Raw genomic sequence first — 104572 nt, 5'->3', positions numbered from 1 at the left:
CCACAGGATTGGCTCCAACCAGCAATATTGCGGTTGAACATGGCCTCTGTGGGAGCTGGCGCCAGCCTGCGATGAGGCCACCACAAGCTTGCACAGAACCCCGCCCCCCCCGCTCTAGCTCAACCCCGCTGAAGCCGGGGCTTGGGCAGGCCTAATCAAATGTCATCAAAACCACCGGTCATTGCGCTTGCGCCCGCGGCTCAGCGCCGGCAGGATCAAGCCCGCCAACAAGCCGGCCCCGGCAATGCTGCCGCCATAGACCATATAGCGCATCATCACCTGCTTGTTCTCATCCCCCAGCCGCGCCTGGGTGTCGCGCAGGTTCGACTGCACCTGTTCCAGCTGCTCATTCAAGCCCTTGTTACGCGTCTCAAGCTCGTCGATCAGCGCTTTGCGCGAATCCAGCGTCTCTTGCATGCCCTGCACGCGGGTCTTCCAGCCATCGTCGATGGTCTTGAGCTGCGCAGACAGGTCGGCCACCTTCTGGTCCAGCATCGGCAGCCGCTCGTTCTGCCCAGGCACAGCCTGCAAGTCGCTGTTGAGGATCCACACGAGATCACCGCTCTGCCCGCGCACCTGGCTGTAGTTACCCTGGGTCGTCACCAGGCTGACCCTTTGCCCGGATTTCAGTGTGCCGACAATCCGATGGCCATCTGTAGGACCACTTCGTACATAGGTGCTCAAGCTGTCGCTGACCCAGCGCGCGTCGGTGGGGGCGTCCTCGGCATAGGCAGGGGCGGTAACGGCGATCAGGGCGGCAATCAGGGAGCCGCGCAGGGCGGGGAGGGGGGAGAAGGCAGGCTGCTTGTCTGGCATGGTGATCTTCGCTGAAACGGGGCAAGTGAAGGCCCGATGCATGGGCCGGCGAACCGGTCGGGTGGATTGACCGTCAGCCAAAGACCGCATTTTTGTAGGCTGGTTCACTGCTTGGCGTAGGAAATACCCCCAGAGTGTTGCTGGATGTACGCATAAACGAAAACGGGGCAGGCCATTGCTGGCCTGCCCCGTTGTTCGACTATCAGCTGCTTCAGGCGACCTTGACGATCCAGCCGGCAGGCGCTTCGACGTCACCGCTCTGGATGCCGGTCAGCTCGTTGTAGAGCTTCTGGGTCACCGGGCCGACCTTTTCCAGGTCATGGAAAACGTGCAGCTTGCCGTTGTACTCGATGCCGCCAATCGGGGTGATTACCGCAGCAGTGCCGCAGGCGCCAGCCTCGATGAAACGGTCGAGCTTGCTGATTTCCACGTCGCCTTCGATCACGCTCAAGCCCAGGCGCGATTGCGCCAGTTCCATCAGCGACAGGCGAGTGATCCCCGGCAGCACCGATGCCGATTTCGGGGTGACGAACTCGTTGTTGGCGGTGATGCCGAAGAAGTTGGCCGAACCGACTTCTTCGATCTTGCTGTGGGTCAGCGGGTCCAGGTAGATGGCATCGGCGAAGTTGGCTTTTTTAGCCTCCGCGCCTGGCTGCAGGCTGGCTGCATAGTTGCCACCCACTTTGGCTGCGCCGGTACCCTGTGGGGCTGCGCGGTCAAAGCTGGAAATCTGGAAGTTGTGCGGTTTCATGCCACCTTTGAAGTACGAACCTACCGGGATGGCGAACACCGAGAAGATGAATTCCGGGGCCGTGCGCACGCCGATGTTGTCACCGGTGCCGATCACGAACGGGCGCAGGTACAGGGCGCCTTTGCCATGCGGCGGGATGAAGCGTTCGTTGGCCTTGACCACTTGCTTGCAGGCCTCGATGAACACCTCGGTCGGCACATGTGGCATCAGCAGGCGAGCGCAGCTGCGTTGCATGCGCGCGGCGTTCTGGTCAGGGCGGAACAGGTTGATCGAGCCGTCTTTGCAACGATAGGCCTTGAGGCCTTCGAAGCACTGCTGGCCATAGTGCAGGGCAGTGGAGCCCTCACTGATGTGCAGCACATTGTCGTCGGTCAGGGTGCCTTTGTCCCACTCGCCATTGCGCCATACGGACAGGTAGCGCTTGTCGGTCTTGATGTAGTCGAAACCCAGCTTGTCCCAATTAATGCTTTCGTTGCTCATGACACCCTCATTGCTCAACGCCCGAACACGGCGGGCTGCTTTTATATGCGCACCCCGACACCTTAATACATCCCGTGCGGATCGGAAACGTCCAGTCACAGAAACTGCCGCAAGCACCGGCTGGTCGGCCCTCTGGCGCGCCGGGCGTGCGCCGCATGGCCTAGCGCAGGCGCCGATTCCAGTCGCCGCCATGGTCGCGCCAGCAGGCCTCTTCGCTGTCGAAGCGCACATGCCAGGCAGCATGGGCCAGGTTGATGCCGGCATCGCGCAGCGCCTGGCCGGTCAACGCCAGCATGCGCTCGCGGGCTTCGCCGGCCAGCGCCTGGGCTTTGGCCGTGTCGTCGCTGAACACCCAGGTGATGCGCAGGCTGGCGGGGAAGTCGTCGAGGTCGACCTGATGGGTGAGCCAGGCAAAGCCGACGATCTCGGCCTGGGCGGTGGCACAGGCATCGGTCAGGCAAGCCACCATTTCACGCTCAAGGCGCGCCAACGCCCGCTTGTTGCCGGCCATCAGCGGGCGCCTGCATGTGTAGGTATGGGTGGCTGCATGGGATGCCTCGACGCTGCGTTATAGGGGGGCGCCAGTGTAGCGCTGACGGCCCCGCCTTGGGGCGCAATTCAGCGTCGTGCACCTTTGTAGGAATAATCCTTCAGGAAAATCCGACAACTTGGCCTGCAATCTGCAACGTCCTGTTCATGAATTTTGATCGAACGGTCAGGCAGATGCCTTGGCTCGGTGCCCATCGCACCACGCCATGGTGCACCGGCCAGGGTTTACAGGGGTAAGCGATGTCATTGCCAGAGCAGATCGGGGCACAGGGCCAGCAGGCGGGCTGGAGCGCGCACCTGCACCTGCAGTTTGTGCTGCGCGATGGCGTGACCCGACTTGGTGCGCGGCGCCACTACGGACCCCTTTTGGTGCAGCGACCCTTCTACCCCGAGGGTTCGCCGTGCCATGTGTACATTCTGCACCCACCCGGTGGCATCGTTGCCGGCGACCGACTTGAGCTGGATATCCACCTTGAAGCCGGCAGCCATACGCTGCTGACCATGCCCGGTGCCAGCAAGTTCTACCGCAGCATTGGCCCCACCGCGCAACTGACCCAGCATTTTCATCTGGCAGCAGGCAGCACCCTTGAATGGTTGCCGCAGGACAGCATTTTCTTCAACGGCGCCCGTGCCAGCCTCGACAGTTGCTTCACCCTGGCTCCCGGGGCCCGTTTGCTGGCCTGGGAAACCCTGTGCCTGGGCCGCCCGGTGATGAACGAGCGTTTCGAGCGGGGCGCGCTGGACAGCCGCCTGCGCATCGAACTGCCCGGCGACCCCGGCCTGCACGAGCGCCTGCGCATCGAAGGCGGGCAGTTGGCCAAAGTTGGCGGCCATCCGTTGTTGGCGACGTTCTGCGCCGCGCCCGCCGACCAACAGGTACTGGAGCAGGTGCGCGAGCTGCTGGAGCCGCTGCCGACCCCCGCTGGCGCCACGCTGCTCGGTTCATTGCTGGTCATTCGCCTGCTCGACCACGACAACCAACATCTGCAACACAACCTGCAGCGCCTCTGGCACCTGCTGCGCCCGGCCGTTCTTGGCCTGGCGCCGTGCCCGCCGCGCATCTGGGCCACTTGAGAGAGCCATCATGGAGTTGACCCCGAGAGAGAAAGACAAACTGCTGCTGTTTACCGCCGCACTGCTGGCCGAACGGCGCTTGGCCCGTGGCCTGAAGCTCAACTACCCGGAAGCGGTGGCGTTGATCAGCGCCGCCGTAATGGAAGGTGCCCGTGACGGCCGAACCGTAGCCGAGCTGATGAGCCTGGGCCGCGAAGTACTGGTGCGCGGCCAGGTGATGGACGGCGTACCGGAGATGCTCCACGACGTCCAGGTCGAAGCCACATTCCCCGACGGCACCAAGCTTGTGACCGTGCATGACCCAATTGTCTGAGGTGCTGCCCATGATCCCCGGAGAAATCCAGGTCGCCGCTGGCGACATCGAACTCAACGTCGGCCGCGCCACGGTCAGCGTCAGCGTGGCCAACCATGGCGACCGCCCGGTGCAGGTCGGTTCGCACTATCACTTCTTTGAAGTCAACGACGCGCTGGTCTTCGAGCGCGCCCCAACCTTGGGCTTTCGTCTGGACATCCCAGCCGGTACGGCGGTGCGTTTCGAGCCGGGCCAGGCGCGCACGGTGCAGCTTGTGGCCTACGCCGGCAAGCGGGAAGTGTACGGCTTTCAGGGCAAGGTGATGGGTGCACTGGAGGGCCTGGCATGAGCCGTATTTCACGCCGCGCCTATGCCGATATGTTCGGCCCCACCGTCGGTGACCGTGTGCGCCTGGCCGACACCGCGCTGTGGGTGGAGGTCGAGAAGGACTTCACCACCTACGGCGAAGAGGTCAAGTTCGGCGGCGGCAAGGTGATCCGCGATGGCATGGGCCAGGGCCAGATGCTCGCTGCCCAAGCCATGGATCTGGTGCTGACCAACGCGCTGATTATCGACCACTGGGGCATCGTCAAGGCCGACATCGGCATCAAGCACGGGCGCATCAGGGCTATCGGCAAAGCCGGCAACCCCGATGTGCAGCCGGGGGTGACGGTGCCGGTAGGGCCGGGTACCGAGGTGATCGCTGCCGAGGGCAAGATCGTCACCGCAGGTGGCATCGACTCGCACATCCACTTCATTTGCCCGCAACAGGTCGAAGAAGCGCTGACCAGCGGCGTTACCACCTTCATCGGCGGCGGCACCGGGCCTGCCACCGGCACCAATGCCACCACTTGCACGCCCGGCCCGTGGTACCTGGCGCGCATGCTCCAGGCCGCCGACAGCCTGCCGATCAATATCGGCCTGCTGGGCAAGGGCAACGCTTCGCGGCCCGAGGCGCTGCGCGAGCAGATCGCCGCAGGCGCGGTGGGCCTGAAGCTGCACGAAGACTGGGGCTCGACGCCAGCCGCCATCGATTGCTGCCTGGGCGTTGCCGAAGAAATGGACATCCAGGTAGCGATTCATACCGACACGCTGAACGAGTCGGGCTGCATCGAGGACACCTTGGCGGCCATTGGTGACCGCACCATCCACACCTTCCACACCGAAGGCGCAGGCGGCGGGCATGCCCCGGACATCATTCGCGCAGCAGGGCAGGCCAACGTGCTGCCATCATCGACCAACCCGACGCTGCCCTACACGGTCAACACCGTCGATGAGCACCTGGACATGCTGATGGTGTGCCACCACCTGGACCCCAGCATTGCCGAGGATGTGGCCTTCGCCGAGTCGCGTATCCGCCGCGAGACCATCGCCGCTGAAGACATCCTGCACGACATGGGCGCTTTCGCCATGACCTCGTCCGACTCCCAGGCCATGGGCCGGGTCGGTGAGGTGGTGCTGCGCACCTGGCAGGTAGCCCACCAGATGAAGGTGCGCCGCGGCCCGCTGGCGCCAGACACCGACTACAGCGACAACTCGCGCGTCAAGCGCTACATCGCCAAGTACACCATCAACCCGGCGCTGACCCATGGCATTGCCCATGAAGTCGGTTCGGTGGCGGTCGGCAAGCTGGCGGACCTGGTGCTGTGGGCGCCAGCGTTCTTTGCGGTCAAGCCTGCCTTGGTGATCAAAGGCGGGATGATCGTCACCGCGCCCATGGGCGACATCAACGGCTCTATCCCGACGCCCCAACCCGTGCACTACCGGCCAATGTTCGGCGCCCTGGGTGCCGCGCGCCACGCCACGCGCATGACCTTCCTGCCGCAGGCAGCGCTGGACCGTGGCCTGCCGGCAGAACTCAACCTGCAGAGCCTGATCGGCGTGGCCCATGGCTGTCGCAGCGTGCGCAAGGCGGACATGGTCCACAACACCTTGCAACCGGTGATCGAGGTCGACTCGCAAACCTACCAGGTGCGCGCCGACGGTGAGTTGCTGGTGTGCGAACCGGCCACCGAGCTGCCACTGGCACAGCGGTATTTCCTGTTTTGAATGCCTGTATTGGCCTCATCGCAGGCTGGCGCCAGCTCCCACAGGGACCGCGTCAGCTTCGATAGCCGTTTCTGGAACAGCACCTGTGGGAGCTGGCGCCAGCCTGCGATGAGGCCGGAACAGGTTTGCACTCAACCATGGGATCTCCCACGGGGGCAGTCACCGATTTGTTTGAAAGGAGTGAACCATGATCGTACTCAACCGCAGGCTCAGCGAGGCCGCAGCCGTGACCGGCAGCGTCACGCTGACAGTCGACAGCCGCATCAAAAGCCGCCTGCGCGTCACCTTGGACGATGGCCGTGAAGCCGGGCTGATGCTTGAGCGCGGCCATCTGCTACGCGGCGGCGAACTGCTGGGCGACGCCGAGGGCCAGCAGGTGATCCGCGTGCTGGCAGCAGCGGAGGCGGTGTCTACGGTGCGCTGCGCCGACCCGCACTTGTTGGCCCGCGCCGCCTATCACCTGGGCAACCGCCACGTGCCGCTGCAGATCGCCCCCGGCCTGTTGCGCTATCAGCACGACCATGTGCTCGACGACATGCTGCGCGGCCTGGGCCTTGACGTCGATGCCGAGCAGGCGCCGTTCGAGCCTGAAGCCGGCGCCTACCAGAGCGCGCCCCACAGCCATGGCCACGAGCATCCGTTCGTGCGCCTGCAAAGCCATTTTTGATCTGCCTGGAGACAACCATGAGAAAAGCCTTTGCCCTGTTGTTATTGCTGGTCGCTGTGCCAGCCTTCGCTCACCCTGGCCACGACAGTAACCCCTTGCAGGATGGCCTGCTGCACCCGTTGACCGGCCTTGATCACTTGCTGATGCTGCTGGGCACGGGTGTGCTGGCGGCCCTGACCGGTCGCACCTTGGCCTTGCCGCTGGCAACCCTGGCGGCGATGTTTGGCGGTGCCGTGTGCGGCCATTTGTTCGGCGATGTCATCGGCATGGAGCAGATGATCATCGGCTCGCTGCTGGTAGCCGGTGCCGCGGTGCTGCTGCCCAGCCGCCAACTGTTGCTGGCGCTGATCATGCCGGTGTTTGCCCTGTTCCACGGCTGGGCCCATGGCGTAGAAGCGACGCCAAGCGCGTTCTGGCAGTTCAGTGCAGGCTTCGTTGTGGTCAGTGGTTTGCTGCTGGCAGCGGGCTTTGCCGTAGGTTGCGGCCTGCGCCGCCACGCTGGGCTTCAAAAAGCCTTCGGTGGCGGCCTGCTGGCAGCGGCCGCGCTGGTAATGGCCGGCTGATGAACAGCGACCTGGCGTTGCTAAGGTTGCTGCAACTGGCCAGCCCCGGCTTGCCAGTGGGCGGCTTCACCTACTCGCAGGGCCTGGAGTGGGCGGTGGAGGCGGGCTGGGTGAGCACGGCCGCCGAATTCGCCGCCTGGCAGCGCGAACAGTTGCACGACACCCTTGGCTGTCTCGACTGGCCGCTGCTGGCCCGCCTGTATCAAGCCAGCCTCGACGAGGATGCCGAGGCGTTTAGCCGTTGGTCGCGGTTCTTGCTGGCCAACCGCGAAACCGCCGAGCTTCGCCTTGAAGAGCAACAGCGCGGCAGCGCCTTTGCGCGCCTGCTCGATGGCTGGCAACTGGGCCAGGCCGCGGCCTGGCGTGCAAGCCTTGAAATGAGCCAACTCGGCGGCATGGCCTGGCTTGGCGCGCAATGGGCCATCCCGCTGCGCAAGCTTGCCCTCGGCCATGGCTTTGCCTGGCTGGAGGGCGCGGTGATGGCCGGGGTCAAGCTGGTGCCGTTTGGCCAGCAAGCGGCGCAAACATTGCTGCGCGACCTCAGCCAGGAGTTGCCCGCGGTGCTCGATAACGCGTTGGCGCTGGATGATGACCAACTGGGTGGCGGCCTGCCACTGCTGGCCATCGCGTCATCGCGCCACGAAACCCAATACACCCGTTTGTTCCGCTCTTGAGGACTGCCTAGATGGAAAACTACCAGCAACCCCTGCGTGTCGGTGTCGGCGGCCCAGTCGGGTCCGGCAAGACTGCGCTGCTCGAATGCCTGTGCAAGGCCATGCGTGACCACTACCAGATCGCGGTAGTGACTAATGACATCTATACCAAGGAAGACCAGCGCATCCTCACCGAGGCCGGCGCCCTTGAGCCCGAGCGCATTGTCGGGGTCGAAACCGGCGGCTGCCCGCATACCGCCATCCGTGAAGATGCCTCGATGAACCTCGCCGCCGTCGAAGCGCTGGCGCGCAAGTTTGGCAACCTGGAGGTGATCTTCGTTGAAAGCGGCGGCGATAACCTCAGCGCGACTTTCAGCCCGGAGTTGGCTGACCTGACCATCTACGTGATCGACGTCGCCGAAGGCGAAAAAATCCCCCGCAAGGGTGGGCCCGGCATTACCAAGTCGGATTTTCTGGTCATCAACAAAACCGACCTGGCGCCTTACGTCGGCGCCTCGTTGGCGGTGATGGAGAGCGACACCAACCGCATGCGCCCCCAGCGCCCTTGGACCTTCAGCAACCTGAAGAAGGGCGACGGCCTGCAGGCGGTCATCGACTTTATTGTCGAGCGCGGCATGCTCGGGGTGCGCGGCGCCTGACGCTGCCGAGCACCCCGTAGGCGGCACCCGGGTTTGCGCACAAGCGCAATCCCAGGGCTACTCAGTAGCGTGATCGGCGCCTTCCGGTGTGTCGATCATCTCAAGCGTTTTCAAGTCGATCAACGCGAAGGGCAGTACGACATACGCGTAATTAAAGAAGTTCGTGTCCTTTTCGATGGCGACAATGATTGCGTAACGCTCGTCAATATCCCCAAGCGTGTAAACCCCGTCTTTCAGTTCGCCAGTGCCTTTAACCAAGTACCAGTCCATTATGTCAGGTTGCAGCGCAATGGGCCCGTTGAACGTTTGAGTCCACGTCGTCAGACTGATGGTTTGGCCCGTGCGTTTCGTCTCGAACCAGGAGGCAGGATTGCTCCACGGAATAAGGATGTCGATGAGGGTAGGCGTACCCGATGCCCCCGTGACTGTGACCTGGTCCCGTTGCACCGCTGCACGCCAGTCGTCTGGACGAGCGGTGGGAACTGGGGGGCTCACGTATATCTGGACATCTTGGTGATCAGGGATGTCCATGTCCTCGCGGTCTTGACCCGTCACGCCGCGTACCGAGCCAAGGCTGGTCGGCGTGACGCCCCATTTAAGTGGCGTGCCGTCACCGCTACCGCCTACCAGCAAATAGCGTATGTGGCTATGTTGGGCGACTTGCAGGGAGGGGTAGACCGAGACGTCGCTTTGAACGAGGTAGATGAGCGCATGAGCCACGAAATTGTCTTTGCGGGCGACTACTTTGACGCGACGGCCTTGAGGGGGCACGGTGCTGGGGCTCGGCGCGCGGTACAGGCCAGTTGAGCTGATGCTTCCCTTTTCTCCGTTCTCGCCGGGCAGCAGCTCGAGAGACCACGTCGCACCGGTTTGCGCGGATTGGAGTGTGAATTGCAATGTGGAGTTTGCACTGATCACTGATTTTACGGGGAGGATGGCGAGAGACAGATTAGCCAGCGATAGATCTCCCAGTAGACTCATATCGCCCGGCGCCTTCGCCACACTGGGCATGGCCACATATTTATTTTTGAACAATAGGTTGTTTAAAAATAGCGCATCAATTTTCGCTGATTCAACAGTCAAGTCATGGCATAAGATGTTGAACATTCTGTAAATGACGTCTTTTGTGAACCAATCGCGGTATACGCTGTGTGCTTTATTGAAACCCCCGTACCAATTATCCTCCATTTCAAAACTCCGTGTAATGCTGATCTCCTGGTAACGTACCCTCCCGATATCCGGGCCGGACTCGGTTGTATTCAGTTCATAGACGGCCTCAAGCTCCCAGCTGCAGTTCAAGTTGGTGACCTCAATGGTGCGTTTGTTGGTCTTGGCCCACTCGACATCCATGAGAAGCCGCAAAACATGTTCGCCGACCCAGCTTATAATCGCCTTGCCATCGCTGAACCGGATTTTCAGTCCGCTAAAGTCCAGTGAATTGCGATCGCGATAAATCTGGTATACCCAAAATATGACGCCAACCAGCCCTCCGACTGTTGAGCCGAAGTGAGCCTCGCGCGGGTTATATTGGGTCCATTTATCAAAAACATCTGTGTGCGCAGAATGGAGGTCAATGCCGTCTAGGAATCCTTTGCTGTTCTTGTGTAAGGTGTATTCGATCCTGTCGTGGTCAAAGGTTCGCCGGGCGGCCATCGTGATCACAAAGAACCAAATGTGGTTGGCCACTAAGATATTCATGCCAAACGGCCTTGCGTAGTCATCAGGCAGTAAGTAAGGTAAGTCGGTGTCCCGTACCGGGAAGCCACCGTTGGGTTCGTTATTCATTGCAACCCCGACGATAACCGCGCCCTCGTCTTTATCGTCTTCCTCTGTCGACCTCACCACTCCAGAGTTGGCCAGGGAATGTGTGCGTATTGCGAAGGAGGTGGGTTTCAGGTCGCCATCCCCCCTGACGATACGGTTGATCACGAAGCGCTTGCTTTCGTCGTCCCAGCTGTCGAAGTGCTTCTTGATTGCAATGCCCAGTACCCGATTGCTGTGTTCGGAGCTGGACAAGCTGAAGTTGTGATTTTCTCCGTCGGACAAGTCCAACGCTACTTGACCTTCGTCGTCGATGATATTGCCTTTATCGGTAGCGAACAGGTCGATGTCCATATGCAACGACGGCGCATTGAGAGCATTGATGGTCGCGATGCTGACAATCGAATGGTCCGTGCCCCCAAGCGGCTTATTGAGGGTGATGTACTCGCCATGAATGATTTTCATGGCCAATCGTGCACGAGAGTGCGAAATATTCGAGTTGATGAATGACAGCACCGGGGCGTCGAACTTGAAGTTGTTCATCACGACCTTGGTGGACCCGCCCGTTTCTTCAGTGCTGCTGAACGGCGGGAAATAATCGGAGCCGTTCAGGTGCTCGATATACTCTTGGGCCAGCAACTGGTTTGTCTTGGCGCGGTCATAAATCAACAAAGCGCCCCAGCCCATCATCCGTGGGCCACCCTTGAGATACTGCAGATACTGTTGCATGCTGGGTCTTGCCATGGCGGTGTTCCTCAATATATTCGGACTTTAAGCACCCGGCATCCAGGTCTTCGACGACCTTGCTGAGTGCAGGTTGGGATAAGGCCCGCTCATGGAGCCAAACAATGCCTGATCAAATCCTCCAGTAGCCCCACAACATTGACAACTAGCAGAATTATCAGGTGCGGTGCTGTCGAGTGCTGTGCACACTGCTCTTGCGCTGCTGCCGCCCCGGACCTTTTAGCGCACCAGATATACCCTCGCTGCTTGTTTAGCGCCGCTGGTCCGACCACTGAGCAATAAATCGAATCCGCGGCTCGGGAGGGCCTCCCAACTCATGTACGGCATGCAGCCGTGCACATCCTTAGCCACTCGAGGTTGAAGACCATGGCCAACAAAGAGAACAGCGGCACGGGCAACCAGGGCACTTCGAAAAACCCTGGTAACTTCGCCAACGACCGCGAAAAAGCGTCCGAAGCCGGCCGCAAAGGCGGGCAAAGCTCCGGCGGCAACCAGCGTCCATCCACCGAGTCCGGCCGCAAGGGCGGCCGCTCGTAAGTGAGGCCATGCAGTGCCGGGTTCGCCCGGCATTGCACAGGAGATACTGCTATGCGCATTACCCCCGTACTTTGCCTGTTGGCCAGCATCACCCTGCTTGGTGGCTGTTTCGACCGCGACACCGACCACCCGGCCGAGGACGCTGACCAGAGCAAACCGTCGCTGCAGATGCAAAAGCCCGACACCCCCACCACTCAGCCCACACCGGAAACAAAACCGCAGAATCCATGAGCAAGGGGCCAGGTATGACCTTGATTTCCCATAAGAGCCAAGCCCATGCCGGTAGTAGCCTGCAGTTGCGCTATCAAGCGCTGCTTGAGGGGCGCAGCGTGGATTCTCGCGCTTGGCTGGCTGAACAACTACGCCACGCAGAGCAGTTGAGCGACGATCTGCCTGATGATCCTTCGCAATTGCCGCGTTGGGCTGCCCAGCACGCCGACGCCGTGGCTGACGCTTACGCGGTGTACCTGGAGCAGCGCCGCCAGGGCTCGCCACGCCGCTATTTCGCCACCCGCGCCCAAGCATTGTGGTTCGTGCAGCAAGTGGCACCGACCAAAGCGGTCGATGGCGCCTGGCTGCACGGCACGTTGCGCCACTGGCACGACCCGCGCTACCACGGCCTGATCCGCACCTATCTTGAAGAACTTGGCGACGGCGACCCCCGCTGCAACCATGTACTGATCTACCAGCGCCTGCTTAGCCGCCTGGGGTGCCTGCAACCTGTGCCGCTTTGCGATGAACGCTACCTGCAAGGCGCGGTACAGCTGGCGCTCGGACAGGCGGGTGATGATTTGCTGCCGGAGGTAATCGGCTACAACCTGGGCTACGAGCAGCCGCCGTTGCACCTGTTGATCACCACCTATGAACTCGCCGAGCTTGGTATCGATGCCCATTACTTCCAGCTGCATGTGACCATCGACAACGCCGCCAGCGGCCATGCAAGGCGTTCGCTGGAAGCCTTTGTTCAGTTGCGCGATGGTGAGGATTTCTACCGGCGGGTACGTAATGGCTACCGGCTTAACGATCTTGGTGTCGACACCCCGTCGCTGATTGCAGACTTTGATCTTGAATCGGAGTTGCTGGCCAGCCTGGAAGCCAAGCGCGTGTTTGGCCGCTTCATGCATGCCGACCGCTGCCGTCTGCAAGGCCGCACCATCAACCAATGGCTGGCAGAACCCGGTGGCATGGGTGAGTTTGTCCAGGCGTTGCAAGCGCAGGGTTGGATACAGCGCAATACCGACCCTCAGCAAAGCCGCTTCTGGGCACTGATCGAAGGCCCGGCTGCAGCGATGTACGGGGTGTTCAGCGCCTACGAGAAACAGCTTTGGCACGATTGGATTGCAGGCGATTGGCAGGGCGCGCGAATCCGCCGTGTGCAGCCAGGGCAATGGGAAAACCAGCTGGCCTTCGAGCCCCAGTCCGATGCACAAGCGCAGCCGCTGCTTGATGTCGGGCGCCTTATATCCGCCATGGCCGGTAACCGACATGCCGAACCCGATGGCCTGCGCGCCACCCGTGCATACGTACGCGCCACAGGCCTTGCCCAAGGAGGGCCTCGCTGATGCAGCTCGAAAACCAACAGGCCCGCGCCGACGAAGCATTGCTGCAGCTTGGCCGCCGCCTGCGCGCCGACGGCTACCGCTTTACTTGCGTCACCCCAGCCACCCATAGCCACGTTAACGCCCGGCCCGAGGCACAGCGCGCGCGCAACCTGCGCGATGTGTTTGGCTGGAGCCGCCCGTTTGCGCCCTCGCTACTGAGCCCCGATGAGCTGCAACAGCTGGAAGCTGCCGAGGTGTTGGTCAGCCAAGGCGAACGCCTGCGCAGCAACGTAAGGTGGTCCAGTCTGGACGACCTGTTGCTGGTGCATTCCGCGTGGCCCACGGACAGCAGCGACGCGGTATTTTTCGGCCCCGACAGCTATCGCTTTGCCCGGGTAATCCAGGACTACCTGCAACACAGCCCCAAGCGGGTTCAGCACGCAGTGGACATCGGTTGCGGCAGTGGAATCGGCGCCCTGATCATCGCCCGCGCCGCACCGCACGCGCAGGTCAGCGCGGTGGACATCAACCCGCAAGCGCTACGCTACACAGCCATCAACGCCGCTTTGGCTGGCGTTACCAACCTGTCGATCGAGCCAAGCGACTTGCTGGACGGCTTGAGCGGCCGCTTTGACCTGATCGTCGCCAACCCGCCCTACATGCTTGATGCCGGTGAGCGTGTATATCGCCATGGCGGCGGCAGCCTGGGTGCCGAGCTGTCGCTGCGTATTGTCGAGCAGGCCCGTGAACGCCTGGCGCCAGGCGGTACCTTGCTGTTGTACACCGGGGTTGCGATTGTCGAGGGGCGTGATGCCTTGCTCGAAGCGGTCCGTCTGCGCCTAGCGGGGCCTGAACTGAGCTGGAGCTACAAGGAAATTGACCCGGATGTATTCGGCGAACAGTTGCTTGAAGTGGGTTACCAGAACGTCGAGCGTATTGCGGTGGTTGAGCTGAGAGTCACACGCAACGGCTGATGCCTGCGGTTTTGCCATCCAGAGGAATGCGTGGCCTTTAGCGCTGTGGTCGAGTGGGGTTTGCTGGCACCACCTGATATAAGCGGCAGTTGTTCGATTTCAGTTTGAGGGTGATGCTTTTCCAAAATCTTGGGAGCGACTGTCATGGACGAGAGGTTTTTCTACCAACAGGCGCAGTTAAGTGCTGTCATCACTGATCGGCCCCGCAGGCTGGTGCGTCATCAGTTGATAACGCTGGCGCAATGCGATGGGGCGCAGGCGATGTTGTTGGCTTGCGACGAAGCCCAAAGTGCATTGTTCGCGTATTCGGCACTCACCCACGCTGTATTTCGATACGGCCCCTATGGGCAAGAGCGCAAACAACCTGGCTACCTCTCCTGTACGAGGTTTAAAGGCGAGCGGTGGGATGCTCAGCTGAGTGGGTATTGCTTGGGGCAGGGGTATCGTGTCTACAGCCCGCGGCTAATGCGTTTTCTCTCGCGTGACACGCTGAGCCCGTTCATGGAAGGAGGAGTGAATTGCTATGGCTTCTGCGCCGGCGATCCAGTGAACTACAGCGACTCCACGGGCCACGTGGTCAGAGCTTTCCGGCCCACTTACGGGCCGCTCCGTTTAAGCCCCACAGTTGGTCGCGCCTCAGCTATTCCCTCCTTGAAACAACGTGTGGCCAGCAACCGACCAGATGCCATGCTTCCTGCGTTTGACCTGGATAATAATCGCCTCACAGTCGAAACGCTTGACGCTTTAATCGCTGGAAAACTGTTCCCTGGCATCCGTGGGTCGAGGCGGCCACGACACAATCTCAAAAGCGTGGGCGCAAGCCGTCATTCCGGCGAGTCAGTGCCAAACTCTGCTAATTCGATAGAGGGTCAAGCCCAAGTGGAGGCTTATAAACGCGACGCGTTCTGGAAGACATTCACAGATTATCAGCTTGCCTCTTATGGGAAATTACCTTCTGAAAGACGGGCGTCCGCAGATGTCGTTATTGATATCTACACCAAGTTATCGCAAATAGAGGCGTTGCGCGTGCGTAAGGGTTCATGAACGTCCGCTACCTTTCATCGGCTTGATCACGACCCAACCAAACCATTCCCTCAGCTCCTCATTCGAAACCTGTATGCGCCATCCTAGGCCAGTCAGCCATTTCGACCGAGGAGCATCCCATGCCGAGTAAACCTCAAGACCAATTCACCCTGCAAAACCCGCTGACCCAATATCCGCACCCGCCATTTCCAGCCCAAGGCCAGGCGGCACCGGGTTTGGACGCGCTCATGGAGCCGAAACCCGACCACGGTGAAGACACCTACAAAGGCTTCGGCCGCCTGGCCGGGCGCCGGGCGCTGATTACCGGCGCCGACTCCGGTATCGGCCGCGCTGCGGCCATCGCTTTCGCCCGTGAAGGCGCCGATATCGCCCTCAACTACCTGCCCACCGAAGAAAAAGACGCCCGCGAAGTGGTGGCGTTGATCGAGGCCGAGGGCCGCAAGGCGGTGGCTATCCCCGGTGACCTGAAAGACCCGCGTTTCTGCAGCCAGCTGGTCGATCAGGCCCACGAGCAGCTCGGTGGTCTGGATATCCTGGTCAACGTCGCTGGCAAGCAGGAGGCGCGCAAGGACATCAGCCAGATCACCCACGCGCAGTTCGACGACACCATGAAGACCAACGTGTATGCGCTGTTCTGGCTGTGCCAGGCCGCGGTGCCGTTGATGCCGGCGGGTGCGACCATCATCAATACCGCGTCTATCCAGTCGTATCAGCCCTCGGCGACCTTGCTCGATTACGCCACCACCAAGGCTGCCATCGTCGCTTTCACCAAGGCCTTGGCCAAACAGGTGATCGAGCGCGGTATCCGGGTCAATGCGGTGGCGCCGGGGCCGATCTGGACTGTATTGCAGCCAAGTGGCGGCCAGCCGCCGGAGAAAATCCCGGAGTTCGGTTCGCAAACGCCGATGAAACGCCCTGGCCAACCGGCAGAATGCGCACCGTTGTACGTGCTGCTGGCCAGCCAGGAGTCGAGCTACATCACCGGTGAGGTGTTCGGCGTAACCGGCGGCAACCCGTTGCCGTAACGCATCTAGAGCAAACCTTTCGTGCCCGGCGCAGTCGACTGTAACAAGCGAGCTTTCGGCTGCGCAGCGTAACGGATAACCAAACCTTGGAGGAGCCGGCCATGGCCCGGGCTATCTGGAAAGGTGCGATCAGCTTTGGCCTGGTGCACATCCCCGTGTCGCTCAACACTGCGGTGAGTAGCGAACGCATCGATTTCGACTGGCTCGACAAGCGCAGTATGGAACCGGTGGGCTACAAGCGCATAAACAAAGTCACCGGCAAGGACATCGACAAGGACAACATCGTCAAAGGTGTGGAGTTCGAGAAGGGCCGTTATGTGGTGATCAGCGAGGATGAGATCCGCAAGGCGCGGCCGGAGGCCACGCAAACCATCGATATCTTCTCGTTCATCAAGGCGAACGAGATACCGCTGCAGCACTTCGATACCCCGTATTACCTAAGCCCCGACAAGCGCGGCGGCAAGGTCTATGCGCTGCTGCGTGAAACCCTGGAGAAAACCGGCAAAGTGGCCCTCGCCACAGTGGTGCTGCACACCCGCCAGCACCTTGCCCTGGTGCGCTCTTTGGATGACGCACTGGTATTGATTACCCTGCGCTGGCCTGACGAGGTGCGCGACGTGGAAAGCCTTGAGCTGGACAAAAGCGTGCGTGAGGCCAAGGTCGACAAGCGTGAACTGGACATGGCCAAGCGCCTGGTCGAGGACATGAGCGGGCCGTGGGCGCCGGACGACTACCACGATGCGTTCCGCCAGACGATCATGGACCTAGTGGAAGAAAAAGCCAGCAAAGGCAAGATCGCCACGGTGGAGCAGGGCAAGGCTGCAGAGGGCGGCAAGAGTGCGGATATTCTCGACCTTACCGAACTGCTCAAGCGCAGCCTGGGCGGCGGCAAAACGCCCAAAGACAAAAAAACCGCCAAGCGCCCGCGCAAAGCGTCGTGAGGCCCCGAGTGGCGCAGAAAACGCCCACCCTCATACTCTGTGTGGGGTCACCCAGCCCTTCCTGGCTGAGCTGTCGCGCAGAGAACTGGGCAGCGTGGGAGATTCTATAGTTTTGTACAAGCCTGTTCCCACCAGACATATCTCCTTGTGGCGAGCTCCCTTGTGGCGAGCGGGCTTGTCCCGCGTTGGGCTGCGCAGCAGCCCCTTGGGTTTTCAGGGCTGCTGCGCAGCCCAACGCGGGACAAGCCCGCTCGCCACGGCTCTCTATCATTTTTCACAGGATTGGGTCCAACCAGCAATGTTGCGGTTGAGCACGGCCCGCGTGGCGGGCTTGCCCCGCGATGGCCAGCGCGCCGAGTGGCGTTGTCTGATCTGCCGCTATCGCGGTGGTTCGGCATTCCGATCAAGCCCAACGGTGTATCGATATTCCCCAAAGCGCTTAAGAGCCTGCCCTAACGTTGCTCAATCCTCCAGCAACTCCGGGCTGTTGAAGTTGGCCAACCGCATATCTTCCGGCGTACATTCCAACGCCTGCACCGGCGCTACCCGCAGAGCCTTCTGCAAACTCCGCTCGCCCGCCACCCAGGCCTGCTCCAGCGCAGGCAGCATGCGCCGTGGCAGCACGCTGAACATCGGCTGCCAGTAGCCGCACTGGCGTACCATCGCAGCACTGCCATGTTCACAAGCCACGTGCCGGAGCGCCTGCACCAGCGCCTGATCAACCAGCGGCGCATCGCATGCCAGCAGCACCACCCATTCATGCCGGGCAGCCTTGAGGCCTGCAATTACCCCCGCGAGCGGGCCCGGAAACCCGGCCTCGGCATCGCCCACCAATTGGTCAGCGTACACGGCGTAGTCGGCCTGGTTACGGTTGCAGGAAATCACCACGTCATCGGACAACTCGCGGACCGCGCGCTGCACATGAGCCACTAGCGGCTCGTCATGCCAGGCCAGCAAGCCCTTGTCGCGCCCGCCCATGCGCTGGCCACGGCCACCGGCGAGGATCAGGATAGAGCAGGGGGGCAGGGGGGCAGGCATCAAAAAGGGCTCCGGGCAGGGTGTGCCGGGAACCCTCTCATTCAATGCCTTGGCTGTCCAGTCAGGCGTCGTCGCGCACCTGCTGTGGCTGCCCAGCTTGCCGGCGCCCGGCGAGCTTCATCACCACCACGAAGAATACCGGAACGAACACCACCGCAAACGTGGCGCTGAGCATGCCGCCGATCACGCCGGTGCCAATGGCCTGCTGGCTGGCGGAGCTGGCGCCACTGGCAATGGCCAGCGGGACGACACCGAGAATGAACGCAAGCGAGGTCATCACAATGGGCCGCAGGCGCAGCCGTGCAGCCTGGATGGCCGCTTCTGTGGCATCCATGCCTTGGTCGACCAGGCCCTTGGCGAATTCGATGATCAAGATGGCGTTCTTCGCCGACAGGCCGATCAGGGTGATCAAACCGACCTTGAAGAATACATCGTTGGGCAGGCCGCGCAGCGTCACCGCCAGCACCGCACCCAATACCCCAAGCGGCACCACCAGCAGTACCGCGGTCGGGATCGACCAGCTTTCGTACAGCGCCGCCAGGCACAGGAACACCACCAGCAGCGACAGCGCCATCAGCAGCGGGGCTTGGCTGCCCGACAGGCGCTCCTGCAGTGACAGGCCCGTCCATTCAAGGCCGGTACCTGCCGGCAACTCGGCGACCAGTCGTTCGATTTCAGCCATGGCTTGCCCTGAACTGTACCCCGGCGCCGGTTCGCCAGAAATCGACACCGCCGGGTAGCCGTTGTAGCGGGTCAACTGCACCGGCCCCGATTGCCAGCGGGCGCTGACGAATGCACCCAGTGGCACCATCTTGCCGCTGGCGTTGCGCACGTGGATTTTCAGCAAGTCTTCGACCTGGCTGCGGTTGTCGCCGTCGGCCTGCACCACCACCCGCTGCATGCGCCCCTGGTTGGGGAAGTCGTTGACGTAGTTGGAGCCTACTGCGGTGTCGAGCACCGCGCCGATATCGGCGAACGACACGCCCAAGGCATTGGCTTGCCGCCGGTCAACCTCAAGCACTACTTGCGGGCTCTCGGCCAGAGAGGCCTCGCGCACGTTGACCAGCACTTTGCTGCTGGCCGCCTGGGCCAACAGTTGGTCACGGGCCTGCATCAACTCGCTGTAGCCCATGCCGCCGCGGTCCTGCAGACGGAACTCGAAGCCTGTCGACTCACCCAGGCCGTCAACCGGCGGGGGCAACACTGCGAAGGCAATGGCGTCCTTGAGCCCGGAAAACGCCATGTTGGCCCGGTCGGCAATGGACTGCGCGCTGTTATCGGCGTTGCGCTCGGCCCAGTCCTTCAGCGTGGTGAAGGCCAGCGCGGCGTTCTGCCCGCTGCCCGAGAAGCTGAAGCCAAGGATCAACGTGGTATTGGCGACCCCCGGCTCCCCGGTGTTGTGTGCCTCGATCTGGCGCGCCACCTCGATGGTGCGTGCCTGGCTGGCGCCGGGCGGCAGTTGGATGTCGGTGATGGTGTAGCCCTGGTCCTCGGTGGGCAGGAACGCCGTTGGCAGTTGGCTGAACCCATAGCCCAGCACGCCCAGCAGTGCGGCGTACACCAACAGGTAGCGGCCGCTGCGGGCCAGCGCATGGCTGACCCAGCGCTGGTAACCATCGCTCATGTGCTCGAAGCGCCGGTTGAACCAGCCGAAGAAGCCTTTACGCTGATGGTGCTCGCCCTTGGCCAGCGGTTTGAGCAGGGTGGCGCACAGCGCCGGGGTTAGGCTCAGGGCCAGGAAGGCCGAGAACAGGATAGACACGGCCATCGACACCGAGAACTGCTTGTAGATGACCCCCACCGAGCCTTTCATGAACGCCATCGGCAAGAACACCGCCACCAGCACCAGGGTGATGCCGATGATCGCGCCACTGATCTGGCCCATGGCCTTGCGCGTAGCGGCTTTTGGCTCCAGGCCTTCCTCGGCCATGATCCGCTCGACGTTTTCCACCACCACGATGGCGTCGTCCACCAGAATGCCGATGGCCAGCACCATGCCGAACAGCGTCAGCACGTTGATCGAGAAACCCAGCAGGTTCATCACCGCAAAGGTGCCCATCAGCGCCACCGGCACCACCAGGGTTGGGATCAGCGTATAGCGCAGATTCTGCAGGAACAGGAACATCACCGCGAACACTAGCACCATGGCCTCGGCCAAGGTGCTGATCACTTGCTGGATCGACACCTTGACGAACGGCGAGGTGTCGTAAGGGATGTCTATGCGCACGCCCTGCGGGAAGTAGCGCGACAGCTCGTTGAGCTTGGCCTTGACCAGTGCTGCGGTTTCCATGGCGTTGGCGCCGGGCGACAGCTTGACGCTGAAGGCACTGGTAGCCTTGCCATTGAGGCGGGTGCCGTACTGGTAGTCCTGGGCGCCAATTTCAACGCGGGCAACATCGCCGACTGTCACGCTGGAGCCATCGGCATTGGCCCGCAGCACGATGGCGGCGAACTCTTCTGGGGTGCTCAACTGGCCACGCACGACCACATTGGCGGTGATTTCCTGGGTCGGGCGCGCCGGCAGGTCGCCGATGCTGCCTGGCGCCACCTGAGCGTTCTGCGCGGCGATGGCCGCTGAAACATCGTTGGGGGTGAGGTTGTAGCCGACCAGTTTGGCCGGGTCGACCCAGATGCGCATGGCCCGCTCGGAGCCATACAGCTGGGCCTTGCCGACGCCCTTGACGCGGCGCACCTCGTTCATCACGTTGCGCGCCAGAATGTCGGACAGTGCAATTTCGTCCAGGTTGCCATCTTCGGAGGTAAGGGTAGCCAGCAGCAGGAAACCGGTGGAAACCTTTTCTACCTGTAGCCCTTGTTGTGTGACTGCGCGCGGCAGGCGCGACTCGATCACCTTCAGGCGGTTCTGCACATCGACCTGAGCCAGGTCCGGGTTGGTGCCGGGCTGGAAGCTTGCGGTGATGGTGGCACTGCCCAGGCTGCTTTGCGATTCGAAGTACAGCAGGTTATCGGCGCCGTTGAGCTCCTGCTCGATGACGCTGACCACGCTTTCGTCCAGAGTCGCCGCCGAGGCTCCCGGGTACACCGCATAGACTTCCACCTGTGGCGGTGCCACGTCAGGGTACTGCGCAACCGGCAATTGCGGGATGGCCAGGCCGCCGAGCAGCAGGATGAACAACGCGACCACCCAGGCGAATACCGGGCGTTCGATGAAGAATTGCGGCATGGTTCAGGCCCTCATTGGCCGTGCTGGGCGACACTGGCGCCCGGTTGTTCGTCGACGTTTACCAGGTCACCGGCCTTGACGTGCTGCAAGCCCTCGACCACCACGCGCTCGCCGGGGTTGAGCCCGGCGCTGACGACCCAGCGGTCGCCCAGGGCGTTGCCCAGTTGCACCGGGCGCTCGCTGACGCGCATCTGCGCATCGACCACCAGCACCTTTGGCACCCCGGCGCTGTCACGCGTGATTGCCCGTTGTGGCACGCTCAAGCCTTTGGGCTGCACGGCCTGGGCCAGGCGCACGCGCACGTAGCTGCCCGGCAGCAGGTCGAGGTCGGGGTTGGGGAACTCGCTGCGCAGGGTGATCTGGTTGGTGCTGGGGTCGACACTGATGTCAGAGAACAGCAACTTGCCCGCCAGCGGATACGCGCTGCCGTCGTCCTGGATCAGCGTGGCATGCACCTCGTCGCGTCCCGCCTGCTGCAGCTCGCCTGCACGCAAGGCGCGGCGCAGCGCGTTGAGCTCACGGGTCGACTGGCTGACATCGGCGTGGATCGGGTTGAGTTGCTGGATGGTCGCAAGCGGCGTGGTCTCGTTCTGGCCCACCAGCGCGCCTTCGGTCACCAAGGCCCGGCCAATGCGCCCGGCAATCGGCGCCGTAACGGTGGCGTAGCCCAGGTTCAGGCGTGCCCGCTCCAGTGCGGCCTTGGCTTCTGCCACGGCCGCATCCGCCTGCAGGAACGCTGCGCGAGCGTTGTCGTATTCCTGGCGGCTGACGGCCTTCTCATCGACCAGTTGGCCGTAGCGCTGCGCTTGCAGGCGTGTCTGGTAGCGGGTGGCCTCGGCCTTGGCCAATGCGGCCCGGGCACTGTCGAGGTCGGCCTTGAACGGTGCCGGGTCGATCAGAAACAGCACATCGCCTTGTTTGACGTCGCTACCCTCACGGTACATGCGCTTGAGCACCACGCCCGCCACCCGCGCCCGCACCTCGGCAGTACGCGGTGCGAGCAGGCGGCCACTCAGTTCGGTGCTGATCGCCACTGGTTGCTCGGCGAGGGTTTCGACCCGCACCTTCGGCTTGGGTGGCTGTGGGCCCTGGTCAGCGGCGTCATTGCAACCGGCAAGGGCGAGGGTGAGCAGCGCGAGCAGCGCCACGGGGCGCAGACGCCCGGCACGGAAAGTGGACATACGGATCTTCCAAGTTTGATCGAGCGTATCCTAAGGCACTGTTGCCTTCGGTTGCTGTTAATCCCTGTAGGACGTGTGTGAAAAAGTGTTAAGAAGAAGCTGTTGCGGGTGTGGGATTCGATATCCTGCCCATTCTTTCCTGATGCCTGATTCCCTATGCCGAACATTCTTCTGGTCGAAGACGACAACGCGTTGTCCGAACTGATTGCCAGTTACCTGCAGCGCAACGATTTCAACGTCCAGGTGATCGCACGCGGCGATCAGGTGCTGGAGGCCGCCCATCGGCACAAGCCGGACCTGGTGATTCTCGACCTGATGCTGCCGGGCCTCGACGGCCTGCAGGTGTGCCGTTTGTTGCGCCAGGAATCGCAAAGCCTGCCGATCCTCATGCTGACCGCCCGTGACGACAGCCACGACCAGGTGCTGGGGCTGGAGATGGGCGCCGACGACTATGTCACCAAGCCCTGTGAGCCGCGGGTGCTGCTGGCACGGGTGCGCACGCTGCTGCGCCGCAGCAGCATCAACGAGCCGCGTCTTGAGCACGACCAGATCCTGATCGGTGGCCTGCGCATCGACCTCGCCGAAAGGGTAGTCAGTTGGCGCGGCGACGAGGTCGAGTTGTCCAGTGGTGAATACAACCTGCTGGTGGTGCTGGCGCGCAACGCCGGCGAGGTGCTCAGCCGCGACCGCATCCTGCAGCAACTGCGTGGCATCGAGTTCAACGGCACCGACCGGTCGGTGGACGTGGCGATTTCCAAGCTGCGACGCAAGTTCGACGACAGCGCCGGCGAGGCACGCAAGATCAAGACCGTGTGGGGCAAGGGCTACCTGTTCAGCCGCGTCGAGTGGGAGTACTGACAGGCCATGCTGAAGATCCTGGTGCGCCTGTACCTGCTGATCATCGTCGCGTACGCAGGCGCCTTGCTGCTGATCCCCGGTGCGATCGTCGGCTCCTTCCACGAGCGCTTCATGAACTACAACCTGGCACAGACCAAAGGTGTGCAGACGCTGATCGTGCGCCAGTTCCAGCAGGTGCGGCGCGAACAGTGGCCGGCTGTGCAGCACGATCTGGCGGCAACCTTCGCGCCACTTGAAGTCGAACTGTTGCCGATGCAGGGCACGGCTATCAGCGACGCCGAGCGCGCGCGCCTGGAACATGGCCAGCACGCCGTGCGCATCGCCGACTGGGGGTATTACGAGACTGTGCTGGCGCCGCTGGACAAGGACTGGCTGGTGCTGCTGCGCTCACCGCCAGACCCGCTGGACATCAACGTGCTGTCGTGGGGCGTGACGGTGCTGATCGGCGCTGCGCTACTGGGCTGCCTTTTGCTGTGGGTGTGGCCGCACTGGCGTGACCTTGAACGGCTTCGGGAAACCGCACGGCGCCTGGGCCAGGGCCAGATGGCTGAACGCACGCATATTTCGCCACGCTCGAACATCGGTGAACTGGCAGCGGTGTTCGACACCATGGCCGGTGACCTGGAGCGCCACGTCAACCAGCAGCGCGACCTGCTCAATGCGGTGTCCCATGAACTGCGTACACCGCTTACGCGGCTGGATTTCGGCTTGGTGCTGCTGTTCGACGAAGTCCCACCGGCAAGCCGCAAGCGTTTGCTTGAGCTGGTTGGCCATGTGCGCGAGCTGGATGAGCTGGTGCTTGAATTGCTGTCCTATAGCCGCCTGGAAAGCGCCACTCAGGCCTGCGAGCGGGTCGAGGTGTCGCTGCTCGAGCTGGTCGACAGCGTGCTTGGCGGCTTTGCCGAGGAACTCGACAGCCGCGGTATCCAGTGGCAGGTGTGCTGCGAGACCGAGCTGCCACGCTTTGTGCTCGACCCACGCCTGACGGCGCGTGCGGTACAGAACCTGGTGCGCAATGCCATGCGCTACTGCGATGAACACCTGCTGATACGCCTGCGCCTTGAGGCGGACGGCGGGTGCCTGTTGACGGTTGAGGATGACGGCATTGGTATTCCGGTCGAGGAACGTGAGCGTATTTTCCAGCCGTTCTACCGTCTGGACCGCAGTCGGGACCGCAGCACCGGTGGCTTCGGCCTGGGGCTTGCGATCAGCCGCAGGGCGATTGAAGGGCAGGGCGGCAGCCTGAGCGTTGAGCAATCGGTATTGGGCGGGGCGCAGTTCAGCATCCGCCTGCCGGCCGGTTAGCGGGAGTACCTGGCTGTTTTACCTGCGCTGGCCTCATCGCAGGGCTGTCGCCAGCCCCCACAGGGATCTGGGCCAGACTCGGATATCGCGGCTGAGGCGGTCCATGTGGGAGATTCTATGGTTTTGTACAAGCCTGTTCCCGCCAGATATATCTCCTTGTGGCGAGCGGGCTTGCCCGCGTTGGGCTGCGCAGCAGCCCTTGGGTTTTCAGGGCTGCTGCGCAGCCCAACGCGGGACAAGCCCGCTCGCCACAACTGTCTATCATTTCCCATAGGATTGGGTCCAACCAGCAATGTTGCGGTTGCGCATGGCCTCTGTGGAAGATTCTATGGCGACAGCCTGCGATGAGGCCGGTGCAGAGGTAGCGCACGATCCCGCAAAAAGCCTGTTGACGTGCATTGAGTGCACGGGATAAGTTCCTTGCCCATGAATACCTTCCCGCACACCTACGCCGCCAACATTATTATTACCGCCATTATCGGATTGGCGGGCTAGCGCGTACGTGCACCGAACCCGCCCTGGAGGCGGGTTTTTTCTCTCTGACTCCTGGGCAAATCACAAAACCAGGAGTCATTGATGACCAGCTTCAGCGTCAGCCCACGCAGCGCCGCAACCCCCCAGCAACTGTTGAGCGAACAGGTGCGCCGTATTCTCTCGGCGCCGGTGTACGACCTGGCCATCGAAACCCCATTGCAAGCCGCCCCGGCGTTGTCTGCGGCGCTGGGCAACGCGGTACTGCTCAAACGCGAAGACCTGCAGCCGACCTTCTCGTTCAAGATCCGCGGCGCCTATACCCGCCTGTCACGCCTCACCCAAGCCCAGCGCGAGCGCGGCGTCATCACCGCCTCTGCCGGCAACCACGCCCAAGGCGTGGCACTGGCCGCCGCGCATCTGGGCATCCGCGCCACCATTGTCATGCCAACCACCACCCCGTCGCTCAAGGTCGAGGGCGTGCGTTCGCGTGGCGGCAACGTGGTATTGCACGGCGAAAGCTTCCCCCATGCACTGGCCCACGCATTGACCCTGGCCGACCGCGATGGCGCGACCTTCGTGCCGCCATTCGACGACCCGGACGTGATCTCCGGCCAAGGTACCGTGGCCATGGAAATCCTGCGCCAGCACCCAGGCCCGCTGCACGCCATCTTCGTACCGGTAGGCGGCGGTGGGTTGATCGCCGGGATTGCCGCCTACGTGAAATATCTGCGCCCTGAGGTCAAGGTGATCGGCGTCGAGCCTGAAGACTCCAACTGCCTGCAGGCCGCCATGGCCGCGGGCGAGCGGGTAATCCTGCCGCAAGTGGGCACCTTCGCCGACGGCGTGGCAGTGGCGCAGATCGGCGCGCATTGCTTCGAACTGTGCCGGCATTTCGTTGACGAGGTGGTCACCGTGAGCAGCGACGAGCTGTGTGCGGCGATCAAGGACATCTATGACGACACCCGGTCGATCACCGAGCCGTCCGGTGCACTGGCGGTGGCCGGCATCAAGAAGTACGTCGCCCGCGAAGGTTTGCAGGGCCAGGCGCTGGTGGCTATCGATTCGGGCGCCAACGTCAACTTCGACCGCTTGCGGCATGTAGCAGAGCGCGCCGAACTGGGCGAGCAGCGCGAGGCGATCATTGCCGTGACCATCCCCGAGCAGCCGGGCAGTTTCCGCGCCTTTTGCCAGGCACTGGGCAAGCGTCAGATCACCGAATTCAACTACCGCTATTACCCTGGCAAAGAGGCGCGGCTGTTTGTCGGCGTCCAGACCCACCCACTGCACGACCCGCGCGAAGCACTGCTGGCAAGCCTTGGCGAGCAGGGTTACCAGGTACTGGACCTGACCGACAACGAACTGGCCAAGCTGCACGTGCGTCATACCGTGGGCGGGCATGCCGCGCCGGGGGCAGGCGAGCGTGTACTGCGCTTTGAATTCCCCGAGCGTCCGGGGGCGCTGCTGGGCTTTCTCGAGCGCCTTGGCAAGCGTTGGAATATCAGCCTGTTCCACTACCGCAACCATGGCGCTGCCGAGGCGCGGGTGTTCGCCGCCCTGGAGGTCCCGGAGGACGAGCAGCCAGGGCTGCCGCAGGCGCTGGAGGCCATGGGTTATCGCTATTGGGACGAGACGAATAACCCGGCTTACCGCCTGTTCCTGGGTTGAAACCCGCGCAAGGCAACCCGACGAAGGGAGGGGGTGCAGCCTGGCAATGATTTGCGCTGGATCAATATTTGCCCGGCATTTCCGGCTGATCCTCGACGGCATAACCAAAACCTGAGAGGACCCGCCCATGAGCAGCACGTTCTTCATCCCCGCCGTCAATATCATGGGCATCGATTGCCTGAACGAGGCAATGGACGCCATCGCCGGCTACGGCCTGCGCAAGGCGCTGATCGTGACCGACCAAGGCCTGGCCAAGGCAGGGGTTGCCGAGCGCATTGCCGGCCTGCTGGCCGAGCGCGATATCAATTCGGTGGTGTTCGACGGCGCCAAGCCCAACCCCAGCATCGCCAACGTGGAAGATGGCCTGGCAGTGCTCAAGCGTGAGCACTGTGACTGCGTGATTTCGCTGGGCGGTGGCTCGCCCCATGACTGTGCCAAAGGCATCGCCCTGTGCGCCACCAATGGCGGGCATATCCGTGACTACGAGGGTGTCGACCGTTCCGCCAAGCCACAGTTGCCGCTGATCGCCATCAACACTACCGCCGGCACCGCCAGCGAGATGACCCGTTTCTGCATCATCACCGATGAAGCGCGCCACGTGAAAATGGCCATCGTCGACCGCAACGTCACGCCACTGCTGTCGGTCAACGACCCGGCGCTGATGGCGGGCATGCCCAAGTCGCTGACGGCGGCCACTGGCATGGATGCGCTGACCCATGCCATCGAGGCTTACGTGTCCACTGCGGCCACCCCGATCACCGACGCCTGTGCGCTCAAGGCTATTACCCTGATCAGCGAAAACCTGCGCCAGGCCGTAGACGACGGCAAGGATCTGCAGGCGCGGGAGAACATGGCCTATGCGCAGTTCCTCGCCGGCATGGCCTTCAACAATGCGTCGCTGGGTTATGTGCACGCCATGGCGCACCAGTTGGGCGGCTATTACGACCTGCCGCACGGGGTGTGCAACGCGGTGCTGTTGCCGCACGTACAGCGCTTCAACGCCAAAGTCAGCGCCGCGCGCCTGCGCGATGTGGCCAAGGCGATGGGGGTGAAGGTATGTGGGCTGGAAGCGGAGCAGGGCGCCAGTGCTGCAATTTCGGCCATCGAGCAGTTGGCGGTGGCGGTAGGTATTCCGGCTGGGTTGGCGGAGCTGGGTGCCAAGGTTGAAGACGTGCCGGTGCTGGCCACTAACGCCTTGAAAGATGCCTGCGGTCTGACCAACCCACGGGTTGCCAGCCAAGCGGAAATTGAAGCGATTTTCAAGGCTGCCTTCTAAAACCGAGCCGAGTCCCACTACCGTGACTGGCTCGGTCCCTTTGTAGGAGCGGCCTTGCGCCGCGAAGGGCTGCGCAGCAGCCCCATCAATTTTGCATGAGGCCGCGATTCTGGGGCTGCTCCGCAGCCCTTTCGCGACACAAGGCCGCTCCTACAAAGGTGCGTGTCATTTACTGTCTCACAAGCCGAATAGTTCACCGCTCGCGCATGAAAAACCCAGCTACATACTTGCGAAACGTCTCCAGGCTCTTGAAATCGGCATAGCGCTTGAAGTTATCGGTTTCAGGCTCTGGCCCGATCGGTTGCTCCAGCAGCGAAACCGACAGCACCCGGTCACCATCCGAAGTCAGTACCAGCTCATCCATCACCTGCCCGCCGATCACCGGCCGGCGCATCAACACCTTCACGCCTTTGCCCGCCATCCAGTCGATCAGCGACACCAGCGCCTTGAGTGGCTCGCGTTCTTCATCGCGGTACACCGGGAACAGGTGCGCGCGCGACAGCACCGGCACGCTGGCGACGTGAATCAGCTCATAGAACTGGCTGCCAGCTGTGGCTGGCGAATACAACGCCAGGGCCAGCAGCGGCCCGACCGTGCGGTTGCCACCCCAGTACTGATGGTGGCCCTGGAAGTCAAAGCCGTCCTCGCTGCGCGTGGTGATCACCTTACGCCCCTTGACCTGCTCGACGCAGTCCAGCAACAAACCATGGCGTCGGTGGTTGGCAAACACCGTGGCCTCGCGCAGGCGTGCCTTGAGCATCATCATGTGCTTCATGTCGAGGCGGGTTTGCAGGTAGTTGCTGGCCGGCACTCGCTCCACCAGCGGGTAGCGCCCTGCCACCCCGCGCAATTCGGCAAATTGCCCGGTGAGGTCTTTTTTCAGGTGGGTGGCATAGACGTTGAGCCCGCTGGCTTCGATCCAGGTCAGCAGCAGCGACAGCAGGCGTTGCTGATCGCGGCGCTCGCCAGGTTCACGCGGGGTGCTGGACGCATCCGCCGCGCCGGCGGGCCGATAGTCGCCGATCAGTCGCAGCGGGGCATCGGGCGCGAGCCACGCGGCCGGTTGGGTGGTTTCGTTGCTGCGCTCGGCGGCTTCGCGCTCGTCCTTGCTGAACGGGCAGCCGGGGGCGTGTTCTGGCGTGTCGGGGTTGTTGCGCAGGAACAATGTGCCGGTGCTGCCGTTCAGGGAGATGTTCAGTACCGGCAAGGCATCCTTGCGGCAATCGCACGCCAGCCACTGGTTGGCGCCGCGGACTTTCATCAACCACTGGTTCGCCTGCAGCAGGCGCGGGCCGGAAAGCGTGGCGCTGGCAAAGCCCACCAGCAGCTCTTCTTCGGCAGGGGTGAGGCTGCGCACCTGGGCGCCGGATTTTTCGATGATACGCATTGAGAAGCAGCTCCAAGCTACGAGCCACAAGCTTCAAGCAAAGCGCTGAGGGTTTCAACCAGGCGTTCGGTTGGCGAACGCCTGGCTGGGGCTTAGAAGATGTAGTCAGTGGTCAGGAAGCTGGACTGGCGGTTGCGAATGATTTCGCTGATCAGGGTTTTGTTGGCTTCCTGGAACTTGGTGGCGACCAGCGTACGAATGGAGAACACCCGCAGGGCGTCGTGCACCGACAGCGTACCTTCGGCACTGTTCTTGCGGCCGTTGAACGGGTAGGTGTCCGGGCCACGTTGGCACTGGGCGTTGATATTGATACGCCCGACCTGGTTGGCGAATGTATCAACCAGCGCGCCGATGGTGGCCGGGTCGTTGCCGAACAGGCTCAATTGCTGGCCAAAGTCCGAGTCGAGCACATAGTCGATGACGGTTTCCAGGTCGCGGTAGGGCACCACCGGCACCACCGGGCCGAACTGCTCTTCGTGGTACACGCGCATCTGGGGGCTGACCGGGTACAAGAGCGCGGGGTAGAAGAACGACCCACGGCTTTGCCCGCCGCCCTCGTTGATCACCTGTGCGCCTTTGGCGGTGGCGTCGGCCACCAGGCCGTTCAGGTAGTCCAGTTTGCCCGCCTCAGGCAGTGGCGTCAGGGCTACGTCGGCCTCCCACGGCATGCCGGGCTTGAGCGCTGCAAGCTTGCGCTGGAATTTTTCCAGAAACGGCTCGACCACATCTTCGTGCACGAACAGGATCTTCAACGCCGTGCAACGCTGGCCATTGAACGACAGCGCGCCGGTGACCGCTTCTTCGACGGCGTTGTCCAGGTCGACCTGAGCCAGCACGATGCCGGGGTTCTTGGCATCCAGGCCCAAGGCTGCGCGCAGCCTGTGCGGGCGCGGGTGGAGTTTTTTCAGGTCTGCGGCGGCCTTGTGGGTGCCGATGAAGGCAAATACATCGACCTTGCCACTGGCCATCAGCGCGCTGACGGTCTCGCGGCCACGGCCATAGATGACGTTGATGACCCCAGCCGGGAAGCTGTCGCGGAACGCTTCGAGCAGCGGACGGATCAGCAGCACACCGAACTTGGCCGGCTTGAACACCACGGTATTGCCCATGATCAACGCCGGGATCAGCGTGGTGAAGGTTTCGTTGAGCGGGTAGTTGTAAGGCCCCATGCACAACGCCACGCCCAGCGGTGCGCGACGGATCTGGCCGAGGGTGCCTTGCTCCAGTTCGAAACGGCTGGAGCGTCGGTCCAGGTCTTTCAGGGCGTTGATAGTGTCGACGATGTAGTCACAGGTGCGGTCGAACTCCTTTTCGGAGTCCTTGAGGTTCTTGCCGATTTCCCACATCAGCAGCTTGACCACCGCGCTACGCTGTTCGCGCATGCGCGCCAGAAATGCCTCGACGTGCTGGATGCGCTCGGCTACGCGCATGTTGGGCCAGGCGCCCCGGCCTTTGTCGTAGGCTTGCACTGCAGCGTCCAGGGCTTGCAGTGCGGTGTCGGCATCCAGCAGCGGGGCGCTGCCCAGAATCACCTGTCGCTCACCCTCGGCGTCCTGCAGCCACACCGGGCTGCGCACCGTCGCCAACGGGCCGTCCCAGCGCCTGAGTTCACCGGCCACCAGGTAATCGCGTTGCTCCAGCGGCTCGCCCAGGCGCCAGGCCTCGGGAATGTCAGCAGGGGCGGGAAACAGCGTATCGAGCAGACGATCCATGGTTACTGCACCTCTTGTATTTGGCCGGGTGAAGCGATTCAGCTACGAGCATGCGCCAGCCATTGGAAAAACACCAGTCTGGCTCAACATTGCCGCCAGCGCGCCGATAGAGTGTGAATCGCCCCCCGATTTCAGGCTTATGACCCGCAGCAGATTCCCCGCCGTTTCTCCCTCAGGGCGCGCTTCGAACGCAGCGCGCCGGGCCTTCAGCCGTGTATTGCCGGTAGGCTTTGCCGTGGTCGGCATTGGCCTGTCGATGGCCCTCGGGCATCTGGATACCCAGCGCGAGCAAAGTGAAGAGGTCGCCAACCTGGCGGCGCGGCTGTCCGGGGTGCGGGGGGCGCTTGAAGTGCAACTGCGCGCAGCGTTCGCCGAGGCTGAAGGCATCGCCCAGTTGATCAGCGCGGATGGCGCTATCAGTACGCCGCACTTCCAGGCTATGGCCCGCGATGCGTTGAAATCACTGCCTTACATGAAGCACATCGTGCTGGCGCCCGCCGATGTCGTGCGCGATGTCTACCCGCTGCCGGGCAACGAGTCGATCATCGGCATGGACTATCGCAACCTGCCGCGGCAGTTTCCGCTGCTGCAGACGGCGCGCGAGCGCGGCCAGGCGGTGCTGGCCGGGCCATTGCAGCTGGAGCAGGGCGGCCGTGCGCTGATCTATCGGCGCCCGGTGTTCATCGACGGCAAGCGCGGGGTGAAGTTTTACTGGGGCAACGTCTCGATAGTGGCCGACATCGACAGCCTGTTGCAGTCTGCCGGCCTGCGCCCCGGTTCGGGCCTGGAGCTTGCCGTACGCGGCAGCGACGGCAAGGGCGCGGCAGGTGAGCTGATCTGGGGCAATGCGCGGCTGTTCGACGACCCGCAGGTGAGCCTGAGCGTGGCGGTGCCCGGCGGTGTCTGGCAAATGGTGGCCGTGCCCTACGGCGGCTGGTCGAACCTGAGTCTGTTCAGCTCGCCGCTGTTTCTGTTTGCCTTGTGCTGCACCGGGCTGTTCAGCCTGTTCGTTGCCCAGCTCAACCGCAAGCAACGCCAACTGGAGCTGCGCAACCTGGAGCTGCGCCAGTCCCAGGCGCAGTTGGAGCGCCTGGCCCACTACGACACCATCACCGGTCTGCCCAACCGCGTGTTGTTCCAGCGGCAGCTCAACCAGGCCATCGAGCGTGGCCATGGGCTGGCAGTGCTGATGTTGGATATAGACGGTTTCAAGCAGGTCAATGACAGCCTTGGCCACCCCATGGGCGATCTGTTGCTGCAAAAAGCGACTGCCCGGTTTCTGCAGGAGCTCGATACCCAGGACCGCGTGTGCCGTCTGGGCGGGGACGAGTTCGTGTTCATGCTGCAGGGCGCCCAAGGCCAGGTCAGTCACCAGATGCGGGCTTTGCTGCGTTGTCTGCAACGGCCGTTCGACCTCAATGGCAATGCCAGCCTTGTGACGGGCAGCATTGGCCTGGCCTGGTCTCCGCAGCACGGCGAGGACGCCGCCAGCCTGCTGCGCCACGCCGACATTGCCATGTACGCGGCCAAAGAGAGTGGGCGCAACGCCTGGCGGCCATATCACCCCGAGATGACGGCGCGCCTGAACCAGCGTCTGGAGCTTGAACGCAACCTGCGCCGGGCCCTCGAATACAACGAGTTCGAGCTGTGGTATCAGCCAAAGCTGGACCTGTTCAGTGGCCGCCTGGAAGGCGTCGAGGCGCTGCTGCGCTGGCGCGACCCGGAGCATGGGTTGGTCTCCCCGGGCGAGTTCATCCCGTTGGCCGAACGTACCGGGCTGATAATCCCGTTGGGCGAGCGGGTGCTTGAGCTGGCCTGCGCGCAGCTCGCCGAGTGGCGCGCCAATGACGCCTTGCCCGGCACCTTGGCAATCAACGTGGCCGCGCTGCAGATCGAGCGCAGCGACTATGTCACCAGCCTTGCCTGTGCCCTTGAAGCACATGGGCTGCCGGCGAGCCTGCTGGAGGTGGAAATTACCGAAAGCCTGCTGATGGAAAGCCAGCAGCAGGCGTGCGCGGTGCTTGCCCAGTTGCAGGCCATGGGCGTGGCCACGGCGGTGGACGACTTCGGCACCGGCTATTCCTCGCTTGCCTACCTGCGCGCCTTGCCCATCGACCACCTGAAGATCGACCGTGCGTTCATCAAGGACCTGCCCGATGACGACGACGCCGTGGCCATCGCCCGGGCGATCATCGACCTGGGCCATGCCTTGGGCTACCGGATCACCGCCGAGGGCATCGAAACCCAGGCGCAGTACGACTTTCTGCGCAATGCCGGTTGCGACCAGGGCCAAGGTTATCTGCTCGCCCGGCCCATGCCGGCAGACGCGCTGCGCGTCTGGTTGCAACAGAATCACGCGCAGCGCCGCCCGGCAGCGGAGTAGGGCGCGGGCGGCGGAAGGCTGGCGTCATGAAATATTCTGCAATGATATCACTTGGCCGCTTGCCAGCTGGCGGTCCGGCATCTTTACTTATTTTCAGTCATACCCACCGTGGCAGCCGTTTAATTCAGTGATATCAAGGTGTTAAACGACCCCAAGGCCCGGTCCGGGCTTGGCGGCAGCGCCCTGATGCACGGCACAGCAAAGGGACGAAAATATGAAAGCAATGCTGGGCAGTGCTGCGCGCACGCTTGTTTCCCCTTCACTGCGCTACGAATTGCGAACTGTTGCAAATTCGTTACGCGACGCGCTGGGTCGCGCTTGTCTATGGCGCTGGGAAATGGCGCGTTTTCGCCTGAAACCCGACAGCCCCTACGAAATTCTTTACCTGGGCCGCAAGCAGCAGCGCGCCATGGCCAAGCTGCTGATCGGGGGCAAGGACCGCCAGAGCGAGCCCGAATTTGCCACCGACCCCAACCCCGATGCAGCCCGGCAGGTGGTGATGATCAGCGAAGTGCCCACCGCCGGTTCTTTGTCGGTGCCGCATTATCTGAGCGCCGTGGTGCCGCTGGGGCGCCCGCTTGAAGACATCACCGCGCGCTACGACAGCGAGCTGAGGCGCAGTATCCGCAAGCACAGGCCGCTGTATCAGATGCGCCAAACCACTGACGATGCCGAAATCGCCATGGCCGACCGCGAGCTGTTGCGCCCCTACGCCACAGCGCGCCAGGGTATCCATGCGGCGCAGTTTCCCACCGATGATGTGTTCCGCCTGGCCAAGGGCGTCGGTCGCCTGGACCTGATCACAATGGGCGATGAAGTAGTGGCCTGCCATTTGGGCTGCGAGATTACCCGCGGCGGCAAGCGTTACTGGAGCACCTTGCGTTTTGGCTACTGCGAGGCGGTGTTCTCGGATGCCAAGAAACTGCGCGAGGTCAACTCCATCACCACCTTCATGGCTTTGGAATGGGCGCTGCAGAACGGCTACGACTACTACGATATCGGGCTGTGCCTGGCGCGGCCTGATGACGGCTTGCTGAAATGGAAGCGCCGACGGGGCGGCGACATCGATGGGCTGAACAACCATGCCTATCTGTTCGTGCGCCTGCCCAAGGCCGGGCGGGCGAGCTTTCTCTGGGATACGCCATTATTTGCAGTCGAAGGCAACAAGCTGACCCTGCACCTGGGCATCCCGCCGGGGCCTACCGAAGAAGAGGTCGCCAGCCGCTATCAGGAAATGGTATTCGGCGGCCTGCACAAAATCTACGTATATGGCAGCGAAGGCCATGGCGAGCACCTGCTCGATACCTTGCGCAGCCGCTACGCCGGGTTTGCCTCGCCCCCGGTGCTTGAGCGCGTGTTGTCCAGCTGAACGGTTTGACCCGGAGGGCATTGCATGGGAACTGATATCTCAAGGCCGGAGCACCCGCCGCTGGCGCGTCGGCATGCCTGGTCACTGGCTGCTTACCGGCACATGCTCAGGAAGCGCCTGACCGGACAACCGGCGGCCGACCTCAAGAGCATCGCCGACAAACGCTGGGATATCGCGCCCGGCGAAATCACCGTGTCGCCCCCAGCGATCTATCTGCCAGGCCAGATGGAGCGGGTGACCGGCTGGGAGGGCCAGCGTTTCTACCCCTACGTGCATCCCGGCCCCACCATGGCGGGTGGCCTGAGCATCGAGCAAGGCCCTACCCGTGGCTACCTGATCAAGAACGTGTGGTTGATCGATGGTGCATTGTACAAAGGCAATGCCAGCCATTGGCTGACCCTCAAGCCGCAGCGCTTTGCGCCCGTGCTGGTCGAAAACGAAATCGAGCGTGGGGCCATCTACTGCACCCAGAACGGCAACTCCTGGTTCGGCACCTGGTTGATGGAAGACTGCGTGACTTACGCACTGGCGTGCGATGAGGGCGTGCCGGTAACGACGGCACCTTCTGCACGTTACCCGCTGTTTACTCAAGCCCCGCCGTACGAAGACTGGCTGGGCATGAACCCGCTGCGCCTGCGCACTGCGTTCTTTCATCAGCTGGTGCTTTTCGATGATGTGAGCCACAACCGCAGCCGGCACCAGCGCTACCGAGCCATGGGCGACAAGTTGCTGACTCACGTCGAGCATGCCCCACACCCGGGGGTGTTCATCCTGCGTGGCCACGAAGGCGATTTACGCCTGCTGCGCAATGAGCTTGAGTTGGCCGAGCACATGCGCGTCACATGGGGCTTTCGTGTCATCAACCCACTCAGGCTGGATGTGCCGACCATCATTGCGGCCTGCGCAGGCGCGAGGGTAGTTATGGGCGTGGAGGGCAGCCAGTTGGTACATGGGGTGAACGTTTTGCAACCGGGTGGAACCGTATTCACCTTGCAACCGCCGAACCGCTTTATCAGTTATTACAAATACATGACCGACCGCGATGGGCAGCACTTCGCATTTGTGGTCGGCACCCCTGATGGCGATGGCTTTACCATCGATATAAACGAAGTTGAGCGCACAATGGACTTGCTGCCGAAGCACTGACGCCGATAGCAGTAATAGCTGTTTACATTCTCATTGCTGAAACAGTTGGCGGGATTGAAATTGACGCCCCAGATTTTTCCCGGGGCGTTTTCATTTTTGTTTTTTACCGGACGATGGCCGCATATTCACGGTTTTTGCCGATGTTTTAGTTTATCGGTGGTGGCTTTTAGATATGCAGTTTTCCGCTGGCGGTATTTTGACTGTGGGGGCCTTGGGCGATTGATTTTTATCATGGTGTCGGAACGTTGACGTAGTGTCACTCTGCCCATAAGCTCGAATTACCAGCCAAGCAGTTGCGCGCTGAAACCCGCCCAGACACTGTTGTTTATCCTCTTTCTCAGGAGGGGATCATGCGCTCGACACTCTTTATCAAGTCGATATTCCTGCTGGTGCTCATGAGCGGCGCCGCACGCGCTGCCGACTCCTATATCAGCCAGGCAAACGTCATTCCATTGGCTACCGCAGGCTGGTTGTTCGGCTTCGCCGTCATTGGTTTCGTCGCCGTGGCAAACCGCAGCAAAGTCTAGAGGCAGACGATTGCCGGCCAGCTTGTCAATTGGCCAACCGTTGCTATATTCCAGTTGCCAGCGAGCTTGCAGTAACAGCCCGTGGCAGCGGGCTTCAAGGAAGTTCGAGGCCAGCGCAGCCACTGATGCTGCGACCGGAGCGAGAAGTTGTGTGCAGTTCTCATTCAGTGCTCTTTGCATGCCGACCTGGCAGGAGGGACCCCATGGTGCGTTCAATCTTCGCTGTACTGTGCGTACTGATGGCGTGGTCCAACGCCAGCCTTGCCGCCGACCCTTCATCCCCTTATTTGCTGAGCCCTGGTGACCGTGTGCTTATCTCGGTCTGGCAGGAAGATTCGCTGCGTCAGGAAACCACCGTGCTGCCCGACGGCAGCATCACCTTCCCCTTGGCTGGGCGCGTTGATGTGGCGGGCCTGGATGTCACAGCCGTGGCAAAAAAAGTCACTGCCGGGCTCAAACCTTACATTGCCGAACCCAATGTCAGTGTGGTGGTGACCGGCACCGCCGGTAACCTTGTGTACGTGCAAGGCAAGGTGGTCAAGCCGGGCCCGGTGCCCATGGCCGGGCCGACTGCGGTGCTGCAGGCGCTGAGCATGTCGGGCGGTCTGGACAAGTTCGCTGACGAAGCGGCCATCAAGGTGGTACGCGGTAATGGCCGCGCGCAGCGCATACTGCCAGTGCGCTATAAAGACTTGGTGTCCGGCCGTGACATGTCCACCAACTTCCAGCTTCAGGCAGGCGATACGCTGATCGTGCCCTGAGCCCACCGTACTTGAATAAGATCGCACTGTGCCTATTTTCAGAACGACATGTATTGCGACGGCGGCACTGATGTTGCCGTTACCTGGCCTGGTTCAGGCCGCTATCTGGCAGTCCTCGGTAGTGGTACCCACAACAGTGGAGTACGACAGCAACCCGTTGCTGCTGACCTCAGACGAGAAGGGTGTGATGCGTACACTCATCGAGCCCAACTACAACCTGGTCGGCACCTTCGGCGCGGATCAACTGACCCTCGGGCTTGGTGTGCATGTGTTGCATTCCTCCGACCCCTCGGTGCAGGCCAACCGCGAAGACCCGGACCTGAACCTTGGTTGGCGGCGCGAAACCGAAACCGGCCATTTCGGCCTGCGTGCCCAATACCTCGAAAGCTCGACGCTGTCCGGTACGGTTCTGGACACCGGGGTGGTGACCACCGATGGCACGCAGAAAATGACCTTGCTTTCCGGCGATTTCAGCCGGGCGCTGAGTGCTCGCACCACGCTGGATAACGAAACCCGTTATTCGCACGCCACCTATGACATCGATTCCTTGACCGGTTACGACGAGCTGGCCAACACCTCGACCCTGACCTACGCCTTGAGCGAGCGCGCCGATGTGTTCGCCGGGCTGCGCCTGCGCCGCTACGAGCCCGACCAGACCGACACCGCCGTGGCGTCCAACAGCTACACGCCAAGCGTTGGGGTCAAGTACCAGATCACCGACACCCTGACCGGTCGCGCCCATATTGGTGTCAACCAGGTATCAGGCTCTGAAGGCGGACGGCGCGGGGAGGGCGGGGTGCTGCTCGATTACCGCGGCACCCGCAGCGATGCCAGCCTGAGCGCCGAGCGCACCACCGTGGCCAGTGCCGAAGGCGGTTTCGCCCAGCTCGACCTCATCCACGGCATGTGGAGCTACGCGCTCGATGAACTGACCCGTGTGGGCCTGGATGCGCAGTGGCAGGACAGCAAAGGCCAGACCCCGAACACCCTGCAGACCTACAGCGTATGGGCCAGCCGCGAGTTCTCGCCGTACTGGGACCTGCGCCTGGCGCTGCTTTACAAGGAGCGCCAGCAATCCGGCGCGCCGGATGCTGCTGCAACCATCGTTGGTTTGACCCTGACCTACAGGTTCCCTGACCTCTGACCATCAGCCTGGTGATCGCCATGAAATCTGAATACGAGCTTTCCCTCAAAGATTACATCGCGATCGTCAAGGATCGGGCTGTGTTGCTGGGCGTCAGCATGGCGGTGATCCTGGTGGGCACGGTGGCTGTGGCGCTGAGCGTACCGCCGGTGTACCAATCCACCGGCACCATTCTGGTGGAATCCCAGCAAATCTCGCCTGACTTGGTCGGTACCGCCAACCCAAGCGTTGCCGATGAGCGCATCGAGGTGATCCGCCAGCGCGTCATGACCCGCGACAACCTGCTGCGCATCATCGACAAGTACCAGTTGTTCACCGACAGCAGCCGCGCCCTCAGCGAGCAGGACAAGATCGACTTGATGCGCACCACCATTGGCGTCAATACCCTGAGTACCTTCGTCAAGGGCCGCGGCGAGACCACGGTGGCGTTCAACGTGTCGTTCGACCACAAGCGCCCGGAAGTCGCCAAAGAAGTGGCCAACGAGCTGGTGACGCTGTTTCTCAACGAGAATATGAAACAGCGCACCGAGCGCGCCACCGAAACGACCGAGTTCCTCACCCAGGAAGCCGACAAGCTGGGGGCGGAGCTGGCAGTGCTGGAAAACCAGCTAGCCGACTACAAACAAGCCAACGCCAATGCCCTGCCAGAAAACCAGACCCTGCGCATGAACATGCTGTCGCGCACGGAGCTTGAGTTCCGTGAAGTCGACCGCGACTACAAGAATGCCCAGGAAGAGCAGCGTTACCTGCAACTTGAGCTGTCGGCCGCCAACGCAGGCCTTGCCACCCGCACCGACGGTAGCCGCACAACGCCCGCCGACCAGCCCCAGGACCTGGGCAGCCTCAAGGCCGAATACGCCCGGCTGTTGACTCGCTATACCGAAGCGCACCCTGACGTGGTGGCGGTCAAACGCAAGATCGAGGCGCTGCAAGCCAGCGGCAAGGGTGCTGGCAGCGTATCAGGCGTCAACATCGACGTGGCGCGAGCACAGGCCAAGATCGCGGCCTCTCAGGCCAACCTGGCCTCGCTTGCCCAGCAGAAACGCGACCTGGGCAAGAAAATGGAAAGCATCGAGGCAGAAATCCTCGCTGCGCCCCAGGTGGAGCGTGGTCTGGTGACGTTGCTGCGCGACCACGACAACGCGCGCAAGAAGTACGAAGAAATTCGCGCCAAAGAGATGGGCGCGAAGATCAGCGAGAGCCTGGAGCAAGAAAACAAAGCCGATCGCTTCGTGCTGCTGGAGCCACCGCGCCTGCCAGAAAAACCGGTCAAGCCCAACCGCAAGAAGATCGTCGCGCTGGGTGTGGTGCTGGCCCCGGCAATTGGTGGTGCGTTGGTGATGTTGATGGAAATGCTCAACCAGCGCGTGCGTGGCCCTGGTGCGCTTGAGAGCGTGCTGGGCAAGCGGGTGCTGGTCTCGGTGCCGTTCATTGCGACCCAGGCGGAGCTCGCCCGGCGCCGGCAGTGGCGGGTGGCGGTGGTTATTGCAGGGGTGGTGGGGGTCGCGTTGATGCTGCTACTCATCCATCTGTTCTACATGCCCCTGGATCTTCTGCTATTTAAGACTATGGCTTGGTTTGAATAGGGAAAGCAGTGATGGACAGGATTACGCCGGCAGTTGGCAAGAACATCCACCCCGGTTCGCCAGGCACTGCGGACACCCCCCAGCCTGCACCGTTGCTCGACCAGCCTGACGCCTTGGGCCCGTTCGACTATGTGCAGACCAAAGTGGTGCCGCTCAATGCCGAGCACCTTGAGCGGCAGCGCATCGTCGCCCATAACAAGAACTCGAACATGAACTGGGCCTTCGACCTGTTGCGCACCCAGGTGCTGCAGGCCATGGAGGAAAACGGCTGGCGCACGCTGGCTATCACATCGCCCACACCTGAAGCGGGCAAGACGGTGCTGGCGGTCAACCTGGCCATGAGCATCGCCCACCACACTGACAAGACTGCCCTGTTGGTGGACTTCGACCTGCGCCGTCCGCGTGTGGGCAAGGCCCTGGGCTTGCCGATGGACAAGGCGCTGAATGAGTTCATCAGTGGCAAGGCGGGGCTTGAGGACGTGCTGGTCAACCCGTCGTTGCCGCGTTTTGTGGTGCTGCCGACCCGCGAACCTATCCCGCTTTCGACCGAGACGCTGTCGTCGGCCAAGGTCAACAAGCTGATCGGCGATTTGCGCGACCGCTACGAATCGCGCATCTGCATTTTCGACCTGCCGCCGCTGTTGAGCTCGGATGATGCGCTGACCGTGCTGCCCAAGTTCGATTGTGTGCTGTTGGTGGTTGCCAATGGCAGTAACAGCAAAAAGGATATTGAAGATTGCCTGCGCCATCTGGGGCAGTCGAACCTGGTGGGCGCGGTGTTGAACAAGGCCGAGGTGGAGCCGCGTACGTATTATTGAGGCAAACTTGTGAGCGGCATTGTTTTCTCAGGCGCAGCGTTGCTCTGCGTTGAAACGCAGCGGGGGTGACTGTCTGCATGGGAGCTTCTCTGGTTTTGTACAAACCTGTTCCCGCCAGACATATCTTCTTGTGGCGAGCTCCTTTGTGGCGAGCGGGCTTGTCCCGCGTTGGGCTGCGCAGCAGCCCTGAAAACCCCAGAGGCTGCTGCGCAGACCAACGCGGGACAAGCCCGCTCGCCACGACTCTCTATCATTTCCCACAGGATTGGGTCCAACCAGCAATGTTGCGGTTGAGCACGGCCCGCGTGGGAGCTGGCGACAGCCTGCGATGAGGCCGAAACAGGCCTGCACATAGCTGTGCCCCGAACGCATCGCCGCTATGTTTTCCAGGGGTACTTCAACTCCCACTCCCAGGCATGCCGAATAATCTGCTCCAACCTCGCATACTGGGGCTCCCACCCCAGCACCGCCCGGGCCTGCGTGGCATCCGCTACCAAACGGGGCGGGTCGCCCTCGCGCCTGCGCGCCTCCTGAACGCAAAACTCGCGCTCGGTCACCTGCCGCGCCGCATCGATCACCTGCTGCACCGAGAACCCTAACCCATTCCCCAGATTGAACGCACAGCTAGCGCCCCCAGCCAGCAGGTAGTCCACCGCCAGCCCATGCGCCGAAGCCAGGTCCGCCACGTGCACATAGTCGCGAATGCAGGTCCCGTCGGGCGTGTCGTAATCGCGCCCAAACACCGTAATCGCCGCCCGACGCCCACTGGCTGCCTGCAAGATTAGCGGAATCAGATGCGTCTCCGGCTCATGGCATTCACCCAGCAAGCCACCCGGGTCCGCCCCAGCGGCATTGAAGTAGCGCAGGCATACCGACTTGAGCCCGTAGGCGCGGTCATAGTCCTGCAGCACCTGTTCGACCATCCATTTGCTGCGCCCGTAAGGGTTGATCGGCGCCTTGGTGTGGGCCTCGTCGATGGGGATGTAATGCGGGTCGCCGTACACCGCAGCGCTGGACGAAAACACCAGGTGGCCGATGCCTGCGCGTAGCATCGCCTGCAGCAAGGTCAGCGTGGCAGTGACGTTGTTCTGGTAATACTTGGCCGGATCACTGACCGACTCGCCCACCTGAATGTGCGAGGCAAAGTGGAACACCGCATCGAAACGCTGCTCGGCGAACAACCCGTCCAGGGCCCGGGCATCGGCGATATCGAGTGGCACCCATTCAATACCGGGCCGGGGAGGGGCGATGTCGGCCACCACCACTTGGTGCTGCCCGTCCTGCAGATGCTTGACCATGTGCGAGCCAATGTAGCCCGCACCACCGACGACCAGATACTTCATCCCGTCCTCCTGGAACCTGCTGCCTGTGCATACGCCCCCTGAGTAGCCGGGATTGCAGACCTGCCAGGCAGGCCCACTGAGACTCTAGATGGCTATTGCAAAGACAGCCAATTGGCCATCATCTGTGGGTCGAACTGGATCAGGTAGTGGCCGTCGCTGTAACGTGTGGCAAGCTCGCGAGCCTGCCCGGCGGCGTTACGGCTGGTCAGCTTCAGCCCTTGCGGCGCCTTGATGCGCAAGGTGCCAGTGAAGGGTTCTACGTTGAACGGGATCTTGTCATCGGCCTTGGGCACCGCGCGGGTGCCCAGCGAAATCAACAGCCGCCGCGCCTGGCCCAACGGCTTGCCATCCAGGCTCTGCACCACCACGCTGGCGTAGGGCGTGGTGGCCTGCACTTGGATAGCCGCCAGATCCACCGTGCGCCCGCCCAGCCAGCCGGTGGCGGCCTGGGTCAACGGCGTGTCGATGGTGTACAGGCCCTGTTGCCAATTGCGCCGCAGTTCACCGGTGTCGCTGGTTGCCTCGACCGCATCGGTGGGCAGCAGGGACTGGTCGGGGTCGGTCAGTACCTTGGCATCGCCGGCTATCTGCGAAGGCTTGAGCCACGCAAGCTCCGGCGTTTGCGGCATCGCTATCTGCAACCGGCCTTGGGTCATCGCGGTGCGCAACAGCACTGAGTTGGCCGGCGTGATGGCACGCTCGAACAGGGTTTTGGCGCTGGGCGCGAACACGTAGCGTGTGCTCGCCTCGCGCACATCGGCGCGCCGGTACAGCAGGGCAGCAGCGGGCAGGGTGGCGAGCATGGCCGGGTCGTTGTAGGCATGCCAATTGTCCGCCGTGCTCCAGCCACTGAATGCTTGTTGGCTGTAGGCATACTGCATGATCGCCGCCCAGCCTTGGTGGCCGGCGGTGGCCGCTACGTAAAGCGGCAACGAGTGTCTGTCAGGGGTGGGGAAGGGCTCGGCGTTCCACTCGGTGACGGTCATCGGCAGCCCGACCACCTGCGCTGCGGCCAACCAGTTGAGCATGCCGTCGCTGGTCAGCGGGTTGCGCTCCAGCTGGCCGGTGCCGCCATACGCGTGGGCGTCTATAACGTCACCTGTGGTCAGCGCCGGCAACGCGCTCAGGCCGTTACCGCCCCAAGTGCTGGTGGTGGCGATTGGCACCTTGACGCCAAGCTCGCGCAGAGCCTGGATCAGGTCGAGGTCGAAATTATGCTCCAGGTCATTGAGGAACAGCTTCGACGGCCCGTGCTCCCAGGCCCGCCAAGTCAGGTCGGCGGGCAGGTCATGAGCCTTGGCGAAGGCCTCGGCCTTTTCCATGTAGCGTTTGCTGTGCGCAGGCACGCCCTTGTCCTTGAGCAAGGCGTTGCCGTAGTGCTGGGTGACGTCGTTTTCGTTGGTCAGCAGAATTGCCGCCACTGCCGGGTCGTCCTTGTAGGCCAGGCCGGTATAGCGGTTGACGTGGGTCAGGTACTGCTCGGCAAAGCGCTTCATGGCCTGCTGAATGCTGGTGTTGACGTAGGCATAGCCCTTGAGGTCGATGGCCCGCTCGCCCTTGGCCAACTCATTGAAGTCGTCGATGTTGTCTGCGGCGGTCAGTGGGCGCTGCACATGCAGATCGAGCCACACGTAGATACCTTCATCCTTGAGGCTTTTGATCCACAGGTCGATCTTGCGCTGGGATTCTGCGTCAATCTGCTGGGTATCTTGCAAGCGAGTGATGTCGCCGAATATGTTCGGGCTGACCCAGGGCGAGTCATGGTGATGCAGGCGCACCAGGTTGAAACCCAGCGCCGACAAACGCCGGGCCTGCTCCTTGATGGCCTCGTCCGGGCTTTTGAACAGCGCGTAGGCCGAAATATTGGTGCCCCAGAAGCGCACCGGGGTGCCGTCGGCGAACTGCAGCCGCTCACCCACCGCTTTGACGAAGCCGCGCTTGCCCGCAGGCTTTTCGTCAGCGTTCAAAAACGCCAGGTCCACCGGCGACGTGCGCCAGTCGAGCTGGTCGTCCGGCCAAGTGGCCGGGTCGTTCAGGCCGAAACGCTCGGTCGGTGTCGGCGCCAGGGCAATATCGCCACTAATGGTCAAGGTTGCCTTGATCTGCTGGCGGCCCGGCACGATCGGGTTGTCGTAAAAGAACCCGCGCAGTTCGCGGGCGCTGCCGGGCTCCACATAGAACTTGGCCAGCGCCGGATCGAAGCGCATTTCGATGCGCCGGCTGGCGTTGCCCCAGGCCCAGCCGCGGTTGCCTGGCAGCAGTTGCGGCTCGCCCATCTCGCCGGCCACCAGCGCCGGATCGAACTGAAAGCGCAGCCCGCCGCCTTTGACACCGGACTTGCGGCTGTGCGCATCAAGGTCGAAGACCCAGCTCAGGGTCTGCTCATCGGCCTTGCCGATATCGGCCTTGAGGTCGAAGTCCAGGTCCTTGTTTTTGCCCAGCAAGCTGTAGCGCCATGGGCTTTCGACCTTGAACGCCGAATAAAACCCGGTCCAGCGCCAGTCTTCGGCCCAGAAATCGAACTGGCTGATCATTGCCGGGCCGCCACCGTGGGTGATGGTTGGCAGGCCAGTGGTTTGCTCAACTTGCACCGTCCATTGCGAGGCCTGCGCCAGCGACGGCAGCAGCAGTACGGCAAGCAGCGACCAGGCGCGCAGTACGCATCGATTCATGGCGGGTTACCTGGCCTGGAGGCGGTTGAGGGTGAGTGGGTCGGGTTCGGCCAGGCGCAATTGCCGCACACGCTGGATGTACGCCACCCCAAGCCCGCCAACCGACCAATAGACGATAGGGATCACCGTGATGCTGCTGACGGTGAAGATGATCACCAGGATGCCCAGCAGTGTCGCCAGCAGCGCCCGGCCCAGCAGGCGCTCTTCGTGGTCCTTGTCGGGGAAGGCGCGCATCGCCTTGCGTATGCCCAGCAGCACGCTTGCAAAGAACGCCACGAATAGCGCCAGCCCTACCAGGCCCACGCGCAAGGCCAGGCTGATATAGGTGTTGACGATGTCGATGATGCCATCGCCCTGGATCATCGCCTGCATTTCCGGGGTACTGCGGAAGTCGAACGAGCCAAACAGCGGGTTGCGCTGAATGACGATCCACGAGTTGTCGATCAGCCGTTCGCGGTAGGTGATGTTCTCGTTCTCGATGGTGCCAATGAAAGGCAGCAGGTTGAGCACCTTTTCGCCGCCAGGCACCACGGTCAGCAGCGGAATCGCCAGCACGCCGGCCAGCGCCAGCATGGTCAGGCGCTTGACCGCATTGCGCCCGGTGGCGATGAACGCGGCAATGATCACCCCGGCGCCGATCCATGGCCCACGCGAGAGCGGCGCGAACAACCCGGCGCCCAGCAGCAGCGCGCCCAGCAGCCGTTGCAGGCGGCTGCGCACGTAACTTTGCAAAAACAGGTACATGCCAATCGCCACGGCGATCACAAAGCCCAGGGCGATGGCTTGGCCGGTGGTGGCGCTGGCCCGCAGCGAGCCGCCGCGCGACAGGTAGCCGGTCATGCTCCATTGCACGCCCATGGCTTCCATCAGCGCGCTGTAAAGCAGCCAGTGCCGCACGTATTCAGCCACGGCGATCAGCGACAGCAAGAATGCCGCCAGCACGAACGCCAGCATGGCGTCCTTGAAGTCACTCAGCTCGCGCACGCCACGGCTGGCCACGTAGTAGGGCAGGAACACGTCGACATACAGGTAGAACGCCTGGCGCAAGGTGTCGGTGAGGGTGGTTTCGCGCAGGTACAGCACGCTCATCAGCACAATGCCCGCCAGCAGCAGGCGGTCTGGCCAGGTGCGGCCGAAGGGCAGGGTGTCACTGCGCCGGCCCAGCGCCAGCGAGGCGGGCAGCAGCACACACAGCGCCAGCAGGCGAATATGGTTGAGGTCGAGCACGTAGTTGATCACGCCAAAGCCCGGAATCTGCACCGAAGCCGGCGGAATCACGAACAGCAGCATGTAGAACAGCGCCATGGGGTTGCGCTCACGCTTGCCGGCAAAGGTCAGCAGCACGGCGGCGGTGGCCACATATACCCAATAGCTGAACGAGAAAAACGCCAGCAGGGTCAGCGCAAACCATAAATTGCGCCGGCGCTTGAAGTCCGCTTCGGGGATCAGGTCGGTAGCCGCCCGCCGCGCCAGCAGAAACACCACGCAGGCCAAGAACAGAATGACGACCAATGCTCGCAGATGTTCGGGCATGGATAACGGGTACCTTTTGCAGGTGGGCGGGTAGGGCCGCAGAGGCTGCGCAAGCCCGTTCCCACGCGCCGTGTTGGCGATATGGGAAAGGGCCACTAGCGTCATGGCTGATTGAAACTATAGTGACTTTAGCCATTTCAGTCAGAGATCCAGTCCATGCCGTCGATTGATGTGCCAGCAGCAGGAAGCCTGCGTCGACGTGCCATGTGGGCGGGGGCCTGGAACGTGGTGTCGTTGCTGGCTTCGCAGGTCATGCGCCTGGGCGGCAACCTCATCATCGCGCGTATTCTGGTGCCGGAAATGTTCGGCATCATGGTCATTGCCACCACCGTCTCGGTGCTGCTGCACCTGTTGTCCGATGTGGGCCTGCGGCAGAACATCATCCAAAGCCAGCGCGGTGAAGACCCGCTGTTTCTCAATACCGCATGGACCGTGCAGATTCTGCGCGGCTTTGCCTTGTTCGGGCTGACCCTGTTGCTGGCACTTGGCTCCTGGTTCAGCCAACAGGCCAACCTGTGGCCGGTAGGCTCCACCTATGCCGACCCGCAGTTGCCACTGGTACTGGCGGTGACCGGGGTTTCGGCGATTATCTACGGCCTGCAATCGACCAAGATGGACATCGCCGTGCGCACCCTGCAGCAGAAACGCGTGGTGCTGATCGACCTGGCCTCGCAATTGATCGGGCTGGTGGTAATGCTGGTTATTGGCTATTACACCCGTTCAATCTGGTCGCTGGTCGCCGCTGGGCTGGTTGCGGCGCTCACCACCACGGTGCTTGGCCACGTTGCCATGCATGGCCCGGCCAACCGCTTGCAGTGGGACCGCAGCGCCCTTGCCGAATTGGTCAGCTACGGGCGCTGGATCCTGCTGTCGTCGATGGTGGGGGTGCTGGCCATGTACGGCGACCGCATCTGGTTCGGCGCCAGCATGACCGTGGCCGAGCTTGGCGTGTACTCCATTGCCGTGCTGATTCTGGGCTCGATCCAGACCGGCCTGCTGAAGGTGGTCGGTGCGGTGGCGCTGCCCTCGTTCAGCGAGGCCGCCCGGTCAGGTGACAACGAACGCCTCAAACGCCTGTATTACCGGTTTCGGCTGCTGGTCGACCTGGTCATGTTGTTTGCCTGCGGCGGTTTCCTCACCGCCAGCCCGCTGCTCATCGGCTGGATGTACGACCACCGCTATGCGGGCGCCGGCGACATGCTGGCCATCCTCTCGTTGTCGTTCTTTACCCTGCGCTACGCCTTGGCCAACCAGGTATGGCTGGCGCTGGGCCTGACCAAGTATCAGGCAGCGGACAACATCATCCGCGTGCTGACGCTATGGACAGCGCTGCCGCTGTTGCTGGCCGTGGGCGGTACGCAGTGGGCGATCTGGGGCGTCGCGCTGCACACCTTCCCGACCTTGGCGCTGGTGGTCTACGTCAACCGCAAACTGGGCATGTTCAGCCTCAAGCGCGAGTTGATGGTGCTGCCGATGCTCGGCGCTGGCGCGCTGTGCGGGATGTTGCTGACACATTTGTTCAACTGGCTGTGAAACACGCGTTTTTTCGGGGGCAGCGGTCGGCGCGGTACAGCGCCACCGCAGAGTGACGATCATTAGGTATGGGGCCGGGATCATGGGCAAACTTCAGTATTGTTCCGGGCTATCGGGGCGCAGGCTGTTCATGCGCAACACGGTGTTGCTGGGCGCTGGCGCCTGGCTGTTTGGCGCAAGCGTGGGCGCTGCGCAAGCCGGTGAAGGCGAACGCAAGGGCGCCCAAGGCAAGGGTGGCTTTGTGGTGGTCAACGGCTGGGTGCTGCCATCGCGCTACCTGCGGGACAACCAGCCATGATCAAGGACTACCAGAGCCAAAAGACGCTTGGCGGGTCATATGATTTCTGCATTCTTGGTGCTGGCCCGGCCGGCATAACCTTGGCGTTGCGCCTGGCCGAGGCGGGCTGGCGGGTACTGCTCGCCGAGGGCGGCGGGCGGGAATATTCCGCGCACTCCCAGGCGCTTTACCACTGCACCTCCAGTGGCCTTGAGATGTACGCAGGCGAAACCCGGCTGCGCTTTCTGGGTGGCACCTCCAACCACTGGGCCGGGCGCTGCCGGCCGTTCGATGCCTCCGACTTTGCCGCAAAACCGCCCGTTGGCCTGCCTGGCTGGCCGATCAGCTACGCCGACATCGAGCGCTACCTGCCACAGGCCCGGGCCATCGTCGACCTGCCCGAGGGCGAAGATTTCAAGGCCATCAACCCAGGGCTCGATGGCGGCGAGTTCGATGCCGACCGCTTTCTGCTCAGCACGCCGACGCGCTTTGCACAGAAGTACGCCAAGGCGCTTGAAGACACCCCCGGCCTGGATGTGTTCATCAACTGCAATTGCGTCGACCTTGAGTTCGACCAAGGCAGCGGGCGGGTAACGGCGGCGGTCGTGTCCGACTACGACCTGCGCCGTGAACGAGTGCAGGCCAAACAGTTCATCCTGGCCATGGGTGCCCTGGAAAACGCCCGGCAATTGCTCAACAGCGCATCGCTGCGCGCAGCCGGCGTGGTCACCGGAGATGGCCTGGTGGGGCGCTGCTTCATGGACCACATGAACGTCGAGATGGGCACGTTCATCCTCAAGAGCGGCGAGAGCACCACCACCCGCCAGTACTACACCAGCGACGCCTTCGTCAGCGAGTACCAGTCTGGTAAAGGCAACGTCACCGCCACGGTGCTTGATGCCGTACAAGCCTACGGCCGCACCGCCGAGGTCAAGCGCTTTCTGGAGAACCTGGCCTGCGATACCGGCATGGCCAGCAAGATCGACTTCATTGCAAGCTTCAGTTGCCCAGGCGACGGCCTGCTGAGCACCCTGATCGAGCAATTCCCAAACCGCGACAGCCGGCTCACGCTGCACGAGCAAAAGGACGCGCTGGGGGTTGCCACCTTGAACATGCACTGGGCGTTGAGCGATGCCGACCGCCATACCATCAAGTGCATCGGCACCGAGCTTGCCAAACAGTTTGCCGAGGCCGACCTTGGCTTCGTCAAGCTGAACCCGTTCGTGTACGACACCGAACAGCCACTCAAGCTCGAACCACACGCCCACCACATGGGCACCACACGCATGGCGGCCAGCCCCGAGCATGGCGTGGTGGATGAACAGTGCAAGGTGTTCGGCACCGCCAACCTGCATATCGCCGGCAGCAGCATCTTCGCCACCGGGGGCGCCGCCAACCCGACCATGCCGCTGCTGCAGTTCGCGCTGCGCCTGGCCGACCACCTCAACCAGCAGATGAAGGCAACGACTGCCTGACAGGGCAATGGGATGCAAACAGGGATTGAGTGCGATGTGGTCACGTTCAGGAATACCCGACCAGACTCGCCTCAGGGACAGTCAACGACCGTACGAGGCTAGCCGTATGTTTGGATGGATACGCAAGACACTGGGCGATTACGCCCTGGCGACCGGGCGTTGCGGCCCGAGCTTCAAGCGTTTCTGCAACCCCACGCCGCGTGCCTGGGGCGAGTACCAGGCGCGCTGGGGCAGGTTTTACTCGGTGGGCTCGAACTTCCACATGAACACCGGCTGCAATGTCACCGACCCGGCTTTGACCCGTATCGGCACCAACGTCGGCTTGTCTGATTGCACGCTGATCGGCCACGACGGCGTGGTCGCGCTGATCGAACTGTCGTATGGCAAGCACCTGGATTCGGTGGGTTTTATCGATGTGCGCGACAACTCGTTCATTGGCCACGGCGCCATTGTCATGCCACGGGTGACCATTGGGCCCAACGCGATTGTCGCTGCTGGGGCCGTGGTGACCAAGGACGTACTGCCCGGCACCGTAGTCGGTGGCAACCCGGCCAAGTTCATCTGCACCACCGATGAGCTGGTGGCACGGGTCGAGGCACGCTGCGCCAGTTACCCATGGAACGACCTGCTGGAACAGCGCAACGGCTCATTTGACCCACTGCTCGAACCGGTGCTGGCCCGGCGCCGGCAGGAATACTTCTTCGGGGACGCGGGCAATGACTGACAAACCCGTCGATGTGATGGTGGTCAACTTCAACACGGCGGCCCTGCTGCAGCCGATGTTCGACGCCTTGCGCCGCGCCGGCAGTGAAGCGCTGGCAAGTTACTTGGTAGTGGACAACGCCTCAGCCGACGATTCGCTGGCGCGCCTGGCCCAGGTGTGCCCTGAGGCGCTGCTGCTTAGCAACACCCGCAATGTTGGCTTTGGCCGCGCCAACAACCAGTTGCTCGACCATCTGCGCGGGCGCTATGCCTTGTTGCTCAATACCGATGCATTCGTCGCCCCCGATAGCCTGGCCAAGACCCTCGACTACATGGATACCCACCCCGACTGCGGAGTGCTGGGCGTGCGCCTGGAGGGGCGTGACGGCGACTTGCAGCCATCGTGCCGCTACTTCCCAACGCCGCTCAACGTGTTTGCCAGCCGTACCGGGCTTGGGCGTTTCATGCCAGGGCTGAAAATGGTCGATGACATGGACTGGGACCACGCCTCGGTGCGCGAATGTGACTGGCTGCCGGGGTGTTTCTACCTGGTGCGCCGCGAAGTGCTCGAACAGGTGGGGTTGTTCGACCCGCGCTACTTCCTTTATTACGAGGAGGTCGACCACTGCAAGCGGGTCAAGGCCGCCGGCTGGAAAGTGGTGTTCTACCCGCACACCACTGTTGTGCATATCGGCGGTGAAAGCTCCAAGTCCGTGGCCGAACTCGAAGCCGCCAGCCGGCAGATCTCGGCGTACCAGATCGAAAGCGAGCTGCTGTACTTTCGCAAGCACCATGGCGTGTCGGGGCTGGCCCTGCACATGTTGCTGGTCAGCCTTGGCGATGCCGTACTGGCGCTCAAGGCATTGCTCAAGCGCCGTGGCTGGCCGGCTGTCCAGGCCTGCTGGCGGCATACCAGAGCGACCTGGGGGCTGTTGTTTGCCACCCGTTTTGCAAGCCAACCCACACGCTAGGTGAACACCATGTTCGACAACGTTCGCGCTGACTTGCGTGCCCATGGTGGCGATTGGGGCGCCCAAGGCTTCTGGGTGCTGCTGGTTTACCGCTTTGGCCGCTGGCGTTATGGCGTGCGCCCGGCGTTGCTGCGCAAGCTGCTGTCGCTGGTCTACAAGGTGCTGTTCAAACTGGTGCAGATATTGACCGGGGTCGAGCTGCCTTGCGAGGCGCAGATCGGCCGCAACTTCGTCATCGACCACTTTGGCGGCATCATCGTCAGCGGCTATGCCCGGTTTGGCGACGACTGCCGCATTCGCAACGGTGTGGTGGTGGGCCTGAAGAACGTCAGTGATCCCTGTGCACCGGTGTTTGGCAACAATGTCGATATCGGCACCGGGGCCAAGATCCTCGGCAACATCCGCATCGGCGACAACGTGGTGATCGGTGCCAACGCCGTGGTGCTGGTGGATGTGCCGGACAACTGTATGGCAGTGGGCGTGCCGGCTGTGGTCAAGGCACTCAAGCCCCGCGAAGCGGTGGTCTAGGCCATGGCCAACGGCATCGGGGTGGTGGTGATCGGCCGCAACGAGGGTGCGCGCCTTGAGCGCTGCCTGGCCTCGCTGATCGGCAGCGCCGAGCAGGTGGTGTATGTCGATTCCGGCTCCAGCGATGGCTCGGCGCAGCGTGCTGCAGCGCTGGGGGCTGAGGTGCTGGCACTGGACATGGCCCAGCCGTTCACCGCCGCCCGCGCCCGCAACGAAGGCTTTGCCCGCTTGCAAAAGGTATTGCCGGGGCTGCGCTGGGTGCAATTTGTCGATGGCGATTGCGAAGTGGTCCCCGGCTGGCTGCTCAGCGCCCAGGCGTTTCTGCTGGCCCACCCGCAGGTGGCAGTGGTGTGCGGCCGGCGCCGTGAGCGTTTCCCACAGGCATCTATCTACAACCTGCTGTGCGACCTTGAGTGGGACACCCCAACCGGCGAGGCGCGCGCCTGTGGCGGCGATGCGCTGATGCGCGCCGAGGCGTTCAGCGCCGTGGGCGGCTACCGCGCCGGGCTGATTGCCGGCGAAGAGCCCGAGCTGTGCGTGCGCCTGCGCGCTGCGGGCTGGAAAGTCTGGCGCCTGGGCGAAGAAATGACCCTGCACGACGCCGCCATGACCCGCTTCGGGCAGTGGTGGCGGCGCAGCCTGCGCGCCGGCCATGCCTACGCCGAAGGGGTCTTTTTGCATGGTGCGCCGCCCGAGCGCCACTGGCTGCGGGAATCGCGCCGGGCCTGGCTATGGGGGTTAGGTATTCCGCTGCTGATAGTGCTGGCCTGCGCGGCCCTTGGGCCGTGGGCGCTGTTGCTGGCTCTGGTGTACCCGCTGCAAGTGCTGCGTCTGGCCCGGCGAGGGGCGCGCTCGCTCCGGGAAAATACCTTGCAGGCGCTGTTTCTGGTGCTGGGCAAATTCCCAGAAATGCTTGGGCAGCTAAAGTTCTGGTGGCAGCGGCTGCGTGCCGGCCAATCGACGCTGATCGAATACAAGTGAGAGACCTATGTGGGTTAAACCGATCGTCAAGAGCGTGCTCACCCTGCAACCTGGGCTTTCGCTGCGCGCGCTCAAGGGCCGCCTGCGCCTGGCGCAGCACATCGCCCGGCAGTGGCCCGCGCTGCGGCCGTTCTTGCTGCGCATGACCGCGGCACTGAGCGAGCAGGGTTTCCAGCGCCTGGGGGTGGATAGCATCGGCGTCGTGCACTGGCCCTACATCAGCCGCTGCTGGGAGGCCCCGGAACGTCTGGAAGCAGTGGCCTCGCACTATGAAGCCGTTGCCCAGCGCTTCCCCCAGTTGTTGCTGCTGGGCCGCGATGAGCGCCTGGTGCTGTGTGACCTTGGCGACCTGTGCGCTGGCAGTTCGTTGGTGCTTGACCGGGCGATCTGGTTCAAGCGCGAAGGGGAACTTGTGCTCAACCTGTTTCAGGGCGAGCTGCGGGTCGCCTCGCTGGCATTCACCTTGCGCCAGCTCGATGCGGGCCTGTGCCTGTTCGTTGGGGCGGTGCAGGGGATTCACAAAGGCATCGACAGCGAGACGTCGTTGAATATCTACCGCGAGCTGACCAAGGACTTCGAAGGCCTGCGGCCACGCAGCCTGCTGATCGAGGCCCTCAAGTGCATGGCTCGCCACCTCGGGGTTGAGCAGATATTCGTGGTGGGCGACGAGTACCGGCATCACCGCCACCCGTATTTTGGGCGGGAGAAGGCGCTGGACCTGGGCGCCAATTACGATGTGATCTGGCAAGAGAACGGCGCAACCGCGTCGTCTCGCCCCGACTTCTACAGCCTGCCGATAGCCGCTAGCACGCGCGCTGCCGAGGATATCGCCGCAAAAAAACGCGCCATGTACCGCCGCCGGCAGGCCTTGCTCGATGAGCTGTTCGCCCGCCTGCAAGCCGCGCTGCCGGGGGCTGCGAGTGTGCAGCAAAGCCCCTTGCCCGATGCGCAGGCGGCGAATGTAAGCCTGCAAGGCGGCCACTGAATAATCATTGCAACCAGGGTTTCGGGGGCTTATGCGCATCGCTTATTTCATCAATCAATACCCCAAGGTCAGCCACAGTTTCATCCGCCGCGAAATCCTGGCGTTGGAGCGCCAGGGCATTGTGGTCGAGCGTTTTGCCCTGCGCGGCTGGGACGCCGAGCTGCAGGACGCTGAGGACCACAGCGAACGTGGCAACACCCGGTATGTGCTGCAGGACGGCATCAAGGGCTTGCTGCGCCCGACCTTCGAGGTGCTGCGCGCCGCGCCCGGCCGCTTCTTCGCGGCGCTGCGCCTGGCCCTGCGGGTGGGGCGCAGCGCCGACCGAGGGTGGCCGTACCACCTGGTTTACCTGGCCGAAGCCTGCCGCTTGTTGCAGTGGTTGCAGGCAGCAGGGTGCGAGCATGTGCATGCGCATTTCGGCACCAACTCTGCCGAGGTGGTGATGCTCGCCCAGGCGCTCGGCGGGCCTGGCTACAGCTTTACCGTGCATGGGCCGGAAGAGTTCGATAAACCGCAGTTTCTGCACCTGGGCGAGAAGGTGCGGCGTGCATCGTTTGTGGTGGCGGTCAGCGCTTATGGCCGTAGCCAGCTGTACCGCTGGGTAGACCATGAGCACTGGAGCAAGGTGCGGGTTGTGCATTGCGGGCTGGAGCGTAGTTTCCATGACGTGCCGGCACAACCGGTGGCCGATGTTGCGCGGCTAGTCTGCGTGGGGCGCCTGTGCGAGCAGAAAGGCCAGTTGCTGTTGCTGGAAGCTGCGCACCTGCTGGCGCAGCGCGGCGTGCGGTTCGAGCTGGTGCTGGCGGGCGATGGCGAGCTGCGCGGGGCCATCGAGGCGCTGGTAGTGCGCTACGGGCTCCAAGCGCAGGTGCGAATCACCGGCTGGGTCAGCGGCGCACGGGTGCGCGAAGAACTCCTCGGCGCCCGGGCCTTGGTGCTGCCCAGCTTCGCCGAGGGCCTGCCGGTGGTGATCATGGAGGCCATGGCCTTGCGCCGCCCGGTATTGACTACCTATGTTGCGGGCATCCCTGAACTGGTGCAGCAGGGCAGCAACGGCTGGCTGTTCCCAGCCGGCTGCATCGAGTCGCTGGCCGAGGCCATCAGCGATTGCCTGACACAACCCGTTGAGGTGTTGCAGCGCATGGGTGAGGCGGCCCATGAGCGAGTACTGCAACGTCATGACATCGACACCGAAGCCGCACGCCTGGCTGAACACTTCAAGGCATCGCTATGACCACGCTTGTCGCCTGGCTGCTGGGCGCGCTGGCGCTGCTGGTGCTGTTGCCGGTGTTGGTGCTGTTCGTCCAGGTGCTGCTGGCCTGCCTGCCCATGCGCCCATTACCCGCCAGCCAAGGGCCGCGTGGGCGCCTGGCGGTGCTGGTGCCCGCGCATGACGAGGCGGCGGTCATCCGCTCGACCCTGGCCAGTATCAGCAGCCAGCTGCGCGAAGGCGACCGCTTGCTGGTGGTGGCTGACAACTGCAGCGATGACACCGCAGCCCTGGCGCGCGCCGCCGGCGCCGAGGTGGTGGAACGCCGCGATGAGCTGTTACGCGGCAAAGGCTATGCCCTGGACCACGGCGTACGCCACCTGGCCGCCGACCCGCCCCAGTTGGTGCTGATCATCGACGCGGACTGCCTGGTGGGCGAGGGCGCCATTGAGCGCCTGGCCCGTTGCTGCGCCGCTGCCGAGCGGCCAGTGCAGGCGCTGTACCTGATGCGGGCCCCGGCGGGTGCAGGGCTTAAGGTGCAAGTGGCCGAGTTTGCCTGGCGGGTAAAAAACCTGGTGCGCCCACGGGGCTGGGCGCGGCTGGGCCTGCCGTGCCATTTGATGGGCGCTGGCATGGCATTTTTATGGCGCGACTTGGCCACGGCTGAGCTTGCCAGCGGGCACCTGGTCGAGGACCTCAAGCTGGGCTTGGACTTCTGCCGCCATGGCAAGCCGCCGCTGTTCTGCCCCGAAGCACAGGTCAGCAGCCAGTTCCCCAGCAGTGATGAAGGATTGCGTAGCCAGCGTACGCGTTGGGAGCATGGGCACCTTGGCGTCGTTCTGGCCGACGCTCCGAAGCTTGTGGCCAGCGCCGTGGTACGCGGCAACGTTGCGCTACTAGCCATGAGCATCGATTTGCTGGTGCCGCCCCTGGCGCTACTGGCGCTGGCATTGCTAGCCGTCTTCAGCTTGTGCTGGCTTGGGTTTTTGCTGTTTGCGGTTGTGGCACCGGCGTTGATCGCAACGCTTGCCTTGTTGCTGCTAGTGACTGCGGTGATGTTGGCCTGGGCTCGGTTCGCTCGCGACCAGATCACGTTTTCGGTGCTGTTGTACGCGCCGTTCTATGCCGCGAAGAAAATCCCGTTGTACTTGGGTTTTCTGATCCGCCGCCAGGTGGAGTGGGTGCGTTCAAAAAGGGATGACCAGCCATGAATGCGCAAAACTGGCAGGGCCGCTGGGCGGCGATACTGGAAAAACTGCATCTGGTCCAGGGGCCAGCGGATGAGCAACGCGTGCTGCAGGCGCTGACCAGGCCCGGCGCGCCGATGGTGCTGGGCTTTGTCAACGCCCATGCACTGAACCTGGTAGCGGGGGATGCCGGCTATGGTTCGGCGCTGTCGGCAGCTGACGTACTGCTGCGCGACGGTGCCGGGGTTGCCATTTTGCTCAGGCGGCTGGGCCGGGAGCCGGGCTTGAACATGAACGGCACTGACCTGATTCCGCGCCTGTTGGCCGCGTTCAAGGGCCGGCGCGTCGCGTTCTGGGGCACCCGCGAGCCGCACCTGGGCCTGGCGGTTGCCCGCTGCGAGGCAGAATTCGGCGTGGACGCGGTGTCGGTGCACGATGGCTTTGCCGACTTTGATACCTATTTGGCCCTCGCCGAACGCTTGCAACCAGAGCTGATCGTGCTGGGCATGGGCATGCCCAAGCAGGAAGCGCTGGCCGCAGCACTTGCCGCCAGCGAGCGGCCCTGCCTGATCGTCTGCGGTGGGGCCATCCTGGATTTTCTCGGTGGCAAGGTCAGCCGCGCACCGGCCTGGCTGCGCCGCTTTGGCGGTGAGTGGGTGTACCGATTGTGCAAGGAACCGCGGCGCCTGTTTACCCGTTACGTGCTCGGCAACCCGCTGTTTTTACTGCGCACAGTGTTTTACCCACGTTACAAACCGCGATAAGGGCAGGGTACTGCTACAGTGATATCAAACACTCTGACACCCTGAGAATCAGGCCGGCGAGCGGCAGTAACTGTGCTCGCTGCCGCCAGGCTTTGCCTGGGCCAGAATGGCGTGATGCCCCTATCGATGAGGCCTGACAATGGTTTTCGAACCCCGCAGCAGCCGCTCCTTGCTTCAGCGCCGAAGCAGCGTCAGTAACGCCATCCAGGCAGGCCTGGATGGTATTGCGGTCACCGGCGTCGCTTGGTACTTGATCTACAGCCAGATCGGCTACCTCACCGCAGACTACGTGATCATGCTGCTGCTTTTGATCGGCGCGCTGGCGGTGATCTACGACCATTACGCGATCTACCGCACCAACGTCGGCCTTACTGTCAAGGCGTTTCGGCTGTTCAAGGCGTGGTCGGCGACGTTCTGCTTTCTGGTGGTCATGGCTTTCTTGACCAAACAGAGTGAAACCTATTCGCGGCTGCTGGTGGCGGAGTTGTTCGTCATTGGCTATTTCGTGCAGCTGTTTTTGCACATTGTGGTGCGCGAAGTGCAAAAGCGCTTCATGGCCCATTCCTACCGCATGGAGAACGCGCTGATCATCGGCGCCGGCGAGCTTGCCAGTTTTCTTTACCAGAAAATCAGCAACAACCCGTGGCTGGGCGAGCGGGTGGTGGGCTGCGTGCTGATCGACCAGGCCGCAGAGCAGCCGGCGGTGACCACCGCCGATGGCAAGCAGCCGTTGCCTGTACTTGGCAAGATCGAAGACCTTGACGCCATCGTCACCGAGCATGCCATCCGCACGGTGTACCTGGTGACACCGCTGGCCGGCTCTGAGGTGATCAACGATGTCTACCTCAAGCTGCTCGAAAAATGCATTGCGGTGAACTGGGTACCAGACATTTTCTCGCTGCGCCTGATCAACCACAGCGTGCGCGAGATTGCCGGCATTCCAGTGCTGACGTTGTCAGAGACACCGCTGACCGGCATGAGCCTGTTCCTGAAAAACCTCGAAGACCGCGTGCTGGCCGCGCTGATTCTGCTGGCCATCTCGCCGGTGCTGCTGGTACTGGCGCTGGTCATCAAGCTGGAAAGCCCGGGGCCGGTGTTCTTTCGCCAGGAGCGCATGGGCTGGACCGGTGAGTCGTTCCGCATCTGGAAGTTTCGCAGCATGAAGGTGCACCAGCCGGATAACGGGGTCATTCAGCAGGCGCAGAAGAACGACCCGCGGCTGACCCGTATCGGCGCGTTCATCCGCCGTACCAGCCTTGATGAACTGCCGCAGTTGTTCAATGTGCTGACCGGTGAAATGTCGCTGGTTGGCCCACGCCCCCACGCGCTGCAGCACGATACGCAGTATTCGCAGGATATCGTCGACTACTTCGCCCGCCACAACATCAAGCCGGGCATGACCGGGCTGGCCCAGGTGCGCGGGTTCCGTGGCGAGACCAAGGACATCGCGCAGATGATCCAACGGGTGAACTCGGATATCGAGTACATCAACAATTGGTCATTGTGGTTGGACTTTGTGATTCTGGTGCGTACGTTGAATGCTTTTACCGGCAAGCAGGCTTATTGAGGGCCGTTACAACGAACGATCAATGCGTACGCTAACGTGTTTGCTGTAATCCACCTGATAGTTCTGCCAGTTGTCGCGTGCCGTAAACAAGGGTGTGATGGGTTCATTCGTGGGACCCTGGCCCCGTCGGTAACACTGCCGCGCTGTACTTGACCAGGTTCCTGTTGCTCCCGTGCACAAGGACCTCTCGTATGGCCACTCCTACCAAGCAAACCGCCGTCAGCACTGCAATCAGCGGCGAAGCCGTCGTTCCCTTCATTCTCACCACCCGTCCCGATGGCTATCTGCCGGACATGACCGGCTTTGATTACCAAAGTCTGGGTACCCTTGAGGGCGGCTGGCACAGCCTGTGCCCGATTCGGGCCAGCCGCGACCTGGCCCTTGGCGAGGTCATCCACGCGTTCAAGGTTCGCCCGGCTGATGGTGAAATGCTCACGTTCGAATACACCGCCGTCAAGGGCGCACTGACCGCAGACCTCTGGCCGGCCGCCTTTGCCACGTTCTTGCAGCAGAACGCTCAAGCTCAAGGGTTGAGCGCGGGTGGCTGGACAGCGGACGGGCAACTGGCCGCCAGTGGTTGCGCGGACCTTCGTCTGTGGTGCCGTAATGGCTCCCGTGCGTTCAGCAGAGCGCCATTTACTGGCAACCTCGTCCAAGCCTTGGCGTGCAACGACCAGTACACCGCCATTGAAGGGCAAACGCTCTGCTTGCAAGTCAGAGACCTGAAAACCCAGCACCTGTACGAGAACCACTTTTTACCGCGCCGGCGAAAGAGTGGGCGCTTGCCTTGTGCAAGCAGATCAACCTCGACAGCAAACTGTTGCGGGCCGGGGAATTGGACGAAAAGACTTGCCAGGTAGCACCTGCAGCGCAGGGGAATGCGTTCTGGGTGGCGCAAGGTTCCGAGCTGTGCGTGACCCTCAACGAAGCCCAATGGTGGACGGGCCAGGACGTGGATGGGGGGCTGGCACTTGATGCCGACAAGGCGGTGCAGGTGTGGGCGTATGATGCCTTTTCCCATCGTTTGCTCGACAGTTTCAGCTGGACGCCAAGCAAGACGCAGTGCGCAGCAGGCAAGTGGCTGACCGCGTTCGGCGCAGCGCTCAATAAATCCAGCTTGGGCGGTTGGCTTCAGGTAGGCAATAAAGAGAAACCGGCAAGCAGCACTGCGGCCAGCCTGTGGCAGCGTGGCGAAGCGATTCGGGTATTCAGTTCGCTGCCGGGGCGCGACAACTGGGTGGAAGGGCCGGCGTTGGCCAGTGCCTGGAAGGCCGAAACGGATGTAGCGCTGGTGACGGTGCGTCACCCGTACAGCCGGGTATTGCTGGGGCAGGCCGTGTTCAAGCCTGATCAGCTAAAGGACCAGTCTGCGTGGGAGACCGCCTTGGCCGAGTTCATCGAGAAGCAAGGTTGGCCGCAGTTGCGCGCCTGGCGCCAGGCGGCGGACGGTGCTGCGGATAGCGCTGCTGCCGGGACGGGAGATTGGCGGTTGTGGTCGCCGCGCTTTGCTGGGTTGTTGGTGGAACTGGACAACCTGGGGGATGTTGCAAGTTATCAGGATTCTATGTTGGACAGCCGGCGGTTGCCTACTGACACACCGGCAAAGGTAGCCGGTAGCAGTGCGTCCAATCTGGAGAGCCGTACTGAACTCAGTTTTACCCATTACGTCTCGCACGGTGCCTTGGTTGTTGAACGGTGCAAAGGTGAAACCGTCTTTGTGTTGAGCGACGCTGCGCGTGCTCGGGGTTATCGAGTGCTGAACGTCCGGCGCTGCCCGGTGGGTACAGTTTATAGCTCACACCGATATGATACTCCTACGGATGTTAGTGTCCGGTCCATCACGGCTAATTCTTTCGTGCTTGGCGCTGGAGTTCACACAGATTTTTTGATTGATTTTGATTATCCAGACCATGAAGCTGGCGGTGCCAATTTTGAGGTGGGCTACTTAGGCTACCTCGACGATAACTTCCTCTGGCCAAGGGGTACCGCTATTTCCTTCAAGGCACCGGCTGCTCCCCCTGCGTACACGCCAAACAATCACTTGTGTGAGGACTACGGCAACACCTGTGGTTCGGAAGTATTCGACACCGGGGGCGAGAGCGAGACTGGAGTTGACCCGCGCACCGGGTTGTTCCATGCCCACTACCCAATTGCCACACTGCAAGGCTTGCGCGGAAGAGGCCCGGTGTGCGATCTCACTTTGCACTATTCACCTTTGCGGGGTAATGAAGCAGGGCTGGGCGATGGTTGGGCGTGGCGTTTTGCGAGCCTGGAAATACGCGACCGTCGGCTGACGCTGGCAGACGGGGTGACCCTTACATTTACTGATGAAGAGTGGACCCAGTTGGGTGAAGGGAAGAGCTTGCAAAAGCCCGCCTGCTTCATCAGTTGCACGCAAGATTACACCACCTTCACGCTGGACCTTCCCAGTGGACGGCGCGAGCTATTGAGCGTGCCGCAAGCGGCGGGTGGCGATACCGATGAGCCGAATGATGAGTTCCGCATGGAAATCATCCGTTTGTTAAAGGCTATAAAGAAAAAATCAACACCCGAGTTTCCAGCCAAGCCTTCGACAGCGACCCAGTGGGCGTTAGCCGTACTCTGTGCGGGGGCGTATTACGGCGCGGCGGCGATTGATTACGCCGAGGCCATGAGAAAGTGGCGTGAGAAAACGAAAGAGATTGATCAGCAAATCGCTTATTACCAGCGTCCATTCGTGCAACTACTGCCTTCTGAAATCATGTCACCGTACGGTGAAAAGCTGGAGCTGACATGGAAAAGACAGAAAGGTCAGTTTTTGTTGGAGCAAGTATGCAGTGGTAGTGAGCAACTATTCAAGGCTGTCTATGACCATGCACGGGTCAAGATGAGTATTTGGCCGGGCAGCAGCAGCGAGTGTTTTGATGTGCAGCTGTCGCTTGAGAACTATTTGCTGATGAAGCTGCAGCGGCTTGAGAAAAAACAGGTGTGCCAGCAAGTTAACTGCTCTTACGCCGTCGACCCAACGCTCGACCGTGTGCTGTATCGTTTAGAAGAGCTGGATGGTTCGGTTGAGAGGGTGGAATACCAAGCGAAAAGCGCGCCATTTGAAGATCAGCGTCCCGCTTTGCCGCGCGTAGGCAAATATATATTGGTTGCTGCAGGTGGCGCGGAAAATCATGAGGTGTCCTATGGCTATGTTGGAAGCTATTCGGAGCCTCAAGGCGGCTATACTGTAAAAATTAGCGCCCTGAACAACAGCCGGCATACACATTATAATGCGCGAGGAGAGGGGGTCGCCTCTGCAAGTGATAATGAGCGCTTTGTCGACCTTTATGTGAGGGGCCCTAATGGTGTATCCAGGTCCGTTAAGAGTGTTAGGATTCTAAAGTCGCACCTGCTCGGTGCGCTAAGGTGGTGTGGACATTATTCGGTGGGTATGTATTTTGACAAACTAAGATCTTTTTGCATCCCCTGGCCCTGTGCTTCTTTGTATTCTCTTGCCGAGGCTGAAGAAAGTTTGGAGGGTCATCTAAGTCGCGTGTATTCTGAAGTAGGGCGGGACGCACGAACTTCCCTGGGCTCAATACATTACACCTCAGCATCGGCGTTGCTGTCTGTATATGTTGACAGGTTTAAGGGTTTTGAAAATGCTAACGGTGAGTATTCGAAATCGTCCCGCTCCAGTTCCAGTTCCAGTTTGGATTCATTTGAAGAGGCGGATTGCTTGTATATTGAGAATTTAATTTCGCTTATTGGTGAGATTTTTATCCGCCGTTGGAAACAAAGTTTACTGATGTGTTTCGCTGGTTAAACGCGGTTGAGTATCTGCGCGACCTGAAGAACTTTACGAGCGCTTTGGAAGATGAACTCACGAATGAATACATTTCGGATCCTGTCTTGTCCGTCAGTTCTATGGTTTTTAATGCGGGCGCCCAAGTTGAGAAAATAACAGCGACCGAAGGCTCGTTTACGTATCGCTACTATTATCAGGACAAGGGCCAGAACAGCATTGCTCCAGCCTTGGGCTTGCCTGATCTCCCAGCGCTTGCCTGTGGCGAGATTCCCCCGAGACCACGCCCCCGTGATGGCCGAGTACCAATGCGACGCCCACGGCAATCCCTTGGGCCTTATCCTGTACGGCTACCGCACCGTCCTGCGCAACGCCCGCCAGGTGATCGAAACCGACACCATCGTCACCCTCGAAGGGGTCAAAGCCACGCTCGCCGCCGACAAGCTGGACGCCACTGCACAGTGGGCGTTCACCACCACTGCCGACGATGTGATCATGCGCATCCACCAGACCTCGACCACCGAACTCAAGGCAAAGACCCGCAACGACGATTGTGCGGGTGCAGGTGTGGTCTGCCACGGATATCCAGACCACCCGGGTGGGCGGTCAGTCCATGGCACTCACCACGGTGCAGCATTTCGAGGACAACCCTACACAACCTGGCGTGCAAGTCCGTACCACATGCACCAACGAACTTGGCGAACAGGAGGTCAAGCGCGAACTGCGTTCACGCTACAGCCGTCGTTGCCTCGAAAAGGTCGTCAACAACACCAAAAGTGCTGGACGCGCGACAGCATGAACCGCGTCCTCGAGCATGCAACCTACAAGGCCGGTTCCGAGGCAGCCTTGGCGTCGACCCAAACGGTGTACAGCGTCAAGCAGGGCTACCTGACCGCCCTTAGCACCGAGCAGGACGGCAGCCAGACCCGGCGTTGGCTCGATGGCGTGCAGCGCGTGTGGCGCTCGAGTGGCGGCGCCGCACCGGCGACGCCTTCGTTCCGCTGGGCCTGCGCGCCTTCAAGGGCCTGGGTGAAGACGATGAGGTGCTCAGCTTGAACTGGGACTACCTGCCCGGCGGCCTGGCGCTTGCCGAGCCAGGGCAGGCGGTCGAGCTGCCAGGGCAACGCCCCTGGAGCCGCGAGCTGCAGGATGCCGAGGGCACGGTCGAGATGGGCATGGGTGCCGATACGCTGCTGCGCACCACCCAAACCGTGAAACCTCAAGCCGACGGCAGTTTCGTCCGCGAAGAGCAAGTGACGGCTACAAGTGGCGTGGCCCGGGCCGGAGTACGTCGCGAATACGACGCCAGCGGCCGCATTGTCGGGTTTACCCGCACCCTCGATGGCCAATCAAGCACCTGCCGCATGACCCGCGATGCGTTAGGTAGGGTCGTGGAAATGACCCGCCCCGACGGTTCGGTCATCAAGCGTGCTTATGAAGGGTTTAGTAGCCATGTCACCCAACTCAAGGTCGGTGACCAGGTGCTGGCGACCCAGACCCTGGGCAAGGACTCAAGCCTGAAGACGCGCAAGGTCGGCAACCGGAATTATCAGTACGACGGCGACAAGGTGACCTTGCCAGACAACAAAACAGTGATCGATACCGGCACTGAGGGCCAGTACACGGTGGCAGGGCAGTTGCTTTCCGGTCTGAGCCAGCAGGGGTCGGTCAGCACCTTGGCCTGTGAGCCCACTGACCCTGCCGAGCCAGGTTTCAAGACCGGCCGCTGGCAGCACAGCCTTAGCGCAACCCCGCTGCCGGGGCGCCAAAGCCGTGAAGAGAGTACGCCCCGGCGCACGGTCAGCACATTCGAATGGCAGTCGCTGCGCGGGGTTGCCGTGGCGGCGCAACGTGCAGACGGGCATTGCCAGCGGTTGTTCTTCGACCACCTGGGCCGGCCGCTGCGTAGCTGGCAAGACCATGAAGACCTGCTTTACCGCTACGACGACCACGGGCGCCTGACCGAGCGGCGGGTGCAGGCCAGCAAGGCCGGTGCGCAGTGGCAGATCCTCAGCGAGCACGACGTGTTCGATCAAGAGACCCGCCGCACCTTCCGCCACAGCGGGCGAACGGTGTTCGCCCAGTCGCTGGAGTGGCGCGGTGATGGAAAACTGTTGGCCAAACACAGTGAGCGCGAGGGCAAGCGCCTGCGCAGCGAGCGTTACAGCTACGACACCCTGGAGCGCCTGGCCAGTTACAAATGTGAAGCCGAGCAAGCGCTTGATTGCCCAACCGATGAGGGGGCAAGGCCGTCAAAGAGCAGACCTACACGTGGGACGCGCTAAGCAACCTGACGCAGTGCGTGACCCAGTATCACGACGGCACCCAACGCCAGCAGGGCTTTGAACACGATGCTGCCAACCCGACGCGGCTGACCCGCGTGACCTGCAACAAGGTAGGCGTCGACCTGGCATCGGACGTCAACGGCCAATTGCTCAGCGATCACCGCAAGCAAGCGTTCAAATATCACCCCGGCGGCCGGCTGCGCGCGGTCTGCGACGAGAAGGGCAAAACGCTCGCCCGGTATGCCTATGACGGGCATCAGCGCCTGGCTGCGCAGTACGTTGCAAGCGATCAGAGCACCTGCGAGTTGCGCTATGACGGCGATGCCCTGATCGGGGAGAGCTGGTTCGACAACAGCGGCGCGATGGTGCGCCAGCGCAGTATCAGCACCGGCATCGCCGAATACGAAGGGGCGGCGGTGAACTGGTTGATCGAGGACCCGCAGGCTGGCACGGCAGGGTTGTGCGGTGAGCATGGTGTGGTGCTCACACCTTTACTGCCGTTTGGCGAGGGCACGGCCTGCGACGCCATCAGCAGCGGCTACGATGGCATGCGCCGGGACCCGGTCACTGGCAGCTATCACGCCGGCAACGGCTACCGGTGTTATGTGCCGGGGCTGCACCGCTACAGCCAACCCGACTGGCTTAGCCCGTTTGGCGAGGGGGCTTGAATGATTACATTCATTGCCCGGACCCGATCAACCTGCATGACCCCAGCGGGGCGATGATGGTCAGCCGCTGGGGCCGGGAGCAGATGCTGGGGCAGTTGGACCAAGCGTTGCGCGATACCCAGCCAATGCCGGTGGGGGCGCTGGCGTGGCATGGCGCTCTCGGCGGTGCTTGCAATTGCGGGCGTGGGGATATCGATCCTGACCCTGGGAACGGGATCAGCGCTGGTATTTGCCGCCCTGACGGCGCTGAGTGCGGCATCGCTGGCCCTGGAGGTTTCCTCGGTGCTGCTGGAAGAAAGCCATCCGAAGTTATCGAAAGCGCTCGGGATCGCCTCGGCTGTTACCGGTGTGCTATCGATCGGTAGTGTCGCTGGGGTGTTCAAGCAGGGCGCGGCGATGTTGCGAATGGCGGGCAAGGCGGCGATGCGCGTCATCAACGCCGCCAAGAAAGTGATCAGCGCTGGCTGGAAACTCGCAAAAGTTGCATGGCGTAGTGGCTTCACTGCAGCGCGCAATGCCTTTACTGCCGCCTGGAAAGCCAGAAACGCAGCGCGTCAGGGAGCCAAGGCGGTGTTGAAGGCCGCTCGCGAAACTGCAGGTGCTGGGCTTGGCAGTTTGAGTACGCCTCAGGTGGGCTTTGCGGTGGAAGGGCAGAAGGTGGTGACGGTTCGCGGCTGGCAGGCACGTCTGTATGCACGATCCAGCCAATTGCCGAATATTGTCAAGTTCTGTAGGGACGAGTTCATAATAGCGGATACCATGAAAGAGTACGGTGAGGCGTGGGGCGAACTTGTTGGGGACGATGAGGATGACAAGCCCAAGGAAGGAGGCATGCTGTCTGATATGGTCTGGTTTGAGCAAAAAATGCGCAGTGCGGCAATCGCATGAGCTAGCGGGGCTTGATGCTCCGTAAGTGTCTTAGCGCCGATGAGATCGTGTGCCGCTCGCACTGCGCTTGATCTCATGCCTGCACCGGCCTCATCGCAGGCTGCCGCCAGCTCCCACGCAGGACCAGCTCAACCGCAACATTGCTGGTGGCACCCAATCCTGTGGGAAATGATAGAGAGTTGTGGCGAGCGGGCTTGTCCCGCGTTGGGCTGCGCAGCAGCCCTGAAAACCAGGGGCTGCTGCGCAGCCCAACGCGGGACAAGCCCGCTCGCCACAAAGGAGCTCGCCACAAGGAGATATGTCTGGCCGGAACAAGCGGTAGAAGGCTGCGGCAAAACCAAAAAAACCCTGGTAACCAAACGGCGACCAGGGCAAACGGTTGGCGCTTAACCCAACCAAAGGAGCTCTCGGTTCACTCAGGCATTACCGCGAACTGGCCACCACTTCCGGCTGCCACCCACCGCCCAAGGCCTTGTAGATCGCAACGATCCCGCTATACAACTCAACCTCGCCCTGGGCCTGGGCATCCTCGGCGCTCAGGCGCTCACGCTCGGCATCGAGCAGCACCAGATAATCCACGGTGCCCTCGCGATAGCGCACCGAGGCCAGCTCAGCCGCTTTGCGGCTGGCATCGCTCTGGCGCATCAGCGCCAGCAAGCGTTGTTGGCGCTTGCCGTAGTCACTGAACGCATTCGAAGACTCTTCCAGGGCCAGCAGCACCTGCTGCTCATAGGTCGCCAAAGCCCCGTCGGCATTGGCCTTGGCCCCGCGCAGGCGAGCCCGTACGCTGCCCAGGTCGAACGCCGCCCAGGTGATGCTCGGGCCCAGCGCCCAGGCATTGGACGCCGCCGAACCGATCTGCGAGCCGCGTGCAGCGGTGAACCCCAGGAACCCGCTGAGGCTGACCCGCGGGAACAGGTCGGCTGTCGCCACGCCAACATCGGCGGTGGCTGCAGCCAGCTGGCGTTCGGCGCTGCGGATGTCCGGGCGACGGCGCAGCAGTTCGCCCGGGTCGCCGACCGGCAACGCCTTGGCAATGGCAGGCAGGGCCTTGGGCGACAGGTCGACGCTCAGGGCATTGGGGCGCTGGCCAAGCAAGGTGGCGATGCGGTTCTGCGCCCGCACCTGAGCGGCCTGCAGCTGCGGCACGGTGGCTTCGACGCCGGCCAGGCGCGCATCGGCGCGCACCACATCCAGCTCGTTGCCCACCCCAGCATCGCGCAAGGTCACGGTGATATCGCGTGATTCGTGCTGGGTCTTGAGGTTGGCCACGGCGATCTTCTCGCGCAACTGCGCACCCCGCAGTTGGCCATAGGCATCCACCAACTCGGCGATCAGGCTCACCTGCAACTGCTGAAGGTCGGCCTCGGCGGCCGCCTCCTGCGCATCGCTGGCTTCGATCTGGCGCTGGATACGGCCGAACAGGTCAAGCTCCCAGGCCATGTCCAGGCCCAAGTCGTAGCGCTCGCTGTTGACCCGCCGCTCGGTCTGGCCGGGGATCTGGCCCTTGCCCAGGTCGCTGCTGGCACGGCTGGTGACCACCGGGATCTGGTCGTTGGCCACATCGTCACGGATCGCCCGCGCCGCCTTCAGCCGGGCGAAGGCCACGCGCAGGTCGCGGTTGCCGTCCAGCGAGGCCTGCACCAACTGGTTCAACACCGGGTCATCGAACTGCTTCCACCACAGGCTCTCGAAGCGGCTGCGGTCGAAGGCCTTGGCTTCCAGGCTGCTGTCCAGGCGCGCAGGCTCGGTGGCCGGCGCCTTGTAGTCAGGGCCCACCGCACAGGCAGCCAAGGCCAGGGCGAGCAGGCTTGGGGTCAGGGGTTTGAGCAGTTTCATGCGTGTTTCTCCAGCGACAGTGCGCGTTCGGCCTGGCGGGCCTGGCGACGCTCGACGAAACGGCGGATCAGGAAGAAGAACACCGGCGTCAGGAACAGACCGAACACAGTCACCCCGATCATCCCGGAGAACACCGCCACGCCCATGGCATGGCGCATCTCGGAACCGGCACCGGAGGAGAACACCAGCGGTACCACACCCATGATGAAGGCGATCGAAGTCATCAGGATCGGGCGTAGACGCAGGCGGCACGCCTCCAACACCGCAGCCAGCGGGTCGAGCCCTTTGGCCTGTTCATCCTTGGCGAACTCCACGATCAGGATGGCGTTCTTGCACGCAAGCCCCACCAGTACGATCAGGCCGATCTGGGTAAAGATGTTGTTGTCGCCACCGGACACGATCACCCCGGTAATGGCCGACAGCAGGGTCATCGGCACGATCAGGATCACCGCCAGCGGCAGGCTCCAGCTCTCGTACTGCGCGGCCAGCACCAGGAACGCCAGCAGTACGCACAGCGGGAACACGAACAGCGCGGTGTTGCCCGACAGAATCTGCTGGTAGGTGAGGTCGGTCCATTCGTAGGTCATGCCGTTGGGCAGTTCCTGCTTGAGCAGCTTCTCGATGGCCGCTTCGGCCTGGCCCGAGCTGTAGCCCGGCGCTGCACCGCCGTTGATTTCGGCCGTGATGTAGCCGTTGTAGTGCATGACCCGGTCCGGGCCCGAGGTGTCACTGACCTTGAGGAAGGTCGCCAGCGGGATCATCTCGCCAAGGTTGTTGCGTACTTTCAACTGGCCAATCTGCTCGGCATCGAGACGGAACTGCTGCTCGGCCTGGACGTTGACCTGGTAGGTGCGCCCAAAGCGGTTGAAGTCGTTGGTGTACAGCGAACCCAGGTAAACCTGCAGAGTGTCGAAGATATCGTTGATCGCCACGCCGTGGGTCTTGGCCTTTTCGCGGTCGATGGCCGCATCGACCTGGGGCACGTTGACCTGATAGCTGGTGAACAAGCCGGCAAGCTCCGGCACTTCATGGCTCTTGGCGATGATGTTCTGGGTTTCTTTGTACAGCGCTTCGTAACCCAGGTTGCCACGGTCTTCGATCTGCAGGCGGAAGCCGCCGATGGTGCCCAGCCCTTGTACCGGTGGCGGCGGGAAGATCGCGATGTAGGCGTCCTGAATATCCGCAAATTGCGCGTTCAATGCCGCAGCAATGGCCGCCGCCGACTGGCTTGGGTCCTTGCGCTCGTTGAACGGCTTGAGCGGGGTGAACACGATGCCGCTGTTCGGGCTGTTGGTGAAGCCGTTGATCGACAGGCCCGGGAAGGCCACCGAGTCGGCTACGCCAGGTTGCTTGAGGGCGATCTCGCTCATGCGCTTGATCACAGCTTCCGTGCGGTCAAGGCTGGCAGCATCGGGAAGTTGCGCAAACGCCACCAGGTATTGCTTGTCCTGCGCCGGAACGAAGCCGGTCGGGGTGGACGAGAAGCCCAGGTAGGTCAGGCCCATGAGCCCGGCATAGACGAACAGCGCGATGCCGCTGCCGCGAATCACCCGGCGCACGCCGCCGACATAGCTGTGGCTGGCACGGTCGAAGAAGCGGTTGAACGGGGCGAACAGCCAGCCACCGAAGAGTTTTTCCAGCACCCGCGAGAAGCGGTCCTTGGGCGCATGGTGGTCCTTGAGCAACACGGCGGCCAGCGCCGGCGACAGGGTCAACGAGTTGAACGCCGAAATAACCGTGGAGATGGCGATGGTCAGGGCGAACTGCTTGTAGAACTGCCCCGTGAGGCCCGAGATGAACGCAGCCGGCACGAACACAGCGCACAGCACCAGCGCCGTGGCGATGATCGGCCCGGTCACTTCGCTCATGGCTTTTTGCGTGGCTTCCAGCGGTTGCAGGCCCAGGCCGATATTACGCTCGACGTTTTCCACCACCACGATGGCGTCGTCCACCACGATGCCGATGGCCAACACCAGGCCGAACAGCGACAAGGCGTTGAGCGAGAAGCCGAACAGGTGCATGACTGCGAAGGTACCGATCAGCGATACCGGCACGGCCAGCAGCGGGATGATGGACGCGCGCCAGGTTTGCAGGAACAGGATCACCACCAGCACGACCAGGATCAGCGCTTCGAACAGGGTGTGCACTACCGCCTCGATGGAGCCGCGCACGAACACGGTCGGGTCATAGACGATGCTGTAGTCCATGCCTTCAGGGAAGTCTTTCTTGAGCTCGGCCATTTTCGCCCGCACCTCGTCGGAGATGTCGATGGCGTTCGAGCCTGGGCGCTGGAAGATCGGCAGGGCCACCGCCGGCTGGTTGTTCAGCAGCGAGCGCAGGGCATATTGGCTGGAGCCGAGTTCAACCCGGGCGATGTCCTTCAAGCGAGTGATTTCGCCATCTGCACCGGCGCGGATGATGATGTTTTCGAACTCTTCCTCGTTGACCAGGCGGCCCTGGGTGTTGATCGACAGCTGGAAGCTGGTCGAGCCAGGGGCGGGCGGGGCGCCCAGCTGGCCGGCAGCGACCTGGCGGTTCTGCTCGCGGATGGCATTGACCACATCGCTGGCGGTCAGGTTGCGCGAGGCGGTCTTGTTCGGGTCGAGCCACACGCGCAGCGAGTAGTCGCCCATGCCGAACAGTTGCACGTCGCCCACACCGCCCAGCCGCGCCAGCTCATCCTTGATGTTAAGGATGGCGTAGTTGGACAGGTACAGCATGTCGTAGCGGTTATCCGGCGAAGTCAGGTGCACCACCATGGTCAGGTCGGGTGACGCCTTGTCGACAGTGATACCAATGCGGGTGACTTCCTCGGGCAGCTTGGGCTGGGTGCGGGTCACGCGGTTCTGCACCTGCACCTGAGCGTTGTCCAGGTCGGTACCCAGGGCGAAGGTGATGGTCAGCGTCAGCTTGCCGTCGGCGGTGGACTGCGAGGACATGTACAGCATGTTCTCGACACCGGTGATGGCCTGCTCAAGGGGGGCGGCCACGGTTTCGCCGATGACCTTGGGGTTGGCGCCAGGGAAGTTGGCGCGCACCACCACGGTGGGCGGGACCACTTCGGGGTATTCGCTGATCGGCAGCTGGAACAGGGCAATTGAGCCTGCGATGAGCAGCACCAGCGACAGTACCGCGGCGAAGATCGGCCGGGTAATGAAAAATTTCGAGAAGTTCATCGGTGTGATCCCTTAACCGCGAGGCGCCTGGGCGCTGGCGACTTTCACTGTGGAGCCCGCAACTTTGCTAGGCGAGTTGCTGGCCTCAAGGGCCTGGCGCTGCTGGGCGAGGGCGGCGAGGGTCTGTTCGCTGGCCATCTGGGTTTCTTCCGGGGTGACCGCCGAGCCTGGGCGCACCCGCTGCAGGCCACGGACCACGATGCGGTCGTCCTTGGCCAGGCCGCTGCGCACGATACGCAGGCCCTCAAGCTTGGGCCCAAGCTCGACGTTGCGGTAGGCCGCCTTGTTGTCCTTGTCCATTACCAGCACGAACTTCTTGCCAAGGTCGGTGCCAACCGCTTCGTCGTTGATCAGCACGGCGTCGTACTGGGCGCTGCCGACCAGCTTCAGGCGGGCATACAGGCCTGGGGTGAACTGGCCATCGCGGTTGTCGAACACCGCACGGCCACGGATGGTACCGGTGCGCGGGTTGACCTGGTTGTCGACGAAGTTCATCTGGCCCAGGTGCGGGTTGCCGTTTTCGTTGGTCAGGCCCAGGTACACCGGGGTGGCCTGGCCGCGCTGGCCTTCGCGGGCCAGCTGGGTGTACTTGAGGTACACGCGCTCGTCGGCGTCGAAGTAGGCGTAGACCTTGTCAGTGGAGACGACGCTGGTCAGCGGCGTGACATCGGCGCTGACAATGTTACCGGCGGTGAATTCGGCGCGGCTGACGCGCCCACTGATCGGCGCGGTGACGCGGGTGAAGCTCAGGTTGAGGCGGGCCAGGTCCAGTTGTGCCTGGATGGCATCGACGCCTGCACGTGCTTCGGTGGCGGCGCTGCTGCGCGACTCGGCAAGCTCGGCGGAGATTGCGTTGCTGTCGCGCAGGCGTTCGCCACGGCGGGCTTCGTTGGCGCTGCGAATGGCCGTTGCCTTGGCCTGCTTCAACTGGGCTTCAAGGCGGCGTACTTCTGCCTGGAACGGGCGCGGGTCGATCTGGAACAGCAGGTCGCCTTTTTTCACCTGGGCGCCTTCGGTGAAGGCCACCAGGTCGATCTGGCCGGAAACGCGTGGACGCACTTCGACGGTTTCCGGGGCTTCCAGGCGGCCGGTGAATTCGTCCCACTCATTGATGGGCTGTTCGATCACCTTGGCAACACTGACTTTCGGCGCGGCGGGAGCCTGCACGGCATCTGGGGTTCGGCCGCAAGCGCTGAGCACCACCACTGCCATGGCAGCGAGGGGAAAGCGCAGGGGTTTGAGTGAATGGTCCATGGAAAGCTCCGCCGGAATATTAGTAGTGGGCGGAGTGTGAGTGCCTTGCGCGTGACGCACGAATCGAACGCAGCGAAGGTTATTATCACGAGCAATGATATAAGAGCTGCTGGTATCGATAATGGCGTATGTTGCAGCGCTACCAGCCCCATCAACATCAAGGACAGACAACCACGATGGACCGTATCAAAGGTTTTTTCCGCGCACTGTCCGCAGGCGTGCGTGAGGCCAGCCTCTGTTTTGCTCTGGGGCTGCGCGAAAGCCTGGCCCCACGCTTGCTGCTGCCTTCGGCAGGCTGGTGCCTGCTGGTCAGTTGCATATGCGGGTATGTGTTCTACGTCAACTTTGCAGCGATCTGCGAATTCTGTGGCTGGCTTTCAGCGTTCGCAGCACTTGGCGTAGCCAACTTCGCGATACTGGCACCGGCATCAGCCACGCCGAGCATCGGCATGGGCGTCGACCCGTTGGCCTTTTTCAACCTGGGGGTGGGCGTGTTGCAGTTGGCGCTATACATCGCGGCGTTCTTCACCGCGATGATGGTCATGTTGTTTTTAGGGCTGCTGCTGATTGGCTTGCGGCTGGTGATCCACCTGGGCTTTTTCCAGAAGGTGAGGGCGTGTGTGCAGCAGCGTTACCCAGGCGTCGCTGCCGATTGTCGTGCCACCAGCCGCACGCCTTGGCGCGAGGCGCGGTATGGCCCGGCGCGCTGGTTGGGCCTGTCACGCTGGACCTTGGCGTCATTACTGATCCCGTTGTACAACGGCGTGCTGATCATCCTGTCGCTACCGTTCGTGCATATGCGCCTGTTGCTCACCCCGGCCATTGGCGGCTGCGCAGATGCGCGCGAGCAACTCGCTATCGCCAAGGCTGCGCGGGTGCGCATTCTGTTTCTGGGGCTGTTCAACATGCTGCTGGCCTGCGTGCCGGTGCTGAACCTGCTGCTGCCGGCCACGCTCAGCGCCAGCGCCTGCCATTTGTACATGCGCGCGCTGGCGGAGCAGCGTTCGGTCGAGGTGCGCGAGGTGGTGGTCAGCACTGGGGTGCAGGCCAGCGCCTGATTTCAGGCACTCTCGCGGGTTACCAGCTCGCACGCCAGCAGGTTCAGCCGTGATATTTCGGCCTCGCTGGGTACCGCGCCAAGATGCTGCAGCACCCGTAACGCCGCCACCTCGCCAATTTCACGCGAGGGTGGGCGCAGGGTGGTCAGGCTGGGTAGCAGCATCTGCGCGAAGGCGTAGTCGCCAAAGCCCATTACTGCCATGTCCTGAGGCAGTTGCAACCCGGCACGTTGCCCGGCCAGCAGGGCACCGGCGGCCAGGTTGTCGTTGGCGAAGATGATCGCTTCCGGCCTTGGCGTGCGCCGGATTAACGCCTCCATGGCCTGGCGCCCGGCCTCGAACGGTGCGATGCCTGCCGAAGGCACGAACACCCAGGGCTCAAGCCCGGCCTCGCGCAGGCAGTGGGCATAGCCGTCGCGCCGCTCCAAGGCGCTGAAGTCGCCGGCAACGCTGTTCTGTACGAAGGCAATGCGGCGGTGGCCCTGGTCGAGCAAATAGCGGCAGGCTTGCACCCCGGCATCGAAATGCACGAAACCCACCTGCAATGGCGCCCGCTCCGGCACGTAGTCCCAGATTTCGACCACCGGCACATCGGCCTGGGCGAGCATCTTTTCGGTGGCGGGGCTGTGGAAGTGGCTGGTCACCACCAGCGCTGCCGGCGACCAGCCCAGAAACGCGCGCACTGCGCTTTCTTCCTGGGCCTCGCTGAAATAGCTCGATGCCAGCAGTAGCTGATAGCCATGGCGGCTCAAGGTGTCGCTGAAAGCCTGGATGGTGTTGGCGAAGATCGGCCCGGAAATGTTCGGGATGACCATGCCGACGATGCGGCCACGCGCTGAAGCCAGCCCCCCGGCGACCAGGTTGGGTACGTACCCCAGTTGCTGCACCGCTGCCTCGATACGTTCGCGCAGCGGCTCGGAAACCTGTTCCGGCTGGTTGAAATAGCGCGACACGCTGATGGCCGAAACGTCAGCCACACGGGCCACCTCGGCCAAGGTGACGCGGCCGGCGCCGCGGCGCTTGCGCGGGGTGTCGTTGGAGTGGCTCACGTGGGGTACCTCGGCGGCCTGGGTGCAAAGCGGCGATGTTAGCGCTAACCACCGCACCTCCAGCAAAGAACCATAACGCATAAGAAGATCGTTTTTTAGTATTTGACCTGCTAACCAGCAGCGTCGAATACTGGCCTCTGTTAGCGCTAACAAGCGCTGCTGTCGGCAATCGGCTGCCACTCGCACGAGCGAGACCAGACAACCACAGCGTCTTCTTTCGTCTGGTCTTTCAGGGCAGTGAGCATCATGCAGACAAGCCGTACTTCGTCGTTTCCCAACCTACGCCGTGGCCCGCTGGCCAGCGCCATCCTGCTCGCCGCCATCGGCCACACCGCCGAGGCTGCCGAGCCGGTCGCCCTGGACGCGGTTACGGTCACCGCGACACGCCGCGAGGTACCACTGCAAAAGGTCCCGGTAGCTGTTTCGGTAGTGGACGGCGAACAGCTGGAGCGCGACAACCGCAACAATGTCGCCAGCATCGTGCAGCAGGTACCGACCCTCAACTACAGGGCAGGTGCCTCGAACAAGGACACCTCGCTGTTCATCCGCGGCGTCGGCACCATTTCCACCTCGCCGGGCGTCGAACCCACGGTGGCGACGGTAGTCGATGGCGTGGTGTTCGGCCGCCCCGGCCAGTCCACCCTCGACTTGCTCGACCTTGAGCGTATCGAGGTGCTGCGCGGCCCGCAGGGCACACTGTTCGGCAAGAATGCGTCGGCCGGTGTGCTCAATGTGGTGAGCAAGGCAATCCCGGAGCAGACACACGGCTATGTCGACTACTCGCACTTTGGCGGGGGTGATGAAAACCGCCTGCGTTTCGGCATCGGCGGACGCCTTGACGAGCACCTCAAAGGCTCGCTGAGCACCTTGTGGGGTGACTACGACGGCAACGTCGAGAACATCGCCAATGGCCATGACGTCAATGGCTACCAGCGCAAGGGCCTGCGCGGCAAGCTTGAGTTCGAACCCAGCGAAGCACTGCGCCTGACCCTGATCGGCGATTACATGAAAGGCCAGGACACCTTGCCCAGTGGCGTCGTGACCAAGGCGAGCAGTGCCTTTGCCCGCCAGCTCGGCGCAGTTGTGCCCAGCGCCCACAACCGTGACATCAACAGTGATTTCAAGACCCACGTCGAGGATGAAAACCAGGGCCTGTCGGCGCAGCTTGATTGGCAACTGGGCGACTACACCCTGACCTCGATCAGCGCTTGGCGCGGCTGGGACAACACCCAGTACCAGGACGGCGACCGCCGCGCGCTGCTGCCGGTCACCGCGTCCCACGACAAGGGCACGGTCGATTACGACCAGTACAGCCAGGAATTTCGCCTGACCTCGCCCAAGGGTGAGTTCAACGAGTACGTGCTCGGCGCCTTCTACATGCACGGCACCTCCAACGAGGTGTACCAGCGCTTGTCCGTCAACGCCGGGGTGCCCAGCAACGGCCGGGCCGACTACTCGACCCGCAACGACAGCGTGGCGCTGTTCGGCGAGAACACCTTCAACTTCACCGACGATTTCCGGGCCATCTTCGGCCTGCGCTGGACCCATGACGACCTTGAGTACGATCACCGTCGGGTTTCGACGTCGGCCACGCAAGTGCCTGGCATCCAGCCCTCGACGGCAAGTTCAGGCTCGGTCGACGAAGATGGCTGGAGCGGCCGGACCGGCTTGCAATACGACTTCACTGACAACCTCAGCGGTTATGTCACCTATTCGCGGGGCTACAAGGGCCCAGCTTACAACGTGTTTTTCAACATGCAGCCACGTGATACCGGCGCGCTGAAGCCGGAAACCTCCGATGCCTACGAAATCGGCCTCAAGAGCACGGCGCTGGACAACCGTCTGGTGGCCAACCTCGCGGTCTTCCACACCGACTACGACAATTACCAGGCCAACTTCTTCGACACCGTGGCCAACCAGGTGGTCACCCGCCTGGTCAACGCCGGCAAGGTCAATACCCAAGGCGTGGAACTGGACGCCAGCCTGCAGGCCACCCGGCAACTGAAACTGTCGGCGGCAGTGGCTTATACCAAGGCGCGGGTCGACCACTTCAACTGCCCGGCAGGGGCTGCAGCAAACTGCAATATCGACGGCGGCCACCTGCCATTTACCCCTGATTGGAAAACCTATGTCCGCGCCGACTACAGCATCCCGCTGAACAACGGCCTGGACCTGGAGCTTTCCAGCGACTTCAGCTGGCAGGATGCGGTGCAGTTCAGCCTCGACCAGAACCCAGACACCGTGCAGGGCGCCTATGGCAGCTGGAACGCCAGCATTGCCCTGGCCGATTACAACGAGGGGTGGCGCGTGGCATTGCTGGGCAAGAACCTGGGCGACAAGTCCTACGCGCAGATGCTGGCCAGTGGTGGCGACTACATCTACCGCTCGGTGCCCCGCGATGATGGCCGCTACTTCGGCGTGCAGGTGCGCAAAGACTTCTAACCGCCATCGCACAGTCCTGTGCCGGCCTCATCGCAGGCTGTCGCCAGCTCCCACAGAGACCGCGTCAACCGCGACATCCGAGTCTGGCGCAGATCCCTGTGGGAGCTGGCGACAGCCTGCGATGAGGCCGGCACAAGGCTGCACAGCTCACGTTTTCGATCAAAATGCAGAGGTATTCCATGACCCGCCAACTCAGCTTGGGCGCCTTCCTTATGGCTACCGGCCACCATGTCGCTGCCTGGCGCCACCCCGACGTACCAGCCGACCCGCTGGATTTCAGCGTCTACCGCCGCGCCGCGCAGGTTGCCGAAAGCGCCTGCTTCGACGCGTTGTTCGTGGCCGACAGCGTGGCGGCCCCAAGCGATGCCTTGGCCAGCCACAGCGCCCGCTCGGTGTACTTCGAGCCTTTGACGCTGTTGTCTGCACTGAGCGTCGTCACCGAGCGCATCGGCCTCATTGCCACCGCCACCACCAGCTACAACGAGCCGTACCATGTAGCACGCAAGTTCGCCTCCCTCGATCACCTGTCGGGCGGGCGCGCCGGTTGGAACCTGGTCACCTCCGATGCCGCCGCCGAAGCTGGCAATTTCGGCCGCCAAGCGCATATCGGCCATGCCGACCGCTATGCCCGCGCCCGCGAATTCCAGCAGGTAGTGCAGGGCCTTTGGGACAGCTGGGCCGACGATGCCTTCGTGCGCGACAAGGCCACCGGCCAGTTCCACCGGCCCGATGGTGTGCGGGCGCTGGCTCACAGCGGCGAGCACTTCCGGGTCAAAGGCCCGCTCAACGTGGCCCGCGCGCCCCAAGGCCGGCCTGTGCTGGTGCAAGCGGGGTCTTCTGAAAGCGGCCGCGAGCTTGCTGCGCAAAGCGCCGAAGTGGTGTTTACCGCGCAGCCATCGCTGGGCGCAGCGCAAGCCTTCTACGCTGACCTGAAAGGCCGCCTGGCAGGTTACGGGCGTTGCAAGGATGACCTGAAGATCATGCCCGGCGTGTACGTGGTAGTCGGGCGCAGCGAAGCCGAAGCGCAAGACAAGGCAGAACGCTTCCAGGCCCTGGTCGACCCAAGGGTTGGCGTGGCATTGCTTGGGCGCATGCTGGGTAATTTCGACCTGTCGGGTTATCCGCTGGATGGCCCGCTGCCCGAGTTGCCGTCCACCGAGGATGGCCAGCGCAGCCGCCAGCAGCTACTCACCGAGCTTGCCGGTAGTGAAGGCCTGACCCTGGGCCAGCTCGGCCAGCGCATCGCGGGGGGACGGGGGCATTTCAGCCTGATCGGCACCCCAACGCAGATCGCCGACCAGTTGCAGGCCTGGTTCGAAGGCCATGCGGCGGATGGCTTCAACATTCTGGTGCCGCACCTGCCGCAGGGCCTTGAAGACTTTGCCCAATGGGTGGTGCCCGAGCTGCAGCGCCGAGGGCTGTTTCGTTCCCATTATCAAGGGCGCACCTTGCGTGAACATCTCGGCCTGCAGCGGCCGGCCAATCCGTACTTCAGTTGATCAACCGCACGGGGGCTACTTGTGGCTTATAAAAATCAATTAGTTACAGCGCTTTATTAGGAGTTCACATGACATACCGCGCCAACCCTGAGCGCTATTCGCGTATCCCGTACCGCCGCGTCGGCCGCAGCGGCCTGGTATTGCCAGCCTTGTCGTTGGGCCTGTGGCACAACTTCGGCGATGCCACCCCCATCGACACTCAGCGCGCGTTGCTGCGTACCGCGTTCGATGCTGGCATCAACCATTTCGACCTGGCCAACAACTACGGCCCGCCCTATGGCAGCGCCGAAACCAACTTCGGCCGTCTGCTGCGCGAGGACCTGCGCGGCTACCGTGACGAGCTGATCATCTCCAGCAAGGCCGGTTGGGACATGTGGCCGGGGCCCTACGGGCAGGGCGGCAGCTCGCGCAAGTATCTGCATGCCAGCCTCGACCAGAGCCTGAAACGCCTGGGCCTGGACTACGTCGATATCTTCTACTCGCACCGCTTCGACCCCGACACGCCGCTGGAAGAAACCGCCATCGCGCTGGCCGATATCGTGCGCCAGGGCAAGGCGCTGTATATCGGCATTTCCTCGTACTCCGCAGGCAAAACCCGTGAAATCGCTTCGCTGCTTGACGCGCTGAACGTCCCTCTGCTGATCCACCAGCCGTCCTACAACCTGTTCAACCGCTGGATCGAGGGCGATTTGCTTGAGGCTACCGATGACCTCGGCGCCGGGGTGATCGTCTTCACCGCGCTGGCACAGGGCCTTTTGACCGACAAGTACCTGCACGGCATCCCCGCCGATGCCCGCGTCAACCGCGCAGGCGGTGGTTCGCTGCTGGCGCAGCACCTGAGCGAAACCAATTTGCAGCGCGCCCGTGCCCTCAACGAAATCGCTCGTCGCCGCGGCCAGAGCCTGGCCCAGTTGGCCTTGGCCTGGACCCTGCGCGACAAGCGGGTCAGTTCTGCGCTGATCGGCGCCAGCCGGCCGGAGCAGATCAGTGAGAACGTCGCCGCCCTCGACAACCTGACGTTCAGCGCCGAAGAGCTCGCTGAAATCGACCAGCACGCCGTCGAAGGCGGTATCAATTTGTGGGAAAAGCCCTCGACCGACTGGAAGGACTAAGCCATGCGACTGTTAAGTTTCACCGTGCTGCTACTGGCGGCACTGGCAGGCCTGGCCCAGGCCGCCGACCCCGCCAGCTTGCGCATCGGTTACCAGAAAGGCTCGATCAGCCTGGTGCTGGCCAAGCAGCACCGCTTACTGGAGCAGCGGTTTACTGGCACTCAGGTGCAATGGATCGAGTTTCCGGCAGGCCCGCAGATGCTCGAAGCGCTGAACATCGGTAGCCTGGATATCGGCTCGACGGGGGATATCCCGCCGATTTTCGCCCAGGCCGCCGGTGCCGACCTGCTGTACATCGGTGCAGAGCCGCCCAAGCCACGCGCAGAGGTCATTCTGGTGCCTGCGCAAAGCCCGATCACCTCGGTGGCGGCGCTCAAAGGCAAGCGGATTGCCTTGCAGAAAGGTTCCAGCGCCCACAACCTGGTGCTGCGTGCGCTGGCCAACGCCGGGTTGAGCATGACCGACGTGCAGCCGGTGTATCTGGCCCCGGCCGATGCACGGGCCGCGTTCGAGCGCGGTAGCGTCGATGCATGGGCGATCTGGGACCCGTTCTATTCGGCGATCGAACTGGAAGGGAAGGCGCGCTTGCTGGCGGACGGGCAAGGGCTGGGCCTGTCCGGGCCGTTCATGCTGGGGGCACGGCCTTATGTGCAGGCCAATGCCGTGTTCGTCGCTCAGGTACTCGATGAAATCAACCAGGCCGAGGCGCTGACCCGCAGTGACGAGACCGGCAGCATCAAACTGCTGGCAGCCTTTATGGGCTTGCCGGAGGCCGTGGTCCAGCGCAGTTTCAGCCACCGCCCGGCCTCGCCGGTGCTGCCGGTGACCGATGAGATCGTCGCGGCGCAGCAGAAGACTGCGCAGCTGTTCTTCGATAACCGGCTGCTGCCTGAACCTGTGGAGGTGGCGGCGGCGGTGTGGCGCAGGCCCTAGTGTGCGATTCGGTGCTTCACTCAGGATTGAAGTCCCTATCGCATTGGATGAGTGGGTTTGCCTTAAGCCGATTGTGAACCGCCGTAGAGATTTCAATACTGGCAGAGGCAACAGTTCCAGAGCCCACGGGAGCTGTCCTCTCAGCCAAGTCTGATTGCGGTGCCGCCTGGACTAGTTCTGAACGCGCCGTGCTGGTAAGCACTTAAGTCGTTCGGGTTGGCGGCTCTTGCGGCCAGTGCGTTGCCCCAGAAAGACAGGCCATCAAGTCGGTTTTTCAGGTTATTGATGTAGGGAACGCTGACAGAAATACCCAGTGCATCGGCCTGTTTTGCGAGGAACAGCTCGTTGCGTGTTTCAAGAAAGCTGTCCAGGTTTACTTGAGTGACATAGACCACGGCATCGCGGTTCTGTGGGTTAGCGTTCACTTCGAAGAGAGAGGTAGTCCGCATCGTTCGGCGGGTGGTAGTCTCCGCCTGGTCTTGAGCATGGCGACCTCGCCCCACGGTTTTGATGGTCGTTGTGGTCAGCGTTTCATAATGGTCTACCTCGAAACGTCTATGAATTGCGCTCCTCGTGGGCCGAAAAGCACCGGGCGTCTTAGGGGCGACATTGGCAACAGCTGGCGCAGGCTTGACCAGAGCCAGTACATGCCCGCTTGGGTCGCAGTGATTGATCGGGTCAGCGCTGCAATACGCATAGGCATTCACCCTCCCACTCCCAAACGGGGCCCAGCTGTCGGGCGAGTGAAACCGCATCAACGCCGGGCTGTAGGCGCGATATCCATTACCCAGCAGATAGCACGCGGATGTCGCCTCGTAGTATTCCCCATTGAAGCCGCACAGTGGTCGGGCTGACTGGGGCGCCGGGTTTTGGCCGTACGCCGTATAGGCCTGGGCTGGCGTTGTGTCGCCATTGAATTTGACAAGGACTGAGTGGTGGTCGTCGGTTGCGAGCACCCCGTTGCCACCAGATAGGCTGAGTTCAGCCAGTGGCCTGTCGTTGTCACGTAGAATACTGCGTAGTTGCAGGCCGTGTTCAAACGTTACTAATTTGTTGTTCTGATAAAAGAACCGAACACGGGTGGCCAGGCGTCCCATATAGCGCTCCTGATTGGTGGTATTACGGGGATTGGCATTCCAATAAACTGTGGTGCGAGACTGTATAGATAGCAACTGGCACAAATGACAGGTCATGCGCTTCTGGCGCAGGTGGCGTGGTGGAGGTGGGCGTGCGCTGAGCACACGACCCTTTAGGCGTAGTTCGATAGGCGCTTGTCTCTGCTGCTTGAATCCTATGAGTGTTAGGCCGGCACCATCGCAAAGCCCACACCAAAGCGGTTCCAGGCATTGATGGTGGCAATCGCCAGGGTCAGATTGGTCACCTCGTTGGGCGAAAAATGCTCGAACAACGCTTCGTACTCTGGCTGTGGCGCGCCGCGCACCGGGAGCTGGGTCAGGCTCTCTACCCACGCCAGCGCCGCACACTCGCGTGGGGTGAAGAAGCGGGTTTCGCGCCACACGCTCAGGGTTTGCAGACGCGCCTCGGTTTCGCCAGCCTTGCGTGCATCGTTAGCATGCAGGTTGATGCAGTAAGCGCAGCCATTGAGCTGCGAGGCGCGCAGGCGCACCAGCTCAAGCAGCGAATGCTCAAGGCCGGAACCTATGACCGCTTGCTCGAGGGCAAGCATTGCCTTGTAGGCCTCCGGAGCCTGCTTGGCCCATTCGATACGTTCATGCATGGCGTTTCTCCGCTTGGTTGAAAAGATGGCGTTACCTTAGCGCTGGGCCGCAAAACCCCGAATAGCCAATACGAACGTTTGCCAGGGGGCCAATGGCGGCATTCAGGTGGCCACTGGGTTGCATCCAATATCTTCATTTCTGCAGGCGCCCGGCACTGGGGATAATGACGCGGTCTTTCAGCGAGTACCGAGTCATGCCCCAACCGATGTCCGCTTCTTACCGTCAATGCCTGCAGGCGATTCAACCATGAGGGGCGCACTTGACCTGCTGCTGGTGGTGCTCCTGGCGCTGAACCTGCGGCCGATCCTCACCAGCATCGGGCCGTTGCTTGAACCCATGCGCCAGAGCACCGGCCTGGGTTATCAGCAGGCCGCCTTGCTGACGGCGTTGCCGGTGTTGTGCATGGGCCTGGTGCCGTTGTTGCAGCCGTGGCTGCGGCGCTGGTTGAGCGAGCACGCCGGCATGCTCGCCGGGCTGTCGGCGATTGCCCTGGCTTGCCTGTGGCGCTTGCAGTTGGGGAGCGCGGGCGCGTTGATTGCCAGTGCGGTGCTGGCGGGGCTGGGCGTTGCGGTGGTGCAAGGCATGATGCCGGGCTTGGTCAACCGCTGGTTCCCCGGGCGCCTGGCTGCAGCCATGGGGCTGTACTCGGCAGCACTGATGAGTGGCGGCGGCTTGGCCGCACTGCTGGGGCCGTCGATCAGTGCGTACTTTGGCCGCTGGCAGGTGGGGCTTGGGCTGTGGGCAGTGCCGGCGGTGCTGGCACTGTGCGCTTGGCTGGTGCTGCGCCCGCGTAAAGAAGCCACGACGTTGGGCGGTGCTGCGCGCGGGCATTGGTTCGGCAACCGCCGGGCGTGGTTGCTGGCGCTGTACTTCGGGCTGATCAATGGCGGCTATACCAGCATGGTCGCGTGGCTGCCGGCCTATCACCTGGAGCACGGCGGCACCGCCCAGGGTGGTGGCGAGCTGGTGGGGCTGATGACTGTGTTCCAAGTGGCTGGTGCATTGGGGCTGCCACTGCTACTGCGGCGCCTGACTGACCGCCGGCCGGGGTTATGGTTGGCATTGCTGGTGCAATTGGGTGGTTTTTCCGGGCTGCTGCTGGCACCGGGCAGTGCCATGGGCCTGTGGGTGGCGATGATCGGGCTGGGCCTGGGCGCCTGCTTCAGCCTGAGCCTTACCCTGACGATCGAGCACCTGCGCACGCCGGCCGAGGCGGGCAGCCTGGCAGCGTTCGTGCAGGGGGTCGGCTTTATCGTGACGGGCATCGTGCCGTACATCACCGGTTGGCTACGCGATGTCAGCGGCGATTTCCAGGCTTCCTGGGCGCTGCTTACCTGCACAGTGCTGGCCATGCTGGTGGTCACGGCATGCTTTGCGCCCAATGGCTATCGCCAGGCGATAGAGCGCAGGGGCCAAGAGGTAACGACTGCTGCGGTCAACTGAGCACGTGCAGGGTGTCGGCGACTCGGTCCAGGGCCGGGTCGATGTCCAGCAGCTCGATAGCGCCAAAGCCCATCAGTAGCCCCGGTTGCAGCGGGGCTTGGCTGAAAAATGGCGCCAGGGAATACAAGCCCACTTCGGCCCTGCGCGCCAGGCTGATCAACCGTTCTACATCGACGCCGGGGTTGGCCAGGGCACTGAGGTGAAAGCCTGCGCTGGCCGGTACTGCGCGTAACCACGGCGCAAGATCGCCGTTGATGCGTGCCAGGATGCGCTCGCGGCGTGCGCTGTAGACATCGTGGCAGCGGCGGATATGGCGGCTCAAGTGGCCTTCGCTGATAAACCGCGCCAGCGCCCACTGCGGCAAGCTCGGGCTGTGCCAGTCGGTCAGTTGCTTGGCCACACAGGCAGCCTGCATCACCGCTGGCGGCAGCACTGTGTAGCCCAGGCGCAGCTCGGGCAGCAGGGTTTTGGAGAAGGTGCCCACGTAGGCAACCAGCCCGTTGCGGTCCAGGCGCTGCAAGGCTTCGGCGGCAGGGCCCTGGTAGCGGAATTCGCAGTCGTAGTCATCCTCGATGACCAGTGCGCCCAGTTCGGCGGCGCGCGCCAGCAGCGCATGGCGGCGCGGCTCGGCCATCGGCATGCCCAAGGGGAACTGGTGCGAAGGCGTGACGTAAATCAGCCGCGTGCCAGCGGCAATCTGCTCGACGCACATGCCCTGGTCATCCACCGCTACCGACTGCACATCGGCGCCCAAGGCCAGGAACAGCTGGCGCGCCGGTGGGTAGCCGGGGTCTTCCATGGCCACTTTGCTGCCGGGCTCGATCAGCACTCGGGCGATCAGGTCCAGCGCCTGCTGGGCGCCGTTGCACACCAGTACATCGCTGGCGCTGCAATGCACGCCGCGGGCAAAGGCAATGTGGTGGGCGATCGCCTCGCGCAGTTCGGTCAGACCTTGTGCGGCGAACTTGAGCTCGCGGTGGTGCTGGCTGCGGCGCAGGGCGTATTGCATGCAGCTACGCCACTGGTCGTACGGGAACTGCGCCTTGCTGGAGGCGCCGCCAATGAAGTCGTAGCGCGAGGGCCCATCCAGCCCGCGCAGGCTTAACACCGTGGCACGCGAGCGCCAGCGTTCTAGCATGTCGGCACCGGCCAGCTGTGCGCCTTGGGCGGGGGGCGGTTGCAGCGCTCGGCGCGGGCTGATGAAGGTGCCGCGCCCGACTACGCCGCTGATCAGGCTCTCGTAGGTCAGGCGTGAATACGCCTCAGCCACGGTCTTGCGCGAAACCCCCAGTTGCTCGGCCAGCAGGCGGGTAGGGGGTAACTGGGTGCCAGCAGCCAGGTGGCCACTGTCGATACCCTCGCGCAGTTGCTGGTAGAGCTGGTCGGCGAGGCCTTTACGGCCTTCAAGGCGAATGTGCAGTTCCATGGGGGGGCCCGCAGGGTTGTCAGGGGGCAGGCAGTTCAGCCGGCCATTTTCTCGATCAATGCCCACAGCTGTGGGTCATCGAAATTGTCGATTACCAGCTGTGCGCCGGCTTCATGCAGACGCTCGGCAGTTTGCGTGGTAGCCACCCCCACGGTAAAGATGCCGGCGCCGCTGGCGGCCTGGACTCCAGGCAGGGAATCTTCGAAGGCCAGGGCTTGGCCAGCCGGTGCCTTGAGCCGCTGCAACCCGGTGAGGTAGGGCAGTGGGTCGGGCTTGGGGCGCTCCAGCTCATCGGCTACCAGCACATGCTCGAACCAGTCACCCAGGCCCATGCCAGTGAGCATGTGCTCGGCATTGAGCCGTGGTGCGTTGGTGACGACGCACATGCCGATGCGGTGTTCACGGGCGTAGCTCAGCAGGCGCAGCAGGCCAGGCAAAGGCTCAAGTTCTGGCGACAACTCGCGAAAAAGCGCCTCTTTGCGCTCGGCCAAGGCCTGGCGTTGCCGGGCATCGGCCTGGGGGAACAGTTCGGCGAACAGCTCGCCGTTGGACCGCCCGCTGATGCGTGCATCGAACTGCGCCTGGCTGAGTTCGCGGCCGTCGTAGTCGTGCAGCAATGTGCGCAAGGCCTGCAGGTGCAGGGTGTCGGTGTCGGTGAGGGTTCCGTCGAGGTCGAACAGCAAGGCGGTCAGCATCGGGCATCCTGATCAAGGAGAAACAATTCAGCAGCATCATAGCCAAAGCCGCCGATGAAGGGGGCTGTTCAGTGTTTCAAGAAAAGAGTACAAATGTGCTCTATGGACAACTTATCCCCCAAACGCCGTGCCATCCTCGGTTTCATTCGCGAGCGCATCACCGATCAAGGCCAGCCACCGTCGCTGGCCGACATCGCCGAGCGCTTCGGTTTTGCCTCGCGCAGCGTCGCACGCAAGCACATAACCGCCCTGTGCCAGGCCGGCTACATCGACGTCACGCCCAACCAGGCGCGTGGCATTCGCCTGGCCGAGCCCCTGCGCCGCCCCGAAATCCTCGAAGTGCCGGTGCTCGGCCAGGTGGCTGCCGGTGCGCCCATCGGCCCAGACCTCGGCATCCACGAGCAATTGATGCTCGACCCCAGCCTGTTCCGGCGTACGCCCGACTACCTGCTGAAGGTGCGCGGCGACTCAATGGTCGATGACGGTATCTTCGACGGTGATCTGGTCGGCATCCTGCAACAGGCGGATGCCCGCGATGGCCAAATTGTCGTCGCCCGGCTGGATGGCGAGGTCACCATCAAGCGCTTGCAGCGCACCCGCGAAGGTTTTCGGCTGCTTCCACGCAACCCCAACTACCAGCCCATCGATGTGGGCCCAGAGCGCGAATTCTTTATCGAAGGCGTGTTCTGTGGCCTCTTGAGGCGTGACTGATGGGCGCCGTGGTTGCGCTCGACCGGCTGCTCGACCAACGCCAGGTATGGCGTGGGCGGCAGGCTCAGGCGCGGCCGCAGGGCTTGCAGCCCAGTGGCTATGGTGCGCTGGATCAGCGCCTGCCCGATGGTGGCTGGCCGCCTGCGGCGCTCAGCGAACTGCTGTTGGCCAGCCCCGGTTGTGGCGAGCTGCAGCTGCTTTGGCCAACCTTGGCGCGGCTCACTGGCGCGGGCGAGCGCGTGGTGCTGGTGGCGCCACCGTTCATTCCCTACGCCCCGGCCTGGCAGGCAGCAGGGGTCGACCTGCGCTGGCTGGCCCAGGTCGAGGCCGATAATGCCGAGGCCCTGTGGGCTGCCGAACAGTGCCTGCGCTCGGGCAGCTGCGCTGCCGTGCTGTGCTGGCCGGAACGCGCCGAGGACCGCGCGTTGCGCCGCTTGCAGGTAGCCGCCGAAACCGGTAACGCGCTGGCCTTCGCCTGCCGACCGCAGCAGGCGGCCCATAACCCATCGCCGGCTGCGCTGCGCATTGCCATTGACGCCCGCCCTGCGCAGTGGCGGGTCATCAAGTGCCGTGGCGGGCTGCCGCCGGCGCTGCCCATCGCCTCTGCGCAGCGCAGCTGACCGCTATGCTCTGGGCCTGCATCCTGTTCCCGCAGTTGGCGCTGGACAGCATCCTGCGTGAGCGCGACGACGCCGACGCACCGCTGGTACTGATCAGCGGCCCTGTGCAACGGCGAGTGCTGCAAGCGGTGAACCCCGCGGCTGCCAAGCTTGGTTTGCGTGCCGGCCAGGCATTGACCGCAGCGCGTGCCTTGGCCGACGGTTTCACCTGCGTCGAGGCTGACCCTGCGCGCATCGAGCAACTGCAACAGTTATTGGCCACCTGGGCCTATCGTTTCAGCGCCCAGGTGAGCCGGCATTACCCCCGCGCCTTGTTGCTGGAGGTGGGTTCGAGCCTGCAATTGTTTGGCCCCTGGCCGGCATTTGAGGCGCGCCTGCGCCAAGAGCTTGCCGAACTGGGCTTGCGCCAGCGCATTGTGCTGGCCAGCAACCCCGTAGCGGCGCGCATGTTGGCCAACGCCCACGATGGCCTTGCCGTGACCGACCCCAATGATACCCGCGCCGCCTTGCTCAACCTGCCCATAGACCGCGCGGGGCTGCCCGCCGATACCCGCGAGGCGCTGATGCGCATGGGTTTGCGCAGGCTCGGCGAGGTCATGGCGCTGCCGCGTGATGCCCTGGCCAAGCGGTTCAGCGCGCAGGTGCAAGTGCACCTGGACCAACTGTTCGGCCTGCGCAACCTGGGGCTGGGTTTCTACCTGCCGCCCGACCGTTTCGAGGCGCGGCTAGAGCTCAATTTTGATGTCGAGTCGCACCAGGCGTTGCTGTTCCCGCTACGCCGGCTACTCAACGACCTGGCGGCGTTTCTGGCCGGGCGCGATTGCGGCGTGCAGCGCTTTGCACTGCACCTTGAGCACCACGAAGGCGCCGCAACTGTGCTGCTGGTCGGTCTGCTGGCTGCAGAACGCGATGCGGCGATGCTGTTCGAGCTGGCCCGTGGGCGGCTTGAAGCGCTGACCTTGCGCGCCCCGGTACGCACCCTGCGGCTGCTGGCTGATGATCTGCCAGCCTTTGTGCCCCAGCACCAGGCGCTGTTCGACCCCCGTGCGCAGCAGAGCCAACCCTGGGAGCAACTGCGCGAGCGCTTGCGGGCGCGGTTGGGGGATGACGCCGTCAAAGGCTTGCGCGCCGAGGCCGATCACCGCCCCGAGTGCGCCTGGCAAGGGGCCGAGCAGGGCGCACCGGGTGCCTTGCTGGCGCCGCCGGGCAGCCGCCCCGGCTGGCTGCTGCCCGAACCCCGGCTGTTGTCCGAGGCAGGGCTGCAACTGCTCGGGCAGGCCGAGCGTATCGAGTCCGGTTGGTGGGATGGTGGCGATGTGCGCCGGGATTACTACCGGATCGAAACCCGCGACGGCCTGCGGGGCTGGGCCTACCGCGACCTGGCCCAGCCCGGCCCGCTGTGGCTGCAGGGCTGGTTCGCATGAGCGGCGCGGGCTACGCCGAGCTGCACTGCCTGTCCAGTTTCAGCTTTCAGCGCGGCGCCTCAAGCGCCGACGAGCTGTTTCGCCGCGCCCGCGAGCAGGGCTACCAGGCCCTGGCGATTACCGACGAATGCACCCTTGCCGGCATTGTGCGGGCTTGGCAGGCGGCCAAGGAGCATGGCCTCAAGTTGATCGTTGGCAGCGAAATACAGGTGCAGCAGGGGCCAAAGCTTGTGTTGCTGGTGGAAAACCTGGCGGGCTACCAGAACCTCTGTGCGCTGATCACCCAGGCGCGGCGCCGGGCCGAGAAGGGCAGCTATCAGGTGCTGGCCGAAGACCTCGCCGCCCACCAGCATGGCTTGCTGGCACTGTGGGTGCCGGGCGCTGCGCCCGATGCCATTGCCGGGCAGCACTTGCTCGATGTATTCGGTGAACGGCTATGGCTGGCGGTGCACCTGCATCGAGGCGCCGATGACGACGCGCGCCTTGCGCATTTGCAGGCGCTTGGCGGGCAACTGGGTATCCCGTTGGTGGCCTGTGGCGATGTGCATATGCACGCCCGCGGGCGCCGCGCGTTGCAGGACTGCATGACGGCCATCCGCGCCCATTGCAGCGTGGCGCAGGCCGGGCAGTATCTGTTCGCCAATGGCGAACGCCACCTGCGCCCGCTGGAACAGCTTCAGGCGCTGTACCCCGCCCCGTTGCTGGCCACTTCCGTGGCGATTGCCGAGCGCTGCAATTTCGACCTGAGCCAATTGCAGTATCAATACCCTCGCGAGCTGGTCCCCGAGGGCCACACGCCGGCCAGTTGGCTACACACGCTCTGCGAGCAGGGCCTGCCACGGCGCTGGCCACAGGGGCCGAGTGCGCAGGTGCGTGAAGTGCTGGCCAAGGAACTGGCGCTAATCGAAGAGCTGGGCTACGAAAGCTACTTTCTCACCGTGCACGATATCGTCACCTTCGCCCGCAACCAGCACATTCTCTGTCAGGGCCGTGGCTCTGCGGCCAACTCGGTAGTGTGCTTCGTGCTGGGCATCACCGAACTCGATCCCATGGAACATCGGCTGCTGTTCGAGCGTTTTCTGTCGCGCGAACGCAACGAGCCGCCAGACATCGACGTGGACTTCGAGCACAACCGCCGTGAAGAGGTGATCCAGTACGTATTCCGCCGCTATGGCCGGCATCGCGCCGCACTTACAGCGGTAGTCAGCAGTTACCACGCAGCCGGCGCTGTGCGCGATGTGGCGCGGGTGCTGGGCCTGCCAGCAGATCAGGTGGATGCCTTGGCCAAGTGCTGTGGGCGCTGGAGTGACCGGATTCCCGACGCAACCCGCCTGGCCGAGGCCGGGTTCGATGCGCAAAGCCCGTCGCTGCGGCGCATTCTGGTGCTGGCCGGCGAGTTGATCGGTTTCCCGCGGCACCTGTCGCAACACCCCGGCGGTTTTGTCATCTCCCAGCAGCCGCTGCATGAGCTGGTGCCGATTGAAAACGCGGCCATGCCTGAACGCACGGTGATCCAGTGGGACAAGGACGACCTGGACATGGTCGGGTTGCTCAAGGTCGATGTGCTGGCCCTGGGCATGCTCAGCGCCTTGCGCCGCTGTTTCGACCTGCTGGCGCTGCACCGGGGGCGTGAGCTGACACTGGCCAGCATCCCCCCAGAAGACCCGGCCACCTACGCGATGATCAGCCGCGCCGAAACCATGGGGGTGTTCCAGATCGAGTCGCGGGCGCAAATGGCCATGCTGCCCCGGCTCAAGCCTGCAACCTTCTATGACCTGGTCATCGAGGTGGCGATTGTGCGCCCGGGGCCGATTCAGGGCGACATGGTCCACCCGTATTTGCGCCGTCGCTTGAAGCAGGAACCGGTGACTTACCCCTCGGAAAAACTGCGCGAGGTGTTTCAACGCACCCTTGGCGTACCGCTGTTTCAGGAACAGGTCATGGAGCTTGCCATGGTCGCCGCCGACTACAGCCCAGGCGAAGCGGACCAACTGCGCCGCAGCATGGCGGCCTGGAAGCGCCACGGCGGGCTGGAACCGCACCGCGAGCGGTTGATCGACGGCATGCTGCGCAATGGCTACGAGCTGGCCTTCGCCGAGCGTATTTTCGAGCAGATCAAGGGGTTTGGCAGTTACGGCTTCCCCGAGTCCCACGCCGCAAGCTTCGCCTTGCTGTGCTATGCCAGCAGTTGGCTCAAGTGCCATGAGCCGGCGATTTTCACCTGCGCGCTGGTCAACAGCTGGCCCATGGGGTTCTACAGCCCTGATCAGTTGCTGCAAGAGGCGCGGCGCCTGGGTATCGAGGTGCGCCCGGTGGATGTGTTCCATAGCCAGTGGGATTGCACCCTGGAGCCGCTGCAAGGTGACGAACTGGCGATTCGCTTAGGCTTGCGGCAGATCCGCGGCTTCAGTGAGGCCGACGCCCGGCGCCTGGAACAAGCCCGCGCGCAAGCGCCCTGGCGTGATATCGAAGACCTGTGCCAGCGCGCCGGCCTCGACCAGCGGGCCCGCGCCCGGCTGGCCGATGCCGGCGCGCTCCGGGCCATGGCGCGTGACCGTCATCAGGCCCGCTGGCAGGTCGCGGCAGTGCAGGCGCAGTTGCCGTTGTTCGCCCAGGTGCAGCCCGTGGCCGAGCAGGCGGTGGAGCTGCCGGCCCCGACTGTGGGCGAGGATCTGCGGGCTGATTACGACACCTTGGGCACGACCTTGGGCCCGCACCCGCTGACCCTGCTGCGTGCCCGCCTGCGTGCGCTGGGTTGTCGCAGCTCGGCCGAGTTGGACGGCCTGGCCCATGGCGACAGTGTCGCCGTTGCCGGTATCGTTGTCGGCCGCCAGCGCCCGCAGACGGCCAGCGGGGTGACCTTCGTCACCCTTGAAGACGAACACGGCATGCTCAATGTGGTGGTGTGGCGCGAGCTGGCCGAGCGCCAACGCCGTGCGCTGGTGGGCTCGCAATTGCTCAAGGTCAGTGGGCGGCTGGAGCAGGAAAACGGCGTGCGCCACCTGATTGCACGGCGGTTGGAGGATGTCAGCCAGTTGTTGCAGGGATTGGATGTGCGTAGCCGCGATTTCCACTGAGGTCGAATCCATGTTCCAGTCTCCACGCGATCTAGCGTAGGAGCGGCCTTGTGTCGCGAAAGGGCTGCGTAGCGGCCCCGGCGATTTTGCATGAGGTCAAGATCCTGGGGCCGCTACGCAGCCCTTTCGCGGCACGAGGCCGCTCCTACACAGGGACTTTGTCGTACGTGGGCTACACCATCGCCAACCGCTGCTTGCGCGTGGGCGGTGCAAATGCCCGGTCAATCTCCTGCAAATCCTGCTCACTGAGCACCAAGTCCGCCGCCGCCGCATTTTGCTGCACATGGGCAGGGCTCACTGCCTTGGGGATGGCAATCACGCCCTCCTGGCGGGTTACCCACGCAAGGCTCACCTGTGCAGGCGTGGCACCATGGCGTTCGCCGATCTGCGCAAGCACCGGGTCGCGCAACAAACGCCCAGCCTGGGCCAGTGGGCAGTAGGCCATGGTCGGCATGTGCTGCGCCTGGCTCCATGGCAGCAGGTCGAACTCAATGCCGCGCTCAGCCGGGTTGTACAGCACTTGGTTGGTCGCACAGGCCGGGTTGTTCAGCTCGTGCAGGTCGTCCAGATCGAAATTCGACACCCCCCAACGGCGGATCTTGCCTTGCTCGATCAGGCGCTCGAAGGCTTCCACGGTCTCTTCAAGTGGGTACTGGCCGCGCCAGTGCAGCAGGTACAGGTCGATGCAGTCGGTGCCAAGGCGCTTCAGGCTGCGTTCGCACGCCTCGGGCACGCCGCGCCGGCTGGCGTTGTGCGGGTAGACCTTGCTGACCAGAAACACTTTGTCCCGGCGCCCGGCGATGGCCTTGCCCACGACTTTTTCGGCGCCGCCCTCGGCATACATTTCGGCCGTGTCGACCAAGGTCATGCCCAGTTCGATGCCCTGTTGCAGCGCCGCCACCTCGGCGCGCTGGTTGCCGGGGTCGTCACCCATGTACCAGGTGCCTTGGCCAATGGTTGGCACTTGGGCGCCGGCCAGATTCACGTATCGCATGTCACCTCCTGAGGATGGGTATGGGCAAGCAGCACGTCGAGCAGTGCCTCGGCCGCCCTGGACAGTTTGTGGTCGGCCAGGGCGATGACGCCTATGCGCCGTTGCACCGCAGGCTCCACCAAGGGGACGCAGCAGGCGCCAAGTTCGCGCATCTGTTCGATACACAGCGCAGGCACTGCACTCACGCCCAAGCCGCTGGCGACCATGCGCCCAACTGTAGCCAGTTGATGGCTCTCGAACGCCACCGCCAGCTTGCCATGGTCGGCGGCCACCTGCTGCTCAAGCAGCAAACGCACCGCCGAGGGCCGTTGCAGGGCGACGAAGTCTTCGGCCAATAGCTCGACCCAGCGCACTTGAGCCTGCTGGGCCAGCGGCGAATCGGCAGGCACCACGGCCACGAATCGGTCCATGTACAGCGGGTAGAAGCGCAGCGCAGCGCTGCTGTCGGGTTCGAAGCCGATGCCCAGTTCGACGCGGCGATGGCGCACCAGTTCCAGTACCTGTTCGTTGATCACGTCATGCACCGTGACGTTGACTTTAGGGTAGCGCCCACGGAACACCTTCAATGCGTCGGGCAGCAGGTTGCCGGCGTAGGAGGGCATGGCTGCCACCGAAACCCGCCCCAGCTGCAAGGTAAAGCGCTGGCGCAGCAGTTCTTCGGTGTCGTCCCAGTCGGCCAGCAGGCGGCGCGCCAGCGGCAGCAGCACTTCGCCTTCAGGTGTCAGGCTGACGCTGCGGGTGGTGCGGGTGAGCAGGGCGCCGCCGAGGTTGTCCTCCAGCGCCTTGATGGTCAGGCTCAAGGCCGGTTGCGAGATGTGCAGGTGTTCACCGGCCTGGGCAAAGCTCTGGTACTTGGCCACGGTGACGAAGGCGCGCAACTGTTTGACGTTCATGGAGGGACGTGGCCTTTGTTTTGTAAAAGTTATCAATCAATGACTAAAACAAAATTAACAAATCAGTCAGCTAAGGTGAAGATGACCGTACGGTTCCAACAACTACAAAAGGCGACTGAGCATGGCCGGACTGGACAAGCGTGTAGCAACCTATGAAGAGGCACTGGCAGGCCTGACCGATGGCATGACCGTTCTGGCCGGCGGCTTTGGCCTGTGTGGCATCCCTGAAAACTTGATTGCGCAAATCAAGCGCATGGGCGTCAAGGGCCTGACCGTGGTCTCCAACAATTGCGGCGTCGATGGCTTTGGCCTGGGTGTGCTGCTCGAAGACAGGCAGATCCGCAAGATGGTCGCCTCTTATGTGGGCGAGAACGCCGAGTTTGAACGCCAGTTGCTTAGCGGCGAACTGGAGGTCGACCTGACCCCGCAAGGTACTCTGGCCGAAAAAATGCGCGCTGGAGGCGCCGGCATTCCGGCCTTCTATACCGCCACCGGCTACGGCACCCCGGTGGCCGACGGCAAGGAAGTGCGCGAATTCAACGGCCGCAAGTTCATCCTCGAAGAGTCCATCACCGGCGACTTTGCCATCGTCAAAGGCTGGAAAGCCGACCACTACGGCAATGTGGTGTACCGCAACACCGCGCAAAACTTCAACCCACTGGCGGCCACCGCCGGCAAGATCACTGTGGTCGAAGTCGAAGAGATCGTCGAGCCAGGCGTGCTGCTGCCCAGCGAAATTCACACCCCCGGCATCTTCGTCGACCGGGTGATCGTCGGCACCTTTGAAAAACGCATCGAAAAACGCACCGTCAAGGCCTGAGCGCCGTCCCACAGAACAACAAAGAGACCCAGACCATGGCACTGACCCGCGAACAGATGGCCCAACGCGTCGCCCGTGAACTGAAGGACGGCTACTACGTTAACCTCGGCATTGGCATCCCGACCCTGGTGGCCAACTACGTGCCCGCCGACATGGACGTGATGCTGCAATCGGAAAACGGCCTGCTTGGGATGGGCGAGTTCCCCACCGAAAGCACCCTCGACCCAGACATGATCAACGCCGGCAAGCAAACGGTGACCGCCCGCGTGGGTGCGTCTATTTTCGATTCGGCGCAGTCGTTTGCGATGATCCGCGGCGGCCACGTCGACCTGACCGTGCTGGGCGCCTTCGAGGTGGACGTGCACGGCAACATCGCCTCGTGGATGATCCCGGGCAAGCTGGTCAAGGGCATGGGTGGCGCCATGGACCTGGTCGCCGGTGCCGAGAACATCATCGTCACCATGACCCATGCTTCCAAGGATGGGGAGTCCAAGCTGCTGCCCCAGTGCAGCCTGCCGCTGACCGGCGCTGGCTGCATTCGCAAGGTGCTGACCGACCTTGCGTACCTGGAAATTGCCGAGGGTGCGTTCATCTTGCGCGAGACAGCGCCGGGCGTCAGCGTTGAGGAGATCATCGCCAAAACAGCCGGCAAGTTGATCGTGCCGGACGATGTTCAGGAAATGACCTTCTGAAAACCTCGCTACTCGGTGTGTGGGAGATTTCCTGATTTTGTGCAAGCCTGCTCCGGCCTCATCGCAGGCTATCGCCAGCTCCCACAGGGTCTGAGCCAGACTCGGATTTCGCGGCTGGCGCGATCTCTGTGGGAGCTGGCGATAGCCTGCGATGAGGCCAGCGCGAGCCTGCGCAGAACCGTCCCAAAAAACATTCAAACCTCCACCTATAAAATCAAAAAAGGAAAACCCCCGTGGCCGCTGATATTCAAGACAGCCGCTCCGCCCGTTTTGCCCTGCGCTGCTCCAACTGGGCCGAACGCTGGTTCCCCGACTCCTGGGTGTTCGCCGCACTTGCGGTAATGTTGGTGTGCCTCGGCGCGCTGGTGATGGGCGCCAAGCCCACCGATACCGCCAAAGCCTTCGGTGACGGCTTCTGGAGCCTGATCCCCTTCACCATGCAGATGGCCTTCGTGGTCATCGGCGGTTACGTGGTGGCCAGCTCGCCACCTGCGGCGCGGCTGATCGACCGCCTGGCGCGCATCCCGAAAAACGGCCGCTCGGCGGTGTGCTGGGTGGCGCTGATCTCGATGCTGGCATCGCTGCTCAACTGGGGCCTGTCGCTGGTCTTTGGCGGCCTGCTGGTGCGTGCCCTGGCGCGCCGCACCGACCTGAAAATGGACTACCGGGCAGCGGGCGCTGCCGCCTACCTGGGCCTGGGCGCGGTGTGGGCGCTGGGGCTGTCATCGTCGGCGGCGCAGCTGCAGGCCAACCCGGCCAGCCTGCCGCCGTCGATCCTGTCGATCACCGGGGTGATCCCGTTCACCGAAACCATTTTTCTCTGGCAGTCCGGGGTGATGCTGGCGGCGCTGGTCATCGTCTCGCTGATCATCGCCTACGCCACCGCCCCCGGCCCGAACAGCGCACGCAGCGCCGAAGACTGCGGTGTTGACCCAAGTTTCAGCGCCCCACCTGCGCCACAGCGCACGCGCCCAGGCGAATGGCTGGAATACAGCCCGATTCTGATCCTGTTGCTGGTGGCGCTGGCCGGCGGCTGGCTGTACCAGGAGTTCGCCACCAAGCCTGCGATCACCGCCATTTCCGGGCTGAACACCTACAACCTGCTGTTCATCATGCTCGGCGCCTTGCTGCACTGGCGCCCGCGCAGCTTTCTCGATGCCGTGGCCCGCGCGGTGCCGACCACCACCGGGGTGCTGATCCAGTTCCCGCTGTATGGTTCGATTGCCGCCATCCTCACCCAGGTGAAGGGCGTTGATGAGCAGACCCTGGCCCACCATATCTCGGTGTTCTTCACCCAGATTGCCACCCACGACACCTATGCGCTGCTGATGGGCGTGTATTCAGCCGTGCTGGGCTTCTTCATCCCGTCCGGTGGCGGCAAGTGGATCATCGAGGCGCCGTACGTGATGCTGGTGGCCAACGACCTGCAATATCACCTGGGCTGGGCGGTACAGATCTACAACGCCGCTGAAGCGCTGCCGAACCTGATCAATCCGTTCTACATGCTGCCGCTGCTGGGTGTGCTCGGGCTCAAGGCGCGCGACCTGATCGGTTTCTCGTTCGTGCAGTTGTTGGTGCATGTGCCGTTGGTGCTGGTGCTGCTATGGGCGCTGGGCACCACCCTGCAGTACGTGCCGCCAGTCATGCCCTGAGCCTCAGGCTACAAGAGGAACGTCTCGCGGCGTTCCTCGAAGCTCTGCAACTGGCCGTGGGCGAGCAACTGGCGGATCCACGGCCCGAGCAGGTCCTGGTGGCTGTCCAGCGGTGCCTGACGGTGCCAGCGCAGCGGTACTTGGGCGAAGCGCTGCTGGTTGGCGCTGACGCTTTGCAAAATATGCCGGTCCTGCCTGAGTATCAGCGCGAACATTGGCTGCAGCACTGCACGCTTGAGCCAGCCAGGGGCGCGACCGCGAGCAGTGGCGATGCGCGCGAACAGCCGCAGCTCGCCCTCGGCTGCGGGCACCAGCCAGGCACTGACCAGCAGGTTCAGGCGCCCTTGGCGGTCGCGGTATTCAATCTCTGCCAATCCGGGCAGGCGAAAACGCCCCATGCTGATGCCGCGTTCGCCTTCAAACAGGCGCGAGATCAGCCCTGACTGCGTGGCCTCTTCGCTGTATTGCGCCTCAACCCCGTCTGCCAAGGCATGCACCCAGGCGCTGATCTGCTGGCGTTTGCGGTCATGGCGGATCCAGCCGGCGTGGACAAAATGGGTGTGGAAACCATCGAGAAAGTTCTCGGCGGCGTCCTGCAGCGTGCAACGCACCCGGTCGCTCATCCAGAAGATATCCAGCGCCTGCTCCTGCGGGGCCGGCGCAACGGGGGGCGGCTGCGGCGGTTCGGCGCCAAGGCTGGCCCACACCAGCCCATGGGCTTCGCAGCTGAGCAGCGGTTGCAACAGCGGCTGGGTGCATGCCTGTTGCGGGCGCCCGGGCAACTGCGTGCAGCGGCCTTGAGGGTCGAAGCGCCAGCCGTGGTAGGGGCACTGGATCTGCCCGTCGCGCACTTTGCCTGCACTCAATGGGGCGAAGCGGTGCGGGCAACGATCGGGCAGCACCGCCGCCGCACCTGCAGCATCACGGAACACCACCAGCGGCACGCCGTGCAGGGTGCAGGCCAAGGGTTGGTCACGCAATGCGTGGCTGAGCGCGACCGGCCACCAGGCGCTGGATGTGTTCACAGTTTGAGCTTCCTCATCAGGGGCACGCCAATGCGTTGCAGCAGACAAGCCAGCACCTGCCAGACCAGGCGCCGGGCGCGCGGCAAATGTGCGACGTACACCAGGCTGTACTCGATCTGCGGCTGGCCACCGCGCAGGCGCTTGAAGGCGGCTGCGCCAGAGCTGAAGTTGAGCACTTGGCGGCGGTCTGCGGCTTCTTGCAGGCATAGGCGCGTGAGCTGCCGGTAAAGGCCGGTGCGCTGGGGCAGGGCGGTGTCATACCCGACGATGGGCGTGCTGAGCAGGGTGCTGTTGGCGAACCAGCCCAACGCGCCGTCGATACGGCCCTCGGCGTTGCGCAAGGCGCGCAGTTGCAACCAGCCTTCGCTGTGCCCGCGTTGCAGCCAAGCGGCGCTGTAGTGCGGGTTGAGGGTGCTGTATTTGTCCAGGTAGAGCAGGTTGTAAAGCTGCTCGATGCGCTGGAAGTCTGCCGCTTCCAGCGCTTCGCCCGTCACCACCTGGTAAGGGCTGCGGCGCAGCAGCGTGGCATCGAGGCGGGTGTTGTGGTGGCGCAGAAACGCCGACTGCGCGCCTGCTCGGCCATCGAACAGGTACACCTGGCGGCTGGGGATTGCCAGGTAGCCCAGTACTTGCAGGCGCTGGCGCAGTTCGGCATTGCTGAAGTCGTTGAGCGACCGGAAACCAAAGCCATGGTCAGGGAAACGACTGCGCAGCAGCTCGGTGATCGACGCAAGGTCGGCGCCGTCCCAGTCGGCTGGGTACAGGTTGGTCGACAGCAGCCAGTTGTTGACCTGCACCAGCCGGTCAACCTTGGCGGCCGTGAGCAAGCGGTCCACGGCCTGGGTCAGGCATTTCAGCGGGCCGGCCAGCCACGGCCTGCGCAGGCGCTGCAGTTCTTCGCGGGCATAGCCGCTGTAAGCGGTCTGCGGCGAGACCACATAGCAGTTATCGGCAGGCCCGGTGCCATGGTTGATGCTCACCGGAAACTGCTGCCGGCCGGTGTCGAGCAAGGCCATTTCGGTGCTGACATTGCCGATCAGCGCACCGCCTGCGCAACTGCTGACGTAATGGCGGGCCAGGCTGTCGCCGGGCTGCGGGGGCGCGAGGGCCAGTTGTTCGGGCATCAACAGCTTCATGGGTGCGGTGCCTGTAGCGGCTGGCCATTCCACTCGATATCGGCGGTAGAAGCCGCCAGCAGGCCGCAGCGGCGGGTCACGGCGCGGCCAATGATTTCGGCCAGGCTTAACAATTGCGCGTGCAGCGGGCCACTGTCGCCATCCTGCACGATGACATCCCGGGCATCGGCGTAGTCGCGCCAAAACCCGCGGTTGAACACCCGTTGCGGCGCCGCCAGCAGCAACATTGCCAAGGCGATCATGCGCGGCTGCTCGGTAGCCAGCAGCGGGCTGGTGCTTTGCTCATGAAGGGCTGCCACCAACTGCGCGCGCTGGTCGTCGAACAGGTGCACGCCGCTGGTGGCCCTGGGGTTGCATTCGAGCACATGGAAACGGCCCTGGGTGTCCTCGATGAAATCGAAACCCACCTGGCCGGTGTAGCCGGTCGCGCTGCCGAATTGCTCGACAAAGGCGCGGATCGGCGCCGGGGCGCAGCTATCGAAGTAGATGCCCGAACCGCGCCCGACGCGGTAGCGTGGCCGGTAGCTGCTGTGGGCGCGCAACTGGCCGTTCAGCAATACACTGAAACTGCAGTATTCCTGACCCGCGACGAAGCGCTGCGCCACCCAAGGCACTTCGGCGCTGGGTTGCAGCTTGGCGATTTGCGCAGCAGAAGGGCGCACCAGTGTTTGTGAGGCAAAGCGCGAATAGGCCGGCTTCAATACCCATTTGTCAGCCTCCTCAGCCAGTGCCGGGAGCGCCGAGCGATCGTGCAGCACCTGGGTGGCCGGCGCCGCCACTGCCCAACCAGCGGTCATGGCGGCGAAATCACCCTTGTGGTGCAAGCGGTGCAGCAGCGCAAAGTCGCAGGTGAGCACCCGGCACAGAGGGCGCAGGTGCTCAAGGCCATGGGCCAGGTAAAACACCTCTTCGCAGGTGGGCAACAGCAGGTCGATGCCTTGTTGAGTAATGACGGCCGCCAGTGCGTCAACCCAGGCGTTGGGGTTGCTGCGCGGTTCGGGCAGGCGCACGAAGTGTTCGGCGGCGCGGCTGAAACGGCTTAGTGGCTGGGCCAGGGAATCGGCGACGGTCACCTGCCAGCCGGCAGCGGCAAAGGCACGCGCCCATTCCAGGCAGGCCGGGGCGCGAGCGCCAAGAATCAGTACACGCATGGCAATCCTTGGGGCAGTTGCAGCATCAACAGGCGGCGGCGTTTGTGCTGTGCGGGTGGTGCCTGCCAGTGGCCAAAGTGCAGGTTTGGCAGTTGCAGGCCTTGTTCATGGCACAACTGGGTCAGTGCGGCGCCGACCTGCTGGCACAGCGCCGCATGATCGTCGCGGGCCAGCAGGTCGACCTGCCAGTCCATGCCTTGCTGGCGCAGTTGGTATTCGCCAAGCGCCGGCCCGAGCATCAGCAAGGCGCGGCGCAGTACATCGGGGTACAGCGGGGCGAGGTGCTTGCCGTGGTGGTGCGGCAGCCACAGCACCTCGTCGGCACGCCCTTCGACCGCCGCAATGGCGCGCTCGGCGCGGCCACAAGGGCAGGGCGCGTCAGCCACGCGCAAGATATCGTTGAGGCGATACCGCACGATCAGCTGGGTGCGCCGCGAAAAGTCGGTGATGATCGGCTGAAAGCGGGTACGTTCGGCATCCAGCCATTGCGGTTCGACATGCAGATGGCTTTCGTTCAGGTGCAGCGTGCCGGCTTCGCAGGTGTAGCCCAGAAACCCCTCGCTGGCCTGGTAGATCTGCCGGGGCTTGCGGCCGAAGGCGCGCTCGACAAGCTCGGCGTCGGTGCTTTCCAGCACTTCGGCCACCGAAAACACAAGCTGGGGAGCGATGTCAAGGCGCCCGACCAGGGCCGCCTCGGCCAACCCACGCAACACCGTAGCCGGTGCCACCAGTACGTCGGGGCGTTGCTGCTGCAGTTGTTGCAAAGAGCCCGCAAGGCCCAGGGTCAGGTCGTGGAAAGCAAAGTCGATGCGCCGGCTGGCCAGTGTCGTGTACAGGCGGCTGTTGGCGCGCAGGTAGAACGCGATGCGCAGCGGGGCCAGCCACGGGCAAACCAGGCGCGGCAGCAGTGCCCGCGGCAGGGTGCGCGCCAGCAGAATGCCGGCCCAGCGCTGGCGCTCCTTGCTGCTGACCAGAAACACCCCTTGCGCCCCGGACGTGCCGCTGGACAAGCCCACGGTGATATCGCCAAAGGTCGGGCTGAAGTCCCGGGAACGTTCCGCCTCAAGGGCCACCGGCAACACCTGCTCAAGGCTCAGGCCACGGGTGTTGAACCCGGCAAAATCACCCATCAGGGTGCTTTTATCCATCAGCGGCAGGCTTTGCAGATGGCGGTGGCGCAAGCCGCTGAAGCGCTGGCCACGGGGTATCACTTGGCCCATGAAGCGCGCCAGGCGGCGCGCCTGCCAAGCCTCCAGCCGGCTGCGGCTGTGAAAACGCAGGGCATAGCGGCTGAAAATGAACGCGCCGATGCTACGCAGGCTGCCGAGCAGCCGTTCAACGTTCATTGGCAAAGGCCTCCCATGACCGGTTGCAGTGCGATGGCAGCACTGCCAGCGCCGGCTCGCGCGCCATCAACGTGCCCAAGCCGTGGTAGGTGCGCTGGTAGCGCTGCCGGTCGGCACTGGCAAACCACAGCGCCGGCGCGGCCGGCAGGCGCCCGGCAACGCAGGCGGCTGCCGACCAGCAGGCATCGGCGACCAGAAACGCCGGGCGGCCCTGGGCATCCGGCACAAACAACCCTAACTGGCCGGCGCTGTGCCCTGGCAGCGGCACGCCAATCAAGCTGGCATCGCCAAACAGGTCCAAGCCGTGTTCGAACGGGGCCATCCACCCCGGCAATGCGCAGGGGGCGCAACTATCGGCCAATTGCAGCCGCGCCCCGAAGTCATCAGGCAGCAGCGCCGGCAGGTGGCCGCCCAGGGTGGCGCGCCAGCGCTTGCCGCGCAGGCTTTCAAGGTGCTGGTAGTCGGCCTGCAGGGCGATGAAGCGGGCCTGCCGGAAGTTGCGTAGCCCGGCGATGTGGTCAGCGTGGAAATGCGAAATGATCACGTAGCGGATATCGTCCGCGCCGATGCCCAAGGCCTGCAACTGCGCCGAGAGCTGCTCGGCGGCAGGCAAATGCACCGGCACAGCGCTGCGGTACAGGCTTTCAGGCAGGCGGCGGGTGGCCTGGAAGAAATGTTCGGCGTAGCCGGTGTCGTACAGAATCCAGCCGTGGTCGGGGTGGCGGATCAGGCCGCACAGCGCAGGGAACTGCACCGGCGCCAGGCGCCCGCCACGGTCGGCCATGCACTCAAGGTGCTGGCACCAGCCGGCGCGCAGAATGTTCAGGTGCACGCTGCGGGTCATGCGCCTGCCGCCTGTTGTGCGTGCCACCACTCAGCGTAACGGCGGATGCCGTCTGCCTGGCTGAGTACCGGCTGGTAACCCAATTCGCGCTGGATGGCACTGATATCCAAGGTCTGGCTGAAGGCCAGCACGCCTGCGCCATAGCGGGTTATCAGGGGTTCGGCACCATCGCCCAAGCGCGCCTTGAGTTCCAGCAGGCGTGCGAGGCTATCGACCAGCCGCCACGGCAGGCGGCGGGTGCGCAGCGGCAAGTGCAGTTGGCTGGCCAGTTGTTGCAGCAGCGTGATGAAGGCCACCGGCGTGCCGTTACTGAGGTTGTACACGCACAGCGGGCGCGGCAGCGGCTGGGTCAGCCCAAGCCACACTGCGTGTACCAGGTTCTCCACGCAGGTCAGGTCAAGCTGCGCTTGGCCGCCGCGCATTAGCGGGATAGCGCCCTGGCGCATGACCCTGAGCAGGCGTGGCATCAAGGTGGCGTCCCAGGCGCCGAACACCGCGCGGGGGCGCAGGATCACGCAGGCCGGCAACTGCGCCTGGGCCAGCAAGGTTTCTGCCTGGGCCTTGGTGCGGGCATAGGTGTTCACTGGGGTGGGCAGCGGCTGGTCTTCACGCACGCCCAAGCGGTCGCTGAAATCGAAGTACAGGCTCGGGGTCGAGAGGTGCACCAGGCGGGCGATGCCGTTGCTGCGACAAGCATTGATCACCTCGGCGGTGGCATCGAGGTTGGCCTGGCGAAACGCCTCGGGCGAACCCCAGGGCGAGGACAGCGCCGCGCAGTGCACCATGGCGTCAAGCCCCTGGCTGGCTTCGGCCAGGCGGGCGGCGGCCGTTGCGCTGCCATGCTCAAGTGGCAACCAGCGCACGGCGGCAGGGCTCAGGGCCATTACCTCGGCGGCTGCCTTGGCGTTACGGCCGCTGAAGTGCACCTCGCAGCCCTGCGCGGCAAGCTGCCAGACCAGATGCCGGCCGATGAACCCGGTGCCCCCGGTGATCAGCACTTTCATCAGAACACCATGATCATGCCGCCGAGGGACAGGCCCGCGCCGGTGCCGATCAGCATCAGCTTTTGCCCGCGCCGAATGCGCCCATCGCGCACGGCGATATCCAGCGCGGTGGGCAACGAGGCGGCCACCTGATTGCCGTGATGGGCAAAGATATCGACGACTTTGTCCGGGCGCAGGCTCAAACGCTTGGCCGCATGGGCCATGGCTTGCTGGCTGGCTTGATGGGGGATGACCCAGTCGATGTCGGCAAGTGTGAGCCCGGCCTGCTTGAGCAGGTCGTCGAGCAGCTCCGGCAAGTGCCGGGCTGCCAGGCGGAAGACCCCTTTGCCTTGCATGGCAAAACTGGTCAGCGGTGTGAAGGGTTGATTGATGCGGCGCGGGTGAAAGCGCGAGCCACCGGCCGGGATCTGGCACAGCTCGGCGCCTTCTGCATAGGTTTTCAAACGTGAAGCGATGATCGCGCCGCTGCCATCGCCAGGGCCGAGCACCGCGGCCGCGGCTCCGTCGCCAAAAATGCCGCTGACCTCGACCTGCTGCCAGTCCAGCCCGCACGAGGCAATATCGGCGCACACCAGCAGCACCCGGCGGTATTGCCCTGCCTGAATCGCCCACGACAAGGTGTCCAGCGCTGCGATAAAGCCCAGGCAACTGGCATTGATGTCCATGGCCGGGATGCCCGATTGACCAAGGCCCAGCTCGCGTTGCAGCAAGGCGGCGTTGCAGGGCATGCCTTGGTCTTGCGTAGCGCTGGCACACACGATCAGGTCCAGCTCGTGCAGGCCCACGCCAGCGGCGTGCAGCGCCCGGTGCGCTGCGCTCGCGCCCATGCTGGCGGCGGTGTCGGTGTCATCCGCCACATGCCGTTGCTGGACGCCGCTGATGCGCGCCACGCTACCGGGGGCAAGGCCCAGCACAGGGTCCAGTTCGGCGCTGGTAACGATGCGCGCCGGCAGGCTGTGGCCGGTGCCAAGTACGCTCAGGGCGCGGGCAGGGCGGGGGGAGGGAGCAGGAGCGTGCATGGAGGGTCCAGAACAATCAGTGGGGTTGCGGCGCCACGGGGCACTTTGCAATAAATGCCTGCAGCCCTTGTTGGTAGGCGTCTGCCGGCATCAGCTCGGAGTGCCGGGGGATGCGGTAGGCCAGTTTTTTGCGCTCAAGTTTGGCGTCGCTCACGGCGTAGAAGTCGGCGCTCTCGCGCAGGTGGGTGATCTGCTCCCAGGCAAGGCCTTCAGGTGCACCGTTG

87 protein-coding genes and 1 pseudogene (1 of these 88 cut by a window edge) are annotated in these 104572 nt (G+C 63.1%); 58 read left to right on the top strand and 30 right to left on the bottom strand.

Going from position 1 to position 104572, the window contains the following annotated elements:
* Positions 1 to 165 precede the first annotated feature (165 nt).
* The 3 genes from HU719_RS09470 to HU719_RS09460 form a co-directional block, all read right to left on the bottom strand.
* Positions 166 to 816 carry a TIGR04211 family SH3 domain-containing protein gene (locus HU719_RS09470; RefSeq protein WP_186522469.1) on the bottom strand — a complete coding sequence of 217 codons (651 nt, stop codon included), beginning with the start codon at positions 814 to 816 and terminating at the stop codon, positions 166 to 168.
* Between the two features lie 211 nt (positions 817 to 1027).
* Complete coding sequence (locus HU719_RS09465; RefSeq protein ID WP_186536710.1) at positions 1028 to 2047, bottom strand: branched-chain amino acid aminotransferase; 1020 nt, start codon at positions 2045 to 2047, stop codon at positions 1028 to 1030.
* A 160-nt stretch (positions 2048 to 2207) separates the two neighbouring features.
* The gene (locus HU719_RS09460) at positions 2208 to 2561 is read right to left on the bottom strand and encodes a hypothetical protein (protein WP_186536723.1); all 354 of its coding nucleotides are present in this window, start codon (positions 2559 to 2561) and stop codon (positions 2208 to 2210) included.
* 275 nt (positions 2562 to 2836) lie between these two features.
* Between HU719_RS09460 and HU719_RS09455 the strand changes: the two genes are divergently transcribed.
* The 8 genes from HU719_RS09455 (at position 2837) to ureG (ending at position 8553) form a co-directional block, all read left to right on the top strand.
* Positions 2837 to 3670, top strand: a complete 834-nt coding sequence (locus HU719_RS09455) for an urease accessory protein UreD (protein WP_186536711.1) — start codon at positions 2837 to 2839, stop codon at positions 3668 to 3670.
* 10 nt (positions 3671 to 3680) lie between these two features.
* Positions 3681 to 3983: an urease subunit gamma gene (locus HU719_RS09450; protein WP_186522472.1), complete on the top strand. Its 303-nt coding sequence runs from the start codon at positions 3681 to 3683 to the stop codon at positions 3981 to 3983.
* A 10-nt stretch (positions 3984 to 3993) separates the two neighbouring features.
* Positions 3994 to 4311 carry an urease subunit beta gene (locus HU719_RS09445; protein ID WP_186522487.1) on the top strand — a complete coding sequence of 106 codons (318 nt, stop codon included), beginning with the start codon at positions 3994 to 3996 and terminating at the stop codon, positions 4309 to 4311.
* Positions 4308 to 6011 carry an urease subunit alpha gene (gene ureC / locus HU719_RS09440; RefSeq protein ID WP_186536712.1) on the top strand — a complete coding sequence of 568 codons (1704 nt, stop codon included), beginning with the start codon at positions 4308 to 4310 and terminating at the stop codon, positions 6009 to 6011. Before HU719_RS09445 ends, ureC begins: the two co-directional genes overlap by 4 nt.
* 187 nt (positions 6012 to 6198) lie before the next feature.
* The gene (ureE, locus tag HU719_RS09435) at positions 6199 to 6678 is read left to right on the top strand and encodes an urease accessory protein UreE (RefSeq protein WP_186536713.1); all 480 of its coding nucleotides are present in this window, start codon (positions 6199 to 6201) and stop codon (positions 6676 to 6678) included.
* Positions 6679 to 6695: 17 nt separating this feature from the next.
* A complete protein-coding gene (locus HU719_RS09430; RefSeq protein ID WP_186522475.1) occupies positions 6696 to 7241 on the top strand; it encodes a HupE/UreJ family protein in 546 nt (181 codons plus the stop codon).
* Positions 7241 to 7915 carry an urease accessory protein UreF gene (locus tag HU719_RS09425; protein ID WP_186522476.1) on the top strand — a complete coding sequence of 225 codons (675 nt, stop codon included), beginning with the start codon at positions 7241 to 7243 and terminating at the stop codon, positions 7913 to 7915. Before HU719_RS09430 ends, HU719_RS09425 begins: the two co-directional genes overlap by 1 nt.
* A gap of 11 nt (positions 7916 to 7926) precedes the next feature.
* Positions 7927 to 8553 carry an urease accessory protein UreG gene (gene ureG / locus HU719_RS09420; RefSeq protein ID WP_186536714.1) on the top strand — a complete coding sequence of 209 codons (627 nt, stop codon included), beginning with the start codon at positions 7927 to 7929 and terminating at the stop codon, positions 8551 to 8553.
* A gap of 57 nt (positions 8554 to 8610) precedes the next feature.
* On the opposite strand, the gene HU719_RS09415 is transcribed toward ureG, so the two are convergent.
* A complete protein-coding gene (locus HU719_RS09415) occupies positions 8611 to 11058 on the bottom strand; it encodes a hypothetical protein (protein WP_186536715.1) in 2448 nt (815 codons plus the stop codon).
* A gap of 417 nt (positions 11059 to 11475) precedes the next feature.
* On the opposite strand from HU719_RS09415, the pseudogene HU719_RS09410 reads away from it, so the two are divergent.
* From HU719_RS09410 to ku, 7 genes and pseudogenes are all read left to right on the top strand, one after another.
* Positions 11476 to 11595 (top strand): annotated as a pseudogene (locus tag HU719_RS09410) (con-10 family general stress protein); the annotation flags it as partial.
* A gap of 51 nt (positions 11596 to 11646) precedes the next feature.
* Positions 11647 to 11826, top strand: coding sequence for a hypothetical protein (locus HU719_RS09405; protein ID WP_186522480.1), 180 nt, complete (start codon positions 11647 to 11649; stop codon positions 11824 to 11826).
* Between the two features lie 14 nt (positions 11827 to 11840).
* Positions 11841 to 13157 carry an iron-containing redox enzyme family protein gene (locus tag HU719_RS09400; RefSeq protein ID WP_186536716.1) on the top strand — a complete coding sequence of 439 codons (1317 nt, stop codon included), beginning with the start codon at positions 11841 to 11843 and terminating at the stop codon, positions 13155 to 13157.
* Complete coding sequence (locus HU719_RS09395; RefSeq protein ID WP_186536717.1) at positions 13157 to 14110, top strand: methyltransferase; 954 nt, start codon at positions 13157 to 13159, stop codon at positions 14108 to 14110. Before HU719_RS09400 ends, HU719_RS09395 begins: the two co-directional genes overlap by 1 nt.
* 144 nt (positions 14111 to 14254) lie before the next feature.
* A complete protein-coding gene (locus HU719_RS09390) occupies positions 14255 to 15154 on the top strand; it encodes an RHS repeat-associated core domain-containing protein (protein ID WP_186536718.1) in 900 nt (299 codons plus the stop codon).
* 119 nt (positions 15155 to 15273) lie between these two features.
* Positions 15274 to 16179 carry an SDR family oxidoreductase gene (locus HU719_RS09385; protein ID WP_186522484.1) on the top strand — a complete coding sequence of 302 codons (906 nt, stop codon included), beginning with the start codon at positions 15274 to 15276 and terminating at the stop codon, positions 16177 to 16179.
* 101 nt (positions 16180 to 16280) lie between these two features.
* On the top strand, positions 16281 to 17120 hold the full coding sequence (ku, locus tag HU719_RS09380; RefSeq protein WP_186536719.1) for a non-homologous end joining protein Ku: 840 nt from the start codon (positions 16281 to 16283) through the stop codon (positions 17118 to 17120).
* Between the two features lie 462 nt (positions 17121 to 17582).
* Here the strand turns inward: ku and mobA are convergent, their stop codons facing one another.
* The 3 genes from mobA to HU719_RS09365 all read right to left on the bottom strand — a co-directional run bounded on the left by mobA (position 17583) and on the right by HU719_RS09365 (position 22523).
* Positions 17583 to 18158, bottom strand: coding sequence for a molybdenum cofactor guanylyltransferase MobA (gene mobA, locus HU719_RS09375; protein ID WP_186537440.1), 576 nt, complete (start codon positions 18156 to 18158; stop codon positions 17583 to 17585).
* Between the two features lie 61 nt (positions 18159 to 18219).
* On the bottom strand, positions 18220 to 21342 hold the full coding sequence (locus HU719_RS09370; RefSeq protein ID WP_186537439.1) for a multidrug efflux RND transporter permease subunit: 3123 nt from the start codon (positions 21340 to 21342) through the stop codon (positions 18220 to 18222).
* Positions 21343 to 21353: 11 nt separating this feature from the next.
* Positions 21354 to 22523, bottom strand: coding sequence for an efflux RND transporter periplasmic adaptor subunit (locus HU719_RS09365; RefSeq protein WP_186537438.1), 1170 nt, complete (start codon positions 22521 to 22523; stop codon positions 21354 to 21356).
* 156 nt (positions 22524 to 22679) lie between these two features.
* Between HU719_RS09365 and HU719_RS09360 the strand changes: the two genes are divergently transcribed.
* From HU719_RS09360 to yiaY, 4 genes are all read left to right on the top strand, one after another.
* Positions 22680 to 23381 (top strand): response regulator, encoded by a 702-nt coding sequence (locus tag HU719_RS09360; RefSeq protein ID WP_186537437.1) that lies wholly within the window; start codon positions 22680 to 22682, stop codon positions 23379 to 23381.
* Positions 23382 to 23387: 6 nt separating this feature from the next.
* Positions 23388 to 24686 carry an ATP-binding protein gene (locus tag HU719_RS09355; protein WP_186537436.1) on the top strand — a complete coding sequence of 433 codons (1299 nt, stop codon included), beginning with the start codon at positions 23388 to 23390 and terminating at the stop codon, positions 24684 to 24686.
* A 576-nt stretch (positions 24687 to 25262) separates the two neighbouring features.
* Positions 25263 to 26825 (top strand): threonine ammonia-lyase, biosynthetic, encoded by a 1563-nt coding sequence (gene ilvA / locus HU719_RS09350; protein ID WP_186537309.1) that lies wholly within the window; start codon positions 25263 to 25265, stop codon positions 26823 to 26825.
* Positions 26826 to 26952: 127 nt separating this feature from the next.
* Positions 26953 to 28101 carry an L-threonine dehydrogenase gene (gene yiaY, locus HU719_RS09345; protein ID WP_186522574.1) on the top strand — a complete coding sequence of 383 codons (1149 nt, stop codon included), beginning with the start codon at positions 26953 to 26955 and terminating at the stop codon, positions 28099 to 28101.
* A 193-nt stretch (positions 28102 to 28294) separates the two neighbouring features.
* Here yiaY and HU719_RS09340 read toward each other — a convergent pair whose 3' ends face one another.
* Together HU719_RS09340 and HU719_RS09335 are read right to left on the bottom strand one after the other, a co-directional pair.
* A complete protein-coding gene (locus HU719_RS09340) occupies positions 28295 to 29488 on the bottom strand; it encodes a DUF8534 domain-containing protein (protein ID WP_186537308.1) in 1194 nt (397 codons plus the stop codon).
* A 92-nt stretch (positions 29489 to 29580) separates the two neighbouring features.
* Entirely contained in the window at positions 29581 to 31200 is a 1620-nt protein-coding gene (locus HU719_RS09335; protein WP_186537307.1) for an NADP-dependent glyceraldehyde-3-phosphate dehydrogenase, read from the bottom strand.
* A 139-nt stretch (positions 31201 to 31339) separates the two neighbouring features.
* Here HU719_RS09335 and HU719_RS09330 point away from each other — a divergent pair, with 139 nt between their 5' ends.
* The 8 genes from HU719_RS09330 (at position 31340) to HU719_RS09295 (ending at position 40934) form a co-directional block, all read left to right on the top strand.
* The gene (locus HU719_RS09330) at positions 31340 to 33583 is read left to right on the top strand and encodes a putative bifunctional diguanylate cyclase/phosphodiesterase (RefSeq protein WP_225917132.1); all 2244 of its coding nucleotides are present in this window, start codon (positions 31340 to 31342) and stop codon (positions 33581 to 33583) included.
* Positions 33584 to 33797: 214 nt separating this feature from the next.
* The gene (locus tag HU719_RS09325; RefSeq protein WP_186522571.1) at positions 33798 to 34952 is read left to right on the top strand and encodes a GNAT family N-acetyltransferase; all 1155 of its coding nucleotides are present in this window, start codon (positions 33798 to 33800) and stop codon (positions 34950 to 34952) included.
* A gap of 24 nt (positions 34953 to 34976) precedes the next feature.
* Positions 34977 to 36098, top strand: coding sequence for a glycosyltransferase 61 family protein (locus tag HU719_RS09320; protein WP_186537306.1), 1122 nt, complete (start codon positions 34977 to 34979; stop codon positions 36096 to 36098).
* A gap of 350 nt (positions 36099 to 36448) precedes the next feature.
* Positions 36449 to 36625: an EPS-associated small membrane protein EppA gene (eppA, locus tag HU719_RS09315; RefSeq protein ID WP_186522569.1), complete on the top strand. Its 177-nt coding sequence runs from the start codon at positions 36449 to 36451 to the stop codon at positions 36623 to 36625.
* A 203-nt stretch (positions 36626 to 36828) separates the two neighbouring features.
* Positions 36829 to 37386: a polysaccharide biosynthesis/export family protein gene (locus tag HU719_RS09310; RefSeq protein ID WP_186522568.1), complete on the top strand. Its 558-nt coding sequence runs from the start codon at positions 36829 to 36831 to the stop codon at positions 37384 to 37386.
* Between the two features lie 28 nt (positions 37387 to 37414).
* Positions 37415 to 38530 carry a hypothetical protein gene (locus HU719_RS09305; RefSeq protein ID WP_186537305.1) on the top strand — a complete coding sequence of 372 codons (1116 nt, stop codon included), beginning with the start codon at positions 37415 to 37417 and terminating at the stop codon, positions 38528 to 38530.
* Between the two features lie 20 nt (positions 38531 to 38550).
* Positions 38551 to 40116, top strand: a complete 1566-nt coding sequence (locus HU719_RS09300) for a GumC family protein (RefSeq protein ID WP_186522566.1) — start codon at positions 38551 to 38553, stop codon at positions 40114 to 40116.
* 11 nt (positions 40117 to 40127) lie between these two features.
* Positions 40128 to 40934 (top strand): CpsD/CapB family tyrosine-protein kinase, encoded by an 807-nt coding sequence (locus HU719_RS09295; protein ID WP_186537304.1) that lies wholly within the window; start codon positions 40128 to 40130, stop codon positions 40932 to 40934.
* Positions 40935 to 41311: 377 nt separating this feature from the next.
* Here HU719_RS09295 and galE read toward each other — a convergent pair whose 3' ends face one another.
* The 3 genes from galE to HU719_RS09280 all read right to left on the bottom strand — a co-directional run bounded on the left by galE (position 41312) and on the right by HU719_RS09280 (position 46482).
* Complete coding sequence (galE, locus tag HU719_RS09290) at positions 41312 to 42277, bottom strand: UDP-glucose 4-epimerase GalE (RefSeq protein ID WP_186537198.1); 966 nt, start codon at positions 42275 to 42277, stop codon at positions 41312 to 41314.
* A gap of 92 nt (positions 42278 to 42369) precedes the next feature.
* Positions 42370 to 44949: a cellulase family glycosylhydrolase gene (locus HU719_RS09285; RefSeq protein WP_186537199.1), complete on the bottom strand. Its 2580-nt coding sequence runs from the start codon at positions 44947 to 44949 to the stop codon at positions 42370 to 42372.
* Between the two features lie 6 nt (positions 44950 to 44955).
* Positions 44956 to 46482 (bottom strand): O-antigen ligase family protein, encoded by a 1527-nt coding sequence (locus HU719_RS09280; protein WP_186522415.1) that lies wholly within the window; start codon positions 46480 to 46482, stop codon positions 44956 to 44958.
* A gap of 156 nt (positions 46483 to 46638) precedes the next feature.
* On the opposite strand from HU719_RS09280, the gene HU719_RS09275 reads away from it, so the two are divergent.
* The 18 genes from HU719_RS09275 to HU719_RS09190 all read left to right on the top strand — a co-directional run bounded on the left by HU719_RS09275 (position 46639) and on the right by HU719_RS09190 (position 66275).
* Positions 46639 to 48015, top strand: coding sequence for an oligosaccharide flippase family protein (locus HU719_RS09275; protein WP_186537200.1), 1377 nt, complete (start codon positions 46639 to 46641; stop codon positions 48013 to 48015).
* Positions 48016 to 48097: 82 nt separating this feature from the next.
* Complete coding sequence (locus tag HU719_RS09270; RefSeq protein WP_186537201.1) at positions 48098 to 48313, top strand: hypothetical protein; 216 nt, start codon at positions 48098 to 48100, stop codon at positions 48311 to 48313.
* Positions 48310 to 49767, top strand: coding sequence for an FAD-dependent oxidoreductase (locus HU719_RS09265; RefSeq protein WP_186537202.1), 1458 nt, complete (start codon positions 48310 to 48312; stop codon positions 49765 to 49767). Before HU719_RS09270 ends, HU719_RS09265 begins: the two co-directional genes overlap by 4 nt.
* A gap of 106 nt (positions 49768 to 49873) precedes the next feature.
* Positions 49874 to 50491 (top strand): acyltransferase, encoded by a 618-nt coding sequence (locus HU719_RS09260; RefSeq protein ID WP_186522411.1) that lies wholly within the window; start codon positions 49874 to 49876, stop codon positions 50489 to 50491.
* Complete coding sequence (locus tag HU719_RS09255) at positions 50484 to 51440, top strand: glycosyltransferase family 2 protein (protein ID WP_186537203.1); 957 nt, start codon at positions 50484 to 50486, stop codon at positions 51438 to 51440. Before HU719_RS09260 ends, HU719_RS09255 begins: the two co-directional genes overlap by 8 nt.
* Before the next feature lie 9 nt (positions 51441 to 51449).
* Positions 51450 to 51968 (top strand): serine O-acetyltransferase, encoded by a 519-nt coding sequence (locus tag HU719_RS09250; protein WP_186522408.1) that lies wholly within the window; start codon positions 51450 to 51452, stop codon positions 51966 to 51968.
* A gap of 3 nt (positions 51969 to 51971) precedes the next feature.
* On the top strand, positions 51972 to 52949 hold the full coding sequence (locus HU719_RS09245; RefSeq protein WP_186537204.1) for a glycosyltransferase family 2 protein: 978 nt from the start codon (positions 51972 to 51974) through the stop codon (positions 52947 to 52949).
* A 7-nt stretch (positions 52950 to 52956) separates the two neighbouring features.
* Positions 52957 to 53934, top strand: coding sequence for a DUF535 family protein (locus tag HU719_RS09240; protein ID WP_186537205.1), 978 nt, complete (start codon positions 52957 to 52959; stop codon positions 53932 to 53934).
* A 31-nt stretch (positions 53935 to 53965) separates the two neighbouring features.
* Positions 53966 to 55168 carry a glycosyltransferase family 4 protein gene (locus HU719_RS09235; RefSeq protein WP_186537206.1) on the top strand — a complete coding sequence of 401 codons (1203 nt, stop codon included), beginning with the start codon at positions 53966 to 53968 and terminating at the stop codon, positions 55166 to 55168.
* Positions 55165 to 56355, top strand: a complete 1191-nt coding sequence (locus HU719_RS09230) for a glycosyltransferase family 2 protein (protein ID WP_186537207.1) — start codon at positions 55165 to 55167, stop codon at positions 56353 to 56355. The genes HU719_RS09235 and HU719_RS09230 overlap by 4 nt, the downstream gene beginning before the upstream one ends.
* Positions 56352 to 57095: a WecB/TagA/CpsF family glycosyltransferase gene (locus tag HU719_RS09225; RefSeq protein WP_186537208.1), complete on the top strand. Its 744-nt coding sequence runs from the start codon at positions 56352 to 56354 to the stop codon at positions 57093 to 57095. The genes HU719_RS09230 and HU719_RS09225 overlap by 4 nt, the downstream gene beginning before the upstream one ends.
* A 139-nt stretch (positions 57096 to 57234) precedes the next feature.
* Positions 57235 to 58662, top strand: coding sequence for an undecaprenyl-phosphate glucose phosphotransferase (locus tag HU719_RS09220; RefSeq protein ID WP_186522387.1), 1428 nt, complete (start codon positions 57235 to 57237; stop codon positions 58660 to 58662).
* A 191-nt stretch (positions 58663 to 58853) separates the two neighbouring features.
* Positions 58854 to 59522 (top strand): hypothetical protein, encoded by a 669-nt coding sequence (locus HU719_RS09215; protein ID WP_217843706.1) that lies wholly within the window; start codon positions 58854 to 58856, stop codon positions 59520 to 59522.
* Complete coding sequence (locus HU719_RS09210; protein ID WP_217843705.1) at positions 59450 to 62455, top strand: hypothetical protein; 3006 nt, start codon at positions 59450 to 59452, stop codon at positions 62453 to 62455. Before HU719_RS09215 ends, HU719_RS09210 begins: the two co-directional genes overlap by 73 nt.
* A gap of 273 nt (positions 62456 to 62728) precedes the next feature.
* Positions 62729 to 63490 (top strand): hypothetical protein, encoded by a 762-nt coding sequence (locus HU719_RS09205; protein ID WP_217843704.1) that lies wholly within the window; start codon positions 62729 to 62731, stop codon positions 63488 to 63490.
* The gene (locus HU719_RS09200; RefSeq protein WP_217843703.1) at positions 63391 to 64719 is read left to right on the top strand and encodes an RHS repeat domain-containing protein; all 1329 of its coding nucleotides are present in this window, start codon (positions 63391 to 63393) and stop codon (positions 64717 to 64719) included. The genes HU719_RS09205 and HU719_RS09200 overlap by 100 nt, the downstream gene beginning before the upstream one ends.
* A 17-nt stretch (positions 64720 to 64736) precedes the next feature.
* Positions 64737 to 65387: an RHS repeat-associated core domain-containing protein gene (locus HU719_RS09195; protein WP_217843702.1), complete on the top strand. Its 651-nt coding sequence runs from the start codon at positions 64737 to 64739 to the stop codon at positions 65385 to 65387.
* Between the two features lie 150 nt (positions 65388 to 65537).
* Positions 65538 to 66275 carry a hypothetical protein gene (locus HU719_RS09190; protein ID WP_217843701.1) on the top strand — a complete coding sequence of 246 codons (738 nt, stop codon included), beginning with the start codon at positions 65538 to 65540 and terminating at the stop codon, positions 66273 to 66275.
* Positions 66276 to 66698: 423 nt separating this feature from the next.
* On the opposite strand, the gene HU719_RS09185 is transcribed toward HU719_RS09190, so the two are convergent.
* Genes HU719_RS09185 through mexE form a run of 3 tightly spaced genes read right to left on the bottom strand, consistent with a single transcriptional unit; the run spans position 66699 to position 72544 of the window.
* Entirely contained in the window at positions 66699 to 68114 is a 1416-nt protein-coding gene (locus HU719_RS09185; RefSeq protein WP_186535080.1) for an efflux transporter outer membrane subunit, read from the bottom strand.
* On the bottom strand, positions 68111 to 71290 hold the full coding sequence (locus HU719_RS09180) for an efflux RND transporter permease subunit (RefSeq protein WP_186535081.1): 3180 nt from the start codon (positions 71288 to 71290) through the stop codon (positions 68111 to 68113). The genes HU719_RS09185 and HU719_RS09180 overlap by 4 nt, the downstream gene beginning before the upstream one ends.
* A gap of 12 nt (positions 71291 to 71302) precedes the next feature.
* Entirely contained in the window at positions 71303 to 72544 is a 1242-nt protein-coding gene (mexE, locus tag HU719_RS09175) for a multidrug efflux RND transporter periplasmic adaptor subunit MexE (protein WP_186518003.1), read from the bottom strand.
* 176 nt (positions 72545 to 72720) lie between these two features.
* Here mexE and HU719_RS09170 point away from each other — a divergent pair, with 176 nt between their 5' ends.
* Entirely contained in the window at positions 72721 to 73602 is an 882-nt protein-coding gene (locus HU719_RS09170; RefSeq protein WP_186535082.1) for a hypothetical protein, read from the top strand.
* Positions 73603 to 73604: 2 nt separating this feature from the next.
* Here the strand turns inward: HU719_RS09170 and HU719_RS09165 are convergent, their stop codons facing one another.
* A complete protein-coding gene (locus tag HU719_RS09165; protein ID WP_367616409.1) occupies positions 73605 to 74651 on the bottom strand; it encodes a LacI family DNA-binding transcriptional regulator in 1047 nt (348 codons plus the stop codon).
* A gap of 246 nt (positions 74652 to 74897) precedes the next feature.
* Between HU719_RS09165 and HU719_RS09160 the strand changes: the two genes are divergently transcribed.
* The 4 genes from HU719_RS09160 (at position 74898) to HU719_RS09145 (ending at position 80637) form a co-directional block, all read left to right on the top strand.
* Positions 74898 to 77093 (top strand): TonB-dependent receptor, encoded by a 2196-nt coding sequence (locus HU719_RS09160; protein ID WP_186535084.1) that lies wholly within the window; start codon positions 74898 to 74900, stop codon positions 77091 to 77093.
* 179 nt (positions 77094 to 77272) lie between these two features.
* Positions 77273 to 78592 carry an LLM class flavin-dependent oxidoreductase gene (locus tag HU719_RS09155; protein WP_186535085.1) on the top strand — a complete coding sequence of 440 codons (1320 nt, stop codon included), beginning with the start codon at positions 77273 to 77275 and terminating at the stop codon, positions 78590 to 78592.
* Positions 78593 to 78660: 68 nt separating this feature from the next.
* Complete coding sequence (gene mgrA / locus HU719_RS09150; protein WP_186517998.1) at positions 78661 to 79704, top strand: L-glyceraldehyde 3-phosphate reductase; 1044 nt, start codon at positions 78661 to 78663, stop codon at positions 79702 to 79704.
* A gap of 3 nt (positions 79705 to 79707) precedes the next feature.
* The gene (locus HU719_RS09145; RefSeq protein ID WP_186535086.1) at positions 79708 to 80637 is read left to right on the top strand and encodes an aliphatic sulfonate ABC transporter substrate-binding protein; all 930 of its coding nucleotides are present in this window, start codon (positions 79708 to 79710) and stop codon (positions 80635 to 80637) included.
* A 140-nt stretch (positions 80638 to 80777) separates the two neighbouring features.
* Here the strand turns inward: HU719_RS09145 and HU719_RS09140 are convergent, their stop codons facing one another.
* The gene (locus tag HU719_RS09140; protein WP_186535087.1) at positions 80778 to 81734 is read right to left on the bottom strand and encodes an RHS repeat-associated core domain-containing protein; all 957 of its coding nucleotides are present in this window, start codon (positions 81732 to 81734) and stop codon (positions 80778 to 80780) included.
* Between the two features lie 203 nt (positions 81735 to 81937).
* Positions 81938 to 82375: a carboxymuconolactone decarboxylase family protein gene (locus tag HU719_RS09135; protein ID WP_186517994.1), complete on the bottom strand. Its 438-nt coding sequence runs from the start codon at positions 82373 to 82375 to the stop codon at positions 81938 to 81940.
* 247 nt (positions 82376 to 82622) lie between these two features.
* Between HU719_RS09135 and HU719_RS09130 the strand changes: the two genes are divergently transcribed.
* Positions 82623 to 83819: a CynX/NimT family MFS transporter gene (locus tag HU719_RS09130; protein ID WP_186535088.1), complete on the top strand. Its 1197-nt coding sequence runs from the start codon at positions 82623 to 82625 to the stop codon at positions 83817 to 83819.
* Here HU719_RS09130 and pdxR read toward each other — a convergent pair.
* Positions 83812 to 85245: a MocR-like pyridoxine biosynthesis transcription factor PdxR gene (gene pdxR, locus HU719_RS09125; RefSeq protein ID WP_186535089.1), complete on the bottom strand. Its 1434-nt coding sequence runs from the start codon at positions 85243 to 85245 to the stop codon at positions 83812 to 83814. The two genes, HU719_RS09130 and pdxR, sit on opposite strands and share 8 nt — an antisense overlap.
* Before the next feature lie 35 nt (positions 85246 to 85280).
* Complete coding sequence (locus HU719_RS09120; protein ID WP_186535090.1) at positions 85281 to 85940, bottom strand: HAD family hydrolase; 660 nt, start codon at positions 85938 to 85940, stop codon at positions 85281 to 85283.
* Positions 85941 to 86042: 102 nt separating this feature from the next.
* On the opposite strand from HU719_RS09120, the gene lexA reads away from it, so the two are divergent.
* From lexA to HU719_RS09100, 4 genes are read left to right on the top strand one after another with little or no spacing between them, the layout of a single operon-like run.
* Positions 86043 to 86651 (top strand): transcriptional repressor LexA, encoded by a 609-nt coding sequence (gene lexA, locus HU719_RS09115; RefSeq protein ID WP_496197690.1) that lies wholly within the window; start codon positions 86043 to 86045, stop codon positions 86649 to 86651.
* Positions 86651 to 87271 carry a translesion DNA synthesis-associated protein ImuA gene (gene imuA, locus HU719_RS09110; RefSeq protein ID WP_186535092.1) on the top strand — a complete coding sequence of 207 codons (621 nt, stop codon included), beginning with the start codon at positions 86651 to 86653 and terminating at the stop codon, positions 87269 to 87271. The genes lexA and imuA overlap by 1 nt, the downstream gene beginning before the upstream one ends.
* Before the next feature lie 5 nt (positions 87272 to 87276).
* Positions 87277 to 88695, top strand: a complete 1419-nt coding sequence (locus tag HU719_RS09105; protein ID WP_186535093.1) for a Y-family DNA polymerase — start codon at positions 87277 to 87279, stop codon at positions 88693 to 88695.
* The gene (locus HU719_RS09100) at positions 88692 to 91772 is read left to right on the top strand and encodes an error-prone DNA polymerase (protein WP_186535094.1); all 3081 of its coding nucleotides are present in this window, start codon (positions 88692 to 88694) and stop codon (positions 91770 to 91772) included. The genes HU719_RS09105 and HU719_RS09100 overlap by 4 nt, the downstream gene beginning before the upstream one ends.
* 172 nt (positions 91773 to 91944) lie before the next feature.
* On the opposite strand, the gene HU719_RS09095 is transcribed toward HU719_RS09100, so the two are convergent.
* Together HU719_RS09095 and HU719_RS09090 are read right to left on the bottom strand one after the other, a co-directional pair.
* Complete coding sequence (locus HU719_RS09095) at positions 91945 to 92766, bottom strand: aldo/keto reductase (protein WP_186535095.1); 822 nt, start codon at positions 92764 to 92766, stop codon at positions 91945 to 91947.
* A complete protein-coding gene (locus HU719_RS09090; RefSeq protein WP_186517980.1) occupies positions 92754 to 93659 on the bottom strand; it encodes a LysR family transcriptional regulator in 906 nt (301 codons plus the stop codon). The genes HU719_RS09095 and HU719_RS09090 overlap by 13 nt, the downstream gene beginning before the upstream one ends.
* 121 nt (positions 93660 to 93780) lie before the next feature.
* Between HU719_RS09090 and HU719_RS09085 the strand changes: the two genes are divergently transcribed.
* The 3 genes from HU719_RS09085 (at position 93781) to HU719_RS09075 (ending at position 96823) form a co-directional block, all read left to right on the top strand.
* A complete protein-coding gene (locus HU719_RS09085) occupies positions 93781 to 94479 on the top strand; it encodes a CoA transferase subunit A (RefSeq protein ID WP_186517978.1) in 699 nt (232 codons plus the stop codon).
* A 35-nt stretch (positions 94480 to 94514) separates the two neighbouring features.
* Positions 94515 to 95171, top strand: coding sequence for a CoA transferase subunit B (locus HU719_RS09080; RefSeq protein WP_186517976.1), 657 nt, complete (start codon positions 94515 to 94517; stop codon positions 95169 to 95171).
* Between the two features lie 233 nt (positions 95172 to 95404).
* Complete coding sequence (locus tag HU719_RS09075; protein WP_186535096.1) at positions 95405 to 96823, top strand: short-chain fatty acid transporter; 1419 nt, start codon at positions 95405 to 95407, stop codon at positions 96821 to 96823.
* Between the two features lie 8 nt (positions 96824 to 96831).
* Here the strand turns inward: HU719_RS09075 and HU719_RS09070 are convergent, their stop codons facing one another.
* The 8 genes in view from HU719_RS09070 to HU719_RS09035 are tightly spaced (at most 16 nt apart) and all read right to left on the bottom strand, a layout consistent with a single transcriptional unit that may run on beyond the window.
* Complete coding sequence (locus HU719_RS09070; protein WP_186535097.1) at positions 96832 to 97848, bottom strand: Rieske 2Fe-2S domain-containing protein; 1017 nt, start codon at positions 97846 to 97848, stop codon at positions 96832 to 96834.
* On the bottom strand, positions 97845 to 98984 hold the full coding sequence (locus HU719_RS09065; RefSeq protein ID WP_186535098.1) for a hypothetical protein: 1140 nt from the start codon (positions 98982 to 98984) through the stop codon (positions 97845 to 97847). Before HU719_RS09065 ends, HU719_RS09070 begins: the two co-directional genes overlap by 4 nt.
* A complete protein-coding gene (locus HU719_RS09060) occupies positions 98981 to 100135 on the bottom strand; it encodes an ATP-grasp domain-containing protein (RefSeq protein WP_186535099.1) in 1155 nt (384 codons plus the stop codon). Before HU719_RS09060 ends, HU719_RS09065 begins: the two co-directional genes overlap by 4 nt.
* Positions 100123 to 101481, bottom strand: coding sequence for a F390 synthetase-related protein (locus HU719_RS09055; protein ID WP_186535100.1), 1359 nt, complete (start codon positions 101479 to 101481; stop codon positions 100123 to 100125). Before HU719_RS09055 ends, HU719_RS09060 begins: the two co-directional genes overlap by 13 nt.
* Positions 101471 to 102325: an MBL fold metallo-hydrolase gene (locus HU719_RS09050; RefSeq protein WP_186535101.1), complete on the bottom strand. Its 855-nt coding sequence runs from the start codon at positions 102323 to 102325 to the stop codon at positions 101471 to 101473. The genes HU719_RS09055 and HU719_RS09050 overlap by 11 nt, the downstream gene beginning before the upstream one ends.
* The gene (locus tag HU719_RS09045; RefSeq protein WP_186535102.1) at positions 102322 to 103329 is read right to left on the bottom strand and encodes an NAD-dependent epimerase/dehydratase family protein; all 1008 of its coding nucleotides are present in this window, start codon (positions 103327 to 103329) and stop codon (positions 102322 to 102324) included. Before HU719_RS09045 ends, HU719_RS09050 begins: the two co-directional genes overlap by 4 nt.
* Positions 103329 to 104348 carry a beta-ketoacyl-ACP synthase 3 gene (locus tag HU719_RS09040; protein ID WP_186517959.1) on the bottom strand — a complete coding sequence of 340 codons (1020 nt, stop codon included), beginning with the start codon at positions 104346 to 104348 and terminating at the stop codon, positions 103329 to 103331. The genes HU719_RS09045 and HU719_RS09040 overlap by 1 nt, the downstream gene beginning before the upstream one ends.
* Positions 104349 to 104364: 16 nt before the next feature.
* Positions 104365 to 104572 carry the 3' portion of a hypothetical protein gene (locus tag HU719_RS09035; protein ID WP_186517956.1) on the bottom strand. The gene runs 299 nt beyond the window's last position, so only the last 208 of its 507 coding nucleotides appear in the window; its start codon lies off the right edge, out of view — the gene reads right to left on this strand; its stop codon occupies positions 104365 to 104367.

Origin of the sequence: Pseudomonas farsensis, from assembly GCF_014268805.2 — a bacterium.
In the GTDB taxonomy this organism is placed as follows: domain Bacteria; phylum Pseudomonadota; class Gammaproteobacteria; order Pseudomonadales; family Pseudomonadaceae; genus Aquipseudomonas; species Aquipseudomonas farsensis.
The sequence above is the reverse complement of the archived record's forward strand: the minus strand, read 5'-3'. Positions and strand labels throughout refer to the sequence as shown.

What these genes read in the sequence shown, in the direction of transcription:
- HU719_RS09055 (WP_186535100.1), bottom strand. Translation starts at nt 101,481, where the DNA reads ATGAACGTTGAACGGCTGCTCGGCAGCCTGCGTAGCATCGGCGCGTTC.
- mobA (WP_186537440.1), bottom strand. Translation starts at nt 18,158, where the DNA reads ATGCCTGCCCCCCTGCCCCCCTGCTCTATCCTGATCCTCGCCGGTGGC.
- HU719_RS09395 (WP_186536717.1), top strand. Translation starts at nt 13,157, where the DNA reads ATGCAGCTCGAAAACCAACAGGCCCGCGCCGACGAAGCATTGCTGCAG.
- ureG (WP_186536714.1), top strand. Translation starts at nt 7,927, where the DNA reads ATGGAAAACTACCAGCAACCCCTGCGTGTCGGTGTCGGCGGCCCAGTC.
- HU719_RS09230 (WP_186537207.1), top strand. Translation starts at nt 55,165, where the DNA reads ATGACCACGCTTGTCGCCTGGCTGCTGGGCGCGCTGGCGCTGCTGGTG.
- HU719_RS09415 (WP_186536715.1), bottom strand. Translation starts at nt 11,058, where the DNA reads ATGGCAAGACCCAGCATGCAACAGTATCTGCAGTATCTCAAGGGTGGC.
- HU719_RS09355 (WP_186537436.1), top strand. Translation starts at nt 23,388, where the DNA reads ATGCTGAAGATCCTGGTGCGCCTGTACCTGCTGATCATCGTCGCGTAC.
- HU719_RS09170 (WP_186535082.1), top strand. Translation starts at nt 72,721, where the DNA reads ATGGACCGTATCAAAGGTTTTTTCCGCGCACTGTCCGCAGGCGTGCGT.
- HU719_RS09310 (WP_186522568.1), top strand. Translation starts at nt 36,829, where the DNA reads ATGGTGCGTTCAATCTTCGCTGTACTGTGCGTACTGATGGCGTGGTCC.
- HU719_RS09385 (WP_186522484.1), top strand. Translation starts at nt 15,274, where the DNA reads ATGCCGAGTAAACCTCAAGACCAATTCACCCTGCAAAACCCGCTGACC.
- HU719_RS09120 (WP_186535090.1), bottom strand. Translation starts at nt 85,940, where the DNA reads ATGCTGACCGCCTTGCTGTTCGACCTCGACGGAACCCTCACCGACACC.
- HU719_RS09045 (WP_186535102.1), bottom strand. Translation starts at nt 103,329, where the DNA reads ATGAAAGTGCTGATCACCGGGGGCACCGGGTTCATCGGCCGGCATCTG.
- HU719_RS09445 (WP_186522487.1), top strand. Translation starts at nt 3,994, where the DNA reads ATGATCCCCGGAGAAATCCAGGTCGCCGCTGGCGACATCGAACTCAAC.
- HU719_RS09390 (WP_186536718.1), top strand. Translation starts at nt 14,255, where the DNA reads ATGGACGAGAGGTTTTTCTACCAACAGGCGCAGTTAAGTGCTGTCATC.
- HU719_RS09245 (WP_186537204.1), top strand. Translation starts at nt 51,972, where the DNA reads ATGGCCAACGGCATCGGGGTGGTGGTGATCGGCCGCAACGAGGGTGCG.
- HU719_RS09060 (WP_186535099.1), bottom strand. Translation starts at nt 100,135, where the DNA reads ATGCGTGTACTGATTCTTGGCGCTCGCGCCCCGGCCTGCCTGGAATGG.
- HU719_RS09160 (WP_186535084.1), top strand. Translation starts at nt 74,898, where the DNA reads ATGCAGACAAGCCGTACTTCGTCGTTTCCCAACCTACGCCGTGGCCCG.
- HU719_RS09095 (WP_186535095.1), bottom strand. Translation starts at nt 92,766, where the DNA reads ATGCGATACGTGAATCTGGCCGGCGCCCAAGTGCCAACCATTGGCCAA.
- HU719_RS09270 (WP_186537201.1), top strand. Translation starts at nt 48,098, where the DNA reads ATGGGCAAACTTCAGTATTGTTCCGGGCTATCGGGGCGCAGGCTGTTC.
- HU719_RS09255 (WP_186537203.1), top strand. Translation starts at nt 50,484, where the DNA reads ATGACTGACAAACCCGTCGATGTGATGGTGGTCAACTTCAACACGGCG.
- eppA (WP_186522569.1), top strand. Translation starts at nt 36,449, where the DNA reads ATGCGCTCGACACTCTTTATCAAGTCGATATTCCTGCTGGTGCTCATG.
- mexE (WP_186518003.1), bottom strand. Translation starts at nt 72,544, where the DNA reads ATGGACCATTCACTCAAACCCCTGCGCTTTCCCCTCGCTGCCATGGCA.
- HU719_RS09050 (WP_186535101.1), bottom strand. Translation starts at nt 102,325, where the DNA reads ATGACCCGCAGCGTGCACCTGAACATTCTGCGCGCCGGCTGGTGCCAG.
- HU719_RS09450 (WP_186522472.1), top strand. Translation starts at nt 3,681, where the DNA reads ATGGAGTTGACCCCGAGAGAGAAAGACAAACTGCTGCTGTTTACCGCC.
- HU719_RS09300 (WP_186522566.1), top strand. Translation starts at nt 38,551, where the DNA reads ATGAAATCTGAATACGAGCTTTCCCTCAAAGATTACATCGCGATCGTC.
- HU719_RS09455 (WP_186536711.1), top strand. Translation starts at nt 2,837, where the DNA reads ATGTCATTGCCAGAGCAGATCGGGGCACAGGGCCAGCAGGCGGGCTGG.
- HU719_RS09185 (WP_186535080.1), bottom strand. Translation starts at nt 68,114, where the DNA reads ATGAAACTGCTCAAACCCCTGACCCCAAGCCTGCTCGCCCTGGCCTTG.
- HU719_RS09085 (WP_186517978.1), top strand. Translation starts at nt 93,781, where the DNA reads ATGGCCGGACTGGACAAGCGTGTAGCAACCTATGAAGAGGCACTGGCA.
- HU719_RS09155 (WP_186535085.1), top strand. Translation starts at nt 77,273, where the DNA reads ATGACCCGCCAACTCAGCTTGGGCGCCTTCCTTATGGCTACCGGCCAC.
- HU719_RS09295 (WP_186537304.1), top strand. Translation starts at nt 40,128, where the DNA reads ATGGACAGGATTACGCCGGCAGTTGGCAAGAACATCCACCCCGGTTCG.
- HU719_RS09220 (WP_186522387.1), top strand. Translation starts at nt 57,235, where the DNA reads ATGGTTTTCGAACCCCGCAGCAGCCGCTCCTTGCTTCAGCGCCGAAGC.
- HU719_RS09180 (WP_186535081.1), bottom strand. Translation starts at nt 71,290, where the DNA reads ATGAACTTCTCGAAATTTTTCATTACCCGGCCGATCTTCGCCGCGGTA.
- imuA (WP_186535092.1), top strand. Translation starts at nt 86,651, where the DNA reads ATGGGCGCCGTGGTTGCGCTCGACCGGCTGCTCGACCAACGCCAGGTA.
- mgrA (WP_186517998.1), top strand. Translation starts at nt 78,661, where the DNA reads ATGACATACCGCGCCAACCCTGAGCGCTATTCGCGTATCCCGTACCGC.
- HU719_RS09100 (WP_186535094.1), top strand. Translation starts at nt 88,692, where the DNA reads ATGAGCGGCGCGGGCTACGCCGAGCTGCACTGCCTGTCCAGTTTCAGC.
- ureE (WP_186536713.1), top strand. Translation starts at nt 6,199, where the DNA reads ATGATCGTACTCAACCGCAGGCTCAGCGAGGCCGCAGCCGTGACCGGC.
- HU719_RS09225 (WP_186537208.1), top strand. Translation starts at nt 56,352, where the DNA reads ATGAATGCGCAAAACTGGCAGGGCCGCTGGGCGGCGATACTGGAAAAA.
- HU719_RS09240 (WP_186537205.1), top strand. Translation starts at nt 52,957, where the DNA reads ATGTGGGTTAAACCGATCGTCAAGAGCGTGCTCACCCTGCAACCTGGG.
- lexA (WP_496197690.1), top strand. Translation starts at nt 86,043, where the DNA reads ATGGACAACTTATCCCCCAAACGCCGTGCCATCCTCGGTTTCATTCGC.
- HU719_RS09430 (WP_186522475.1), top strand. Translation starts at nt 6,696, where the DNA reads ATGAGAAAAGCCTTTGCCCTGTTGTTATTGCTGGTCGCTGTGCCAGCC.
- HU719_RS09040 (WP_186517959.1), bottom strand. Translation starts at nt 104,348, where the DNA reads ATGCACGCTCCTGCTCCCTCCCCCCGCCCTGCCCGCGCCCTGAGCGTA.
- yiaY (WP_186522574.1), top strand. Translation starts at nt 26,953, where the DNA reads ATGAGCAGCACGTTCTTCATCCCCGCCGTCAATATCATGGGCATCGAT.
- HU719_RS09370 (WP_186537439.1), bottom strand. Translation starts at nt 21,342, where the DNA reads ATGCCGCAATTCTTCATCGAACGCCCGGTATTCGCCTGGGTGGTCGCG.
- HU719_RS09080 (WP_186517976.1), top strand. Translation starts at nt 94,515, where the DNA reads ATGGCACTGACCCGCGAACAGATGGCCCAACGCGTCGCCCGTGAACTG.
- HU719_RS09145 (WP_186535086.1), top strand. Translation starts at nt 79,708, where the DNA reads ATGCGACTGTTAAGTTTCACCGTGCTGCTACTGGCGGCACTGGCAGGC.
- HU719_RS09360 (WP_186537437.1), top strand. Translation starts at nt 22,680, where the DNA reads ATGCCGAACATTCTTCTGGTCGAAGACGACAACGCGTTGTCCGAACTG.
- HU719_RS09215 (WP_217843706.1), top strand. Translation starts at nt 58,854, where the DNA reads ATGGCCACTCCTACCAAGCAAACCGCCGTCAGCACTGCAATCAGCGGC.
- HU719_RS09335 (WP_186537307.1), bottom strand. Translation starts at nt 31,200, where the DNA reads ATGGATCGTCTGCTCGATACGCTGTTTCCCGCCCCTGCTGACATTCCC.
- HU719_RS09320 (WP_186537306.1), top strand. Translation starts at nt 34,977, where the DNA reads ATGGGAACTGATATCTCAAGGCCGGAGCACCCGCCGCTGGCGCGTCGG.
- HU719_RS09325 (WP_186522571.1), top strand. Translation starts at nt 33,798, where the DNA reads ATGAAAGCAATGCTGGGCAGTGCTGCGCGCACGCTTGTTTCCCCTTCA.
- galE (WP_186537198.1), bottom strand. Translation starts at nt 42,277, where the DNA reads ATGAAGTATCTGGTCGTCGGTGGTGCGGGCTACATTGGCTCGCACATG.
- HU719_RS09425 (WP_186522476.1), top strand. Translation starts at nt 7,241, where the DNA reads ATGAACAGCGACCTGGCGTTGCTAAGGTTGCTGCAACTGGCCAGCCCC.
- HU719_RS09250 (WP_186522408.1), top strand. Translation starts at nt 51,450, where the DNA reads ATGTTCGACAACGTTCGCGCTGACTTGCGTGCCCATGGTGGCGATTGG.
- HU719_RS09135 (WP_186517994.1), bottom strand. Translation starts at nt 82,375, where the DNA reads ATGCATGAACGTATCGAATGGGCCAAGCAGGCTCCGGAGGCCTACAAG.
- HU719_RS09205 (WP_217843704.1), top strand. Translation starts at nt 62,729, where the DNA reads ATGGCCGAGTACCAATGCGACGCCCACGGCAATCCCTTGGGCCTTATC.
- HU719_RS09465 (WP_186536710.1), bottom strand. Translation starts at nt 2,047, where the DNA reads ATGAGCAACGAAAGCATTAATTGGGACAAGCTGGGTTTCGACTACATC.
- pdxR (WP_186535089.1), bottom strand. Translation starts at nt 85,245, where the DNA reads ATGGAACTGCACATTCGCCTTGAAGGCCGTAAAGGCCTCGCCGACCAG.
- HU719_RS09470 (WP_186522469.1), bottom strand. Translation starts at nt 816, where the DNA reads ATGCCAGACAAGCAGCCTGCCTTCTCCCCCCTCCCCGCCCTGCGCGGC.
- HU719_RS09365 (WP_186537438.1), bottom strand. Translation starts at nt 22,523, where the DNA reads ATGTCCACTTTCCGTGCCGGGCGTCTGCGCCCCGTGGCGCTGCTCGCG.
- HU719_RS09265 (WP_186537202.1), top strand. Translation starts at nt 48,310, where the DNA reads ATGATCAAGGACTACCAGAGCCAAAAGACGCTTGGCGGGTCATATGAT.
- HU719_RS09090 (WP_186517980.1), bottom strand. Translation starts at nt 93,659, where the DNA reads ATGAACGTCAAACAGTTGCGCGCCTTCGTCACCGTGGCCAAGTACCAG.
- HU719_RS09190 (WP_217843701.1), top strand. Translation starts at nt 65,538, where the DNA reads ATGGCGCTCTCGGCGGTGCTTGCAATTGCGGGCGTGGGGATATCGATC.
- HU719_RS09405 (WP_186522480.1), top strand. Translation starts at nt 11,647, where the DNA reads ATGCGCATTACCCCCGTACTTTGCCTGTTGGCCAGCATCACCCTGCTT.
- ku (WP_186536719.1), top strand. Translation starts at nt 16,281, where the DNA reads ATGGCCCGGGCTATCTGGAAAGGTGCGATCAGCTTTGGCCTGGTGCAC.
- HU719_RS09130 (WP_186535088.1), top strand. Translation starts at nt 82,623, where the DNA reads ATGAGGGGCGCACTTGACCTGCTGCTGGTGGTGCTCCTGGCGCTGAAC.
- HU719_RS09285 (WP_186537199.1), bottom strand. Translation starts at nt 44,949, where the DNA reads ATGAATCGATGCGTACTGCGCGCCTGGTCGCTGCTTGCCGTACTGCTG.
- HU719_RS09400 (WP_186536716.1), top strand. Translation starts at nt 11,841, where the DNA reads ATGACCTTGATTTCCCATAAGAGCCAAGCCCATGCCGGTAGTAGCCTG.
- HU719_RS09105 (WP_186535093.1), top strand. Translation starts at nt 87,277, where the DNA reads ATGCTCTGGGCCTGCATCCTGTTCCCGCAGTTGGCGCTGGACAGCATC.
- HU719_RS09340 (WP_186537308.1), bottom strand. Translation starts at nt 29,488, where the DNA reads ATGCGTATCATCGAAAAATCCGGCGCCCAGGTGCGCAGCCTCACCCCT.
- ureC (WP_186536712.1), top strand. Translation starts at nt 4,308, where the DNA reads ATGAGCCGTATTTCACGCCGCGCCTATGCCGATATGTTCGGCCCCACC.
- HU719_RS09260 (WP_186522411.1), top strand. Translation starts at nt 49,874, where the DNA reads ATGTTTGGATGGATACGCAAGACACTGGGCGATTACGCCCTGGCGACC.
- HU719_RS09235 (WP_186537206.1), top strand. Translation starts at nt 53,966, where the DNA reads ATGCGCATCGCTTATTTCATCAATCAATACCCCAAGGTCAGCCACAGT.
- HU719_RS09140 (WP_186535087.1), bottom strand. Translation starts at nt 81,734, where the DNA reads ATGGGACGCCTGGCCACCCGTGTTCGGTTCTTTTATCAGAACAACAAA.
- HU719_RS09330 (WP_225917132.1), top strand. Translation starts at nt 31,340, where the DNA reads ATGACCCGCAGCAGATTCCCCGCCGTTTCTCCCTCAGGGCGCGCTTCG.
- HU719_RS09275 (WP_186537200.1), top strand. Translation starts at nt 46,639, where the DNA reads ATGCCGTCGATTGATGTGCCAGCAGCAGGAAGCCTGCGTCGACGTGCC.
- HU719_RS09280 (WP_186522415.1), bottom strand. Translation starts at nt 46,482, where the DNA reads ATGCCCGAACATCTGCGAGCATTGGTCGTCATTCTGTTCTTGGCCTGC.
- HU719_RS09065 (WP_186535098.1), bottom strand. Translation starts at nt 98,984, where the DNA reads ATGAAGCTGTTGATGCCCGAACAACTGGCCCTCGCGCCCCCGCAGCCC.
- ilvA (WP_186537309.1), top strand. Translation starts at nt 25,263, where the DNA reads ATGACCAGCTTCAGCGTCAGCCCACGCAGCGCCGCAACCCCCCAGCAA.